General features: G+C 60.3%; 79 protein-coding genes and 13 pseudogenes. 28 read left to right on the top strand and 64 right to left on the bottom strand.

Going from position 1 to position 86,718, the window contains the following annotated elements:
• Nucleotides 1-631: 631 nt before the first annotated feature.
• Nucleotides 632-880 carry an alpha/beta fold hydrolase gene (locus NKJ15_RS26900; protein WP_352818729.1) on the bottom strand — a complete coding sequence of 83 codons (249 nt, stop codon included), beginning with the start codon at nt 878-880 and terminating at the stop codon, nt 632-634.
• A 505-nt stretch (nt 881-1,385) separates the two neighbouring features.
• Here NKJ15_RS26900 and NKJ15_RS26895 point away from each other — a divergent pair.
• The gene (locus tag NKJ15_RS26895) at nt 1,386-1,712 is read left to right on the top strand and encodes a hypothetical protein (protein WP_352457919.1); all 327 of its coding nucleotides are present in this window, start codon (nt 1,386-1,388) and stop codon (nt 1,710-1,712) included.
• Nucleotides 1,713-1,795: 83 nt separating this feature from the next.
• Here NKJ15_RS26895 and NKJ15_RS26890 read toward each other — a convergent pair whose 3' ends face one another.
• The 3 genes from NKJ15_RS26890 to NKJ15_RS26880 all read right to left on the bottom strand — a co-directional run bounded on the left by NKJ15_RS26890 (nt 1,796) and on the right by NKJ15_RS26880 (nt 4,959).
• Nucleotides 1,796-2,248, bottom strand: a complete 453-nt coding sequence (locus tag NKJ15_RS26890; RefSeq protein WP_352457918.1) for a YidB family protein — start codon at nt 2,246-2,248, stop codon at nt 1,796-1,798.
• 356 nt (nt 2,249-2,604) lie between these two features.
• On the bottom strand, nt 2,605-3,474 hold the full coding sequence (locus tag NKJ15_RS26885; RefSeq protein WP_352755410.1) for an MBL fold metallo-hydrolase: 870 nt from the start codon (nt 3,472-3,474) through the stop codon (nt 2,605-2,607).
• Between the two features lie 1,170 nt (nt 3,475-4,644).
• On the bottom strand, nt 4,645-4,959 hold the full coding sequence (locus NKJ15_RS26880) for an alpha/beta fold hydrolase (protein WP_352467863.1): 315 nt from the start codon (nt 4,957-4,959) through the stop codon (nt 4,645-4,647).
• A 374-nt stretch (nt 4,960-5,333) separates the two neighbouring features.
• Between NKJ15_RS26880 and NKJ15_RS26875 the strand changes: the two genes are divergently transcribed.
• Nucleotides 5,334-5,972 (top strand): hypothetical protein, encoded by a 639-nt coding sequence (locus NKJ15_RS26875; protein WP_352818725.1) that lies wholly within the window; start codon nt 5,334-5,336, stop codon nt 5,970-5,972.
• 21 nt (nt 5,973-5,993) lie between these two features.
• On the opposite strand, the gene NKJ15_RS26870 is transcribed toward NKJ15_RS26875, so the two are convergent.
• The 9 genes and pseudogenes from NKJ15_RS26870 to NKJ15_RS26830 form a co-directional block, all read right to left on the bottom strand.
• Nucleotides 5,994-7,655, bottom strand: a complete 1,662-nt coding sequence (locus tag NKJ15_RS26870; protein ID WP_352818722.1) for a DNA polymerase/3'-5' exonuclease PolX — start codon at nt 7,653-7,655, stop codon at nt 5,994-5,996.
• Between the two features lie 107 nt (nt 7,656-7,762).
• Nucleotides 7,763-9,661 carry a DNA ligase D gene (gene ligD / locus NKJ15_RS26865; RefSeq protein WP_352818719.1) on the bottom strand — a complete coding sequence of 633 codons (1,899 nt, stop codon included), beginning with the start codon at nt 9,659-9,661 and terminating at the stop codon, nt 7,763-7,765.
• A 502-nt stretch (nt 9,662-10,163) separates the two neighbouring features.
• Nucleotides 10,164-10,415 (bottom strand): DUF982 domain-containing protein, encoded by a 252-nt coding sequence (locus tag NKJ15_RS26860; RefSeq protein WP_352818716.1) that lies wholly within the window; start codon nt 10,413-10,415, stop codon nt 10,164-10,166.
• Nucleotides 10,416-10,452: 37 nt separating this feature from the next.
• On the bottom strand, nt 10,453-10,695 hold the full coding sequence (locus NKJ15_RS26855; protein ID WP_352818715.1) for a DUF982 domain-containing protein: 243 nt from the start codon (nt 10,693-10,695) through the stop codon (nt 10,453-10,455).
• An 8-nt stretch (nt 10,696-10,703) separates the two neighbouring features.
• Nucleotides 10,704-10,949: a DUF982 domain-containing protein gene (locus NKJ15_RS26850; RefSeq protein ID WP_352818713.1), complete on the bottom strand. Its 246-nt coding sequence runs from the start codon at nt 10,947-10,949 to the stop codon at nt 10,704-10,706.
• Nucleotides 10,950-11,170: 221 nt separating this feature from the next.
• Nucleotides 11,171-11,425, bottom strand: coding sequence for a DUF982 domain-containing protein (locus tag NKJ15_RS26845; protein WP_352818710.1), 255 nt, complete (start codon nt 11,423-11,425; stop codon nt 11,171-11,173).
• Between the two features lie 356 nt (nt 11,426-11,781).
• A complete protein-coding gene (locus tag NKJ15_RS26840) occupies nt 11,782-12,009 on the bottom strand; it encodes a hypothetical protein (protein WP_352458909.1) in 228 nt (75 codons plus the stop codon).
• A gap of 665 nt (nt 12,010-12,674) precedes the next feature.
• On the bottom strand, nt 12,675-12,872 hold the full coding sequence (locus tag NKJ15_RS26835) for a hypothetical protein (protein ID WP_352818708.1): 198 nt from the start codon (nt 12,870-12,872) through the stop codon (nt 12,675-12,677).
• A 631-nt stretch (nt 12,873-13,503) separates the two neighbouring features.
• Nucleotides 13,504-13,701 (bottom strand): annotated as a pseudogene (locus NKJ15_RS26830) (transposase); the annotation flags it as partial.
• A gap of 75 nt (nt 13,702-13,776) precedes the next feature.
• On the opposite strand from NKJ15_RS26830, the gene NKJ15_RS26825 reads away from it, so the two are divergent.
• Nucleotides 13,777-14,028 (top strand): DUF6074 family protein, encoded by a 252-nt coding sequence (locus tag NKJ15_RS26825; RefSeq protein WP_352818706.1) that lies wholly within the window; start codon nt 13,777-13,779, stop codon nt 14,026-14,028.
• Between the two features lie 72 nt (nt 14,029-14,100).
• Here the strand turns inward: NKJ15_RS26825 and NKJ15_RS26820 are convergent, their stop codons facing one another.
• Nucleotides 14,101-14,319 carry a hypothetical protein gene (locus NKJ15_RS26820; RefSeq protein ID WP_352818704.1) on the bottom strand — a complete coding sequence of 73 codons (219 nt, stop codon included), beginning with the start codon at nt 14,317-14,319 and terminating at the stop codon, nt 14,101-14,103.
• A 303-nt stretch (nt 14,320-14,622) separates the two neighbouring features.
• On the opposite strand from NKJ15_RS26820, the gene NKJ15_RS26815 reads away from it, so the two are divergent.
• Complete coding sequence (locus NKJ15_RS26815; RefSeq protein WP_352818702.1) at nt 14,623-15,150, top strand: ASCH domain-containing protein; 528 nt, start codon at nt 14,623-14,625, stop codon at nt 15,148-15,150.
• Entirely contained in the window at nt 15,081-16,316 is a 1,236-nt protein-coding gene (locus NKJ15_RS26810) for a Druantia anti-phage system protein DruA (RefSeq protein ID WP_352818700.1), read from the top strand. Before NKJ15_RS26815 ends, NKJ15_RS26810 begins: the two co-directional genes overlap by 70 nt.
• Here NKJ15_RS26810 and NKJ15_RS26805 read toward each other — a convergent pair.
• From NKJ15_RS26805 to NKJ15_RS26780, 6 genes are all read right to left on the bottom strand, one after another.
• Nucleotides 16,313-17,491 carry a hypothetical protein gene (locus tag NKJ15_RS26805; RefSeq protein ID WP_352818698.1) on the bottom strand — a complete coding sequence of 393 codons (1,179 nt, stop codon included), beginning with the start codon at nt 17,489-17,491 and terminating at the stop codon, nt 16,313-16,315. The two genes, NKJ15_RS26810 and NKJ15_RS26805, sit on opposite strands and share 4 nt — an antisense overlap.
• 215 nt (nt 17,492-17,706) lie before the next feature.
• The gene (locus tag NKJ15_RS26800; RefSeq protein WP_352818697.1) at nt 17,707-20,781 is read right to left on the bottom strand and encodes an HsdM family class I SAM-dependent methyltransferase; all 3,075 of its coding nucleotides are present in this window, start codon (nt 20,779-20,781) and stop codon (nt 17,707-17,709) included.
• Nucleotides 20,778-21,467: a DNA adenine methylase gene (locus tag NKJ15_RS26795; protein ID WP_352818694.1), complete on the bottom strand. Its 690-nt coding sequence runs from the start codon at nt 21,465-21,467 to the stop codon at nt 20,778-20,780. The genes NKJ15_RS26800 and NKJ15_RS26795 overlap by 4 nt, the downstream gene beginning before the upstream one ends.
• Before the next feature lie 7 nt (nt 21,468-21,474).
• Nucleotides 21,475-22,815: a class I SAM-dependent methyltransferase gene (locus NKJ15_RS26790; RefSeq protein WP_352818691.1), complete on the bottom strand. Its 1,341-nt coding sequence runs from the start codon at nt 22,813-22,815 to the stop codon at nt 21,475-21,477.
• Entirely contained in the window at nt 22,812-24,011 is a 1,200-nt protein-coding gene (locus NKJ15_RS26785) for a hypothetical protein (protein WP_352818688.1), read from the bottom strand. The genes NKJ15_RS26790 and NKJ15_RS26785 overlap by 4 nt, the downstream gene beginning before the upstream one ends.
• A gap of 331 nt (nt 24,012-24,342) precedes the next feature.
• Entirely contained in the window at nt 24,343-24,909 is a 567-nt protein-coding gene (locus NKJ15_RS26780) for an ATP-binding protein (RefSeq protein ID WP_352818685.1), read from the bottom strand.
• Between the two features lie 265 nt (nt 24,910-25,174).
• Here NKJ15_RS26780 and NKJ15_RS26775 point away from each other — a divergent pair.
• Nucleotides 25,175-25,494 (top strand): annotated as a pseudogene (locus tag NKJ15_RS26775) (hypothetical protein); the annotation flags it as partial.
• A 534-nt stretch (nt 25,495-26,028) separates the two neighbouring features.
• Here the strand turns inward: NKJ15_RS26775 and scpB are convergent.
• Nucleotides 26,029-26,433, bottom strand: a pseudogene (gene scpB, locus NKJ15_RS26770) (SMC-Scp complex subunit ScpB); the annotation flags it as partial.
• Nucleotides 26,434-26,442: 9 nt separating this feature from the next.
• Here scpB and NKJ15_RS26765 point away from each other — a divergent pair.
• Nucleotides 26,443-27,013 (top strand): annotated as a pseudogene (locus tag NKJ15_RS26765) (IS5 family transposase); the annotation flags it as partial.
• A 203-nt stretch (nt 27,014-27,216) separates the two neighbouring features.
• Here the strand turns inward: NKJ15_RS26765 and NKJ15_RS26760 are convergent.
• Nucleotides 27,217-28,188 (bottom strand): LysR substrate-binding domain-containing protein, encoded by a 972-nt coding sequence (locus NKJ15_RS26760; protein ID WP_352457357.1) that lies wholly within the window; start codon nt 28,186-28,188, stop codon nt 27,217-27,219.
• 122 nt (nt 28,189-28,310) lie between these two features.
• On the opposite strand from NKJ15_RS26760, the gene NKJ15_RS26755 reads away from it, so the two are divergent.
• The 8 genes and pseudogenes from NKJ15_RS26755 to NKJ15_RS26720 all read left to right on the top strand — a co-directional run bounded on the left by NKJ15_RS26755 (nt 28,311) and on the right by NKJ15_RS26720 (nt 33,463).
• Nucleotides 28,311-28,778, top strand: coding sequence for an ATP-binding cassette domain-containing protein (locus tag NKJ15_RS26755; protein ID WP_352469356.1), 468 nt, complete (start codon nt 28,311-28,313; stop codon nt 28,776-28,778).
• Between the two features lie 86 nt (nt 28,779-28,864).
• Nucleotides 28,865-29,554 (top strand): annotated as a pseudogene (locus NKJ15_RS26750) (amidohydrolase family protein); the annotation flags it as partial.
• A gap of 35 nt (nt 29,555-29,589) precedes the next feature.
• Nucleotides 29,590-30,342, top strand: a complete 753-nt coding sequence (locus NKJ15_RS26745) for an SDR family NAD(P)-dependent oxidoreductase (protein ID WP_352469357.1) — start codon at nt 29,590-29,592, stop codon at nt 30,340-30,342.
• A gap of 19 nt (nt 30,343-30,361) precedes the next feature.
• Nucleotides 30,362-31,201 carry a transketolase gene (locus tag NKJ15_RS26740; RefSeq protein WP_352469358.1) on the top strand — a complete coding sequence of 280 codons (840 nt, stop codon included), beginning with the start codon at nt 30,362-30,364 and terminating at the stop codon, nt 31,199-31,201.
• Nucleotides 31,198-32,220, top strand: coding sequence for a transketolase family protein (locus NKJ15_RS26735; protein ID WP_502895560.1), 1,023 nt, complete (start codon nt 31,198-31,200; stop codon nt 32,218-32,220). The genes NKJ15_RS26740 and NKJ15_RS26735 overlap by 4 nt, the downstream gene beginning before the upstream one ends.
• A gap of 106 nt (nt 32,221-32,326) precedes the next feature.
• Nucleotides 32,327-32,613: pseudogene (locus NKJ15_RS26730) on the top strand (transposase); the annotation flags it as partial.
• A gap of 71 nt (nt 32,614-32,684) precedes the next feature.
• A pseudogene (locus NKJ15_RS26725) lies at nt 32,685-32,840 on the top strand (ATP-binding protein); the annotation flags it as partial.
• A 266-nt stretch (nt 32,841-33,106) separates the two neighbouring features.
• The gene (locus NKJ15_RS26720) at nt 33,107-33,463 is read left to right on the top strand and encodes a hypothetical protein (protein ID WP_352453730.1); all 357 of its coding nucleotides are present in this window, start codon (nt 33,107-33,109) and stop codon (nt 33,461-33,463) included.
• Between the two features lie 138 nt (nt 33,464-33,601).
• Here NKJ15_RS26720 and NKJ15_RS26715 read toward each other — a convergent pair whose 3' ends face one another.
• Entirely contained in the window at nt 33,602-34,570 is a 969-nt protein-coding gene (locus NKJ15_RS26715) for a glycosyltransferase family 10 domain-containing protein (RefSeq protein ID WP_352453731.1), read from the bottom strand.
• Between the two features lie 535 nt (nt 34,571-35,105).
• Between NKJ15_RS26715 and NKJ15_RS26710 the strand changes: the two genes are divergently transcribed.
• A complete protein-coding gene (locus NKJ15_RS26710) occupies nt 35,106-36,263 on the top strand; it encodes a site-specific integrase (protein WP_352818681.1) in 1,158 nt (385 codons plus the stop codon).
• Nucleotides 36,264-36,479: 216 nt separating this feature from the next.
• On the opposite strand, the gene NKJ15_RS26705 is transcribed toward NKJ15_RS26710, so the two are convergent.
• Nucleotides 36,480-38,141, bottom strand: a complete 1,662-nt coding sequence (locus NKJ15_RS26705; RefSeq protein WP_352818678.1) for a tannase/feruloyl esterase family alpha/beta hydrolase — start codon at nt 38,139-38,141, stop codon at nt 36,480-36,482.
• 191 nt (nt 38,142-38,332) lie between these two features.
• On the opposite strand from NKJ15_RS26705, the pseudogene NKJ15_RS26700 reads away from it, so the two are divergent.
• Nucleotides 38,333-38,649 (top strand): annotated as a pseudogene (locus NKJ15_RS26700) (integrase); the annotation flags it as partial.
• Nucleotides 38,650-38,651: 2 nt separating this feature from the next.
• Here the strand turns inward: NKJ15_RS26700 and NKJ15_RS26695 are convergent.
• The 3 genes and pseudogenes from NKJ15_RS26695 to nadE form a co-directional block, all read right to left on the bottom strand.
• Nucleotides 38,652-38,909 carry an aminopeptidase gene (locus NKJ15_RS26695; protein ID WP_352818676.1) on the bottom strand — a complete coding sequence of 86 codons (258 nt, stop codon included), beginning with the start codon at nt 38,907-38,909 and terminating at the stop codon, nt 38,652-38,654.
• A 662-nt stretch (nt 38,910-39,571) separates the two neighbouring features.
• The gene (locus tag NKJ15_RS26690) at nt 39,572-40,654 is read right to left on the bottom strand and encodes a sensor histidine kinase (protein WP_352818673.1); all 1,083 of its coding nucleotides are present in this window, start codon (nt 40,652-40,654) and stop codon (nt 39,572-39,574) included.
• 404 nt (nt 40,655-41,058) lie between these two features.
• Nucleotides 41,059-41,390: pseudogene (gene nadE, locus NKJ15_RS26685) on the bottom strand (NAD(+) synthase); the annotation flags it as partial.
• Nucleotides 41,391-42,403: 1,013 nt separating this feature from the next.
• On the opposite strand from nadE, the gene NKJ15_RS26680 reads away from it, so the two are divergent.
• A complete protein-coding gene (locus NKJ15_RS26680; protein WP_352818739.1) occupies nt 42,404-44,470 on the top strand; it encodes a carbamoyltransferase family protein in 2,067 nt (688 codons plus the stop codon).
• An 85-nt stretch (nt 44,471-44,555) separates the two neighbouring features.
• On the opposite strand, the gene NKJ15_RS26675 is transcribed toward NKJ15_RS26680, so the two are convergent.
• Entirely contained in the window at nt 44,556-44,732 is a 177-nt protein-coding gene (locus NKJ15_RS26675) for a hypothetical protein (RefSeq protein ID WP_352818670.1), read from the bottom strand.
• Between the two features lie 320 nt (nt 44,733-45,052).
• On the opposite strand from NKJ15_RS26675, the gene NKJ15_RS26670 reads away from it, so the two are divergent.
• The 3 genes from NKJ15_RS26670 (at nt 45,053) to NKJ15_RS26660 (ending at nt 47,570) form a co-directional block, all read left to right on the top strand.
• Complete coding sequence (locus NKJ15_RS26670) at nt 45,053-46,237, top strand: glycosyltransferase family 9 protein (RefSeq protein WP_352493108.1); 1,185 nt, start codon at nt 45,053-45,055, stop codon at nt 46,235-46,237.
• Nucleotides 46,238-46,775: 538 nt separating this feature from the next.
• On the top strand, nt 46,776-47,060 hold the full coding sequence (locus tag NKJ15_RS26665) for a type II toxin-antitoxin system TacA family antitoxin (RefSeq protein WP_352453587.1): 285 nt from the start codon (nt 46,776-46,778) through the stop codon (nt 47,058-47,060).
• A complete protein-coding gene (locus tag NKJ15_RS26660) occupies nt 47,061-47,570 on the top strand; it encodes a GNAT family N-acetyltransferase (RefSeq protein WP_352818668.1) in 510 nt (169 codons plus the stop codon). It abuts the gene before it with no gap.
• Nucleotides 47,571-47,633: 63 nt separating this feature from the next.
• Here NKJ15_RS26660 and NKJ15_RS26655 read toward each other — a convergent pair whose 3' ends face one another.
• The 3 genes and pseudogenes from NKJ15_RS26655 to NKJ15_RS26645 all read right to left on the bottom strand — a co-directional run.
• Nucleotides 47,634-47,927, bottom strand: a complete 294-nt coding sequence (locus NKJ15_RS26655) for a hypothetical protein (RefSeq protein WP_352818665.1) — start codon at nt 47,925-47,927, stop codon at nt 47,634-47,636.
• Nucleotides 47,928-48,795: 868 nt separating this feature from the next.
• Nucleotides 48,796-49,185, bottom strand: coding sequence for an FMN-binding negative transcriptional regulator (locus NKJ15_RS26650; protein WP_502906951.1), 390 nt, complete (start codon nt 49,183-49,185; stop codon nt 48,796-48,798).
• A gap of 89 nt (nt 49,186-49,274) precedes the next feature.
• A pseudogene (locus tag NKJ15_RS26645) lies at nt 49,275-49,490 on the bottom strand (hypothetical protein); the annotation flags it as partial.
• Nucleotides 49,491-49,772: 282 nt separating this feature from the next.
• Here NKJ15_RS26645 and NKJ15_RS26640 point away from each other — a divergent pair.
• On the top strand, nt 49,773-51,419 hold the full coding sequence (locus NKJ15_RS26640; protein WP_352508099.1) for an MFS transporter: 1,647 nt from the start codon (nt 49,773-49,775) through the stop codon (nt 51,417-51,419).
• A gap of 767 nt (nt 51,420-52,186) precedes the next feature.
• A pseudogene (locus tag NKJ15_RS26635) lies at nt 52,187-52,435 on the top strand (hypothetical protein); the annotation flags it as partial.
• 9 nt (nt 52,436-52,444) lie between these two features.
• Here NKJ15_RS26635 and nolL read toward each other — a convergent pair.
• The 14 genes and pseudogenes from nolL to NKJ15_RS26565 form a co-directional block, all read right to left on the bottom strand.
• Nucleotides 52,445-53,518: a nodulation factor fucose acetyltransferase NolL gene (gene nolL, locus NKJ15_RS26630; RefSeq protein ID WP_352818662.1), complete on the bottom strand. Its 1,074-nt coding sequence runs from the start codon at nt 53,516-53,518 to the stop codon at nt 52,445-52,447.
• A 616-nt stretch (nt 53,519-54,134) separates the two neighbouring features.
• Nucleotides 54,135-54,266: a hypothetical protein gene (locus tag NKJ15_RS26625; protein WP_352508098.1), complete on the bottom strand. Its 132-nt coding sequence runs from the start codon at nt 54,264-54,266 to the stop codon at nt 54,135-54,137.
• Between the two features lie 433 nt (nt 54,267-54,699).
• Nucleotides 54,700-54,813 (bottom strand): annotated as a pseudogene (locus tag NKJ15_RS26620) (SMC-Scp complex subunit ScpB); the annotation flags it as partial.
• A gap of 409 nt (nt 54,814-55,222) precedes the next feature.
• Nucleotides 55,223-55,339 carry a hypothetical protein gene (locus NKJ15_RS26615; RefSeq protein WP_352818734.1) on the bottom strand — a complete coding sequence of 39 codons (117 nt, stop codon included), beginning with the start codon at nt 55,337-55,339 and terminating at the stop codon, nt 55,223-55,225.
• A 459-nt stretch (nt 55,340-55,798) separates the two neighbouring features.
• A complete protein-coding gene (gene rlxS / locus NKJ15_RS26610; RefSeq protein WP_352818659.1) occupies nt 55,799-57,769 on the bottom strand; it encodes a relaxase/mobilization nuclease RlxS in 1,971 nt (656 codons plus the stop codon).
• Between the two features lie 184 nt (nt 57,770-57,953).
• Nucleotides 57,954-58,640: a lytic transglycosylase domain-containing protein gene (locus tag NKJ15_RS26605; RefSeq protein WP_352818657.1), complete on the bottom strand. Its 687-nt coding sequence runs from the start codon at nt 58,638-58,640 to the stop codon at nt 57,954-57,956.
• Nucleotides 58,628-59,176 carry a signal peptidase I gene (gene lepB / locus NKJ15_RS26600; protein WP_352541533.1) on the bottom strand — a complete coding sequence of 183 codons (549 nt, stop codon included), beginning with the start codon at nt 59,174-59,176 and terminating at the stop codon, nt 58,628-58,630. Before lepB ends, NKJ15_RS26605 begins: the two co-directional genes overlap by 13 nt.
• A complete protein-coding gene (locus tag NKJ15_RS26595) occupies nt 59,173-59,442 on the bottom strand; it encodes a helix-turn-helix transcriptional regulator (protein WP_023679653.1) in 270 nt (89 codons plus the stop codon). The genes lepB and NKJ15_RS26595 overlap by 4 nt, the downstream gene beginning before the upstream one ends.
• Before the next feature lie 150 nt (nt 59,443-59,592).
• Nucleotides 59,593-59,916, bottom strand: coding sequence for a DUF736 domain-containing protein (locus NKJ15_RS26590; protein WP_023672372.1), 324 nt, complete (start codon nt 59,914-59,916; stop codon nt 59,593-59,595).
• Nucleotides 59,917-60,460: 544 nt separating this feature from the next.
• Nucleotides 60,461-61,933, bottom strand: coding sequence for a ParB/RepB/Spo0J family partition protein (locus NKJ15_RS26585; protein WP_352818654.1), 1,473 nt, complete (start codon nt 61,931-61,933; stop codon nt 60,461-60,463).
• On the bottom strand, nt 61,920-62,183 hold the full coding sequence (locus NKJ15_RS26580; protein ID WP_352818651.1) for a ParB/RepB/Spo0J family partition protein: 264 nt from the start codon (nt 62,181-62,183) through the stop codon (nt 61,920-61,922). Before NKJ15_RS26580 ends, NKJ15_RS26585 begins: the two co-directional genes overlap by 14 nt.
• A gap of 78 nt (nt 62,184-62,261) precedes the next feature.
• Nucleotides 62,262-62,681 (bottom strand): DUF2958 domain-containing protein, encoded by a 420-nt coding sequence (locus NKJ15_RS26575; protein ID WP_352818648.1) that lies wholly within the window; start codon nt 62,679-62,681, stop codon nt 62,262-62,264.
• Nucleotides 62,682-62,695: 14 nt separating this feature from the next.
• Nucleotides 62,696-62,899 (bottom strand): hypothetical protein, encoded by a 204-nt coding sequence (locus NKJ15_RS26570; RefSeq protein WP_352549568.1) that lies wholly within the window; start codon nt 62,897-62,899, stop codon nt 62,696-62,698.
• Nucleotides 62,896-63,858, bottom strand: a complete 963-nt coding sequence (locus NKJ15_RS26565) for an ArdC family protein (RefSeq protein WP_352818645.1) — start codon at nt 63,856-63,858, stop codon at nt 62,896-62,898. Before NKJ15_RS26565 ends, NKJ15_RS26570 begins: the two co-directional genes overlap by 4 nt.
• Before the next feature lie 344 nt (nt 63,859-64,202).
• On the opposite strand from NKJ15_RS26565, the gene NKJ15_RS26560 reads away from it, so the two are divergent.
• Nucleotides 64,203-64,385 (top strand): hypothetical protein, encoded by a 183-nt coding sequence (locus NKJ15_RS26560; protein ID WP_352818643.1) that lies wholly within the window; start codon nt 64,203-64,205, stop codon nt 64,383-64,385.
• A gap of 198 nt (nt 64,386-64,583) precedes the next feature.
• Here the strand turns inward: NKJ15_RS26560 and NKJ15_RS26555 are convergent, their stop codons facing one another.
• The 5 genes and pseudogenes from NKJ15_RS26555 to NKJ15_RS26535 all read right to left on the bottom strand — a co-directional run bounded on the left by NKJ15_RS26555 (nt 64,584) and on the right by NKJ15_RS26535 (nt 67,538).
• Nucleotides 64,584-64,811 carry a hypothetical protein gene (locus tag NKJ15_RS26555; protein ID WP_352818640.1) on the bottom strand — a complete coding sequence of 76 codons (228 nt, stop codon included), beginning with the start codon at nt 64,809-64,811 and terminating at the stop codon, nt 64,584-64,586.
• Between the two features lie 217 nt (nt 64,812-65,028).
• Nucleotides 65,029-65,502, bottom strand: coding sequence for a hypothetical protein (locus NKJ15_RS26550; RefSeq protein ID WP_352480257.1), 474 nt, complete (start codon nt 65,500-65,502; stop codon nt 65,029-65,031).
• Between the two features lie 119 nt (nt 65,503-65,621).
• Complete coding sequence (locus NKJ15_RS26545) at nt 65,622-65,903, bottom strand: DUF3892 domain-containing protein (RefSeq protein WP_352649467.1); 282 nt, start codon at nt 65,901-65,903, stop codon at nt 65,622-65,624.
• Nucleotides 65,904-66,177: 274 nt separating this feature from the next.
• Nucleotides 66,178-67,115 (bottom strand): annotated as a pseudogene (locus NKJ15_RS26540) (IS1595 family transposase).
• Between the two features lie 189 nt (nt 67,116-67,304).
• Nucleotides 67,305-67,538 carry a helix-turn-helix domain-containing protein gene (locus NKJ15_RS26535; RefSeq protein WP_352818637.1) on the bottom strand — a complete coding sequence of 78 codons (234 nt, stop codon included), beginning with the start codon at nt 67,536-67,538 and terminating at the stop codon, nt 67,305-67,307.
• Between the two features lie 117 nt (nt 67,539-67,655).
• On the opposite strand from NKJ15_RS26535, the gene NKJ15_RS26530 reads away from it, so the two are divergent.
• Nucleotides 67,656-67,925, top strand: a complete 270-nt coding sequence (locus NKJ15_RS26530; RefSeq protein ID WP_023722036.1) for a DNA -binding domain-containing protein — start codon at nt 67,656-67,658, stop codon at nt 67,923-67,925.
• 95 nt (nt 67,926-68,020) lie between these two features.
• Here NKJ15_RS26530 and NKJ15_RS26525 read toward each other — a convergent pair whose 3' ends face one another.
• From NKJ15_RS26525 to NKJ15_RS26475, 11 genes are all read right to left on the bottom strand, one after another.
• Nucleotides 68,021-69,928: a putative bifunctional diguanylate cyclase/phosphodiesterase gene (locus NKJ15_RS26525; protein ID WP_352818635.1), complete on the bottom strand. Its 1,908-nt coding sequence runs from the start codon at nt 69,926-69,928 to the stop codon at nt 68,021-68,023.
• A gap of 303 nt (nt 69,929-70,231) precedes the next feature.
• Nucleotides 70,232-71,413 (bottom strand): 5-demethoxyubiquinol-8 5-hydroxylase UbiM, encoded by a 1,182-nt coding sequence (gene ubiM, locus NKJ15_RS26520; RefSeq protein WP_352818731.1) that lies wholly within the window; start codon nt 71,411-71,413, stop codon nt 70,232-70,234.
• 422 nt (nt 71,414-71,835) lie between these two features.
• The gene (gene ccoS / locus NKJ15_RS26515) at nt 71,836-71,988 is read right to left on the bottom strand and encodes a cbb3-type cytochrome oxidase assembly protein CcoS (RefSeq protein ID WP_023679633.1); all 153 of its coding nucleotides are present in this window, start codon (nt 71,986-71,988) and stop codon (nt 71,836-71,838) included.
• The gene (locus NKJ15_RS26510) at nt 71,985-74,273 is read right to left on the bottom strand and encodes a cation-translocating P-type ATPase (RefSeq protein WP_352818632.1); all 2,289 of its coding nucleotides are present in this window, start codon (nt 74,271-74,273) and stop codon (nt 71,985-71,987) included. The genes ccoS and NKJ15_RS26510 overlap by 4 nt, the downstream gene beginning before the upstream one ends.
• Nucleotides 74,270-74,767, bottom strand: coding sequence for a FixH family protein (locus NKJ15_RS26505; RefSeq protein ID WP_352474118.1), 498 nt, complete (start codon nt 74,765-74,767; stop codon nt 74,270-74,272). Before NKJ15_RS26505 ends, NKJ15_RS26510 begins: the two co-directional genes overlap by 4 nt.
• Nucleotides 74,764-76,323: a cytochrome c oxidase accessory protein CcoG gene (gene ccoG / locus NKJ15_RS26500; protein ID WP_352818630.1), complete on the bottom strand. Its 1,560-nt coding sequence runs from the start codon at nt 76,321-76,323 to the stop codon at nt 74,764-74,766. Before ccoG ends, NKJ15_RS26505 begins: the two co-directional genes overlap by 4 nt.
• A gap of 111 nt (nt 76,324-76,434) precedes the next feature.
• Nucleotides 76,435-77,298, bottom strand: coding sequence for a cytochrome-c oxidase, cbb3-type subunit III (ccoP, locus tag NKJ15_RS26495; RefSeq protein ID WP_352516163.1), 864 nt, complete (start codon nt 77,296-77,298; stop codon nt 76,435-76,437).
• 2 nt (nt 77,299-77,300) lie between these two features.
• The gene (locus NKJ15_RS26490) at nt 77,301-77,450 is read right to left on the bottom strand and encodes a cbb3-type cytochrome c oxidase subunit 3 (RefSeq protein ID WP_023679629.1); all 150 of its coding nucleotides are present in this window, start codon (nt 77,448-77,450) and stop codon (nt 77,301-77,303) included.
• An 11-nt stretch (nt 77,451-77,461) separates the two neighbouring features.
• Entirely contained in the window at nt 77,462-78,193 is a 732-nt protein-coding gene (gene ccoO, locus NKJ15_RS26485) for a cytochrome-c oxidase, cbb3-type subunit II (RefSeq protein ID WP_352818627.1), read from the bottom strand.
• Nucleotides 78,184-79,815: a cytochrome-c oxidase, cbb3-type subunit I gene (gene ccoN, locus NKJ15_RS26480; protein ID WP_352818623.1), complete on the bottom strand. Its 1,632-nt coding sequence runs from the start codon at nt 79,813-79,815 to the stop codon at nt 78,184-78,186. The genes ccoO and ccoN overlap by 10 nt, the downstream gene beginning before the upstream one ends.
• A gap of 603 nt (nt 79,816-80,418) precedes the next feature.
• Nucleotides 80,419-81,165: a Crp/Fnr family transcriptional regulator gene (locus tag NKJ15_RS26475; protein ID WP_352453609.1), complete on the bottom strand. Its 747-nt coding sequence runs from the start codon at nt 81,163-81,165 to the stop codon at nt 80,419-80,421.
• 154 nt (nt 81,166-81,319) lie between these two features.
• Between NKJ15_RS26475 and hemN the strand changes: the two genes are divergently transcribed.
• A complete protein-coding gene (gene hemN / locus NKJ15_RS26470; RefSeq protein ID WP_352818620.1) occupies nt 81,320-82,669 on the top strand; it encodes an oxygen-independent coproporphyrinogen III oxidase in 1,350 nt (449 codons plus the stop codon).
• A gap of 559 nt (nt 82,670-83,228) precedes the next feature.
• Here the strand turns inward: hemN and queE are convergent.
• From queE to queC, 3 genes are read right to left on the bottom strand one after another with little or no spacing between them, the layout of a single operon-like run.
• Nucleotides 83,229-83,963, bottom strand: a complete 735-nt coding sequence (gene queE / locus NKJ15_RS26465) for a 7-carboxy-7-deazaguanine synthase QueE (protein WP_352453860.1) — start codon at nt 83,961-83,963, stop codon at nt 83,229-83,231.
• Nucleotides 83,960-84,316 carry a 6-carboxytetrahydropterin synthase QueD gene (gene queD, locus NKJ15_RS26460; RefSeq protein WP_023722053.1) on the bottom strand — a complete coding sequence of 119 codons (357 nt, stop codon included), beginning with the start codon at nt 84,314-84,316 and terminating at the stop codon, nt 83,960-83,962. The genes queE and queD overlap by 4 nt, the downstream gene beginning before the upstream one ends.
• Entirely contained in the window at nt 84,316-85,014 is a 699-nt protein-coding gene (gene queC / locus NKJ15_RS26455) for a 7-cyano-7-deazaguanine synthase QueC (protein WP_031194962.1), read from the bottom strand. The genes queD and queC overlap by 1 nt, the downstream gene beginning before the upstream one ends.
• A 601-nt stretch (nt 85,015-85,615) precedes the next feature.
• On the opposite strand from queC, the gene NKJ15_RS26450 reads away from it, so the two are divergent.
• Both NKJ15_RS26450 and NKJ15_RS26445 read left to right on the top strand, forming a co-directional pair.
• Complete coding sequence (locus tag NKJ15_RS26450) at nt 85,616-86,005, top strand: hypothetical protein (RefSeq protein WP_352453859.1); 390 nt, start codon at nt 85,616-85,618, stop codon at nt 86,003-86,005.
• Nucleotides 86,006-86,037: 32 nt separating this feature from the next.
• A complete protein-coding gene (locus tag NKJ15_RS26445) occupies nt 86,038-86,166 on the top strand; it encodes a hypothetical protein (RefSeq protein WP_352818617.1) in 129 nt (42 codons plus the stop codon).
• The last annotated feature ends 552 nt before the right edge of the window (nt 86,167-86,718 follow it).

The following is an 86,718-nucleotide window of genomic DNA, read 5'->3' as shown; positions in this document are numbered from 1 at the left end:
TTTCGTTGACATTCATCGGCCCCTTCTCATGCAGCAGTTTCAGCATCGAGATCCGCGCCGAGGAGGCAAGCCCCTTGAGCACGGCAATGCCTTCCTCAGGTTCGATCACCAGAAAATTGCGATTCATGAAATCGCCAGTCTATGCTCGTGACAGAGGTTATGGCTTCGCTCATTGCAACGGCGCTGACCGAAACGCCGAGCCGTTGATTTGGTTACATTAAGCCCTCGACCGTCAGTATGCATCGCAAGCCGTACCCGCAAGGATGGTGCGACATGTCTACATTTGTTCTCCGACCGCCAGCTCCTTGTAGTGCGGGGGTGCTTGTCAGTCCGTGGCCTCGATTTGCAGACGACTAGATGCTGGCAGCCACAAAGAGAGGCAGAAGCCGAACACGGAATTGGGGCCGTTCCCCTGGCCAAATCCCCAAGATACGGGACCTCGACGTCGATGTTAGCCGAACCGGCGCGGATGGATGCACAGGATGCGGTTCGCTGAAGTGCGTGCCGCCGTGAAGTAAATCATCGGATTCGCCACCCGATAGAGTCGGGACGGGGTTCTACCTATTGCTTTTGAGCATGATCTTTTCCGAAAATCGCGATTCCACTTCTTCGGGATCGCGCCAGTGCCGGCCTACTTCATGCTGGCCGCGGCAGCGACCCTGTCCACCATGGCGAGAACAGCTAGCGGTGCGGTGTGGTGGACCATGTGGCCGGCCTGCGGGATGATATCGACAAAGGAACCAGGAATCTCCGATTGTAGTCTAAGAGCCTCGGCTTGCGCATCGAACAACCGGTCGCCGGCCCCGGCAATAATGCCGGCAGGCATCAACAGATCATTGTAGCGGGTGAAGCGGCCGCCGGCCAGCGCGTCGGCCAGCATCAATCCCGATTCGGCCGCGATCGACCGCAGCTGTGAGGCCAGCTGGCGATGTCCTTTGCCGACGAAGCAAACCCCGCAGAGACGATGCCGGGCCGAAATACTTGCCCATGGCGAGCGGCCAGGTGAGCAGCACAAGCAGCGGCAGCAAAATGTGGCGGAAAACACCACCGGCGACAGGCAAGGGCGGCAGCCCGCCAGTGCAAGGCCCAGGCGCGGCGGCACCGATGAAGACTTCCGATCGAATCGTCGTCCGATCGAGCTCATCGACTCGCCCGCCTGCCATCGAACCCAAACTCAGGCCGCTGAGCGGCCGAGTAGTAGATGCGACTTCGCTGCTTCATGGCTCACACTCCACTTTCAGAAAAGAGCGTGTGTTGCTGCGATCCGTTGAATCCGCCACCCAAAGCGGACGCGCCGCGAACGCGGCTGCTAGGCAGGCCGAAGCCTGTGCAAGTACAGCTGTGCGTCACAAGCCAAGTGAACCAAGAAGCTGCACGAAGCGCGGGTGATCGCGAATGGCGTCGAAATCGACTTCGTGACGGATTCGTTCCAATACGTTCTGACTCATGCTTCCTCCGACGGCTCTTTCCAGGTACCGCACCGCTGCTCCACTTCCCCGAGCACGGAATACATGCAAGCGGCGTTGTACTGCGTCACGAAGTCGTCCGGATCGATCGCCAGCGCTCTGGCCAGCCAGGAACGCGCCCTTCTTCCGCTCACCGATATACGCGAGCGCGAGGGCGCCGCGATGCAGCGGTGCCGCATTTTCAGGATGGCGGCCAGTTGCGCGTTCGGCGCGCTCGAACCAGATCCTTGGTTCCCGAGCGGATGAAGGCGATCGCGCAGGAGCGTCCCCGAGTGTAGAGTTGCCACCCCGGATCTCGCCTTGGCCGGCTGCATTCCTGGCTGTGTCTCCTAGGATACATTGTCGAGCAGGGTCGACTCATCCAAGCCTTGTCTCGGCTCAGGCGGCCATTCACCATTCGGCGTCATCTCGTTGACTGCCTCGGGTAGATCCCGCGCAATCCTTCTGATTAGCTCCTCGCGCGAAAGGCCCGTCTGCATCGAAATGGACGTGAGTGTACCTTCGTCCATTGCCGCTTCGACGTCCCTTGGCTCGATCGGTTGGTTTGGCCCGCTGCCAACCCACGAGTCGACCTTCGATCCTGCCCCCACCTCCCTGAACCGGTCGAGGATCTCACCAAGGTCAGCCCTCGACACGCCATTCGTTATCTGAGCCAGAATTCTGCGTTGCGGGTCGTTTGGGTTAAGATACCCCGCTCCCGGAATCAATTCACAGAGCTTGTCGCGATTTTGGTATGCCAGAACGCCAAGCATCGCGATCGCCAATCTTCCCAGATTTGCCATTTGGTCTCCTCCACGGTTTGGCCGATGAGCGAAACGAAGCCAAGTCTTGGCGGATGCCGACGCGTGTGTGCTCGAACAACTTCTTGCCGGTCGGCTCACCGGCGGAGAGGACGCGTCCTTCGGGGTACTCGTTTTCCATCTGACGTCTTCTCCTGACGCAGAACTTCGGGGCGCTTGGCCGCAGTCGCCCTGCGCCGATCGAGCGACCCTAACCCGGCGCCTCCCGGGTTTGTTCCGCTTGTCAGAGTTTGTCGGCGACGATGGAGAGCGCGACCCGACGGGTAACTCCTACCGGCTCGAGAGATAGAGTCTGCCCAACTTGATCATACTTCAGAACGACGGCGGCTCAGTTAGCCTCAGCTACCTAGGACTGCCGCCGGCTCGCGCACGAATTTCAATTTCGGCGGGACGGCGAACACCGTGAACCGCTCAGCCAGGCTGTCAAGAGCTTGACGCATGCCCACTCCCGCAGCAGCCGCACCGTGTCCACTGATGACCATCCGCGGGTTCAGGGCAGCCAGGTGCTTCACGGATCTTTCCGCCGCATCCCAGTCCGGCGTGAAGTAGCGCGGCGGACCGTGCATCTCAAGATCCTGAACGGCGACCTCATAGACTGACTCCTGACCGGTGGTGATGAAAGCGTCCCCTACGATCAGCGAGCGGTCCTCCTCGCGCCAGAGCGAGATATGCCCAGGAGCGTGCCCGGGTGTGTGTAGCCATCGCCATCCGGGCATTCCGGGGATCGATCCGTCGGCAGGTAGGAGTTCCAAACGGTTGCCAAGATCAATTGGCCCCCGTGGAAAAAGCGGCGAAAGCAGCGCCATCAGTCCACCCCCGACCCAGGGATCCGGTGGCGGATAGGACGCGGTTCCGTCCAGATAGGGGCGCTCGAGTGCATGCGCGAAGACAGGCACGTCCCATTTATTCGCGAGGTCTAGAACCGTTCCCACATGGTCGAAATGGCCGTGGGTCAGGATGATCGCGGCCGGCCGTGCGTTCGTGCCAAACCGCTTTTCCGCGACCGCAAGAATGCTGCCGCGGGACGTCGGCAACCCGGTATCGATCAGCATCCAGTTCCGATCTCCGCTGCCCGGTGCGCCGAAGAACACGACATTGACGATTGCTAGGCGCAAATAGCCCAAGTCCGGTGCGATGCTCCAAGCGCCGTCGCCACGATCCTCGCGCCTGGCGTGGTCGATCTCGGAAAGTCGAATCTGAACGGTCATGTGATCCCGTGCCTCTCTTGTTGCTGAGCAGCCGCTCGAGTCGATCGGCGGCGGTGGTATATCGCCCCGAACTTGGCACGGCCCTCCTTGTTCCTCCTTCGCCACCCAGCTCCGGACAGTCCACCACAGGAACAAAGGCTCGACCAAATCGGTCGGCATTACCCGGTCGCGCCAGGACGAGCTGGACTGAGCAACGAAGATGGCGCGCGCCCCATTGGATGCGGTATTTCGCCAACGCGGTTCCCGGTCTAACAAGGCGGCCGAGTTCGAAGCCGACTGCTGAAAGAAGACTTCGAATGAGCGAAGTGGGGCGTATGGACGAGCACCAGGTGGAGGCTCCGGTTCCGCAAGCTTCGCCTATGACTGGTCAAGTTGGGCGCCAATGGTCGAGGCGGCCCGATCGGCAGGTGTCCAGGTTATCTGGGACATCTTCCATTACGGATCTCCAGACCATGTCGATCAGCGATCGCTGCATTTCATCGATGCCTATGCCTCGTTCGCGGCAGAAGCCGTGAGCGTACAGCGTTCGATCGCCGGAACACCGCCTCTGTTGTGTCCCATCAACTAGATCTCCTTTTTCGCATGGGCTGTTGAGGTCGGCTATTTCCCGCGTGGGGCCGAACAAACGTGGATGGTTCAAGCGGCATCTCGTGAAGGCTGCCATCGCGGGTGTTCGTGCAATGCGGGAGATCGACCCCGCCTGCAGATTTGTCTGGGCCGAGCCCCTTATCCAAATCGCTCCTCGTGACCGGACCCGCAGCGAACGGGGTCGGGCCGAAAACGCCCGTCAGGGGCAGTTCGAAGCTTACGACATGTTGCTGGGCCGCGTCGAACCTGAGTTGGGCGGGAGCGAAGATGTTGTCGATGTCGTGGGCCTGAATTTCTAGCCGCACAATCAATGGTAAATAAACGGGCCGACGATATCGATGGGACACCATGAGTACCGCGCTTTGTCGGAAATGTTGCTCGAGGTTGCTCATCGGTACGGTAAGCCGATGTTCATTGCCGAGACCGGCTCAGAGGGATCCGGCGGGCCGGCTTGGCTCCACTATGTATGCCGCGACGAGGTGCGTGCCGCTATGGGTGTCGGAGCATCGATTCGAGGGTATTTGCCTGTACCCGATAACGGCCTACCCGGGCTGGGACAATTCGCGTCATGCAGAGGTGGGGTTATTTTCGGCCATCCACCCGAATGGCACACGCCGCCTCCGTCAGCCCGTCGCGGACGAACTGGTGCATCAGCAAGATCTGTTCACGGCAAACCGGACGCGCTGATTGTGTTGCGACACACCGCAAGGGCGAGCACCGAAGACCAGGGCAAATTACGGTGTATTCCTCAGCCAAAATCGGCGCCACGCGATGCCAAGTGGCATGGGTGCGAGGATGACCGTGCAGCATCAGGAAGCGGTGGCCCCTTCCACCAACCCGCACTCTGAGCGTCGCTTCCGGAAGTTTGATCTGCTCCAGCGAGAAACCTTCAAACATGCAACTCCCTCCATTCGCAACATTTGCCAAACGTGTAAACGGAGAGGCAGTTCAATGTCGGCTTCCGCGGGATCTGAACTTGCCTTGTATTCCGCGAAGAGGTCGTGAGCCGAACGGCGGCTTTAACTGGTCCCTCGGCAATAACCGGACGGACAGCAAACGGCCCCCAAAAAGCCGCCAGGCGGCGACGCGCCTGATATCGCACTTCGAGATCAACTCTGCCGTTTCCTGTTAGCCGAAGTTGCAAACGGCCCCGCTCACAATCGTGGTTGCGCCTTTGGGCATCGTGGTTCAGACCGCTGGCGGATTAGAACTCATATTGGCTTTGCGATCGGCTCATCGCTGCCGACTATCGGGGACCTATATAAAGGGGCATGTCCACGCGCCGTAAAATCAATGCAACAGCGAAGCTGATTGGAGAGTGGCCTTTAACCCCGGCTGCAACGTTTGGATCGTCCGTCAGAGCGAGGGGTATTTTTCTCGAAATACGCGCCCGCCTTCCAACGGACTTCAGGAAACTGCTCCATATCGAGTCCCGCGTGCTTACCCTGCGCGTGTCTCAGGGCGCCGAGAATGATGTGCAGGTGGTATTCGGGATCGTATCCAAAGCACTGCAGAATATCGAAGACCTGCCCGTAATCCCCCGTGAAATCGAGGACATTCTGACGATCTCGACGGCCGAACGGCACCGCTGGCTGAAAGATGGTCGCTTGCAGAGCGCCGGGACAAAAACGGTGAAACTCCGCGGGCGGGCAAGGAACATCACCTTTCACGTGTTCGACCCGCAGCACGTGGAGGATGTGCTTGACCGCGACCTGGTAACGGTCTGGCGCGAACAGGACGCAGCGACAGCTGCAGAGAATAGGCGGCGAGCCGCGGGGAAGGCCGCTATGAAACGTGCTCAAAGAAGCGGTCGCGAAACTGCAGCTTCAGGTGGCTATGGCCACGATGAGAACTCGCACTCCAATTTGCGCGGCTGGGAAGATTTTGAGAAGGACGGACTCCTGCACTGATAGGCCGGGCGCACAAGCAGGTTAGGCCGTTTGGCTGCGCCGTGCGAGATGCGCAAGGAGAGCCGTCAAACGCATCGCGTTCAGGACCCGCTTCGCAGGAACACCGCCCTTGCGCGCCATCTCGACACCCCAATGCATGTGGTCGAGTTCGCGGATCGAATGAGCGTCCGGATTGATGCTGAAGATGCAGCCCAGATCGAGTGCCTTTTGATGCCAGCGCCAGTCGAGGTCGAGTCGCCACGGATGTGCGTTGATTTCGACAGCGACGCCGTGTTTCGCACACGCTTTGAGGACTTTGTCGACGTCGAGATCATAACCGGGCCGGCGCAACAGCTGGCGACCGGTCATGTGCCCGATGATTGTCGTCCGAGGATTTCCGATCGCCTCAATGATACGCTCCGTCTGTTCCTTCTTGGGCAACTTGAAGCGGCTGTGCACGCTCGCGACGACGAAATCGAACGTCTCCAAGATATCATTCGGGTAATCGAGCGAGCCATCCGCCAGGATGTCCGCCTCGATGCCCTTCAGTATGCGAAATTTTCCATTGGATGCCTTGTTCAGCCGGTCAGCTTCGCGGTGCTGTTCAGCAATCTCCTGCAACGAAAGGCCGCCTGCGTAGTGAGCGGACTGCGAATGATCGGCGACACCATAGTATTCGAAACCGCGCCTACGCGTGGCTTCAGCCATTGCCTCAAGCGTTTCGGTGCCATCGGATGCGGTCGTGTGAGAACGCAGGATGCCATGCAGATCTTCATCCCGAATGAGGGCGGGGAGCTTCTGCTTTGCCGCTTGCTCAATCTCGTCCCTGCCTTCGCGCAATTCAGGCTCGATAAACTGCAAGTCTAGAGCTTGGTAGATTTCTTCTTCTGTCGCTGACGCGATCAGCTTTCTCCCGCGATGAAGCCCGTCGGCGTTTAGGGTGAATCCCTTGTCGGCCGCGAACGTCTTCAGTTGCTCGAGGTGGTCTGCCGAACCGGTTGCTTCGAGCAGGCTCGCGCCAAAGTGCTTCCTGTCCGTGACAACAAGCCTGAGAGTCGTATCCTCGATTCCAGTCGATTTTCTGGCCTGCGCTACCAGGGCGAAGTCGGAAACGAGCTCGCAACCGCGTCGGAAGTCACCTGCAATTTCCACGCGCGAAAACTCTGGATGCTGTTGCTTTACCGATATGACCGCATGGTGGAGAAGAGCGGCGGCCTTGTGCAGGTGAAGTTGCGTTTCGCCGCTTCGCACGATGGCCAGGTTCTGCAGCAGCTTTGTCTGAAGCGCGGCGCCGAGGCCTTTGACTGGGCGGATGCGGTCTTCTCTCGCTGCGGCCTCGAGCTCCGCCAGCGAGTTCACGCCGAGCGCCTGATGAAGCTTCAGTATCTTATCGGGACGAAGCCCGGGTATGGCAAACAGCTCCATCACGCCCGCTGGAACATCCTCGCGCAGCTTCTCAAGGCTTGGGTGCGTGCCGGTTTGGTAAAGCTTGGTCACGATGTCTGCGATCGCGTCACCGATCCCCGGGATCTTGGTGAGGGCGCCGGCGGCGATGATCCGATCAAGCGGCTGCGACAGCGCCGTCAGACTGTCTGCCGCGCGCAAGTATGCCTTTATGCGATAGGGATTGTCGCCGCGCATGAACGCCCGTTGTGCGTATTCCTTCAAAAGACTGGCGACGGTCCTCGGATTGATTTTTGCCATGGCTTCAGCCCAACGAGGCCGATCTCCGCAGGTTCCAATCAGGCAAGATCACGAGCGCCGCGTTGCCCTTTAAATCCCGGCTTTACTGCCTCTTCCCGCGTCGGACGCTACAGATTGGGCAAGGATTGGTCAGCGCGACCCCATCCCGCCAGAGCTTTGGAGGCTGCGCGTTTCTTTAATTCAGGAGCATCGCCCACGTGGAAATGAGAGGGCGCGTCTATTGTCTTCATCTCCGCCCACGTGATCGGTGCCGCGACAGGAGCGCCCGGACGTGATCTCGCGCTGTAAGGCATGATCGCGGTCGCCCCGCGCTGATTGCGTAGATAGTCCACAAAGATGCGACCCTTGCGGCGCGCCTTTGACAACACGGCCGTGAAATGGGCCGGATCGCTCCGGGCGACCGCCTGCGCCAGGCGAGACGCGAAGTCCTTCACCTCTGGCCACTCGGCGCCAGGGGTGAGGGGCGCGATGACGTGCACTCCTTTGCCTCCCGTCAGCATCGGGAAAGTCGTAAGTCCCAGCGATTTAAGGATAGCGCGGAACTGAAAGGCAGCGGCGCGGACGGCCTCAAAATCGAGGCCTTCATCGGGGTCGAGGTCGAACACGAGGCGGTCGGCCTTTTCGACATCCTCGATCCGAGCCCCCCATCCATGCAGCTCGATCGTTCCCATCTGGACGCAAGTCATGAGTCCGTCGGCATCGTCGACATAGAGATATGGTTCCTCGTGCCCGTCCTTCTCCGTGATGCCGACGTGGTGGACTTTGTCGCCAAAGCTGCCGGCGTCGTGTTTTTGGAAGAAGCACTTCTTCGCGCGGCCCTGTGGGCATCGAACCAGACTGATCGGCCGGCTGCCAACCCAAGGAAGCATGATCGCCGCGACCGCTGCGTAATGGTCGGCAAGCTGTCCCTTGGTGATGTTGGACTCCGGATAGATGACGCGGTCACGGTTACTTATCGCGATGGCGGTTGTCGCAGACGCGGCGAGATCGGCTGCATGACGTTCCGTCTCGAGCACGACCGCCTCCGGCTTCTTGTCTTCACGGAGACCAAGATAGCTCGGATGTCGTAACGTCCCTTCATTTGTCATTTCGGTGAAGGCAATCTCAGCGACCAGTTTCGGACGGAGCCAGTGTGCGCCGCGCACTTCGGCGCGTGGTGCGTCGACGGTCGCGGCCTTCTGCTCTAGCGGCGCCATGATCTTCAAGAGACGAAGAAGTTCAGCGGTATCGAAGCCGGTGCCGACTTTCCCGGCGTAACGCAGCTTGCCGCGGTCATGAACGCCAAGGATCAAGGACCGAAACGCGCGGACCTTGTCGGACGGCGTCCAGCCGACAATCACAAATTCCTGCCGCCTGATGCATTTGATCTTCAGCCAGCTTGCGCCGCGGGCCGCCACATAACTCGAATCCGCGAGCTTTGAGATGACGCCCTCAAGGCCGGCAGCGCAGAAGCGATCGAGCAGCTCTTCTCCGCGGCCGAGGATATGGTCGGAGTAACGAAGGACCGGATTTTTCGCAGGCAAGATCGCCTCCAGCTTCGCCTTGCGCTCAACAAGAGGAAGCCTTGTCAGATCTTCGCCGTCGAGCTGCAGCAGATCGAACGCATAAAAGTCGATAGTCGCCGGGGCACCCTTCAATGCATTTTGAAGCGCTTGGAAGTTAGATCTTCCTTCCGCATCGACAACCACGGCCTCGCCGTCAATCAGGGCGGAGCGCACCTTGAGCTTGCGAGCCTCGGAGAGGATCGAGGGAAAACGGCTAGACCAGTCCAGACCAGATCGTGTGTAGGCTCGCGCCTCGCCACCGCCGACGGCAACGAGAATACGATAGCCGTCGTATTTCATCTCATGGATCCAACGATCGCCAGCAGGGACCGTGTCCACGAGCGTTGCGAGCTGGACCGGCCGGAAAGCGGGCGGCGCCAAAGTGACCTCGTCACGAGCGGGCGACTTCGCTTGACAAGCGTTCGACCCATTGATTGCCTTCCGCGACGTTGGCTTGACCACTCTGACCTAAACCATACTGAGAGACGAAACAGCGTTATCCGCCGTCCAACGCGCGACTCCTTCTTTGGTTTCGCTACAGGCCGTACTGAGCTTTTCGCGATCATTGCCGACCCGCTTGATTAGCGCCTCGGCCTGAGGCCGTGCTTCCTGCCTCCGGCCCTTCCATTCCCGATTTTCGCGCACAGCTCACAGGCGATAATCAAGAGCAGAACGGGCCCTCAAATGCCGCCACAGCGTATCCGGTTTCTGCCATCGGCTTTAGAAGCCTGACATTCCGGTTCCGGTCCCCTATAGTGTGCGCACGGTTTTGATCTTCTCGTCGAACCCTGTGTTTCGATTGATGATTAGTCGACGTGCCCCATTGACGCCAAGTACCTCGCTCAGAGCAGCTCCGATGCCAGTTCAAGAAGTGCAAAATGGCCCATAAATGCGCCGACCAGAGTGAATGCTCTCGTATCCGGGTCTATTTCGAGCAGCGCGGACTTGGTCAGCATTAGACAGCCTAACGGGTCCTTCCCAATATAGCCATGGGCACCGGCCTGCTACTCACGGAGCACCCCTCCTCCTTGGCAGCAGCCTCGAAAGCCTGACGGACCTCTTCCGGAGTCACACGGTCCTGAAAGGCGTCGGCGCACAGTTGCACAGCCTTCCTCCACTTAGGTCCCATCTTGGTCCACTTCATGAGTTCCTCGGCGGCACCCTCGACGTTGTTGCACCCGTAGGTGACCCCAGGTCGGTCGCTCTTGACGTACACCGGAGGGGAGAACCAGTGGTTGCCACGACAACTCCTCCTACGGGGAAAGATACATCTTTGCCTCCTTAGCGGCAGCCTCAAAGGCCTTTCGTATTATGTGGGGATCAATTGAATCGCCCTCCAGATCTGACAGGCAGAGGGTCACCGCCTTATGCCAGTGAGGCCCTCGCCGGGTCCATATCTTGAGCTGCTCAAGGGCTTCCTTCGCATTGGTGCAACCATGTCTGACACCGGTTTCAGTCTTCACGAACACCGGAGGGACGAACCAGATGGGCGCCATGATACCTCCTACTCAGGGGAGAGATACACGTTGGCCTCCCTGGCAGCCGCCTCAAAGGCTTCACGGACCTCTTGGGGGGACACCGTGCCCTCGAACGCGTCGACGCAGGATTGAACCGCCTTCGTCCACTTCGGGCCCTTTGTGTCCCACCCCATGAGTTCCTCGGCGGTTCCCTCGACGTGGCTGACCCCATTGCGAATGCCCGGACGTTTCGTCTTCACGTAGACCGGTGGAGAGAACCAGAGAGGACCCATAAGGGGGAACTTAGAGCGGCAAGAGCCCGCTGACCAACCCCGCTTTAGCCGCAGCTAAGGGAACGATGTAGGCCCTCGCGGGTTTGGAGGTGGCAGCGGGATTCTTCGTGGATGTGCAGCCGCTGTAGGGGGGTCCGTCGCCTCTCCCTCACCGGGCGGCGGGCTCCTTTCGCGAAGGCGGTGTTGGTCAGAGACACATAGAACCTTATACCGCATCCAATTTAGCTGGTTGTCATTGGGGGGAGTAATGTCCCCTCCTCTTTTGCAGCAGCCAGGAATGCCTTGCGGGCCTCCTCAGCTTCCATCTCGTCGAAAATCACGGCCATGCAAACCCGCACCGCGAGGTCCCAGCAAGGGCCACGCTTGGTCCACTTCATCAGCTCCTCGCCGGCTGCTTCGGCGTTGTTTACGCTGCGGATGACCCCGGGACGCTCGGTCCTGACAGGGACCGGAGGGTTGAACCAGTGGAGAGCCATGCGGTCACTCTTTGTCGGCCCGATCAAGTTCCTCCAGCAAATACCTTTGCTCAGCCGGCAATTCCCGTTCTACAGGCAGAGTGAGCAGGTTGCGAAGGTAATTACGGATTACCTCTGACTATTGAAATGGCGCAGGACGGCGCGCTTCCGTTGCGATGCCACAGCGGCTGAAGTTGGCTGACAGCTACTCGCGACCGTCGATAGCCACGCAGAGGCCCATGGCAGTTGCTGCCTCGACGATCGCCTCGGTTAGTTCTTCGTCGGAGGCCACCAAATAAGGCGCAGTCTCCCGAGCTTCGCGTAGTGCAGCTTTGATCGAGACCGTGTCGCCACGGTCCGCCCTGTTGAGGAGGCGGTTATTCGCGAAGATCGAACCCGACGAACAGGCCAAAGGCTGGGGCAACATTGACAATAAGCTCCACCAGCTCGCAGTCAGTTTCCGCCAGATGTGGCCCGTCTCGGCGCACCGCTGCAATAGTCTCTTTGACGGAGATGATTTGGCCGCGACGGGCTTGTAGGATCAGCTCGTGAACAAGGTGTTTGGCAGTTACTTTGTCGGGTCGGCAGTTCGTCCAAACGTTCATACAAGGCCTCCCACCTCAGCGAGAACCCAAGGGAACATTCATGATCCTCTGTCGAGAAAAATCAAGAAGAATGTTTGATAACTTCTGAGTGGGAATCAGGGGGACAAGCCACGAAGCGAGCCTCTATACTCTTTGACCTGACGCTCAGCCAGCCGGCTAGGGACCTTCTTCCGTCGGCCCCTGTTTGGCCCGATCAATAGCCGCAAGTAATGACTGTAGGGTTGGCGGCAGTTCTGGTTCGACCTCCAGATTTAAGAACGTTTGTACGTGATGACGATAGCCTTCGGAACGGATCAGTTTCCGAAACGCTTCGGCAGACTGATGGTCTGCTTTGTTGCTCGTTGTCATGTTCGGGAAGTCCGTCCCAATGAGCCGCAACTCGCCCGCAACGAATGGGTTCCATCAGGAGGTCGGAATATTTGGCTGAAATTTCTGAGCGGGAGATCGGATAACTGGCTCGCGCGAAGACCCCCCGTGCCCCCTTCGTTTGCCGCAGCATTAATCCCCGCTGTTTGAACTGAAGATTCGTCTCGACCTAGCGTCGGTGTTGCACATCGTGAACCTTGGAATGCTTCTGTCCAATGTTTGCTCACGCTGTGATGCCAACAGGCAGGCTCTTGCGGCAGGGTGCCGCAAGGTCGCGACGAATGAAACGCCGGCCCAGTTCAACCCGCGCGACGTCCTTCAAAGCTGGGGGGATCGATCTTCACCAAGCGGTCTGCGGCCTCGACCGCAGTTCGTATCCTGCTGCACAGCGCGAGATTTTCCGCCAGCATTTCTTCAGTGCGTTGAAGCGCGAGCTCGGTCCGGCGGATGCGCTGCCTGGCATTGGCAACTTCCGATGTCAAAAGATCGGCCGCCATCCCGTGGCCGTGGGGTTCCATAGTGTCCATGGGTTTCTAATACATGGGGGCCGATATCGTTCCCTGATGTCGGGTGAAACGGCGGGCCGCAGAAAAGCGCGATGGGCCGAATGACCAATGCGCGCCCTGTCAAAACAGCGCCGGAAACAGGCGAACGGCTTCGGCCGCTCTACATCCCACGGGCAGAGGCGATCACGGTCCAGAGGGCCATTGATCTGTTCAGGTACGACTACAGCGCAAGCGCAGACACACTCAGGCGGCTGGTGATCAAGCACCGTCTTCACAACCAGACAATGCCCGGTGCTCCGTGGAGAATAAGCGCTCCCGGTTTGGCTATGGCGCTCGCCGGCGATGGTGACGCGGTTGAGGGAGGACGATCGCGAGCACCCGGACGTAACTCATTTCAAGCTGCTCGGCATCCCGCGACCCTGACCTGTTATCAAAGTTATGGTCGCGGCGACTGTCTAAAGTAGACATTAAGTAGATGTCGCGGCCCGACAGGGCTCCACACAAGAGCGAACCGTTGCTGCCTTGCGCATCGCCCTCTAGGCCGCCGGCGTCGAGTTCATCCCGGAGAACGGCAGCCGCGCCGGCGTGAGGCTCCGCAAACCTTAGGCGTAGACTCGTTACTGCGCAGCCACACACCTACTTTTCGCCATCGGACGAAGCGGTTGCAACAGGTGGTGCGCGGGCCATAGCGCTGAGGCAGGTCGCGCCATGGAGCACCGGAGCGCAGCACCCAGAAGATGCCGTTCAGCACGCGCCGATCATCAACACGTGGCGCACCTCTTGGCTTGTTGGGTAGACGCTTTATTCCATTGCTGACCATTGTCCAAAAGCGCTGTTAACCAAATTTTCTCACCCGCCAATGCTTATTCGCGCGACTGAAGGGGTGAGGTGATCGATGTGTGATTCAAACATAAGCGCGTTTCCGCTGCATCGGCGGCGGAAGTTGGTCGAAGGGATCGCCCGGGTCCTGGAATCCAAGAACGGGGAGGACGCGAACGCCTTCTGGCGCAACACCGCCAAGGCAATTCTCGTTCAACTGTCCCAATCAGGAATTGCGCCCGGTGTGGCCGAACAGGAAGTTGGAGCGCTTCTTCATGCTGTCTTGGGCGATATCGCCACCCGCAGTGCTGCGAAACTTGCACAATAGCATCGGCTCACGACGAAGGATCGCCGCATAGAGACGCCCCGGGGCTCCGCAAGCGTAGCACCACTGCATCCGTCAAATGCAAGGTTTCTCACTGCGGATGAAAAGATAGGCGCGTTCGTCGAAATAATGCGCGCGAATGTGCTCTCGGGCGAGATACGGCTCCGCCTCGCCTGTCCGGCGGTCATCGACCAAATCGAGGTAGGCGATGCGGAAACCCGCATTCACGAAAGGCCGACGGACCTTTTCCACGAGCTGAACCCGCAAAACCAATGAGCCGCCGTTGAGTTCCACACACTGCCGTTTATGCGACTTTCGAAGCACAAAAAGCGAACATGAGAAGGGCGTTGTGTGTTTTCGACGTCAATAGTCCTGCCCATTCCGCAGTTCCGGCGGGTATTAGCAATGGCTGGAACGGGGCTGAAAGAGACTCGTACCTTCAGATCTCCGACTGTGCAAAGCCGACATTCCGATCGCAGATTCGTGCCCATGACGAGCTGCGCTCGGCCCATCAGTGTCGTCGGAGAAGGTTGAGTTCGGCCCGGATGCCCACTCTAACCCGTTGGTCTCGCCAAGAAACAATGCCATACTAGAGCTATGAAACGGACCGGCGACTCACTGCAATTAGACGGACGGCACAGACGTCAGGCCGACCCTGCGCTTCCGGATCGGGGCCTGATGATTCGAGAACCGTGGATCTCGCAGATCCTCATGGGGCGCAAGACCTGGGAACTCCGCGGCACGTCGACCAGGATTCGCGGGCGGCTCGCGCTTATCCGTTCAGGGTCGGGATTGATCGTTGGCGAATGTCACCTCAAGGACTGCATCGGTCCCATTGATTTCGACACATTGATTGAAACTGGCGCGCTCTCCCATGAGGAGCGGGACGAGATTGAACATGAAGGACACGCTCCCTATGTTGCCGCAGACGGCGTGACCTCAAAGACATTCGCATGGATTGTCTCGAACCCCATTCTCTATTCACGGCCAGTCGCATACAATCATCCCTCGGGTGCGATCACTTTCGTTGATCTGACAAAGCGAGGGGTTATTCAGTGTATCGAAGCATCGTCGTCGACGAGCAGGGCAAGTCAAGCGACGTCTCGGCAGTTGCAGCTTTTGTAAACGCCCTCGCGTCCGACCTCAAAGCCTTCGGCCGCGACGATGTCGCACTGATCTCGGTGGGCGGTCTCAAGGTATTTGTCTGGGATCCAGTCGTCGCGTCATCAGGTTCGGCCGAACTGCGCGAAGCGGCGATGGCTCACCGTTTGAACGGCCAAAAGGCGCTCCTGACGCAGCTCGAAGCCGAACTTCCCCAAGGCTTCTTTAATCCATTCGACGTTAATCTCGCCGACGTACTGCCAGAAATCGTCGTCTGTACGAACAGCGCTGACGCGCAGCTCTTCGACTATGTCGTCTGGGGACAGTCGATGTCCGCCGACACCAGAAACTTTCGCAACACCAAAGTTCTCGTCTTCGACGCCACGCCGGAGCCCAGACGTCTGATGGGGGCGATCCTCCTCAAGTCGCCGATGTATTTCGGCGGCGCTCGCGATGCTTACCTCGGCTGGCCCGAGCTTGTTGAGACCGTCGACGGGCAACGCCGCAAGAACCAAGCTGCGATCGATTTGCGCAACAAGGCGCTGAAGTCGATCTACAATGTCGGCGTGTGCATGCTCGTCCCGCCCTACACAGCACACGGGATGGGCAAGCTGATCGCTTCGCTCTGCTTTTCCCCCGAGATCATTGACCATCTCGAAGGAACCTTCGGCCAGCCAGTTCTCGGCATGACGACCACCGGCGGATGGGGCGGCAACGCGACGCAATACGACCGGCTCAATATCGCCGACCGGGCCGGGGGCGGCAAGCGAGCGCTGTTCACACGGGTCCGTGGCGCAAGGGCGTCGCTGCACTTTCCAACCCAACTCTTCTCCGACACAGTATTTCAGCGCGCCATCGACGTGATCCGGGCGGACAACACGGTCCGTATCAGGGACTTCGCCGGCCACGACACTGACCCGGCAGTTGCGATCCGGGTTTTTCGCCAAACCTGTAAGCTGATTGGAATCCCGTTCCGCGCCACGGCCGCCAATTGTGTGGCCCACTATTTCGGCTCCGTCTCGGACGCCTGCACCGATGCGCTGCGCACGAACGCCGGTATCGATGTGCCCCCTCCCGTCCGCTCCATCCCAATCGCTGACGCGCTTGCGGAATGGCGCAGGCGGCAGCGCATCGCCAATTCCGACCTGCGCCGCGTGTCCGCGATCCCACTGTCGAGGATGGCGACCTAATCCTTGCCGCCCCCCGGCAGCTTGATCCGGCCCGAGAACAGAGCGACGCTGAAAAACACCAGCAACACGCCCACTGCGCCCACCAGCATGCCCCATGGGATGTTGCCAGCCCTGAATAAGGCCGCTGCCCAGATACCGAGCACCACGCCAGGGACTGCGAGACCCAGAAGGCCTGCCACGCGATATCCTCCAATGGACGTCACCAGGCTGATTTCAGCAAGGGAGCCCGGCGTGTAGGGCGACGTGTGGTCAGGAACCTCGGTTTTGACTGAGAGTTTGATATAGCGCGGTGCGATATCCGCCACCGACTTGACGCCGATCTTGAACTGGCTTGAGGCGTTGCGCCGGAATTCCTGTTTCGGTTCGGGGATCGCCAGATGCTCGGCGTCATCCGGCTTGATCGTTACCACCGCGCCGTCCGGAAGGTCCTTGCCTTCGACCGCAGGAACGAAGCTCGACAGCGTCACCCGATAGCTGGACAACGGATCAAGGTGATAGTCGGAGGCGTAGTCCTGCTGGCCGAACCGATTGCTAGCACGGGGCTGTGGCAGGATGGTTTTCCGCCCCAAATAGGTTTCCTTTTCCAGATGGTCGATGCGCCAGAACACGTCCCCATGAAACTGCGACGGCGCATCCGCTAGTCGGTCGACCACCTTGCCCCAGAGCTCCACGCCGTCCCGGCGGAAAGCCGAGAGATCGGCCCCCTCCGGCGCCAGGGCGACCCATTTCTCGAAGGGCAACTCCTTCTTATCCGCCAGCATGTCCAGCAGCGGCCGAATGGCTGGGGAATCCGGGTCTGGAAAACCGGAAAGCTCCATATGGAAATAGACGATGGTGCGTGACCCACCATCGCCGCCAATGCGCTCTTCCACGGCGACATTGCGCAGTCTGGCATAGCGCGTCGGGATAAGAACGGAGTTGGCGGGGTCGAGGAGCCTTCCTTTGGGGTCGGCGGCCCCCTTCGCATAGTCATTGAACTGTCCATAGAACAGGATGACGTCGACGGGGCAGTCGGTCTCTGTCAGCTCACGCAAATATGCGAAGGCCTCGGGGCTGAAATACTTCTCCTGATAGTCGTAGCGCAGGATCGTGCCCGACGGCAGCGCCAGGAGTTGATGCACGTCTGCGTAGTATTGCGATCTTGTGCAAGTATCGAAGACGACAAGCGCGGTCATACAGACTCCTGAGGCGCCAAAAATGAGCCTTGATACACTGGCTGTGGCTCGCGGGGTAGCGGTGTCATCGTCCAGCCAGCCGCGCCAGCCGAGAAATAGCGGCAAGTTTCACGGCCAGTGCGACGACGCGCGTCGACACCGACTTATCTCCTAGCCGCCTCAAAATCGCACCTGTGATCAACTCTGCGTCGCGCGGTGGACGAATTGGCCGGGCATCAGTGGAGGACGAGGTTATCCTTCGAGTTTTTCTTTCTTGTCCACAGGGTGATAGGAGTCGGCCCCCACTGGACTTGATATGAACCGAGGTCGTTTAGTATTTTTCGCAAGTCGCTCTGCGCGTCGGAGATAGTCCAGTGCCGCCGCTCGTTGGGCTTAACGATGTAGATGGCGTCGTCCGCATATACCCTCATACTTCGGCCAGTCCTGCACCGCCGTGTGGCAGGGCCGGCAAGCCCCTCGCCAAAGAGCTGCACCTCAAAAAGATCTGGCTCGGCTATGGTGAAGTGCCCGAGCGGCCGGACAGGGCCACTTTCCAGCACCAATCTGAGCGCAACGACGTCACGCGAGACACGGACCCCTCGGCTTACTACGGTCCTCGCTGAACTGGTCTCGCGCAGAGCTGTGTCAAGCCAGTGGGCAATTTCGCTGCCATATTCTTGAAGCAGATGTAGCGACACCTCGCTCGCCTCAATCTGGCGTTCCTCCCGGGAGTCGAGGAGGACTGGTCGGCTGCGGGCCAGCGTTCCGTCGACGACTCGTCGATCGTGGCTGTAAAGCCCATAGGCGTCCATCACAGCTTCATCGGCGGCGTCGAGCATCGGGTCGTTGTGTCTTCCAGTCAGCGACCTGAAAATCGCGCCCATTCTGTGAAGTTGATCACGAGGCAGGCCAGAAAGATTTGGTATTGCGAGCGTCTCAAGGTCGATTTTCTCGATCTTCGGCTGCTTCAAACCGATATTTGATCCCCCGAAGGTCAGAAGAAACGCGGTTACTTTAGAGTTTAAGATCAGCGCCAAGGCTTCGGCTAGTAATCGGTCGCGGCCGGCAAAGGAGATCCCTACGAAGGAGTCCGTGTAGACCAAGTCATTGTGCGCGACCGCGGCAGAGTATCGCCCCTTCTGTATCGCGCGAGCAAACGCCGCCTCCGGGCAGATTACAAGAGGCGCTCGATAGATTCGGCGTTCTCTTGGTCGATGAGCCTGCTTGAGGGTGAAAAGGGGGGCGCTCGGCGCCAACTTAATCGGCCTGTAAGCCCCTGCGTCCAAGAATGGTAAGCCAACCAGCGTGCTTGTGTTGCCCTCGTCACCACCGCCAATCTGAAGGCCCTGCTCCATCCCAATGCCATTCGCGGCCGTCCACTGACCTAGACGGGTAAGTCGCGGAGTAGTCTGGAACCACTCCATAACCTCGTATTCTCGATCGTTGCAGAAGACCGCCGCTTTGAAAAGCACGGGGTCTGCCGCTACGGCCGCGGCCCGATGCTGGCAGAAGTCGTCTATCGACAAGCCGAGTACCCCGTGGCGGCGGAAGTTGGGCGTCCACGGCACATTGGCTGTGGTGATGGTCTCATTGTTCGACGCCGGTTTGGACGTGCCTCGGAAAAGGAGAGCGGGACCTGCATTACCCTTCCTTGGGCCATCGGTCGTCGCCGCCAAGGCCGGGAAGAGACCCTCGCCCCTCAGGTGGGACAGGTTGATTAGAGTGACGTCGCCGAAACTGGACAGCAGCAGTCGGCGCGCCTCAACAGCGAGGCGTTCCTTGCTGAAGAACGGGGTCGCCTTCATGAGAAGCGCCATCCGGGCACCGGGCGCCGCGATTTGGCGGGCGTGCCATAGGAAGCTCCAGTCGGGTGAGCGACGCGGCTGCACGAAGGATGATTGTCCTGGGCGTTCTCTTGCTGCGGCCGCACCGCCATATGTCCACGGTGGGTTTCCGACTACGACGTCGAAATGGTGTTCCCCCAGGCCTTTCACCTCAAAGAAGCTCGCGTTGATCAGGTTGCGACCGATAAGGTGGTCAAACTTCAGCCAGCTGAGATCCTCCTCTTGCAGGTCGGGATCAAGCTCCAGAGCCGCCAGGTAGAGGCTAAAAGCGGCCACCTGTAACGCGCCCGCGTTAATGTCCACTCCGAAAATCTGGTTGTGCAGGACGTCACGCACGAGCCGACGCGAATTAGGTTCCTCGCGCGTGCGCAGCCAGACCAGTCGTCGCATGGCTTCTACGAGAAAGACGCCCGAACCGCATGCCGGGTCAAGGACCTTTGCCGTGCCCGGAAGATCAGCCATAACATTGTCAAGGGTTAGATCAACAAGATTAACCGGAGTGTAATGCAACCCTTGGGTGATCGCGGAGCTACCCGCGATCGAGTGAGCAAATTGTTCGTAGATCGACGAGATCAACTCGACAGGAATGTAGTCGAAGCGGAAGGGGAAAGCGCTAAGCTGACCAGTGGCGGCCTCGTGACCGTCCAGGAAATCTGCGAGCGTGGTGAGATGCTCCGCACGCAGTTGAGCGCGCTCGTTCTCGACGTCGGGCGGAAACAGGTCTCCATTAAATGTGGCGCGCAACCAGTCAAAGAGGCCAGCCGCTGCCTCGGGATCACGGAGCGTCTCGCTCAAGTTTTCGTGCCCGAACAGGCTACTAAGTTCTTTGACTTGGAAGAGGCCCCGATCAACTAGGTATTGCGAGAAGATGGTGCGGCCGATCAGTTTTTGAGCGAGTAACGGCTCAAGACCAGCGCGTAGCAGCTTACGCTCGACGGCAATTAGCTCGCGCAGAAGCATCGCGTCCACCCTCTGCTGGCGGTCGATGCGACGAGCGAGGTCGGACGACCAGAATGCCCCCGTATCGAAGGCGAGCCGGCCGCAGCAGGTGACTAACTCGGATATCCCCGATGGCGTTTCTGTCCTGAACTCTGCGACGACGACGTCAGCGAGGCGACCTGAGGGCTTTCGATAGTTATTGAGGATTACGACTCGGCCCGGTAGGCTGATCCACAGAAGGGGTGCCAGCCCAACGTTCCACGCAACACGATGCCAGCCAATAGCCGCCTGCTCATCGAAGGGACCGACGCCGCCATCCACGAAGATCATAACCGGTGCGCCTTCGGTCTTAAAGACGCCCTCGACAGCAAATGGAAAGCGCTTTCTGTCGAAGAGAAACGCGTACCGGCCGGCGCGTGGGTCGGATCGGAGGTGCGTGCCGGGTGTGATCATGCCATCTACAGGGAGACCGCCGTGCAGAAATCCCGCACGTGTCAGCACGTCGAGATGGGCGGATGCGCCGATCATGCGACCTCGTTCTCCCAGCGCTTGACCTGCCTGGGGTACGTGGCGGCCAGCCACTCGACAAATAAAGTGCGCTCGGCGACTCCCATCCGCTCGACCTTGCGTTGGATAGTGGATAGGCGCCGCTTGACGCGCTCACGATCGCGAAAGGTCACTCCAGCTTTTGCGGGTTCGTGCAGGGTCAATGGTTCGGAGAAGTTTGCCCAGAGCAGCTCGCGCCGTCCGCCGCGTCGTCCACCCGAGCCGAACTCCATGCACCTCCACGCGACAAGCTTTTCATTGTAGAGCTTGGATGGCTGCCCGGAAATAAGCACGTGGCAGCTAAGGCTGGCGAGCACTTCCAGCAACTCGGCGTGGTCCTCCTCCCGGTAGTCGTGCCGGTATCGATAGCTCCCGCTGCGCGCCTCGGCGGGATAGGGCGGGTCCGCGTAGACCAGCTCACTCCCGGTGAACTGGAACTCCTTCAAGAAGGCGATGGCATCGCCATGAACCAGTTCACATGGGGCACCACGCTCGCGCCAACACGCTATCACCCGCTCGTCGGCATCGATCCCAATCTGGCGGGGTGCCGCTCGCTTGGCGCGCATGACTGCGCCCCCGCCGAGGTGCGTCTCGATATAAACGCTATGGATCGGCATGGCGCCAATCACGCGCGTGAAACAGTTCCCCTTGCCGCCAACGTATGCCATGTAGTGACTATCGCATTTTTCTGCGAGGCGCGATAGCTTGTTCTGGTTCCGACCACGCAAAGTTCTGCGCGCCTGACGGCCATTGCGCGATCACCTGCTCCAGCACCGCCTCACGGACGAGGACCAGGCGCTCGCCAGCCGTAGGGCGGCCGGCTAGGATGATACCGTCCCGGCTGCCAGTAGCCTGCAGATCGAGCCAATTTGTCTCAAGTCCAAGGTGCCTTAGCCGCATGAGTCTACTTTGGACCAGCGACAGGTCCCGAGTCGGCAGATTGAATATTATGACGGCTTCTGGCGGTAGTCGGCCGAATAACGCCAGTTCCTCAGCCTCTATGGCGAACTGCATGCTGAACAGTGCAACGACCATGTCGACCTGCAGGTCCTCCGAAAATACTTCGCCGGCTGAAGCGGCGACACGGAGGCCGCGGGCCTGCAGATGAATAACAGCCTCGGGATCCGTCTCCAGCCCAACCCATGACCGGCACTCGACGTCATCGAGGAGCGGAAACTTGCCGCAGCCTATTTCCAGAACTCGTCTACTTACCGGCAGCGCGCGAACCGCCGCCGCCGCTAGACGTCGTACGCACGAATTATATTGCAGTGGCCTATCTGCCAGCCGGCGCTCGCGCCACCGGTTGACCGCAAACATCGCCTCGCGTGGTAACTCGTCGGTTCGAGTAGGTAGGTAAAGGAAGTCCATGAACCGGTGACGGGTCGCGCCGGCGATGACCTCGTACTCGTCCCCGCCGCCGAGCACGTCATGAAAAACCCCTCCGCCGATATCAACGAATCGCTCGCGGATGATGTGTTCAGGATGGCCTATACTGTCACGGTAACGCTTTATCAGAGTATCCACCTGTTCACGGCGGGGTTTAGCATGTTCAAGCACCCCCGACCTAATGATGGCCATGGCCGAGCCCAAGTCGTCGACGACGTGGTCGGATAGACCGAAAACGAAGGGATGAGTCCAATCGTGAAGATCCTCACCGAACAGGCCAGCAACCTTAAGCCTTCGGTAGTGCATGTCAGGTGGCGACCAGGTGATCACCGGAATTCCATGTTGGACCGCGAACATCATCTCGGCGCCTACACCAATCCCCTTCTCCCGTCTGGCATCGACCAGCACAACATCACTGATCGAGACAAGATGCAGGTCGCAACCGAAATTTATCGCGAAATCCTGGCGGCGTATGTCAGTTTTGGAAGGATTGAGAAGCTCGACTGGCCGGCCGGCGTTCTGGCGAATAAACTCCTCGTCTTCCCTCGTCCAGAAGTGGTCGCTCGAGCGCGTGTCGGCCGCGCCCTTCTTGATGCTACCCGAGAGGTAGATTCGAAGGGGGTCTGTCATCCGCCAACAGCGTGCTGAATGGCGTGAACGAGTTTTTCGCCGCCCTCCACGGCGTCAGCTGCCATCCCGGGCAGGCTCAGCATGCCGCGCACTACGGCCATCAGCGTTTGGAGCCGGTTCTTCTTCTCTTCGCCCGTGGCCTTCGCCACGTCCTCGATCGCCCTGACGGCTGATGCCTTTTCATTCTCCGCGACCTTGCTCGAGGCAAGTGCCCGCACGAATGTCTCAATCAGTGGCGTCAACTCCTTGAAGTTTGCATCAGCCTGGCGGTGGAGCGCGCTTATCGTGGATTCGACAATGTCACCGCCGGCAACACCAGCCATCGAATTGCCTGTTCCGGATTGTGTTATGTGGGTACCCATGTTTAACTCCATTTTCTCGACGTTGACGATGATGAACTGCTGCGAGCTGGATTGGAAGAGGTCCGGGCCAGACGACACGAGTGACAGGTTTTGGGCGGTAAGTTGGATCCTTGCCAATCCCCACTCCGGCCTGGCGACCGACAAGATCTTGGCACCGACCAGGCTCCGCGGGCCGTATCGAGTGTATTCCGCGATCAGCACGTCGCGCGCCGTACTGTCCTGGTACTTGCTGGCCAGGAGCGCCAGATGGTCTACCAGGGCAAGACGCACCCTGGGACTGGGTTCACCTCCGAACCAGTCGAATGTCTGGACCCGCCGCTCGAGGAGGTGGAGGTCAGCCAGACCTAGCGCAAGGCCCTCACGCGCCACCTCGGACGTCTCATTTGAGGGGACCATCCTTTCGGTAAGGAGATCGAGGTTGCTGAGCGCTGTGTCCTCGTCCTTCGTGAGGAGTCGATACAGCCAGCGTCGCACGTTGGGGAAGGCGAGCAGCTCGTCAGGGCGCCGTAATAGGTAGCGGAACGAGCCGTCCGGGTGCCGGTGCTCTGCCCAAATGCTATACTCCACCACTTCCACGTCGTCGTCTCCTACGGAGTTGCGGACGAGGTCTAGGTCTGCGAAGCGCTGGTCAATGGTCCGCGGATTATCGCGAGCGTAGCCGCAGAGAAGGCAAAGCCACTTGCGAGCTAGCGGCTCGCGCTCCCAACCCGCGAGATTGAGGTCGTCTCTTGCCGGTTCGCCCCTTGCGTAGAGCTTGGCTGCCAGTTCGAGCGAGGTCCCCTTGTAGTCGGTGAGGCGGGCAGTTAACTGCGATTTACGGATTTCATCCGCCAAACCGGAATATGCGGCAGACGCCCAGCCGCGGTTCTCCGGATCTGCTTCGAAGCCAAGGAGCGCGTTCTCGAGCTGCGAGAGGTATCGATGATCCTTGAGCAGGGCGACCAGCTTGTAGGACCAACGCCGAACGCGGATCTCGGTCGAAACGAGATGCAGGCAGACTAGAGTTCAGGAAGGTGTAATCTAAAAAGGCCTGACCGCCTTCGAGGATCTCGCAGGCGCGTTGCAGGCCGGTCTTGACCTGCTCGTGCTCAGGCGACATGAGCATCATCTCAATCACACGCGACGTCTCGACTGAGGCCGGGCCCCTCCTCGGTATCTTGGCCATCTAGGCGGTCGAGGTCGTCGAATTAAGGCCCAGCGCGCGCCGGACCTCAGTGAAAAGCTCAATAGTCGGCCGCGAGGCGTCGAGGTCCAGCCGCCGCACCCGGTTCGGCAGCAGGTTCAGCAGTGGACGTTGCACCAATTCGAACTCGCGGTCTCGAAGTGGAATGCGTTCGTCGTCGTCTGCCCTCCCTCTGCTTTGGAGGCGCGGATGGCTAACATCTACTGAGCAATGCAGAACGATTGCGCTCACAGTACGAGACGCCGGCAAGGAGCGTACGAGACGATCAAACGACGTCATCGAATTCCTTGCACGTGGGTAGCCGTCGACAACAATCCTATCGGTCCCCCGAATCTGCGCATCCAGCCATGGGTAGAGCCCGCGGTTGGTAACAGTGCGCCCGCTCGCCCTCGCGCGCTCCATCTCCTCGGGCTCGATCCCAATCTGCTTGAGGACGTCAGCGTCCCGCAGCATGGCGCCTAGTGCCATATGTGTGAAGCCGAGCCGGATCGCCAACTCGTTGCCCAGCGTCGTTTTGCCAGCGCCTGGTCGGCCGAAAACTGTGATCAATGTCAGATAATGTCCCCAAGATTCTGCATGTATACCCCACTATCTTCTAGCATGAATTCAATAATTTCGTACACGAGCTAATGTCAAGATACCTCACCCGAGCCGTCTTTACATCGGGCCGATTTGTGCCAGTTGAAGCAGGGTGGCAACGCGTGAAGACTCTCGAAGATCAGTGGAACAGCCGCCCTCGAGCACGCCCGCGGCTTCGGTGGCATCTAGCGCTTCACCAAGGCGGTTCCCCAGCCTGCGTCGAAACCCCGACTGCCGCGCACCTTGTATCTCGCCGAAGCGCCTGTCGCAGGCCCTTGGCGTGAAGACGGCCAACCCTGCGCAGCTGGCGGGAGTTCATCGCAACACGCTTCGAAACCCCGCATCTCAGCGCCTGCAGGGCCGGATGCGCGAGATGATCAGCGATTGCGGCCGCGAAAGAGCTCGCCGGCGACGTCAACAGGGCGATCTACTGGTATCGCAATGAACCGATTGCCGACTATGGCCATCGCACGGCGGCCGAGCTCGTCGCAGACGGCCAGGTCGAGGCGGCTCTGGCCTTGATCCGGGATCTCAGAGAACGGGGCGCGCGGGTGAAGATCACTCGCATTGCCCCAGACGAAATCTTCCATCGCTATCTGACACCCAAATGGGCCTTCCAGCCCACCAGCGGCGCACGCGCGGCGATCGACGGCGGGAGGCGCTCTATCTGTCCCGTTCGACCTAGACGGCGCTCGATGAATACAAGCAGGGTGCCGGCATCACCCCGCGGCGAACCTTGCGGCTTACAAGATCACGCTCGCCGAGGACCTTTCGCAGGGCTTCGACCCGGACATCTGGGACGGCGCCTGGAAGGACTGGGATTGTGCCTGGCGCCAGATCGCTCGCATCGACAAGAAGGTTCCCCCATCATGGAAGCTTGCGGATCTGGTTACCATCGCAGGGCTTCGCGGCATCCTGTTTCCGTCGCTGCGCCACGCCGGCGACACCACCTGGTGATCTTTCCGGCCAACCTTGTCGACGGCGATCAGGTCGCGGTTCACGATCCCGATCAGCGGCTGCCGCACGACCAGTCGTCCTGGTCCTGAGTTATCGACTGGAACCTGGGACCGCAACGCGACGACGCTTCCTTCACGGATCCCTAACGACATCGTCCTCGCCGCTTGCCAGCCCGGCTGGAATATCGCCGGCCAGCAGCTTCTCCTTCGACAGCAGGCCCGCATCCTCGAGCGCCTCGAAATCCGGCAACTGGCGCAGCGTGTCGAGCCCGAACTGCGACAGGAAGGTTTTCGTCGTGACATAGCTGTAGGGCGCGCCGGGCTGCGGCGAACGCGGTCCCGAGGCGATCAGCTCCTGCGCGCGCAGCACGCCGATCAGGTCGCGCGACACCTCCTTGCCGAAGAAGCTGGAGAGCTCGCCACGGGTGATCGGCTGGAAATAGGCGATGCACATCAAAACCAGCGCTTCAGATTGTGACAATTCTTTCGACCTCTGCCCCGCGGGCATGCCGGATGCACCGCGGATGGCGTCGCCGAAGAGCACCGGATGAAAGTCTACGGCGCCGGCCAATGGCTGGAAGACAAGCACGGTGCCAGATCACGCCGGACCTGGCGCAAGCTGCATTTGGTTCTCAATGCCGACAGCGGCGAGATCATCGCCCATTGTCTGACCGACCAGGACGGCGACGATCCCTCGCAGGTGAAGCCGCTGCTCGACCGGATCGACGCAGAGATCGACCAATTCACGGCCGACGGAGCATATGATGGCGGTCCCAGCTACTGCGCGGTGCTGCAACACAGTCACCGCAAGGATAGTCATCCCGCCACGTTCAACGGCCGTGGAGAGTGATGACACCGGACCACCCGGTCAAAGGGACGGTCACATCACGGCGATCGCCAATGATGGAAGGCTGGATTGGCAGGCGTCCACCGGCTATGGCAAGCGCGCCCTGATCGACACCGCCGTCGGGCGCTACAAGGGGCTGATCGGACGTCGCCTGCGAGCCCGCTCCTTTTCGGCTCAGCAGACCGAGGTCGCCATCGGCTGCGCGGTTCTCAACCGCATGACGGCGTGCGCACGCCCGGAGTCCGTTCGCTGCCCGGCAAGGCCGACATAGCAGGCGGCATCAAAGAGCTGATTGTGCCTAATGCCACATTTGTGCACCAACGCCTTGTGGCGCGGGCAGCCACAGGCACAGGCTCCGCGGAAAATGAAAAGCGGGGCCAACCCATTCGCTTGCACACAGCCTGCGTTTTGCCAGCTCCTCAACCGCAACGTGCTGTCAATCTTCGTCTTGCCATGTCTTGAACGCCGAACTGTTCACGCCATTGGCGCCGCTTTGTCATCCCGTGCCCCGAAATGAGGCCGTCGTTCGAACGATATGCGCAGTTGCTTATCCGCCAGAAACCGGCGAGCCAGATCGGTGTCGCGCTTACCCACGCGTGACACCCAGTCGGAAAACAGGCGAACCGCGCGCCGGTTCATATGCCGCGAAGGACAGACCAGCCAGTATCCCGGAAACTCGATGACCTCGAACTCTATCGAGACCGGAACCAGAGAACCCGACACCAGGTCCTCGAATGCGATGGATGTGCTTTCCAGGACCACACCTGCACCGTCCTTCGCCAGTTGAACCGACATTGACGAACGGTCGAAACGATAGGGATACGTCATGCGGGCGCCCTGGATACCGTTGCACGGCAGCCAATAATCCCACCGGAAATAGGCCTTCACACTGTCGATCAACCGCGCATGGCGAAGCTGCTCGCGCGGATCCGGTGAGATCGCGCGCAGTTCGGCAAGATAGGAAGGCGAGCACATCGGCAGGATCAGATCGTTGACGACGCAATCCGAATAAAGGCCGGCCCAGCCGCCGTCGCCATAACGAAGATCGAGATCGATGACCTCCGTTTCGAAATCCGAAAAATTGGGCGTGGCGTCGACGCGCAAATTCCAGCTCGGATAGCCTTTGCTGAACTCGGCCAACCGCGGCGCCAGCCATTTCTCGCCGAAGGAAGGACTGACGCGCAGGCTAAGCTGGAAGCTTTCGCGCTGCCGCACAATGGCATTACGCACCTCGCGTATGGATTCGAAAGCCTGGGTCGTGGTCTGGAAGAGCCGCTCACCGTCGATCGTGAGCGAGAGATGGCGCTTTTCGCGCTGAAAAAGCCGCACCCCGAGTTGGTGTTCGAGCAGCCGCAGCTGCTGGCTAACCGCCGAAGGTGTCACCTGCAATTCCTGAGCGGCCTTTGCCACGCCGCCGAGCCGCGCGACTGCCTCGAAATGCGTCATCGAATTGAACTTGATGTCTGACCTCGTCCTCGTCAGTTAAGCTCAGCTACACAGAATGTTAAGAAACGAAAATTGAGCCGAATGTCAATCGGTCGCACAGTGGTCCCGGAAGGAGATACAGGATGGAGCCGAGTTCAACCCAAAGCTTGGGTAGCGCCGGCAACGTGCCGGGAGTTGGACAGGTATTGACCAGGAAGCCCCTGATCGAAGCTGCCAATATCGAGAAGAGTTATGACGCAACCCGTGTCCTGCGGGGTGTGAGTTTTCAGGTTCGGGCCGACGAAATCCACGCGCTCCTGGGCGGCAACGGCGCCGGCAAAAGCACTCTCATCCGCATCGTCACAGGGCTGACCTCACGCGAAGCCGCCGAGATTGGCTTCGCCTCGTCGAAGGCCGACCACAACAGCCCGATCATCGCGGTGGTGCATCAGGAGCTGGCGCTGTTGCCCGAGCTGTCCGGTCGCGGAAAACATCGGCATTGTGCATGCGAGGTCGGGCTGGTCGCAGATCAGCCGTCGCCGCACGCGCGAAACTGCGCTCGGAGCGCTCCAGCTGATCGACCCAGCGATCGGCGAAGCGATCATCGATAATGCCGGCACGCAAATTGTCCCTCCACGAAGGCCAGATCGTCCAGATCGCTCGTGCCCTTTCCACCGGAGCCGAAGTGCTGCTTCTCGATCCCGGCGATCCGGTTGGGGAAACGCGCTGGCTGCAGGGATCGCCAACAAGCGAGGCTTTCCGCATGGCATCGTCGGCTATGCCGACCTGTCCCAACCCGACGTCGGCGACCTCTTCGACCGCCACATGGAATATCCGAACTTCCGCGGCATGCGGCAGACCGATGAATTATCATCCCGACCCCGCCAAGACCTATCTGGCGCGGCCGGAGGTCAGTCGTACGCCCGAATGGCGGCGCGGCTTCCGGGAGCTGGCGAAGCGCGGGCTGAGCTTCGACCCGCAGCTCTACTATCCGCAGATGAGCGAGTTCCTCGAACTGGCGCGCGACTTTCCCGACGTGCAGATCATTCTCAATCACACCGGCATGCAGGTCGACGGCGCCGAGCATTTTGGCGCCTGGAAAAAAGGCATGCACCAGTTAGCGCAAGCGCCGAACGTCGCCTGGATCTCGGGCCTCGGCATGGGCGACTGGACTTGGACCACGTTCTCGATCCGTCCTTATGTCGAGGAGGCGATCGCAGCCTTCGGCGTCGGCCGCTCGATGTTCGCGACCAACTTCCCCGTCGACAAGCTGTTCTCGAGCTTCGACGCCATTTTGAACGCCTTCAAGGAAATTACGATCGCCCACCCGCACGAGGAGCGGCTCGCGCTGTTCCATGACAACGCCGCCCGGTTCTACCGACTTTAGATCGCCGGCAAACAGAAATAGCAGGAGAGTTCGACTTGTTGCTGAAGGGCAAGGCCGTGGTGATTTCGGGGGCCGCGGGCCCCCGGGGAATTGGCCGCTCCACGGCAGCGCTGATGGTACAGCACGGGGCTCGCGTTGCAATACTCGACCTCGATGACGGGCAAGCGCGTGACGCCGCTGCGTCGCTTGGACCCGACCATTTCGGCCTTGCGTGCAACGTCGCGGACCTCGACGCCTGCAAGAGGGCGGCGGCGCAAGTGACAGAAACCTTGGGCAGGATCGATGTGCTCTGCAATAATGCGGGCGTCACGCAGCCGGTCAAGACGCTGGAGATCAGCGCGGCTGACTGGGACCGCATCCTCGATGTCAACCTACGCGGCGTGCTCCATCTCAGCCAGGCATTCATCCCGAACATGCGCGAAAATGGCGGCGGCTCGATCATCTGCATGTCGTCAGTTTCGGCCCAGCGCGGCGGCGGCATCTTCGGTGGCCCGCACTATTCGGCTGCCAAGGCGGGTGTTCTGGGGCTTGCCAAGGCCATGGCGCGCGAATTCGGTCCCGAAGGCATCCGCGTCAACTGCATCACACCGGGCCTGATCCAGACCGACATCACCGGCGGCAAACTGACCAACGCCATGCGCGCCGACATCATCAAGGGAATCCCGCTCAGCCGGCTGGGCGAGGCGCGCGACGTAGCCGGCGCCTATCTCTTCCTGGCTTCCGATCTGGCCAGCTACATCACCGGCGCCGTGATCGATGTCAACGGTGGGATGCTAATCCATGGCTGAGTGGACAACGGAGCTTGAGATGCCTCGCGCTGGCAGCAATGTCAGCCTGGCCGAACGAGCCTATCGTATCCGCCGACACGCCGTGCGGATGGGTCAAGTCCAGGGCCAAGGTTATGTCGGACAGGCGCTGGGTGTCGCCGACGTGCTTGCCGTCGCCTATTTCCATGCGCTTCGTTACCGGCCGGAGGACACGTTGTGGGAGGGACGCGACCGCTTCCTGCTGTCGATCGGACACTATGCGATCGCGCTCTACGCGGCTCTGATCGAAGCGGGCGTGCTGCCGGAGGAAGAGCTCGAAACCTATGGCAGCGATGAAAGCCGTATGCCGATGTCCGGCATGGCGCCATACACGCCCGGCATGGAGATCACCGGCGGCTCGCTCGGTCACGGCCTTGGCATTGCCGTTGGCATGTGCATGGGGCTGACGCGCAAGCGAAGCGACAGTTTCGCCTACAATCTTTTGTCCGACGGCGAGCTCGGTGAGGGCTCGACCTGGGAAGCCGCGATGTCGGCCGCCCACCACAAGCTCGACAATCTCATTGCCATTGTCGACTTCAACAATCAGCAGGCCGATGGTCCGTCGACGGCCATGCTCTCCTCCGAACCGGTGACCGACAAGTTCGAGGCGTTCGGCTGGCATGCGCAGCGCGTCGACGGCAACGACATCGAGGCGGTCCGCAAGGCCTTCGACATGGCGCGCGGCCTGAAGGAACCTCGTCCGCGTGTGATCGTTTGCGATACGCGCATGGCCAAGGGTGTGCCATTCCTGGAAACCCGCGACATCACGCATTTCATCCGCGTCGAACCGCACGAATGGACGTTAGCGCTCGAAGCTTTGGAAAAGGGACGTCCGCGTTGAGGTTGTCAAAGTTCGCGCCGCGCCACGCCGCCAATGCCGGTGAGCGCAAGACCACATCGGCGATGATCGCGTCGATCGCGCCCGATGGCGTACCGACACGCAATGCGCCGTTCGGGCACACACTGGCCAGACTGGCGCACCAGCGGCCCGGGATAGTTGGCCTGACGGCGGACCTCGCGAAATACACCGATCTCCATGTCTTCGCACAGGAGCATCCGGACCGCTTCTATCAGATGGGCATGGCGGAGCAGGTGCTGATGAGCGCCGCCGCCGGCTTGGCGCGGGAGGGTTTTACGCCCTTCGCCACCACCTACGCCGTCTTCGCATCGCGACGTGCCTACGATTTCATCTGCATGGCGATCGCCGAGGAGAAACTCAATGTGAAGATCGTCTGCGCCTTACCGGGGCTGACGACCGGCTACGGCCCCAGCCACCAGGCGACGGAGGACATCGCGATCTTCCGCGGGATGCCGAACCTGACGATCATCGACCCTTGCGACGCGCTCGACATCGAACAGGCCACGGAGGCGATCGCGGACTACAACGGGCCGGTCTACATGCGGCTTTCGCGCGGTAAGGTTCCTGTCGTGCTCGACGAAGACGACTATACATTTGAAATCGGCAAGGCGCGAATGCTGCGCGAGGGCGCGGACGTATTGTTCATTTCCAGCGGCCTGATGACCATGCGCGCGCTGGAGGCCGCGAAGGCGCTTGAAGCCGACAGGATCGGCTGCGCCGTTCTGCACGTTCCGACGATCAAACCTCTGGATACGGAGGCGATACTCGCTGCCGCGCGCCGTTCGGGACGGCTGGTGGTGGCGGCGGAGAACCACACCATCATTGGTGGCCTTGGCGAAGGCGTTGCCGCGCTGCTGATGCGCGAGAGAGTGACCCCAGTCTTTCGCCAGATCGCCCTGCCCGACGAGTTCCTCGACGCTGGCGCGCTGCCGACGCTTCACGATCGCTACGGGATCTCAACTTCCGAGCTCGTGCGCCGCGTCCGCATTTGGAGCGAATGAGAAGTAAGAGCTCTCCCCACACAACAGTTGAGTCATCGACCTTGACCTTGCCCCTCTTATCTAATCCGGTTTGAAGTTCGTTCTGGCCCATCGAGAGGACCAGGACATGAAACGTAGCCGCTTCTCTGAAGAGCAGATCATCGGAATTTTGAAGGAACATGAGGCCGGGGTATCGGTTGCCGATCTGTGCCGCAAGCACGGGGTCAGCGACGCCTCGATTTACAACTGGAAGGCCCGCTTCGGCGGGATGGATGTCTGCGAGGCTCGGCGACTGAAGGCTCTGGAGGACGAGAACACGCGGCTGAAGCGGCTTCTGGCCGACGCCATGCTCGACAATGCCGCGTTGAAGGATCTTGTGGGAAAGAAATGGTGACGCCCGCGGCCAAGCGGAAACCTTTCCAGCGACCAGATCGATCAACTTCAACGCCGACTGCAACGGACCAGGCGATCAAGGAAAGGTGCATCATGAAGCATTCGCGGAGCCGACAATAGCCGACGCCATTCTCGATCGGATCATCCACAACGCCCATCGCATCACCCTCGAAGGCGACAGCATGAGAAAGCAAAAAACACCGTCGCCCTTGACCGGCGCCGAAAACGGCGAAATCAATCGCAAATGACTTCAACCAGGCAACCGAGCGCCGACCCCATCCTGCTGTCCGCGAATTAGTGAAACTGCTGTCCGCGATTTAGCGGAACGACTGTCCCGTTTTTGCGAAATACGCACGTCCGACGCAGCTTGCGTTGACAGAGGCGGTTTTACGCGCAGTTGCAATAGCACTTCCGCCGGCCTATTTTTGTGGAGTTCAATTGTGGTTCGGCCAAGGGCGCTTTGGGCGCCGGACCGGCCCCGTGTAAACCTCATTAAAGAGAGACGAACCCTGCCATGGAAGAATTCTTATCGCGCATCGCCACTGGTGCCGGCATCGGCCCGGCTCTCGCAGAGAAGGCCGTTGGGTTAATGCTGGGTTTCCTGCAACGCCACGCGGCCGACGGTCCCGTTGCGCGCATGATCGCGGCCATTCCCGGAGCTTCGGAATTAGTGGCGAAGTATCATGGCAACGACCCAGAGGGCGGAGGCGGCCTCATGGGGCTCGGCCAGCAATTGATGAGTGAGGGTCTCAGCATTCTAAAGATCGCCGCCATCGCCAACGAGACGATCGCCTTCGCCAAGGAACATGCCGGCGACGAACTCGTGGACGAGGTCCTCAATTCCGTTCCTGGCCTTCCCCAGTTCGTCTGATCAGCGGCAGCCGGGGGCGCATGACCTCGTGCGCCCGTGCCGGCCCGTCTGCGCAGGTAGGCATTCTCCGCCGAGCGCTCCGTACCGATCTCGCCAGACCACCAACCGCCGGGCACGCGAAGCGAGCGTTGGAGTACTTCATTCGTCTGTCCCAAAATCGACCGCAGGCGAACCGATGTGTATAACTTCCGGCGGTAAGGGTTTATCGTGAACGCTTTCGATGAAGCCCGCGAGATAAGCAAACGTATTGTATTTCTCAAGAACCAACCGCTTCGCCTCTTGTATTGCGCCGCGACGCTCCTTCCAGAGGTCCGAGTCGATGATTTCTTGAATTTTTTGGATTACGTTCTTGTCCTCTGGGTCAATCAGAACCATTGAGTCGGAAGGGAAGAACCTCGTGATTGCCGGGCTGCCGTAATAGATCGGCATTGTTTCAGCAACGAAGCAGTCCATAAGCTTCTCTGTAAAATAGTAATCAGCACGAGTATTCTCGAAAGCTATACTGTAACGGTACGGTGCGAGTGCGTCCCATTTATCTCCAATCAGCCGAAAACCTCGGCCGAACAGGTCAAAATCGAGCTCCTCTCTCAGCCGTTCCAGAAACGCCAGCCGATATCGATGCCCTTTAAGCAGGGCGATGTTACTGGTAATCCATGAGAGCCGAAGCGGCTTGTCCACGACTTCGCTGACCAGAAGTTGGTCATATGTCTTTGTTACAGACCAAGACCGAGTGATAGGTGGAGACAAAACGAATCGGCGCTCTGCATTCTGCCGAGCAGCCAGCTCTGCGTCAGACGTCAGGACGATGGTATTTTTCCCCTGCCCTTCATGAAATGCGCGATGAGCTTTCGTCGGCGGTTCGCCGATTGCAAAAATTGTCCTGTTTGGACTCGCCTCGATATCAACAGGGAGCCCAAAAATAGAAGCAGAGTTAAAGACAATATGCCAATCGGGCGCGAAGGATGTCCTGCGTACAAAAGCGACATTGTTCCAGATTCCACTGCCCTTTGGAGTGAGATGGTGGATTGCATCATCCAAAACGCCCCAAGAATCCAGACATGTAGCAACAATGGGCGCCGGACGTTCCGTCAACAATTTGGTCGACAAAGCAGTTCCACCCCATTCACTTCCGTTGGACCGGGAGCAACTCGTGCATCGGGCGCAAGACCTCTCCGCGCCTGAAATAGCTCGCGATCCTGATCGGTATCAAACACACGATTCTCTGCGACTTCGCGATTCTGTGCGACTTCGCGCCATTCGACAACTCATCTCTAAGACCGCGGGAATCCCTTCACTCGTGAAGGTACTCAATCGCCATTTCGGATTGCGGTAAGATTGGGCAGCATAAACCTTCCGGGACCCGCTGTCGAGGCAATTGTCGCTTTGCACCTAACCAGGTTCTTCCTCACTTTGTGTGGTGATCAGGCCGGTTGAGTGGCAGCATGCGTGCCCTCTAAAATATGGAAGTTGACTACATTCTTATTATTAATCGGGATATACGACCAGTTTAGAGGCGGCTCGCCTCTCACAGGCGACGTTTGCAGCGGCGACGGCAGATCGAGATATTGGCGGGTTGATGCCGGGCTTTGTCCGAAATCTGTGGTCCGATTTCGGACGAAGTGACGGTCAAGATGTCCGAAATATGCTACGAATTTCGGACAAGCTTCACACACAAAGCGCCGCGGCTTTGCCCGACATCGTCGATATCGTCATGCAGATGGGCGATGCCGACCTAGCCTCGTCCCCTCCCCTTCCAGCCATTGCCAATCCCAGCCTGCCTGCGCATCCGCATCTTGAGGCGCTCGCCGGCCGCGCGCGCGATTATATCGAGGCGGCGAGTTCGGCCAACACGCGCCGCGCCTACGCAGCCGACTGGAAGCATTTTTCGAGCTGGTGCCGGCGCCAAGGCATCGAGATGTTCCCGCCCGATCCTCAGGTCGTCGGGCTCTACATCGCCGCCTGCGCGTTAGGTACGGTCACTGGCGACAAAAAGCCCAACACCGTTTCAACCATCGAGCGCCGGCTTTCGTCGCTCTCCTGGAATTTTGCCCAGCGCGGCCAGCCGCTGGACCGCAAGGACCGGCATATCGCCACGGTGATGGCTGGCGTTCGCAACACCCACGCCTCCCCTCCCCGGCAGAAGGAAGCGATCCTGCCCGAGGGTCTGATCGCCATGCTCGAGACCCTCGACCGCGGCACGCTGCGTGGTCTGCGCGACCGCGCCATGCTGCTTTTGGGTTTCGCGGGCGGCCTTCGCCGATCCGAAATCGTCGGCCTCGACGTCGGCAGGGATCAGACCGAGGACGGACGCGGCTGGGTCGAGATTTTTGCCGATAAGGGTCTGCTTGTCACATTGCGCGGCAAAACCGGCTGGCGCGAGGTCGAAATCGGCCGCGGCTCCTCCGACGCCACCTGCCCTGTGGTCGCTCTGCAGACCTGGCTAAGACTGGCGCGCATTGCGCACGGACCTCTGTTCCGGCGCGTTGCTGGTCAAGGCAGAGCCGTCGGTGCCGATCGCTTGAACGACCAGGAGGTCGCACGCCTGGTCAAGCGCACGGCGCTCGCCGCCGGCGTGCGCGGCGATCTGTCGGAGGGCGAACGGGCCAAGAAATTCGCCGGCCACTCACTGCGCGCCGGCCTTGCCTCGTCGGCCGAGGTCGACGAACGCTATGTGCAAAAACAGCTCGGCCATGCCTCCGCGGAGATGACGCGAAATTATCAGCGCCGGCGCGATCGTTTCCGCGTAAATCTCACCAAGGGCGTCCGGGCTCTGATGCCCCCGTTTTGTCCGCTGGGATGAGGCGGTCAGATCTCAGGCGATAACAATTACCTCATCGAGCACAGCGAGCGCTGTGTCCAGACTATCGGCGGCCGACGCTTCGTAGTCAGGCATGATCATCAACTGCGTTATGGCACGGCCCACAAATTCCGGGTTTAGCTTTTCCAACCGATCCTTGGTCCGGGAGACCTGTTCCGGGAATGCGCGCAGATTGAAGCGAACAAATGACGAGGTCTCTTATCCCCGACACGAATAGCTCGCGATCTCATCGGGATTTCCCTTACCGCCATAGGCAGCTTGAGTGGGATAAGCGCAGATCGGCTGGTGCTTGCCGGGGAATGCCTTGCTGCCAGCCGCGAGAGAATCCGGAGCCTTGTCTTGGTTTATCCAGCCCTCGATGGCGGCCAAAGGATCAAAGTCGTCGAAGGCTTGGCCATCGCCGCAGTGGGTCATCCCCGGGATTATGAACATGCGCACGAAACGGCGAGTCGCTTCCAAATCGCCGCCGCTTGTGACCTCGACGACTTGCTTGTACCAGCGCACCAGATCGTTGGCTGAGAAGACCGGATCGGAAAGTCCCTGAAACAAGAGCAGCTTTCCACCGTGGGCAGCGAAGCTGGCGAGATACGTGCCGGTCGCATCATTGAGCTTGGCCGTATCCGCAACGCGTGCCGGATCCTTGTCGAAGTCGAACTTCAGGGGGTCAAAATTCGGCGCCGGGGGCGTCATGAAGTAGTATTGAAGCGAGCGGGCTCCCAGAACGATGTTATTTGCATCCGACTGGGAAGTGGGGGAATTGCCCAGCTTCCACATTCTCCAGTCCGCGCCCGCAACGCCCGTATCATATGGCCAATCGCTGTAAAGCTTTTCGCCATCGGAGCTTTCCGGACCCGCGAACGCGCGGCTCATGGCCTGCACTTGACCAGCCGTGAGGCAGCTGTCCGTCTTATCGCCTTGGCAGGACAGGACCTTTGGGTCGAACCGGCACTGCTGCCAGGCGTTGATGACGCCATCCTCAATGCCATCGCGGGCATCACAGGCAGCGAGAACCGCCTTGGCGACGATGTTCAGATCCTGCTGGGAGAAGGCGCGGGATAGAATGGGATGGCCGGCCTCATCCTTGGGAGCGATGCTCATGTACTGGCGAGTATCCCAGGCTTCGGCAATGTTGGCGGCACTGAGACGAAAACCCGGGCTACCTGCAACAATGCCGTCGAACTCGAGCGGATATCGCTGAGCCGCTATCAACGCCTCACGACCGCCATTCGAGCATCCCATGAACACCGACTTTTTCGGAGCCGCCCCATAGAACTTGGCAATCACCTGCTTCGAGACCGAAGTGACTTTGCCAATGGAGGCGTACGCAAAATCAATGCGTGCGGCTTGATCGACCCCGAAAGCCGGATCGGGGCTTGGGTGCCCGCCATCCATGCTTACAACAGCGTAGCCGCGCAAGAGCCCGGGAGCCGCGGTCGAGTTCCGGCAAGGAATGGTCCCGACGGCCGGCGCCAGGAAGCCATCAACTGCGCCGCCGCCCTGGAAAAGGAACATGTCGTTCCAGGTCGTCGGAAGACGCACCTCAAACCGGGTGCCATATGATTGACCATCGACCCCCTGGCGTTTCCCGATAACACCTCGGACAAGGCAGTGCCCGCCCACTTTTACCGCCTGAGGCGAGGCGCCGGTGAATGCAGTGAAGGGATCTGCGGGGATCCCCTGCGGCTTTTGAAGGCTAGCCTCGGTAAAGATCACGCTTGGAATTTTGAGCTTGGCGATGGACCGGCACGCCTGATCCGACGCGTCTGCCGCCAGTGCAGGCGCACATACACATATGATCGCCAACATCAGTGCCAGCGTGCACCCGCGGTCCCGCAGCTTGAGCCCGTTAGCCAAGAACATACCCATCCTCCCTGGATGCGCCCGATAGCCCGAAAGCTGATCGCATTGGTAGCTAGTTGTGAGCTTTCAGTAGGTTGTCCATCCGGTCCGAACCGGGAAAGCTGAGATTGTCGAAGCTTCAGTGACTCCAGGGGGACCGGATGAACATCCATAAGAATACCGGTCTGACGCCGCTCGGTCGAGAGCGGATTTTTTGCGCCTGGGCGCGCCGGCAGCACCTCGAGGTGTTGCCGCCTGATCCGCAGACCGTCGGCCTCTACATCACGGCCTGTGCATCCAGAAAGGTTACAGGAGACAAGAAACCAAACTCTGTGGCGACATCGAGCGCCGTCTCTCCTCCCTGGCGTGGAATTATACGCAGCGTGGCGAGCCGCTCGATCGAAAGGACCGCCATATCGCCACCGTGCCCGCCGGCATCCGTAACAGCCACGCAAAACCGTCTGTGCAGAATGAGGCCATACTTCCCGAAGACCTGATCGCCATGCTGGAGACGGTGCTCCGCAAGACCCATCAGGTCGCCCCAGGCCAGAGCAACCGGCTCGTCCCCGGGGAGGACGAAACGGTCGACCACTCCGCTTGTTCGACTTGTGTTCGGGCGACTATCCCGGCTTCTATGCATCGCGCTTCGGCGCGGCGAGCTTTGTCCAACGCGCCAAGCCTTTGAACCGAATCGCTGTAGACGGAAGTCGCGGCGAGCTTCGCGTTGTTGATCGGAGCATCGAGCCAGGCGTCGTATTCGCGGTATCCACCCCATCGTCTGTCGCGCAATCTGTTGGCGAGCGCGTCCTCAGCCGTTCGATCGCGGCCGTCTTTGCCGCAAACTATTATATGGCGGCCGCCGATGCCATTCGGGCGCGCAATATCTCAGGGGTTGAAGGATCGTCGATCAGTTTTCCGATGTCTTGGCGGGCCGCGATGATCTGCACATGACCCTACAAAGATTGCGCGTAGTAGGAAATACTGGTGCAACTGGTCACCCCAGGCGTCAGGATAATCGTAGAACCAATCGAACGAATGCACGCATCGCGGTTTGCCTACAGCACTGCTCTCCTGTCCCGATAGCGCAAATTCGCGGTTACCTCCGGCCACGAACAGTCGGACCAATTTTATTTGTAGGTTAGACCTTCGTCCTCGGCAAGATTGGCCAAGCGATGACTCGCTGCTGAATTGCCGGCCCGCGCGTGATGAGCGCGAAGGCGTCAGGTGCCCCCGCCGTCAAGACTCAAGCCGCGACGTAATCAGGCGGGAGTGCCTTCCGCTAGGTGGGGATGGACTGGCCGCCGAAGTCAGAAGCAGCAAGCCTGGAGCATAATGGAAGACCTCGACCATGTGAAGCAGGCCGCGAAGCGCGTCCGGGCCTATTTGCAGCCACCTGCTCAAAGCCGCGACATGAAGCCAGCCGCCAGCCTGCCATGTTCGACGGCAATCGTTTAGCTTGCTGCCGCCGACCGCTTGAAAACGATGGTCACCTTCGTCCCTTTGTTGGCGCTGGACTCGACGGCTAGCTGCGCCTTGGCGTTCTCGGTCAGCGAGCGCGCGATCAGCGCTCCGAGCTTGCCTGGTTTGGGCCACACCTCGCCTTCCGGCAGGCCGATTCCGTCGTCCGCCACTATAACCCGGCAGCCGTCGCCATCGACGACGCTGTGCAGTGTTATCGTGCCGCCATCGCGGCCCCGGAACGCATGCTTTAGTGAATTGGTCAGCAATTCGTTTACGACCAGCCCGGCCGGCATGGCCACGTTTATTGACACGGGATATGTATCCACCTTCATATCCAGGCGGATCCCCTCGACCGCATGCGAGCTCATCACCGCGGACGCGATCTGGCTGAGATACACACCAAGGTCGACCTCCTCCTTCGGCTCGTCGGCCGTTAGCGTCTGGTAGAGGATCGCCAGAGCGTCGACGCGACCGGCGAGCCGCTCAAACCGTCTCCGGTCGGCCTCGGTCGCGTTGCGGCTTTCCAGCCGGATCAGCGCGGTGATCATCTGCAGGTTGTTCTTCACCCGGTGCTGCAGTTCGCGCAGCAGCGTGTCTTTCTCGCTAACACGCTCCTCCGCCGAGCGCTCATCTCCCGCCTCGCCATGGGCGGATACGTCGACCAGGGCCACCAGTCGGAAGCACACCTTGCCGTTGTCGTCTTCGATCACGTTCGAATAAACGTCGACGATCGCGGGTTTGTCCTCTCCGCGCTCCAGCTTGAAGGTGCCGACCAAATCGGTTCCCTCGACCACGGCCTCGGCTAGCGGCCTGTCCTTTTGCTGATGGAGGCCCGTGCCTAAAAGGGCCGCCCAGTTTTCTTGGGTGAGCCTGGCGGCTGTCAGGCCTGACAGTTTCTCGAATTCCGGATTGGCGTAGACCACGCGCTCTTCACCGGCAAGGTCCGAAACGGCTATGGCGATCGGCACCTGGTCGAGGAATTTCTTGAACTGTTCGCTTTCCAGTGCGGTTGCAAGGTCAGGTGTATCAAGCAACTGCTCGACCGCCTCAGCCTTCTCTGAATCCGATGTCATTTGCGCGCCTGTTTTGTGCGGATATTATCAACAATGCGGCGAGCCTGCCATCGCCAAAACTGGAGCTGCATCTCACATTTCGCATCACGCATCTGACAACAAGCTCTGCATCGCGTAACGGCCGCACGTCCAGCATTGCGACCGGCCGAAGGAGAGCGGCAAGGATCGGCTAGAATCCAGGTGTCTGGAATGTCGAAGCGACCGGTCAAGTGGGTACGCTGCGGAAGATCGATAGAGCAGGCATTCAGGGAGAATGAGTTCGCGTGCCGGCCTCGGCGATACGTGCCGACACTGTCAACCTCATGACCGCATGCGGGCTGAAAGAGCAGCGCTTCGCTCCAGCGGTAATTCAGGCCGCTAGCTGCCTAACTGCGGCAAGCCCATCGATCGTGTATGTTGAGACGCTATTGCCGATGCCTAAATATCGAACCCGTCATGGCAATCGTTGTGACGGGAAGCGCTCGCTTATGGGCTGTGCTGGAATGCGCATGAAGTATACGCCTGTGCGCCGCTTCGTTGATCTCTTGGCCTTCGAGGAAGTCGTCAATCTCATCGTATGTGAGACCGGGACGAGGTTCTCCAGGTCGGCGGTCGGGATCTTTTCAACAAGATCAGACGGAGCGCCCAGATACACTGCCAAGGCGCGAACTCTGCGCTTGTTCAGCCCGGAAAGAGGAAGAATGTCTGCGGCACCATCGCCGAACTTGGTGAAGAAGCCCATCAAGGCCTCGGCTGCTTCGAAGCGACTTCTGAAAAAGAAGTGTGGGTTTGCTCTCATACCCTTTGCTGAAAAATGTTGTGATAGAGCGCATGGAATGCCACGCGCTTCGAATCGGAGTAGCCATCCGGGAAGCCTGAAGCCCCTTTGAAGCGCATGTCCGGCAGCTATTCATAGCGTGGATGACTTTGATCGAAACAAACGATTTCATAACTCTTCGGAAATCTTGCATGGACAAAAGCACGTCCGCACCGGTCACCCATCCAAAGGAGAAAATCTTCCATGCGCCCTGACGTGCAGTGGAGGTCGTGCCGAGAAGTGAGTTGCAACTGGCCGATCATGTCGGCGGTTCGACGCTAGTCGTCCCCAATGTTCCTGAGCTGCGAAGTCTTGCAGGCGAGCCAGCTGCCCAGCGCGATTCTGCTTGTGGCGGGCTTTTTGCCGCAGGCAGTCCGCTCGTTTGGGCAGCGGATTGGAGACCCGGCCGGCAGCGCTACCATACAACATCAGCGCACTTTACATCTACGCGGTATTGCCGGGCTTCCAGTCGGTGCCATGTTTGGCCGACGAATGACGCGATGCGGCCTCCTGCACAAGCGAAGGCGTTATCGGATGTGCGACCGGGAAGCAGGCGGACAGTGCAGCACATGTCACTCGCCTGTGCGACGGTCTTTCGGGGAATGAAATCGGGCCAGTTCACGGCGCGGCATTATTCGTCAACAGCCGCCCCTTCGCAAGGATATAGGCAGCCCGCGTCACAAGTTCGTGCTGCAGATGAAAACGGCATCGCCGGCATGCAAGTCAGCAGCCGCTCAAGATTCGATGATCCAGCCAAGCTCTCGGCGTCATGGAACGGCAGGCGCCACGATCGAAGCATCTCATCTTGATTCAGGCGGACCCTTATGAGGCGTTCTTTGATGCCGGTGATGCCTGACAGGCGGTTGCAGCTGCAAGCGACAACGCGGCCTATTTAGTTGGAAACGGTCTGAGGCAGGCCAATTTGGCTTGCCCGTCACTATGTGGAGAAAGAAATGCTGTGTCTAGGAATTAGCGGCGGACTTGACCAAGTCCATGAAAACCGATTCGAGCTTCGGAACGCCTTTATGCACGATGGCGCCGCGGTGCTCGTCCGAGACGGACGGGTGATAGCAGCCGTCGAAGAGGAACGCCTCAATCGGATGAAACACTCCAACAAGCTCCCAATTCGTTCGATTCAATACTGTCTGTCAGCGGCGGGGGTTCAGCTCAACGACATTGATCGTGTCGCGCTCTACGCCAGCGAGCCCTATGCCAACGCCATGCTTGAAGGTATGTCCGCATCCCACCCGGACATTCTCTCCATTCCGTTGGATGCTAAAACGTTGGTGCAGGATCTGTTAACGCGTGAGTTCGGCACTAAGTTGGACAGTTCGCGTATTTCATTCGTAAGTCATCATCAGGCGCACGCCGTGAGCGCCTTTGCAATGTCGGGCTTCGAACAAAGTCTCATTCTAGCGATTGATGGCTCTGGTGATTTCCTATCGGGCCTCTTGGCGGTAGGGTCTGGCACAGAAATTACGCAACTCGAGGCTTTCCCCGAGAACAATTCTCTTGGGCTGTTTTATCTCGAGACGATCCGCTATCTCGGCTACGGCTTGTTCGACGAGTATAAGGTAATGGGACTCGCGCCCTACGGCGACCCCGCTCCCTATCGCGAGCTCTTCGAGCAGTTCTACGAGCTCTCCGCCAACGGCGGTGGCTACCGTGTTCACCTCGACCGCATCGGTCCGGCGTTGCTCCGCAATATCGAGGTCAGGCGAAAGGGAATGCCCTTCACCCAGCAGCATCGAGATGTGAGTGCGTCACTGCAGGAAGCGCTTGAGCGGATCGTGTTCCACATTCTCCGGCATCACCGTGAGGCCACCGGCATGAAGCGGTTGTGCCTGGCGGGGGGGGTGGCCCACAACTGCACGATGAACGGTAAGCTGCTGTATTCAGGGCTTTTCGAAGACATTTTCGTGCAACCCGCGTCTCACGACGCTGGCTGCGCATTGGGAGCTGCGCTGATAGTCTCTAACGAGATAGGCCGCCCCGCGCCGTGTGAGCGACTGCAGGAGGTCTATTGGGGTCCTGATCTCGGGAGCGAGCGCGCCGTGCAACAGGAACTGAATGCATGGGCCGGACATCTCGAGGTTGAACGCTCTGATGACGTGGCAAGCAGTGCAGCCGACTGGATCGCCAACGGCGCCGTGATCGGCTGGGTGCAGGGTCGTTCGGAGTTTGGGCCACGTGCGCTGGGCAACCGCAGCATTCTTGCCGACCCTCGGCCCGCCGCAAACAAGGACCGGATCAATGCGATGGTCAAGAAGCGCGAAGGCTATCGGCCCTTCGCGCCATCTGTGCTGGAGGAGGATGCGAGCGAATTTTTCGACCTCCCGGACGGTAGGCACGAATTTCCATTCATGAATTTCGTCGTTCGCGTGCGTGACTCAAAGCGCGCCTTGCTCGGTGCCATCACGCACGTCGACGGTACCGCTCGCCTGCAAACAGTATCGCGCAACGCCAATCCCGCGTACTGGGAGGTCATCAATGCGTTCAAGAAGCGCACAGGCACTCCAATTCTGCTCAATACGTCCTTTAACAACAATGCCGAACCGATCGTGGATTCGGTTGCAGACGCGATTGCCACCTTTCTGACGACAGAGCTGGATGGACTTGTGGTCGGGCCCTTCCTGGTAAAAAAGCGGGCTGCAACGCTGCAGGATTGGACTGCGCTTGCGGTTTCGTTGCCGCCCTATGTGTCCCTCCATCAAACCCGCGCTTACAAAGCGCCAGATCGTCGGGAGACTCACTGCGAGATCAGCACGACCCACTTCAGCAGTGACAGTGTACGAATTTCACACGACTTGTTTAATCTGCTGATGCGGATTGAGGGCGAAGCCGTGTTGGGAGATCTCCTCAATACAATTGCGCCGGATCAGGCTAAGCGTGAAGCTCTGATGGAGGGCCTGCGACGGCTGTGGGAGCAGCGCCTCGTTCGATTGCATCCCTCACAAGCTGCTCGCATGGATCAAGACTGCGATCAAACGCTGGACCAGCATAACAGGCTCTCAGCGTGATAGAGGTGCCGCTATCCAAGCTCGGCGAATAATGGTGTTCATCGATGCCGCCTGCCACCTCACCGCTGGCAGGCAGTCGACTTCATCACAGGGTTGATTCGTCCACTTCACCTTGGACGACCGGACGCGCAGAAAAAAGCGGCTGCGGCGGGTCCTTGCTAGCCAACGTGATGCGGGACCACAGCGACAGGGCGTGCCCGAGACGGTCAATGCGGCCGGCGGTGTCGTCGCCGGCGGCGACGGTCGCATTCAGGATCAGCATCGACCAAAGAGCGAGGCCACTGCCGTTATGCTCCGAGATCTGGGGACGGCGGCATGGCGATCACCGTCTACTCGGCGTTGCCGAACTCACTGCATGCGAGACCGTGACGAAGCCCTTCACATTGCGGGTCGGGACATAGCTGGCTTTCTTGGCGCGCTACCATCGCTAGAGATGCAGACTTCGCCCAACAGCTCCTGCTGGAGCGCGGCTTGGATCTGATGGCAGAATTCTTGCGGAGACGCGGACAAAGTGGGGAGCACTCCAACCTACACACGCGTCACTGGGCTATCAGTGTTGACCGTATAATCTTCGGAATGGCAATGGCATATTTTACAAAGCACGACGGCAATCAAATTATATACCGCAGCTGGGAAGAGCCGGAACAGTCAAGCGCAAGGATGAGAATTTTGGTCCTCAAGCTTGATCATGTCGGCGACTTTTGGATGTCTCTAGGGCCTCTAAAGGACCTTCGTCAGCGTTTTGCGCATGCCCACATTACGCTGGTGGTGGGAAGCTGGAACATCGCTACTGCAAAACAGTTCGACCTCGCCGACGATCACATTGCCTTTGACTTTTTTCCTCGCAACCCAAAAGTCAAAACGCGCAAAGAAGCCGCGGACATAAGGCCGCTGCTGACCGGCGAGTTTGATCTTGCCATTGATATGCGTGTTCCGGAAGAAACAAGGCCGATCTTGCTTGAAGTTCCCGCCAGGCACCGTGCGGCGATAGTTGATCCGTACAGCATGCATCAGATCGATATTGCGATAGCGCCATTCAATCTGAAACTGCGCAGAACCATTTTCTACAAGCTGGTCCAAAAAATAGGGCTTGCTAACAAAATCCCCCGTAGATGGCTTGATTGGTTCATTGACCGTAAGCAGGTGCGTCTCCAGCATGTGTCAGAAATCCTCCTCTTTCTGGTCGCAAAGGCAGCTGCCTATTTCGAAAGCGGAGCGGGTCACCCACAGAATTCGACTACAGGCAATGCCCCGATTGTCGTGGCTCCGTTCTCCAATTCCAGCCTGCGAGATTGGCCGATTGAAAGTTTTGGCAAAGTTGTCGCTGCTCTTTCGACCCGTGGTGAGGTGGTCCTCGTTGGCCGTGGCGAATGCCTGGAAGCGCTTGAGGAGGTTGCGAAGATAGCTAGGGAACGTGGAGCCGCGAACATTCGGACGGCTGTCGACTTGTCAGAATTGGAATTCAATTGTCTCGTGAATTCGGCCGCGCTCGTCGTTTCGAACAATTCAGGCACCGGCCATGTCGCTGCCCAGCTTGGCCGCCCTACTATCGGCATTTTCACGGCGTCACATCTACCTGAGATTTGGGGGTTTCGAGGTCCCTTGGTCAGCATGCTTATGAGTGTTATTGAATGTCGCGGATGTGGTCTGGACCAAGTGCGGCATTGTCCGGTCAAAGTCCGATGCAAGTTCGACATCACGCCGGATCTCGTGATTGCCGAGGTAAACGCCTTGATGAATCATTGTAAGGGTACGGCACAAGCTTAGTGGCTCGCGGTCACCACAACCGCGATTGCCCAGCCCTTGTCGCTGATTCAATCGCTACAATCATCTAAAGGCCGAAATTCAGAATCGAATCGACTTGTTCGAAGGACCGCAGTGGCGATGTCACATTGGCCGACAGGTGGCATAGAGCGGCGCCTGAGAATGAAAGTGCCGCCGCCCAGCCTTCATAGCCGTTCCTCCTTTGTGGCGTGACGGCCCGAAAGTCGCCATCGCGTCAGATGTTCATCAGGTTCGGGATAGCCGGGGCTCGTCCGGCGACAGTCATGGCAGCGACTTCGCTTCTGGACCCGCTCATCCGGCCGCCAAAAACAAATGCGCTTCCTAAGCCGTAATTGATCCGCCGGAGCTGACCAAAGCCACCTTGCTCTGGGTTGCGGCAATGGCGACTGGGGCGAGAAGCCGAGAAGAACCGATGCGGCGAGAAATCCTGAAACCATCCGCCACGAGACGTCGCCAGGGAACGTAGTATTGCGTTCCGCGTTACACTAACGTATATACGTCCGCAGCACAGGAGCGCGCCATGGCCACCACACCCACTAGGAAGGAAGCACCCGTCTCGATGCGGTTTCGCGACGATGATCTCACCATCATCGACCGCGGCGCGGAGCTGCTCGGCCTGTCGCGCACGGAGTTCATGCGGCGCGCCGCGCTGCACGAGGCGCAGGCGGCCATCCTCAACGAAACCGTCATCCGCGTGTCCCCGGAAGCCTATGACGCCTTCATGCAGGCGATCTCAGCCCCGGCCGCTGCGCCCCCGGCGAAGGCGGCCGAGCGGCTGCGTCGGTCCCCGCCCTGGGACCGCTAGGTGGCGCTTTCAGGCATCGAACTCCTCGACCACGCACACCGCCTCGACAGCTTCGATTGCGGCAAGCCGGCGCTCCATGCTTGGCTGGCCGGCTTCGCGCGAACGAACCAGGCGCGCGGGTTTACCCGCGTCCTGGTCGTTCACGACGAGGGAACAGTCGTCGGGTATTACGGCCTCGCGCCGGGCGTGATCCAGCCAAATAGCGCACCGCGCGCCATCCGCACCGGACGCCCGCCCGATCCGATCCCCTGCCTGCTGATCGGACAACTCGCCGTCGACCACCGCTATGCCGGACAAGGCGTCGGTAGCGGCTTGGTCAAGGACGCGCTGTATCGCTGCGTCGCCGGCGCCGACATCGTCGGCGGCCGCGCGGTGGTGGTGCGGGCGATCGACGCCGAGGCAGAGCGCTACTGGCAGAGCTGGGGCTTCATTCCCGCGCGGGACAATCCGTCGGTGCTCATGCGCTCGATCCAGGACGTGAGCCTCTGGCTGGCCGACAAAGGCCACTAGCTCCGCGCGCGTAGCGCCTCCGGAAGCGGCAGGTCTGCGCGCCGGCCTGCCGCCGACCGGGCTCTAGTTGCGGCGTCCCGCCGCTCCCCGAGCCGGCTTCGCCGTCTCGGCCTTCGGGTGACGATCCCTCACGCAGGGCCAGAGGGAGACGGCGGTCAGAGAGAGGGAGCCCTGGAGAGAAGGGAAAGTCATGATCTCGATGATATTCATAGGTGCCGCGAGATATTTGAGCTGCCGGAACCTGCCATCGCTCGGATCCGCCCAATCGTTGTTGCCGTGCACGGCGTGCTGATTGGCGACGCGTCTGGAGCCGATGCCGAGGCGCAGGGCCTGCTCGCGGGCTACGGCTACAAACATGTCGGGGTCCTCCATGCGGCCAAGGAACCCCGCAACGATCTGGGCGACTGGGCTGCCTACCGGGTCCCGTCTCCTGAAGGCGCTAGAGGATACTGGATCCACGCCGCCAAAGACCGGGAGATGGCGCGCGCCGATTTTGGGATGATAGTCTGGGACGGCGCGTCACCCGGCACGGCCGTCAACGTGCTTCGGCTCGCCATGGCGAACAAGCCGAGGTCATCTACGATCTGGCCAGGGGCAGCATGGCGACTACGCACCATGTCGGAGACTGGTGCGCCATTGCTCCGCGATGCCGGTCCAGACATTCGGCGCGCCAAGCCGAAGCCCGCATGACGCCAGGCGAGCGCCTGGCGTTGCCGGGATGATGTACGCGCGGTCCCGGCGGGTCCAACGCGATAGGCTTGATCCGGCCCCGCGCCCCCAACTCCACTTGTATGAACGGCCGGGGCCGGCCCTTTTCGAAACCGGCTCACCGCCGCGTGGCGTTGTGCAGGATGATTGTCTTGACCCGTCTCGCATCTGAAGCGGGTGCAAGCCTGCCGCACATGCCGCTGCTTGGTCATCCAACCTGGCTGCGAGGCATCGCTACCGTGGGGCGTGGCGTTCGCTGCCAGTCGGCTCCGATCTCCAAACCGCTGTGCCGCCATACCGAACACGCAAGGCGGTTTAACCGCCAGGCTGCTGTTCAAGGTATTAACGACTCAAGCGGCATGACCGGAGAGGCTGGCGGGGTAAGCAGCTTCCATCGATCCGGCGGCATTGCGGATGTGGCTGGCGATGGCGGCCTGAGTTCTTGTCCATCTGCCGCATAGCGGGTGGTCAGATGCTGGTCGCGTTTCCGGCGAGCCGAAGCATTTGTCTCTCAAGGTCACCCGTTGGAAATCCAGCACCAGCAGCTTGTCGGGACAAGATAGTTGCTATTGGGATTGGCCGCCGCAACCGCGAGCATCGCTTCTCCCATCCCATTGACGCCTCGGGCATTCAGCATTTCACCAGCGTTCTGAATGTCGCGCACCTCTTTGTTCTGGCTGAGTTTTGATTTACCAACCAGGCTGGTGATCTCGATTTCCAGGGCGACGATCGCCTTCACCATCGTGTCGATGAAGTCCTTCGGCGCGTCGCCCATCTTCCACGGGGCAGGCTGCGAGGCTTCATGCATGTGAGTGAGCTTCGTCACGTTACGGCGCACATAGCGCTCATCATCCCGGACAGTGATGCGTCCGTGGGCGTGGACGACGAGATAGTTCCACGTCGGCACCTGGTTATGGAATTCATGCTTGCTTGGATACCAGTTCGGCGAGATGTAAGCGTCAGACCATCGAGCTCGTCCCGGACCGCATGGCGCTACGGCGTCACCTCCAGCCCGGCGAGACAGTCGTCATTGTCCGTGAGGGTGACCGCCGCCTCTACGGTGAGAATATTGATCGCCGGCAACTTATGGCGCCTGCCGACCTCAAATTCGTTGAAGTCGTGCGCCGGCCTGATCTTGACCGCGCCGCTGCCTTTCTCCGGATCAGAATACTCGTCCGCCACCACCGCGATCCTGCGGCCGACGATCGGCAGAGGATTCGCTGCTAGCACCGTGGCAGTTTGACAACCCGGCCATCGGGGCGGTAGCACCGTCCAAGGCCAAGAGTCGCAGGGCAGACCGCACCCCATCGGGCTGCGCGACCCAGACCAGCTGACGCCCAACTGGCACACTCATCGCGCATCAGCACCGTGGATGCGACATCTAATTTGTTGCGAGCGCGATATCGGAACTTGGTTGTGACGCAGCTGTGCGTAAGCGCACCCGCTGTCAGCAAGTGAGTGAGCGAAAGAACTACGTGGTGGAGGTGAGAAGTCATGCGGCGTCAAGATTCCCCGCCCTTTGCGGCAAACACACTGATCCCTCTTCAGAATCCGGTCTTTCGTTCGATCTGGACAGCCACGCAGATATCCAGCCTTGGCTGGCTGGTGCAGAGCGTGGCTATAAGCTGGCTTATGGCAACGATTTCAGCCTCCGATCTGATGGTTGCGCTCGTGCAGGCTGCATCGACACTGCCCGCCTTCTTCTTGTCGATCCTTGCTGGAGCGATTGCAGACAGCTTCAGCCGCCGCGGCGTGATGCTTGCCGGACATTGCCTGATCGCACTGGCATCCACGGCGCTGGCTCTCTCTGTTGGACTGGGCTTTGTCAGTCCATGGCTGATCTTGGGACTGAGTTTCTTGGCGGGATGCGGCTTCGCCTTGAATGATCCAGCCTGGCACGCCTCGGTCGGCGACATCCTGGAAAAGCGCGACATACCCGCTGCAGTGACGCTGATGTCGGTGGGGTACAACGTGGTTCGGAGCATAGGACCGGCGCTGGGCGGTGTAATTTTGGCTTTGCTGGGCCCCCTTACGGCTTTCGCCTTCGCTGCGCTGACCGACCTGGTCCCGTTGAGCGCTGTGCTGCGCTCCAAGTGGCAAGTTCGCTCTTCGCCTCTTCCGCGCGAGCGGATGACGACGGCCATTCATGATGGCATGCGCTTCACGGCAATCTCCTCGGAGATCAGAGTGGCGATCGTGCGCGCAACCCTGTTCGGGCTGTCAAGCATCTCGATCCTTGCTCTGCTCCCCCTCGTGGTTCGCGACCAACTGGCGGGGGGGCCAATTGTTTACGGCGTCCTGTTAGCCGGCTTCGGCACAGGCGCCTTCATCGCGGGCATTGGCAATAGCTACTTGCGACGCATCACGTCCCAAAATCGATTGATCACGCTCGCATCCGTTGCTTGCGCAACGTGTTGCCTTTTACTGGCTCTCACATCATCGGTGGCTGTAGCAGCGATCGCGCTTGCAATCGCTGGCGCAGGCTGGGTTGTCACCTGGACCGGAACCGACGTGTGTGTGCAGTTGGCAAGCCCAAGGTGGGTCGTTGGTCGCACCCTGTCGATCTATTACGCCCTGACCTACGGCGGCATGGCAGCGGGCAGCTGGATCTGGGGTGCTGTCGCGCAGTACTATTCCCTGACGTGGGCTTTGGAAGGTGCTGCAGCGGCGCTGTTGCTGGTTGCAGCCGTGGGAAAGCTATTGCCGGTACGGCTATGGGAGGAATCGGATCAAGGGGCCTTCGACTTCAGGCCACCAGAACTGGCCCTCGATTTGAAGCCCAGGAGCGGCCCGATCGTGATCAAGGTGGAGTACTCGATACCCGAGGAGAATATCGAGGAATTTCTGAGCTGCATGCGCGAAAGGCGGCGCGTTCAGAGCCGTGCCGGTGCGCGGGACTGGACCCTCCAGCGCGATCTTCAGAACTCGACTCTTTGGACCGAGACATTCCGCACGCCGACATGGACGGACTATCTTCGTCTAAACCATCGGCTAACGGTGACTGACAGGGAGGTAGGCGAGCGCCTTGCCGCTCTGCAGGTCGGTGATTCTCCTCCTCGTCTCTCACTTTCGATCGAGCGGTCGACAAGCCCCGCCCCCGGCAGCCAAGTCCAGCCCGTGCCCTTTGTATCGCGCCCGTAAGGAAACCAGTAACTTTTCTGGGTTCGGACACGTGAATGGCCGAGACCTACTCCATCTTTAGTCGGGACTGCCCGGATTGCCATACGTTGCGGTCGGTTAGGCGAGCATGAGGATTTGTGTGGCACGTACGTCCACCACGGGCCCATGTCCAGCCCCACCGCCTCTGCCATCAGATCGGCTTGGGCACGGGTTCAGGTCGCCTGTCCCCCTGCATCGTGGCGAGCAGCGCGAGCAAGGGGGCGGAGGGGTCTCCCCGGTCTGCACGGAGCGAAGCGGGCAGACGGAGGAATCCGCCAGCGGCGACTTGCAGGGAGAGGGCCGCGCGCCTCTTTCCCTCCCTCACAAAACGTGCCGCCAAACACGTTCACGTCGGCGCAGCCGTGCCGCAGAGCCGGCCGCAACAAAGAAGGCCCGCAAGGCGGAAGCATCGAAATGTCCGCCAGCGGGACCAATTCAGTTCGGTGCTGGAGAAAGCGGTTCAACAGGGCGGCCGTAGTAGGAGCACCAGCATAGCGCCGTCGCCAGGCGCGATGCGGACCGACAGCCCCGACGAAGGGCGCTGATTGATCGACTGAAATTGGATCGGGTCATTTTATCAGCTGACATAATCCATGAATTTTTCACGATGCTTCAGCGCGCGCCTGGATTTTCTGCATTTAGCTGCAGCGAAGGTCCCGGTGATGCGGTGGAAGCGCACCCGGGGCATCTTGGACCTATTTGATGCAGCCATCCAGGACTGCCATTGCCACAGCAGTGGTCACAACATGCTAGGCGGGCTTCTGGAGATGAACGCGACGATCGGTCAGACGCTCTTTCATTGGCTGCGGTCGGCGCCAGACGGTCGCGGAGCTTCAAATCTGATCGGGCTCCCGAGCGAATTGCCGTCCTACGAGCATTCGGGACCGATCTCGGCCTACAGGCACGCCTTACTTCGGGCGGCGGATCAAGTGATCCGTGAGGGGAATGCCACGCCGGCATGGCTCGCCAATGACTTCAATGCCAACTGTCGGCAGTCACATCATAAATTAAGCATAGCTCCGCGACACATATCCAAGGTGGCGCACAATCCTGCGAACTGTCATCGCTGTGACAACAATCGCCAAACCAAGCAAAGTGGCGAACTCGATTCTGCTCGCGAGATCCCAAAGCTCTCCGAACGGTATTAGATCCATGAAGCGAAACACGGCACCCTGAAGCAGGTAAAGCAGCAGTGTGCTCTGACCAAGCTCCAGCGCGACAAAGCGAGCTACGCGAGTTGAATAGCCAACTCTCCAGCATAGGAATATAAGCTGCATCGCCAGTGCAGAAGTTGCTACCGAGCCAGCGAACATCAGCAACACTTGTTTGGCCGACTGTGCATCGTAGATCAAAACAAGATTGTTGTAGACGTACGTTTCCTTTCCCCAAACAAGAAAGCACATGAACGCAGCCATCGAAAGTAACACCACAAAAATAGCCTTGTGGCGCCTGATGCTAGCTGCCTGCCATCCGATCGGCTGCGCAAACAAGAACCCCAAACAAAAGAATGGGTATGTGTATCGTACCAACGGGGTTATTGACCACGGGACGGGCGCGAATGCGATCGCAATTGCAGATGCGCCTATGATCCACACCGACGAGCCATTGAAAGTCGTGAGCAACTTTATCAGGACGAAGGACGCGAAAGCTGCCCAGATGAACCAGTATGTGCCAATGAACTCCCTAAAAAAATCCAACATTCCACTGGTTAAACTGTTCGCCGAAGACATTACGGCGGCCTTCGATATCCAAATCAACGCACACCAAAAAAGCATGGGCAATACTAGTTGCATTGCTCGATCACTGGCGCCTTGAGGGAACGATTTGCGCAGAATCGCTCCCGAAGAAAGATATCCACTTATCGCCATAAACAGAGGCATGTGAAACATGTAGATCGACTTAAAATATGGCGACAGCCAAAAGTCGTCAGTGCCTCGATAGATAACATATTGTAACAAATGCCCAATTATCACCAATATAATGAGGACGCCTTTGGCGAAATCGAAGCTTAGGTCTCTGGCCTTTGTCCCTTCTGGGCACGGGTCGCGCCCCTTCGAACCGACTGTTTTGTGATTAAGCATCAGACCTCCAGCCGATATCCTGCCGTTACTGCTTCCACTTTGGTTCTAGAGTGGTTCACGCACGGCATCTTCGGATCCCATTCTGGATTGTCGCACCCCAATCCAGCCGGTAATGGAGAGGATGAGGGCCGCAGCACGACACAAGCGGAACAGGCCTGTTCTGGGTTAGAAGGCCCCAATATTTCCATTGAACTTCGTCCTCATCGCCTCAATAGCGGCAGTGCCGCCGGCTGGAATGTAGATCAACCGGAACTCAGGGCTCGCGCCGGCCAACTTCGATTGGTTTCGAATGGTCAAGCGGCGCCGGTCGTTCCATAAGCCTTCCTCAAGAAACGGGCGGTATCCGCTATTCTCTTTGGTCGGTAAAATCGATTGTGTTTATGGAACGCATGCGCACGATGGATACGTGCGCATCAGGCGCACGTGAGTGCCCACGGATAGGATTTTGCTTCGGGGGTCACCGTCCTTTCGTGACTCTTGCAGTGCATGGATGAGGCGGCAATTCCCGCGGTGCAGCACCTTTCGAGCGCGTGCCACAAAATCGCTGGGTTCGACCTGCGCGGCGCTGGGTGGAGATCCGCATGATCTAAAGCGTCACCATCCGACGGGCAACATCTCACGACGCGCCGGGCAGCTTGGCCAGCATCCGCACTGGCCGATCTTGCGCTGCGTGCGATCGCCTCCTGATAGCATAGAGCAAGACCTTCTTGAAATCGGCCTGTGCCGGCAATTTTGTCGTAAAGCTCATGGTGGCGACTCCCGCACGCGCGCAGGACAGCCGGCAGATCGCGCATCTTGGCGATCCACCCTGCCATTCGGCCCGTCGTTCTTCTTTATTCCAATGGAGATCGTAATCAGGTCCGGACGGTCACGCAGTGAAGTGTTCTCCCTTCGAGCAGCCACGTCGGCGCCGCTCAGAATCTTCGACGAGCGCGCCAGGACAGCATCGATCTGCGCAAATTCTTGCCAGCAGATCGTCCTCACATCATCATGCCCTTGGCTTCAACCGGGCTGGTGCCCTCCCCTTCCCGGCTTTTTGTCCCGACGCTCGGGTCGCGCCGCCCGGCCCGGTCAAGGCCAAAAAAATCGTCGCGGGTGAGCGCCCACTCCGGCTTCTGCCAAATATTCGTCGGCGGGTTCGCAGCACCGCGGGCGCACGGGTGAGCTCGTGGGTAGGAGTGCGGATGGAAGTAGGCGATGCACATCGTCATCAGCACCTCAGATTGTGTGAGGTCCACGGCCCGCTCGTTTCCGCCGACGGCGGCGCGGCGGGCGTCGGTATACGCAGGGCGGGTCCGTCGCCTTGGCCTCAGTTTCGGGGCAATGGCAGGCCCCGGTCAGCGCGGCGCCGAGTTGGGCGGAAAGATCGACGGCGCGCAACGCGGGGCTCCTACGCGACGAGCAGTTTTTCCCCCGGTCTGACCCGGCCTCGACTCCAGATGCCGCAATGACCGTCGCGGCCCGGCGCGGTTGATCGGGTCTCATGCCCAAAGCTGCCTCGGTGCCCAGTAGCGGCACCGCATTGCCCCTCCCAGGCGCTGCGCCAGTAAAGCGTCGGCGAGCCAGCATCCGACGGTGCGTTCGAAGCGATCTCATTCGGCGGCCATGATCGCGCCGGTCACCATGCCGCAGCGGAAAGCTGCCGAGCTCGTCTGGCCAGGTCGCTGACCGCCTCGTCGTCGCGGGCGACGACCGAAATCTTCCCTACCGCAGCGAGCTTTCTCCCGTTAGAAGATCCTCAGCGGGATGGGCAGCCAGTTCACGCCCGGCCAACAGCATCCGGCCCGCGGGGCCGACCTCGTCTCCCGGTCGTGTGAGCAGAAGAACATCGCGAAGTGCGGCTTCATCCTCGACGCCGCGAGCCTGCTCGCCGTACCGCGGCCGCCGAAAGCCCTAGGCGGTGTCACCAGGCGCCAGCCCACCTCTCTAGCTGGCGGACCATCGCATCGAGCGCGCCGATGGCCGCACCTGCAGTGATTGCAAGTCCTCATGCGCCGCAACTGTTCGGGTCGGGGGCAGCCCTGCGCAACCAGGCCGGCACCGCCGTCGTCGGCGGGGCTTCCGTGGCACCGGGAAGAGTGCCGTGGTGGCGCAGGAGGGTTTTGGCTCAGAACCATGGAATACGATGAATCATCGCGGCGCTTTTTGTAGAGCGAACGATAAGTCTTGCACGACCAGCCATTTATCCCTCGCGAGATCAATGCCGCGGGCAATTAGCAGGCGAACTCCGTCCGGACTGAGTACCCGTTTCAACGCGGGCAAAGAAGTTGTGTAGCCATGTCACGAAATGCTTGGTCCGCTTCTCTGCCGGCCGATGGTCCATGAAATCCCCTCCCCACCCATGACACCAGACACCTCCTTGCCAATATGCCGATCAAGCACCGGCCGCCATGGCACCAGCGTGAACTCGCGCGATTTCTCGATGACAGCGTATTTTCCGCCGGCGAGCTCGACGGAGCGGCGGAGCGTGCCTTCTATTCGACCTCCACTCTGGGCTTCAGAATAGGGCAGACCGAGTTCGTCAGACAGTTGACCGGCAACACGGTTCAGCTCACGTTGACGCAGGATCGAAAGCATGTTGGCGCGATAGACGATCCGGTCCTGCTCTTCCCGAGCAAGACCTTGCGCAATCAGCCACTGCCGCCGGCGGCCTTGCGCCTCTCGGACATCGCGGCCGAAACCAGAGCTGTGCAAGGCCTCCGGTGTGTCGGAAACCAGCTCTCGATCGAGCCAGGTGGCGCCGTCGAAGTTGACTTGTTGTTCCAGCAGCATTGATGAGAGCTTGTCAACCGTGACAGGCTCGGCCCCGGCCCGCTGACGCTCGTAGTCAGACACACGGTCGAGATGATCCGGTGCGACGATCCAGGTGCCGTCCGGCTCGCGCTCGACACGACCGGTCGCCCGGCGGATCGCCTCCAGTCGCCGCACGTGCGTTTCGGCAAAGCGTTCGGTGGCCGACGGGTCATGCTTGAGATGGATATCGATGCTGTAGCGCCCGTCATGGGCCGTGGCGATCTCGGCAATTGTGCGGTCGACTTGCCTTGGCCCGGTGTCCCTCGGCGTGACCCGCACTATGCAGCCCTCTGGCGTCGGTTGGGTGGCCTCGCCTTTGCCGATATCGACATAGTGGCTTTTGCCGTCCACGCCGTCGACGACGAGGTAACGGCGGTCATTGATTTCGTCGGCCAGGCCGCGCGCAATGATGCGGCCGACGACAGGCTGCATCTGCTCTGCAGAACGATCATGGACAACATAGTCGGCGACACTGCGGGCGAGCCCCTTGCCGGTCAGTTCGCGGTGCATGGTCTTGATGATGTCGCCCCGCTCGCCGATGCGGCGCAGCGTCGCTTCAAGCTCGCCATCAAGGCGCCAGCGGCCCGAGCCGACTTCCTCAGCCAGACCCATCCGCTCGAGCTTACGCAGGCGCCCCTGGTGCAGCGTCTGGCGAAACGTGTCTCGGCTGGCCGGTGAGACATGCCCGTCATCGTCGCGCAGGCGGAGCAGCTGCCGATCGATGCTGGTGAAGCGTTCCCGCTCCATTTCCTGGCGCAGGCGTTGCTTGATCTCGCGGTCCGTTCTCGGGCCAAGGTCGAGGCTGACCAGCTCGGCCGCTCGTTCACGGATTCCAGACGAGATGTAGTCTCGCGCGATGACAAGATTTTCGCCGCGGTCGTCCTTGCCGCGGACGATAATATGGGTATGCGGATGACCAGTGTTGAAATGATCGACAGCGACCCAGTCGAGCTTGGTGCCGAGGTCTTCTTCCATCTGCGCCATGAGGCGCCGCGTGAGCGGCTTCAGGTCATCATACTCGATGCCGTCTTCAGGTGCGACGATGAAGCGGAACTGATGCCTGTCGCCATCGGCACGATCGATGAACGCCTTGCCATCGACGCGGTCGCTGTCGGCGCTATAGAGCTCGCCAGGCTCCCCTTCGCGGGTGACGCCGTCGCGCTGGAGGTAGCGAAGGTGTGCACGTGCCCCGTCAACACCCTTGCCGGCCAGCTTGACGATACGCGCCTTGACGACGGCGCGCCGCTGCCGAACCGCCGCGTGGCGGTCGCGCGCTCTGAGAACGGCGGCAGCAGCCCCGCCGCGCCCCGCCCGGCTTCCGATGAAGCGGCCACGGCGACCGCTGCCGCCGCCGGCTCGGTTGATCGCGGCGCGGATCTGGCCGGCGAAACGCTTGCCTGCCTTCGAGCCGCGCGATCCGATTTTGCCCAGGCTCGGCTTGAACTCTTCATCCTGCATTGAGCCTCCTAGTAATCTTGCGCAAAATCAAAGCTTTGTCGGCAGAAGCTCTCCTGACGCTGAAGGCAGCCTCCATGAAAAACGATGTGCAGACAAAGACTTCGCCGCCTCGAGGAGGCGATGCCTTTATCTTGCCTTCCCGGACCTGCCTCCCTGCCCCGCCCGACCCACGGTACCCCTGCCCTCACCTGCGATCCGGCCGGCCTGACCTTGCTCGCTCCGATCCGAGCGGCACCACAATTTGGCCATTCGGATCGGTCGCGGAAACACCGTTTCGCAGGAAGAACAGCGACTGCCCGGACGGGTTTTCCGGCGCTTTTCCGGAACGGGATTTGCCGGTGAACGCGTCCATGTCGGCGGCCGAAATCCCGGCAGCCTTGAGCTGTTCCAAATACGAAACCGTCTCGCTGGGCAGCGGTCGCCCACGCTGCAAATGCTGTTCGTAGCGGTCCGGCCCAGCGTTATAGGCGGCAAACAGGCCGGGAAAGCCGAAGCGGTCATACATGGCGCGCAGATAGGCAGTGCCTGCCAGAATGTTGTCGCGAGGGTCGTGCGGATCGGCCCCCAGGCCAAGCTCTGCGCGCATCTCCTCGTAGGTGCCGGGCATCACCTGCATGAGGCCAATGGCGCCGGCGTGTGAGGCGATCGGCCGTCCGTCCAGCATTGTCTGCCCCCGGCTTTCGGCATCCATGACGGCATAAATCCAGGGCTGTGGAATGCTGAAACGCCGGCTTGCTTCGGCTACCAAGGGCTGCCATCTTGCCAGCTGCGGACCACGGGAGATGGCGGCCGGCTGAGCGTCGGTCGCGGCGGAACAGGCGCATGGCGCTATCGCGACCATGCCGAGCATCAGGAGGGTTACTCGGTCCATAGCGGCACGAGCCTCCCGGCAATATTTTCGGCCGGCACCGGCCCGAAATAGCGGCTGTCGAAGGAGTGATTTCTATCGTTGCCGAGCAGGAAAAACTCGTCGGCGGCGAGCTTGCGGCAGGCATTCCACCAAGGCAGCGGACGGTGCTGCGTGTCGGTTGCCAGCCGGCGCGCGACAATCTCGCCGCCGATGATGATGGCGTCGCCGAAGGCGCAGACATGCTCGCCAGGCAGCGCGGCAAGGCGCTTGACCAGCGGCACATTGCTGGGCAGATAGAAGCGTTCGGCGGCGAGATCGGCGACCGGTTTTGGCGGGCGGACGAGCACCAGATCGCCACGAGCCGGCGATCCGGACGCGAGGCGATAGAGGCCGACCGGCGCACTGGCCGAGGCGTTCCAGACCAGCCAGGGCGATGGGTTGTCGAAAGCGGCGAAGCCGATCAGGCCGAGGCCTATTGTGGCCACGGCGATCGTCTTGCGCGCCCGAACGCGCCGCAGATGGCTGCCGATCAGACGGATAGTGGGACGCCGGCTCATGAGCGGCCTCCCTCACCGGCCGAGCCGGAATCGTGCCCGGCATCCTCGGGCCTGGTCTCCTGCGCGCGTCCCTTCGACCAGTCGTCGAGCTCGTCGATGTGATAGCGGACATAGCGGCCGTGCTTGCGAAATTGCGGGCCGCCGCCTTTGAGCCGCATCTTCTCCAGCGTGCGCTGGGACAGCCCGATATAGAAGGCGGCCTGCGCGGTGTTGAGAAACGGACTGCCCTTCTTGGCGCGGGCCGCGCGTTCGTTTTCGTCGTCCATGATGATCCTCGTTTCGTTACGGACAAGCGAAGGCGAGGATCGGCGAGCGAGATCGTTTTGGGGACGGGCGAAGAGTGGGGGGCGAGTTTTCGCCGTCCCCTCCCGAAAGAGCCCCGCGCCGGTTGCGGCGCGAGGCTCGAGGCAGGCGGTTCAGTCGACCGGGTTCCAGATAATGGCGTATGTGTCGTCATCATCCTGGCCGGCGGCGCGGCCGAGATTGGCGTAGAGCTTGCGCGGACCGAACTCCGGGGCGGCAATCGACAGGCTCACATAGTCCTTGCCGGAGGTCTCGCCGGTGCGGATCCAGCCGGCCCCTACTTCGACCCCTTGCGTCAGCACCCGGAAGTCGGGATGGGTGTCGGCGCTCTTTGCCTGATTGGGCACGATGTCGATGTCGGCGCGGACGCTGAGCGTCTTGAGCTGGCCCTTGTAGCCGCCGTTTTCCTGTTTGGTGACGTATCCGATCGCGGTCATTTTTAGTCTCCTTGTGGTGCTCGCCGGGGACCATTCCCCTGCGATGGCGGACCGTGATGGGCGCGTCCGGACCGCGGAACCGGGACGGCCGCAGCGATAGCGGAGGACCCGAGCGGGCAGCTTTTTTGAAGCGAAGCGGCGCGAGGAAGCCGCCGCAGGCGGCGGGGAAAAAAGCTGCTGGCGAGGGTTTCGGGCGGGCCGGATCCGCCCATAGGTCGTCAAGCCAGCCGCAGGGGAATGGTCCCTGAGACACATGGAGACAGGTGGCGCGATCGGCGGCACAACGAGCAGGCGGCATTACAGGGCGCCGGCTGCGCGGGCTCTGTCGGCAACCCGATCGGACAATTGGCCCCATGCGCCTGGGCGCCTCGGCAAGCAACCCGGCGCGGTGCAGGGCTGCCGAAATGGGCGCGAGTTGGCGTCGGGATTTCTCGCGCGCGGACTGGCTCGACAAGACGACCAATCGGCAGCCGGCGCGGCCCGGAGCGGCGCGCGCGACCTGAGCGGCGGCACTCGAGAGAACCGCCGCTTGAGGCTGATCGGTTCATTCGCGCACGAACAGCGGCTGCACTTGTGCCCACTGATCGGCGGTGCGGAAGCCGCCGCGGCTGGTGTAGCTTTCGGCCGGGAATTTCATCCAGCGCGGCAGCCAGGTCTCGACCCTGAGGCGGCCATTCTCGCCCGCCAGGAAGTCACGGATGATGTTCTTTTGCGTCTTGACCTTCTCGGCGACATTGCCGTCCGCGACCAGCTTGCCGCCGACCTCGGCCAGCATCGAATTGGCGATTTCCTTGTCGCGCAAAAGGTCGAAGAAGGCGTCGTCCGGTTGCCACCATGCGCCCATATCGACGTTCAGATGATTGCCAAGTGCCTCGATGACAGCGCTGCCGGCTGCAAGCGTCTCGGCCATGACAAGGGTGAGAACGCGCATGACATCGTCGTCGCAGAGCGCCAAGAGGCGCGCGAACACGCCGGCGATAGCAAAGGCGTCGCCATTGCCGCCGGCGACCACGCCATCCTCATCCGGTGATCCGAGCAGGGCCAACACTTCGCGCCGTTTTTTGCCGAATGCCGCTTCAGCCTTGCAGCCGGCAAGGCTGGCAGTCACCGTCTCGTTGGCCGCGCGCTGTGGCTCACGGCGCACCAGCCACAAGCCGGAACCGGTGATGGCGTGCGCCACCACGAGTCGCAGCGCCACGGCGGGATGATCGAGCATGGCCGCGCGCACGGCCGCATGGCGATGCAGATCGACATAGTTCTGCATCGGGCCGGTGAGTTCGGGGCGCGGCGGCTTGGCGGCTGTTTCTTCTTGCTCACCGCCCTCGCGGGCGCGGCGGGCTTCCTTGTGTGGCAGCCAGCCCTCGTGACACTCGACCTCGCCGCGATGCGAGACAGTGATGACGACCTTGCCGCCCTTCTTCTTCGGGGTCTTCTCGTGGTCCCATGGGTGGAAATACTGGCCCGGTTCCAGCAGCACCACCTCGCTCCAGCCGTCGTTGAGATAGGTGTCGCGTCTGGCGGCAATCGCTTCGTTCTGCTTTTGCCAGAACAGGTCGGCATCGGCGAAATAGCTGTCCTCGCCGAACAGGTCCGAGGTGATCAGGCCGGGATATTCGTCGATGGCAAACAGCGCCACCTTGGTGGAAATCGACTGGCCGCCGAACAGCCATTGCTTCAATTGAAAGCCACGCGGCGCGTATTGATCTGGATCGGCACAGAGTGCCAGCCAGTCCTTCTGCTGCGCCTTGGACGCCATGGTGAGATGGCGCACCGTCTCGGCGTCGATCTCCTCGCGCCGATAGGCTTCGCGGATTTTGGGCAAGAGGTCGCCAAGCGCCAGAATGCGTTTGACCTTCAGGTCAGTGATGCCGAAGGTCGCAGCGATGTCTGGAACGGTGCGGCCTTGCCTGACGAGCCGCGAAAACGTCTCCCATTGCGAGACTTCGTCAGGATCGAGGCTGGCGAGGTTTTCGATCAGCGAGGCTTCCAGCGCATCGGCGTCGTCATCGTCCTCCATGATGGCGGCAGGGCAAGGGATCGCCTTCGCCGCGCTCGTCGGCAAGCGATTTCGCGGCGAAATAGCGCCGCCTGCCGGCGACGATCTCGAAGGTTTCCGGCTGGCCGTTCGGCCGCACAAGGAGAGGCACCAGCACGCCGCGCGCGCGCACGGACGGCAGGATGTCGGATATGTCGGGCGCGCGTTTTCCATGGCGCATGTTGAGCGCGGAAATGTTGAGCTGATCTAGGGGGATGTGGGCAAGCTGCATGGTTACTCTCCTTCGCTTTGGTTGAGGGTGTCCCGGCCGCAGAGGCCGAAGGCCGGCGCGGCGGGACGGTTTTTGCGCCTATCGGCGCTGCTGTTCCGCCGTGTCGGGCGGAAGCTCGGAATGGGGCTTTGAAAGGGCGTCTGCTGCCTGCCGCAGAAGTCGCTCGGCCTCGGTGATGTGGCCGCAAATGCGGGCGGCTTCGGCATAGACGGAGAGCGTAAAGCGCGCCTGGAAATGCAGGTCGCGCTCGATGCCGAGGCCAAGCGGACCTTTTAGGGATGCAAGCTCGGCCAGGCTGACGCTGCCGAGTTCGGGGAAGCCGAAGCCGAGATCGCAAAGACCGAACAGCGTGTCGCCATCGGCGTCGAGTTCGCTCAGAAGCCACGTCGCGGCACCTGTCGGATTAAACAGTTTCACAACGGGAAAATGGTCGATGTCGGCGTCGGCGGCGCCATTGGCGAGCAGTCGTGCGCGCAGTGGATCGGTGATCAGGATCATGGAAAGACTCCTTGTCAGAACAGGTCGAGTTGATTTCTGCTGGCTTCATCGAAGAGGCCGATATCGAGCGGCTTTTGCGCCGCGCGCGGACACATCGGCGCGTCCATCAGGAGGGTGAGCCGATCGCGCGTGGTGATCGGCCGGACACCGGGAATGAGCATCTGCTCGCCTTGCGGCGTCGGCTCGCTCGCGGTCAGTTGAGGATCGCGCATTGTCACGCCGCTATCCCTTCCTGCGCCTCGCCTTCGGCATCGGCCTGAAGGCCAAACAGGAAATCGGCGGCCTTGGAGGCAAGACTGGCGGCACGGAAGATGGCGCGGTTGTCCTCGCGCAGCACCTTCAGCCATGAGCCGATGTAATCGGCATGACGCACGGTCGGCTCGATACCGAGCTTGCTGCAGACGAAGGCGGCAGTGATTTCGGCGACCAATTCTTCACGCGCGTAAGCCTTGGAGCCGAAGGAGCCGGAGAGGTCGCGAGCAAGCCGCGTCGGGTGGCCGGTCCAGTGGCCAAGCTCGTGAAAGCAGGTCCGGTAATAGTCGATCTGGTGATGGAACGCCGGCTGCGGCGGCACCTGAATGTGGTCACTGCCCGGCATGTAGAAAGCGCGATCGCCGCCAACCCTGAAATCCGCACCGCTGGCGCGAATGAGCGTCTCGGCCTGCGGCACGATCTCGCACTGAGGCAGCGGCTCGGCGGCGGCATAGAGGTCTTCCGGAAGATTATCGCACTGCGCGACATTGAAGACGGTGAAGCGCTTCAAAAAAGGCACGGCCTGTGGTTCATCGCCCTCGTGGCGTGCGCGCTCCTTCTCGTCCTTGGGGACAAAGCGGTCGGCATGCACGATGGTCGTGCCGCGCTCGCCCTTCCTGACGTTGCCGCCAAGGACGAGCGCCTGCCGGAAGGTGAGCCAGTTCTGGCTGGGATAGCTGCGCTCGATGACCGCGCCCCACAGGATGAGGATATTGATGCCGGAATAGGTGCGCCCAGAGGATGCATTCCTCGGCAGGCCAAGGCCTGCCTTTGCGCTGCCCCATGGCTTGACCCATGGCACGGTGCCGCGCTCCAGCTCGGCAATGATGCGGTCGGTGATCTCCTGATAAAGGCTGGCGCCGGGGCGCCTGCCCTTGCCTGCGCCAGCCTCTGTGCTGGCGGAACGCTTGCTGTTTGCATGCATCGTCTCATCCTCCGCTCACCAATCGCCGCGCCTTTCCCCGGAAGCGGGGTGGGCGGCGAGTCGCGACCGGAAAGGCCCGCCGTGGGAGGCGGACCGCATCCGAAGGACCGGAACGAAGAGGAGGACCCTGAGCGGCACGCGAAGGGTTGCGGGCTGCCGCGGCGGGCCTAGAAGGGAGTGCCGCCCACCCCGCGCCACCGGGAAAGGCCAACAGACAAACCGCGCCGCCCGCAAGGGCGGCGGCCGTCTCAGCCCGAAGGGCTGCCCACGGCAAGGGGCGAAGCCGAATGGCCGAGACCGCCTGAGCTTGCCGAAGAAAAGCGGGCTCGGTTCACGAGCACCTGGTGCGCGTCGTCAGGCGCGCGGGCGCCCGCCAGGACGGCAGGCTGGACAGATTTTTCGCACGGACCATCGTCAAGCGCCGCAGTTACGTCGAGAAACTCGACGACATCGCCACCGTGCGCGCGGCTTCCTACGAACAAAGCCAGCGCTCGCCTTTCAACAGGTTGAGGCGCGTGTCCCAGTAATATTCCTGACCGGGATCATGATAGACGCGCTCGCCCGTTTGTGGCTTATATTGGCTTTGATGTTGCAGGCGACAGCGGCAGGGTCGATTCGAAGGCAAGAAAGCCAGCCAGGAGTTGCTTTGATAGCGACGGTTGCCCACGCCCCTTCCCTCCGAAGAGAGAATGCGACGTTTGCAGCCTGGAGTCTACAAGTCGGGTCTAATTCACCGGTCCTGTTCCGAACCATTGAATGAACGGCGCATCCTTACCCGTGATATCCTTCACCGTCTTTAACAGCGCTTCATGGGTGCGTTGGAGAGCCCGGTAATGGTTGCTGGTGGGTGATAGAAGCGGCTGGACGATGCTCTTGTGCAGCCGTTCCGCCTCCGCCAGAAAGCGCTCGATTTCAGCCTGTGAAAGCTGCTTGGAAAGTTTGGTCCGAGCCATTGCGATCTCCGTTGAGGAATCGCCCCACCTAGGATTATCATCCCAATTGTATACTTGACGTACCAATGATCGATTCGATAAAGCAGCCGGGCAGGCCGGTACTGAAAACGAGATTACGCCGCTGATGGTCGAAGCGGGCATTTCCGTTCGTCTGGGTGCCCTCACACCGCCACGGGAGACGTTGTCGACCAAAGGATGGTCGCCAAGATTTACTCATCTATGGCAGTGGTGGGAGCAGCTTCCGTAGAGCCTTAGTATTGGCTATCAGGGTTTCGACATGGTGGTTGATGTCATGCGCTTTGACGGGCTTGTTCCTGCCCTTGTTTTCGGCGGCGCGGAAATTGAACACAACAACTTGGCCTGTTGTCTTTTCCTTGCTCCAGATTCCGTGAACCCAGTTGTTGCGCGTGCCCGACATGCCGCTGATTTTCTCAATTGCCTTTGAGATGGCGTCTCGATCGGAAGACGTATCCCACTCGGGGATCATCGCTAGGAGGAACTTAACTCGGGCTTCAAAAGTTGGGATACGATAGTAGCCGAAATGCGCCATGTTGGTCGACATGTTACAGATTGAACACATGGCATGCATGAGTGTGGTTTCAGCGTTCGCCCAAGCGACGACCATATCGCCCAATGCGGTTGCGATGTCCGAATCACTACTTAGGTTGTTGAGATCGTTGTAGGTAGCCATGTCAGAATCCCCCAAAGACAAAGACCAGGACAAGGGCGACGAGATTTTGCGACGCCTGTTGAAAACCCCTCCCGATCCTAAGACCGGGAAGGGCAAGCAGCCTGTAGCGCCAGATGGCTCTAAGGACAGTGAGGGAGTGCCAGCAGGTTATTCGGCTCCACGCCGTCAGGCTCCGTCTTAAGATACTTCCGTCCGTTCGAACGCTGGCGTACGACAATCCACACGGACTCTCCTGTCGGCGCTACCGTCCAGTATTGCTCATTTTCGTTTTCGACGTTGTTTATCATCGTATCGATGTCTCGATACCAGCCGCCAGCGGCAGGGCCGCCGAGGCCCTGAAGACGACGGTCCTTGTCGGCGTTATCAGGCTTGTGACAATTTACTCGGAAAGTTCCGGCCATGTAGGCCTCCTGTGATTTGCGCCACAGGAGGGCTTGACGTGAATCGCGTAACGCGCAACTTAATGGACGTGATCACAAACAAGCCCTCCAACGGCTTGGTTTCAACTTAAAGGCGACCGTGGTTCAGACGGTCGCCTTTTACGTTCTGGCGAAACTTTGATTCGCACAAGATCGTCAATCTCGTTTTGTTCTCTTTTTTCTACGTATCCACAGGAGTCGTCGCGCCTTCTGCTTAGGCGTGACCGGCTTCACCAATCCGCCGATAGGTAAGGCGCTAGTCGCGGGCCATGCGAAGCAAATCCTCGGCGCGTTCTGCATCTGAGACTTTCAGAGCCATGCGGCGATGGTAGCGGAAATCAAACTCGGCAAGGTAGCGATGCAAATGCGCCTCGCCGCAATGCTGGTAGACGCCGATCATGCCGCGCTTGAAGACTGAGAACACGTTCTCAATGGTGTTCGAATGGATGGCGATCCCGTCCTCGTAGCGGACATATTCGCCGTCCGAATGCTTCGGTCTTGTGGGTAGCGAACTCGCCGCCAGTCTCTGTGTAGAGGTTCGACGCATCGGTGTAGAGGATGGTATCTCGCGACACGTTGCGCACCAGCACGTCACGGACGGTTGCCTTGGTGGCGTCGTTCAAATGGAACATGCGAGCCTTGCCGCCGCGCTCGACCAAGCCGACGACGATGCGCTTTTCGCGACCGCCGCCCTTGCCTTTCTTGGTGAAAGGACGCCCCTTACGTTGGGCTGATACGCGAGGCGTCTCGCGCTTTCCGATGTAGGTTTCGTCGGCCTCAACAGTCTTGCCGTTGCCGCCGATAGGACCAGCAGAAGCAACATCCTCTTGCATGGCTTCGCGTGCGGTGCGCCATAAACCAAGCGGTCTTGTAGGTGACGCCAAGCATACGATGCAACTGATGGGCACTCATGCCTTTCTTGGACGAAGCGTAGAGATGCGAAGCCAGCACCCATTTATGCAGGCCGATCTTGGAACGCTCAAAGACGGTGCCGACCGTGACCGTGAAAGGCAAACGGCATTCGTTGCATTTGTAGACGCCGGGGCGCGTGGACTTGCCCGCCAGCTTCGTGATGCGCTCGGGGTTGGCGTTGCCACAATGCGGGCAGAACGGGCCATGAGGCCAATGGATAGTCTCCAGATGCTCGCGGGCCTTGTCAGCGTCGTGGTAAATTTCGTTGGTCAGGTCGAAAATTGGCGGTAAGTCCTTGCATTTATTGAAAATTCGGCTTGGTACGTCAAGTATATAATTAGGATTATCATCCTATATCGGCATGGCCTGGTAAAGACCCACAGACCCACCCGCAGCGGAATGGCAGCTTGCCGAAGAAAAGCGCGCTCGGTTCACGGCACCCGCGCGAGCCGTTAGGCGCGCGGGCGCCCGCTAGGACCGCAGGCTGGACAGAATCTCGCACGGATCAGCGTCAAGCGCCGCAGTTAAGTCGAGAAACTCGATGACGTCGAGACGACGCTCTCCACCCTCGTACTTGGCCACGAAGGATTGGGGACGATCAAGCTTCTCGGCCACCTGCGCCTGAGTCAGGCCTTTGGCCTTGCGCAGGGAGACCAACTCGGCCAGAAACCGCTGGTGGCGGGGCGATCGAAGAGACTTGGGCATGTAGGCGAACCGGTCGGGTAAAGACCGGATCAGCGACTAATCCCGGTTTCGGATTATCCCATTTTGGGATATGCTGCGGGCGCTCAACAGGCGAGGTTCGCAGGCATGAATCGATCAATGGGAACAGATGAGACTCGAAACTCAACTCTGTGCGACGAAGTCCCCTGGTCGGAGAACCTCACGAGTTACGACAGGGAGCATTTCACGATCTACCTGCGGATCCTGGATGCCTGCGCCGACAATGCCAGCGAAGAGGAGATGGCCGATCTCATTCTAGGCATCGACCCGGCCCTTGAACCGGTCCGCGCCCGCAAGGCTCTTCGCAGCCATATCGACCGGGCGAACTGGATGGTGACGACCGGCTACAAGGAACTGTTCGCCGGCTGACGCACAGCACGGATTGTCATGCTCTTCAAACAAGGAAGTTCAGATACCCGTCACTCATGAGCGCACGGCCGCGAGAGACGGCGCGGCGGGAGCGGTCACAACTGGTTCGCGTGCTGTTTGACTGCCATTTCCAGTGCTTGGCTCAGAGGCACAGCCTTGGAGAACAGGAAGCCTTGAGCGGTTCGGCAGCCAAGCTTGTGCAGGGTTTGCCGATCCGCCTCTGTTTCGACGCCCTCGGCCATGACCTCGATCCCGAGCATGTTACCGAGATCGATGACCGATTTGACAAGCAGTCGGTCCTCTCGGGACTTAGCCAAGCCGCGAATGAAGCCCTGGTCTATTTTCACCTTGCGTATCCGACTGTCCTTGAGCGATGCCAACGTGGAAAAGCCGGTGCCGAAGTCATCGAGCGCGATGGAAATGCCGGCATGTGAAAGCCGTCCGAGCTTTTCATCCACTCTGTCCGGGTCCACCGGGGATTCTTCGGTAATCTCGATTTCGAACATCGTTGCAGGGAGGCCTTTTGCCGCCAGACCATCCAAAACCATGTCGTCGATATCGCCGGCTTCCAGTTCGCGCGGCGAAACATTCATCGCCACACGGAGATCACGACAGTCAGCTTTCACCAAACCGTCGATAAAAGCACAACAGTCGGCGAATACGGTTTGCGTCAGCAGCTGAAGCATTCCGGTTTCGCGTGCAGCTGTGATGATTTCGGGTGGAGAGATGGCACCATGAATCGGATGGGACCACCTCAGCAAGGCTTCAAAACCGACCACGGCCTCGGTGTCGAGTTTCACGATCGGCTGGAACCAAGGTTGCAAGCTTCTCGTCTTTATCGCCGAATGAAGGTCCCGTTCGACGGACTGGCGGCGTTGCAGTTCCCTGTCGAGTTCGGCATCGAACAGGCAAAATTCGTTCCTGCCACGACGCTTGGCCGTATAAAGGGCGATATCCGCCCGCAACAACATTTCGGTCAGGCCCGGGCTTTCCGCCAGGTATATTCCTATTGATGCCCCGACCCGGACGGACGCGACCTCCCGATAGGGGCGGGCAATTTTTGCTATGATATTGGAGGCGAGATCATTGGCAGAAAGCGAAACCCTCGTTGAGGGAAAAAACAGCACGAATTCATCGCCGCCGATACGAGCGAGCGTTGAGCCTTCCGGTGCTTCCTCCTCTATGCGGCGGGCGATCCTGACAAGCAGTTCATCACCGGTCCTGTGACCGTAGGTATCGTTGACGGATTTGAACCCGTCCAGGTCAACCAGCATTGCCACGAAGGGGCCATCCGCGGTCTCGAACCGTCCGATAGCGTCTTCGAGGCCACGCCTGTTGAGAAGGGCCGTCAGGTGGTCCTGCCTGGAACTGGCCTTCATCTCCGCCGCAAGCCGCTCGGCCTCATGCCTCAGGCGGCTCGCTTCGCGGAACCGTGCTTGCCCAACAAACGAAGCTCGAACCAAGCCGCCCATGAAGAGCAGAACGGTAAAAGCCAGAATGTAGTCTTCAAAATTGCCTTTCGCCAAAAGGCAACCCACCGTGATGAGGAGCGGAGGTGTGATGAAGTTGATCGCCGCCGCGGCATACGAACTGCCGTATGTAACCGCACCAGCTGAAATGCCCGCCAGAATGACCAGATGCAGCGGTGCTTGAGGTGTCGTGTATCCAACAGTCAGGACGGCCAGGAAGGACCAGGCAAACCCTGCCAGAAGAGCAAGGATGCCAAACCAGCGAAGCCGCGGCAAAACCCCCACTAATCCGTCATGGCGCCCCGTTTCCTTTAGCTGATAACGCGCGAGTGCAAGGCGGGCGGCATTTATCGCATTGACGACCAGGAACCAAATTGCAGGGGCAAAGCCGCTGCCAGAAAGGGCGTGCACCGCCCAAATCAGGCCTGACAGGATAGCGCTTATCGGCATCGACACGAAGAGGCCGGCCCTCAGGTCAGCAAGCTGATCCTGACGGATTTTGGCCTCCAGCGTGTCTTCATTCTTCGGGGCCATGGACGGACCAGCTTGCTCCCATCGTTGTTCGCGAGGACAAGCCTACGCAGGCCCACTGAAGGACGGGTTAACTATCCAGCGGGGATAACCAGTGTGCTCACCATGTCTTCGGGGCGCACGTCTGCCTCTTGGCCTTGCCGTCTGACCATCGAGCTCTTGCCCGCACGCGTGCCTTGATCCGAATCATCCCAGGATCGGCAACGTCACCATGGAAGCAGCCCTACCAACGGCATCAACGCGCCCGGCGAGACAAAAGGAAGCCGGGCCGAGATAGCGTTCCAGAGCGGCAGCGCTGCCTGCGATTCACCGCCTGAGCATGGCCGAAATGCCATGGCGGATAAAGGGAAGATATTGGGCAAAGCGAAGCCCTGCATGTCTTGCAAGCCGTGCCGCCGGGTGCTCGCCTGAGTAGAGAGCGACAAGTGCATTCGTAGCATGATAGAGCGGTGCCGCCGACAGACGCAGCCGGCTTTCGTATCTGCCGAGTATGTCGGGATCAGCAATGTCGCGGCGCTCGCGACATGCCGCCAGGATTCTATCGGCGAGTTGCTTCTGGCCACTGAGGCCGATGTTGAAGCCATGCGCGGTCACCGGGTGCATGCCGAGGGCAGCATCGCCGATCAGTGCCGCACTCGGAGCCCAGAACTTGTGCGCCCAGGTCGTGACCAGCGGATAGGCATGGCGGGTGCTTGCCAAGGTCATCTCTCCGAAGCGTCCTCGACACCGGCTCGTCGATTCCATGAGGAACAAATCGTCGTCGAGAGCAAGCAGTCTGTCGGCCTCGCTTGAGCGCAAAGTGAGAAGCAGCGACGACACGCCTTCCATGAGCGGCAACATCGCTATCGTCTGATGGTGATCGAACCATTCGACCGCGATCTGGTGATGGGCGCGCTCGTGCCTCACTCGGCAAATCAGCATGGAGTTGCCAAGCCGATTGATGTCGGCGCCAATGCCGAGCAGGTCGCGCGTCGCGGACAAACGCGAATCCGCTGCAACGAGCAGCCGAGCGGCCAATTGCCTGCCATCAGAGAGCGTTATGACTGCTTCTTTGTGGCTGGTTGTTGCATTGACGACCGAGCGGCCGCACAGCAGCTGGGCATGATCCTGGAAGTGGACAAGCTTGAACAGGGCGTCGCGGATCCGACAATTTGGGACCAGAATTCCGAGTGGTTCCCCAGATCCGCTGGGAGAATCGAAGCTCAGGGCGAAAGGGCTCGATCCGTTGAGCACGCGCGCGCCTTGTAGCGGTGATTTGTCCGAAGCGGGGATGGCATCCCAGGCGCCGAGCTCGCGAAGGATTCCAACCGATGCGTGGGTCAGCGCGATCTCGCGACCGTCGAAAGCCGGATTCGCCAGGCTTTCGAGCGACTGCCGTTCAACCACTGCCACCTTGAGTCGGCTCTGGGCAAGCGACGCGGCGAAGGAAAGTCCGACCGGCCCGGCTCCGACGACAATAACGTCGAATCTATCGACAGAGCCGGCCATCAGCGTGCCGCCATTGCGTCGGCTATCTGCGACGAAGGGCACTGGAACGCATCGCAATCGATCCACGGTTTGCGGCTCATCTCCCCAAGCGTCTCCACGCGACCTAACCGTCCGTTAGACATCCGTTCTCCGTTCAAAAATGCTCAATAAACCATGCCTATGAAGAGATAACCCTGATGTGGATCAACCAGGCTCGATAAACGCGGCAACGGCGGGTTCACGGTCGACTGGTCGACCGCCACACCATGATCTGGTCAGGTCATCATGGAATGGCCGGCTTCCCGTTCGGTGCGGCCCTTTCCTGGCCGAAAGTTCGGCAACGTATTCTGGCTGATCCGTTCGCACCCGTCGCGCGCCGAAATCGGCATGACGCGAAGCAACCGCGGAAAATATTCGAGCGAGACGTCGCAGGGCTGGCTGGGTCAACTGCGCGGCTCGTCGCGGTCGATCAGGATCCGCTCGGCGGCGCCATCGAGATCTTCATATTGGCCGCTCCTCAAGGCCCACAGGAACCCGGCCAGCCCAAGCGCTCCGAGGAACAGGGCCACAGGTATGAGGTAGGCGAGCGTCGTCATGAGGATTGTGCCAGTGCGCCAATGTCGGAGTGCCTGTCATGTCGGGCATCTTGCACCGATGCATTTGACACGAAACCTTGCAAGCGTAGCGCATTGCCGATGACCAGGAGGGACGAGGCGGACATCGCGACCGCCGCGATCAGTGGCGTAACGTGCCCCAGAATGGCGACCGGCACGGCGATGCCATTGTAAACGATCGCGATGGCGATGTTCTGCCGGATCAGCCGTCCGGCCTTCCGCGAAATGTCTAAAGCAAGTGGGACCGCCAGAAGACTTTTACGCAGGAACACGAAATCCGCGGCGTTGCGACCGATATCCGCCGCCGTGGCCGGAGCGATCGAAACGTGTGCGGCACCCAATGCAGGCGTGTCGTTGAGCCCATCACCGACCATCAGCACCTTGTGGCCAGTTCGCGTCAATGCTTCGATGTGTTCGACCTTCCCGGAGGGAAGCAGCGCGGGAAGGAAGCGCTCGACGCCCAGTGCTTCCGCGACCTCGCCGCAGGCAGCTTCTGTGTCGCCCGACAGCATCTCCACCGACACGCCGGCGCCGTTCAGTTGCTCGATGGCCGCCTTGGCATCGGCACGCAGCTCATCCTCGAAATCGAAAGTCGCGACAATGACCCCGTCCTTCGTCAGAACGGTTCCGCCATAGCCTTGTTTGCCTTCGCCGCCGGTCCGGGCTTTCCACTCAGCCCATCCGCGGCGACCCAGCCGCCAGGTACTGCCCTCGGCGATGGCTTCGATGCCGAAGCCCGGATGCTCGCTGACGGACGCGAGTTTCGGCTGGCCGGCAAAGGCTGCATGGCCAGCGATTGCCTTCGAAAAGGGATGGCGGGAATGCGCTGCCATCTCGGCCGCCATGGCGAGCATAATCGGATCGATGGACGGCGCATTGATCAGCCTTGGCAGTCCGAGCGTAAGCGTGCCGGTTTTGTCGAACAATGCCGTGTCGATCCCCGTCAGGCGCTCCATGGCGGAGCCGTCCTTGACCATGACGCCGCTTTCGAACAGCCGGCGCGCAGCGACCACCTGTACGATCGGCACGGAGAGACCGAGCGCGCACGGGCATGTGATGATCAAAACGGCGATGGCGATGGTTATCGCCCGGTGCCAGTCGCCGGTCGCCGCCATCCAGCCGAGGAACGTCGCAAAGGCGGTGAGGTGGACCACGGGGGCATAGAGCGCGGAGACGCGATCGGCGATCCTGCGATGGCGGGCGCGGCCGCCCTCTGCCGCTTCCATCAGCCGAACGATTTCGGCCAGGAATGAATCCTTCGCGGCGGCCGTCGCCTCGATGGTCAGCGGACCGGTGAGATTGAGTGTACCGGCCTGGACCTGCGCCCCCGGGCCCACCGTTCTGGGCGTGCTTTCCCCGGAAACCAGGGAACAGTCGAGATCCGATGCCCCGCCAATGATCCTGCCGTCGATGGGCACCCTCTCGCCAGCCGCAATCAAGAGCTCCATTCCTGGTTCGATCTCGCCAACCGGCAAGTAGTCGCGCGAACCATCCTCGCGCAGCACCATGGCGCCGCGCGCCGCCAGCCGAGCCAGTCCGTTTACGGCCGTCCGTGCCCGTTCCCGCATCACGTGATCCAGCGTGCGGCCGATCAGCAGAAAGAACAGCAGCGACACCGACGCGTCGAAATAAGCATGGTCGCCATGGTTGATCGTCTCGTAGAGGCTCATGGCGTAAGCGAGCGATACCCCGACCGCGATCGGCACGTCCATGTTCATGCGGCTGTGGCGCAGCGCATTCCAGGCCGAGCGAAAATAGATGCCGCCGGCGAAAGCGAGCACAGGAATGGCAATCAAGGCCGAGACCCAATGGAACAGGTCGCGGGTCGCGCCTTGCGCGCCGGACCAGACGGAGACTGATAGCAGCATGATGTTGCCCGCCGCAAAGCCGGCGACCGCGACGGCGCGGATCAGTTCCGAGAGCGTCTTGTCCTTCCCGTCAGCCTCGGGATCGAACAGGTGCGCGCCATAGCCCAGCCGTCCAAGTGTGGCGACGAATGGCGGAACCTCCTCGCCGCGCCACCGGACCGAAACACGTTTCGTCGAAAGATTGACACGAGCGCCTTCGACGCGATCTAGCTTGCCGATCGCCGTCTCGATCGTCTGGATGCAGGCGGCACAATGCACAGCCGGCACCGAGAGGTCGGTCTGGCGAAGATTTTCGCCAATCGAGCGGCTCGCCAGTCTGATTTCCTGGCCAGAAGGCAGGACCAGTGTGACCTTTTCCAGGTCCAATGCCATTTGGGCGCCTGGCGCGCAGCAGCTCATTGCAGCGCCCCGTGGGAAATCATGATCCGGCGAACGTCGCGATAGGGTTCCGCAAGGCTCGCATCGGCGTCGATTTCGACGATCCAGAGGCCATCCTTGGGCGTGTGGTGCGCGGCGAATATCTGACCGGAGGCAGCCTCAAGAGTGACGGATTTGTCCTCGGCCTCGTAGGCGGGATGACGGAACAGCACCTTGACGCCATGCAAGGCAACCGGCTTGCCGACAGCATCGGTGAGGCTGTAGCGGACCTCACCGCCTGCGATGGTCAGTTTGCCAGTCCAGCCGAGGGCCGCCTGAGCTCGCCCTTGCTCGGCCTTTTTGTTGAATTGCTGGCTCGCCACATAGGTGTTTTCGACGACAAGGCCGGTCCAGCTCGTGTTGGCGAGCGTCGCCATCGTCAGATTGACCGCTATGACCACGCCGAAGAAGCCAAGGATGGTGAACAGCATATGCCTGCCGGTGAATTCGCGGGATTGTCGCGAGGTGTCGCTCATCTGGCGCTCTCCGGTGCGTTGAAAGTGGCCGTATATTCGTCCGACTCGAACGTTGCCTTGTTTTCGACCCGGAACTTGAAGCTTTGCGCTGCACCCCGAACCTGATCTGCCGGCTGACGCACGAAAACCTTGAGCATCTTCAGCCGGTCGGGTTCGACCGGGACGGCGAAGGAGCGATCCGCCGGCAGGTCGATGCCGACAACGCTTATTTCGGCTCCATGCAGGCCCTGCATCGTGACAATGATCGTTCTTGGTTCGGGGATCATGTTGAGCAGCTTGACGGTGTAGCCGTTGCGGATCGAACCGTCGGACAGCGTCACGAACTGCGGGTTGCGATCGTGCAGGACATTCAATTCGAGCCGTTCGCGGGTCAGCAGCGAATAGAGCAGCGCGAGACCGACCGCCGACCAGACGCCCATGTAGATGAAGGTGCGCGGGCGAAAGATCTTGCGAATATGGAAACGGGCCACCTTGTCGGAGAACAGGCCGTCAGCGCTCCTGACCAGTGACGGGTTGACTGAACCGGAGCCGCCCGGGGTCGCCAGCATCACATTGGCGTTGTAGTCGGCCAGCGTCGCATAGGAAATCAGTCCGCGCTCCCTGCCGAGCTTGTCCATGATACCGTCACAGGTATCGATGCAGAGCGCGCAGGTGATGCATTCAAGCTGCTGGCCATCACGAATGTCGATCCCCATCGGGCACACCGCGACACAGGCATTGCAGTCGACGCAGTCGCCGACGGGCTGCCCGGCGGCAAGGACCCTCTTGGCGTGACGCGAGCGCGGTTCGCCGCGCCAGTCATTATAGGTGACGGTGAGGGAATTCTCGTCGAGCATGGCCGCCTGGATGCGCGGCCATGGGCACATGTAGGTGCAGACCTGCTCGCGCATCAGCCCGCCGAACGTATAGGTCGTCGCCGTCAGCACGGCGGCGGTGATGTAGGCGACGGGGGCGGCGGTGCCGGTGAAGAGTTCCCCAAGCAGCATCGGCGCATCGGCGAAATAGAAAATCCAGGCGCCGCCGGTCAGCACCCCTATGACCAGCCAAATGGCGTGTTTCGATGTTCGCAGCACGAGTTTGCGCGCAGTCCAGGGACCGGCATCGAGCTTGATGCGCGCGTTGCGGTCGCCCTCGATGGCTCGCTCGACGACCAGAAACAGATCGACCCACACGGTCTGCGGGCACGTATAGCCGCACCAGGCCCGGCCGACGGTGGATGTGATCAGGAAAAGGCCGACACCGGCCATGACCAGCAGGCCGGCGACGTAGTAGAATTCCTGCGGCCATATCTCGATGAAGAAGAAGTAGAAACGCCGGTTGGCAAGATCGACCAGCACGGCCTGGTCCGGGGCAAATGGCCCGCGATCCCACCGCAGCCAAGGTGTCAGGTAGTAGATCCCCAGCGTGATTGCCATCACCGACCACTTGAAGCGGCGGAAACTGCCAGAGGCCCGGTTCGGGAAGATCTTCTTGCGTGCGGCATAGAGCGGCTGACGGGTCTTGGCGGAGTTGACCGCATCGGCTTCGAGCCGTTCTATTTGCGTGTTATCGAGCACGAGAAGCTCCAGTCACCAGCGACCCATCGGTTTCTGGATGATGCCGAGGCCCGGCTCGCGCCGGGCCTCGTCGCTTGGCGGTGGGGGGGAGGACGAGAATAGGCTGCGTACCTATTCTCCGCCACCAAGCGAATGGACATAGACCGCGAGTTCCTTGGCCTTGATCTCGCCGAGACGCCCGATCCAGGCCGGCATGACGCCGTGCTTCGGCGCGCGGACCTGCGCGGCGATGGCTGTTTCGCCAGACCCGTATAGCCAGATCGCGTCGGTCAGGTCGGGTGCGCCGAGCTCCCTGTTGCCCTTTGCATTCTCACCATGACAGGCCGCACAATTCTCGGCGAAAACATTGGCGCCGAGTTCGATCAGGCTTGTGTCCTGAACAGGATCGGAGAGGCTTGCGACATAGGCGCCGACCTGCTTGATCTGATCCGTCGTGATGATGTCGCCAAAAGCAGGCATTTCCGACAGGCGCGTATCCGGGTCTGATGCGAAGCGGATGCCGTGCGCAATCGTCTGCTGGATCTGTTCGGCGTTGCCACCCCACAGCCAATCATCGTCGTTTAGGTTGGGAAAACCCTTGGACCCTTGAGCGCCCGAGCCATGGCACTGCACGCAATTGACCTTGAACGCGGCGCCACCTGCGGCGACGGCGAATTCGCGTAGCGTATCGTCGGCAGTAATCTCGGAGACGGTCTTCGCCTGAATGGCAGCGACAAATTTACCCTTGGCCACTTCGGCCGCGGCCAGTTCATTCTTGACGTCTCTGCGGCTCGAATACCCCAGCACACCCCTGGTCGCGGAAGTCAGCATCGGCCATGCCGGATAGACGACGGTGTAGCCGATCGCCCAGGCAATGGTGATGTAGAAGGTGATGACCCACCAGCGGGGAAGCGGGTTGTTGAGTTCCTTGATGCCGTCCCACTCATGGCCGGTCGTCGAGATACCCGAAACCTCGTCGATATGCTCGCTGCCCATGATCAGTCGTCCTTGAGAGGAATGTGAGCGGCTCTCTCGGCTTGCCTGCGGCTGCCGGGACGAAGTGCAAAGGCAACGCATCCGAGGAAGAAAAGCGCCATGGCAAGCAGGCCCCAGCTGTCGGCAAACTCCCGCATGAAATTGTAGGTCATCGCCATTCTCCTCAGCGGTAACCGGCGGCTTCGTCATAGGTCCTGAAATCGACCAGCGTGCCGAGCATCTGCAAATAGGCGACCAGCGCATCCATTTCGGTGACCTGCTGCGGATCGCCGTCGAAGTCCCCAACCTTGGCTTTCGGATAGCGTCTCTCCAGGCCCGATGTGTCGGCATTCGCATCGGCCTGCGCCATGAGATCGGCATTGGCATGAGCGATCATGTCGTCTGAATAGGGCACACCGACACGGCTGTTGGCGATCAGATGCGTCGAGAAATCCTTCACCTCGATGGGCATGTCCTTCAGGAACGCGTAGCTCGGCATGATCGATTCCGGCACCACCGAACGCGGCTCGGTGAGATGCTGGACGTGCCATCCGTTCGAGTAGCGGTCGCCGACCCGGGCGAGATCCGGCCCGGTGCGCTTCGAGCCCCACTGGAACGGGTGGTCGTAGATCGACTCGGCCGCCAGGCTATAGTGGCCGTAGCGCTCGACCTCGTCGCGGAACGGCCTTATCATCTGGCTGTGGCAGAGGTAACAGCCCTCACGCACATAGATGTTGCGCCCGGCGAGCTCGAGCGGCGAATAGGGCCGCATGCCTTCCACCTTCTCGATGGTGTTGTCGAGATAGAAGAGCGGCGCGATCTCGACGATACCGCCGATCGTTACGACCAGCAGGGACCCGAGGAGAAGAACTGTGGCGTTCTTCTCGATGACCGCGTGTCTGTCCATCAGGACCATTTTCTGGCTCCTGATCGCACAGGCTGGAGGGCGGGGATGGAGCGTGGCATCGGATCCTCCTCGCGCTGGTAGCCGAGGATAGTCATGGCGATGTTCCAGGCCATGAGGAGGGCGCCCGACAGATACATCGCGCCGCCGATGGCACGCATGATGTAGTAGGGATGCATGGCGGCGACGCTTTCGGCGAAGGAGTAGACCAGGAAGCCCTGCTCGTTGTATTCGCGCCACATCAGGCCCTGCATGACGCCGGAGACCCACATCACCGCGGCGTAAACGACGATCCCAAGCGTCGCCAGCCAGAAGTGCCAGTTGACGAGCCGCAGCGAATAAAGCCGGTCGCGATTCCATAACTTCGGGACCATGAAATAAATCGCGCCGAACGAGATCATGCCAACCCATCCGAGCGCGCCCGAATGGACGTGACCGATGGTCCAGTCGGTGTAGTGCGAGAGCGAGTTGACGGCCTTGATTGACATCATTGGGCCTTCGAAGGTCGACATTCCGTAGAAGGCGATGGCCATCACCATCATACGGATGATCGGGTCGGTGCGCAGCTTGTCCCAGGCGCCCGAGAGCGTCATCAGGCCGTTTATCATGCCGCCCCACGAGGGCATCCAGAGCATGATCGAGAACACCATGCCGAGCGTCTGGGCCCAGTCCGGCAGGGCGGTGTAGTGGAGGTGGTGCGGACCGGCCCAGATGTAGAGAAAGATCAAAGCCCAGAAGTGGATGATCGACAGCCGGTAGGAATAGACCGGTCGGTTGGCTTGCTTGGGCACGAAATAATACATCATCCCGAGGAAGCCGGCGGTGAGGAAAAAGCCGACGGCATTGTGGCCGTACCACCATTGCGTCAGGGCGTCCTGTACGCCGGAGAAGGCTGAATAGCTCTTGGAGCCCAGGAAGGAGACCGGCATCGACAGGTTGTTGATCACATGCAGCATTGCGATGGTCACGATGAAGGCAAGGTAGAACCAGTTGGCGACATAGATGTGCGGTTCCTCGCGCTTTAGGATCGTGCCGAGGAACAGGATGAGATAGGCGACCCAGACAATGGTCAGCCACAGGTCCACATACCATTCGGGCTCGGCGTATTCGCGGCTCTCGGTGATACCGAGCAGGTAGCCGGTTGCCGCCATGACGATGAACAGCTGATAGCCCCAAAACACGAACCAGGCGAGATCGCCGCCGAACAGCCTGGCACGACAGGTCCGCTGCACGACATAAAGTGACGTGCAGATGAGTGCATTGCCGCCGAAGGCAAAAACCACGCCGGAAGTATGCAAAGGCCGCAGTCGGCCGAAATTGAACCAGGGCTGGATGTTGAGATCGGGGTAGGCGAGCTGCAGGGCGATGACCACGCCGACCAGCATGCCGACGACGCCCCAGAATACGGTGGCGATGGCACCGTAGCGGATCGGCCCATCCATGTAAGCGGCGGGGTCGATCGGAACTGCCGGCTTGAACTCCGTGTTGCGCAACAGAATCGCAGTGAAGCCAGCCACGGCGAAGAACAAAACCCACATATGCCGGCGAAAAGGTTCATCTACGCCGAAGCCGGCAGCCACCAGGGCCGCAAACGCAAACAGGCTTAGAAGGACGATCTCTGTGCCGAATTTCATCGCAAGCCCCGATTTCCAATTCCGGCGGGCGCCAACCGCAGTGCCTTATTGCGCAGCCGTGGCCTGCTCGCCCTGATCCATGTCAGAGCCGCACGATTTTGCTTCGAGCAGCATCGAGTTCGGTGCGATCAGACTGTGGCGATCGAATGTGGAAGCGCGGCACCGGCCGCCACGCTTACGGACAGGCCCCGCGTCCCCGGTCGGGCCGGGTATGGAGGCGATCGCGGGCGTGTGGGGAAGCGCGCCTTCTGTGACGCTGGAAAGTAGGCCGATGCCTTGCCGAACGTCGATCGTTTCAATGCCTTGGGACATCCAGCGCCAGCGTTGCGCTGCCTTCGTGCATTCATGGTTCGGGGAGACGGCGATTTTCCCCTGCGTATGAGGCGTATTGACTTCGGCCGAGTGCAATCCTGCCTGGAACAGCCGGTTGCACGTCGAGCACCTCGAGGATGGATGCTTCGCCGACGAGTTGGCCGAAACACACCTGGCTCAGGCGATCGGATGGAGAGCGGGCTGTCGCTATGCGGCTTCTTCTAAGCCCAACGCGAGCATGCCCTGCCCCGAACGAAATAAGTGACGTAGGCCATGCAGCTTCGATGTCATTCAAAGGGCGGTTGCGCCTCGGCCGCCGCAGCGCCGTTCCAGCCGGCTCATGCTGTCCACGGTGACACGGCGGTTGTTCTCGATCCGAATCACGCCGTCCATTCTCAGGCTGGTCAGCTGACGGCTCACGGTCTCGTTTGTAATTCCAAGGAAATCAGAGATGTCGGCTCGCGTCATCGGCAGCTCGAAGCACGCCGACCTAGCCGCCGGGTCAACACTGGAATCGATGTTCCGGGCGATCATGAGGAGAAAGCTCGCCACCTTCTCCGGTGCGGTCTTGCGCCCCAGAGTCACCATCCATTCGCGTGCCTCGTCGAGTTCGTTCAGCGCCTGCTTGAACAGGCGATGCACAAATTCCGGTGATTCCTTCATCAACCGTTCGATGGCCGCTCTCGGAAACGAACATAGCGAGACAGCTGTTGCCGCTTCCGCATTGATCGCGCTTTTCATCTTGAAGGGCCGTCCCAGAAAATCCGGCGCGAACTGGAGACCGACGATCTGCTGGCGGCCGTCCGAAAGGCTCTTCGTCAGCTTCACCACGCCTGAAAGCACGTTTGAATAACAGTCGACCGCCTCGGCGTCGCCGATCAGTTCGACCCCCGGCTCGATATTGTGCCGCGACGACGTCTTGGCGAGCTGAGCCAAATGGTCTGGTTCGAGCGCACCACAGACACCGCGGTGCCGTGCCTCGCAAGACAGGCAAAGAACGGGAATGCCGGAACTGTGAATGTCCTGCCGTAATGTCATTCGATCGCTCTACTTGTCCAGTGCGGGCAGGATAGCAATCGACGGTAGAAAAATCCTTGCGGCAGTTTGTCCGTGCTGAACGCTGATCGAAATCAGGGCTTAGGCTCATCCAAGCATCCACAGTTCCGGCGACGCAAACACGGTGGACCACGACATGCGACTGGAGCTAGCTGCCAGACTTGGCGAGAACGTCCCGCGCTATACCAGTTATCCGACCGCGCCGCATTTCCATGCGGGGGTCGATGCCGTCGTTTACCGAGGCTGGTTGGAGGCGCTCGAAGGTGGTGACGAGATATCGCTTTACCTGCATATTCCCTATTGCGACAGGCTCTGCTGGTTCTGCGCGTGCCATACCAAACAGACGCGCCACTACGAACCAGTGACCACATATCTCCGTTCACTGCATGCCGAGATCGCCACCGTCTCCAGTCTTGTCACCGGCAAGGGCCGAGTTCGCGCGGTTCATTTCGGCGGCGGTTCGCCGACGATGCTCAAACCGGAAGATATCGTGGCGCTGGGAACCGTCCTGCGCAACAGCTTCACGTTTCTCCCCGGTGCAAAGATCAGCGTTGAGATCGAACCCAACGATATGGACGATGCCCGCCTCGATGCACTTGCCGAAATCGGCATGACAAGGGCGAGCCTCGGCGTCCAGGATTTCGACCCGAAGGTGCAGAAAGCGATCAACCGCGAGCAGACCTTTCTGCAGACCAAGACGGTTGTTGATGGCGTTCGTTCGCGCGGCGTCGAATCCGTCAATCTCGATCTGCTCTACGGCCTGCCGCATCAGACCAGGGAGAGCGTCGCCTCCACGGCTGCACAGGCACTGACCCTGGAACCGGATCGGATCGCGCTTTTTGGCTACGCCCATGTGCCGTGGTTCAAGAAACATCAGACGATGATCGACAAGGCCTGGTTGCCGGGTCCGGCGGAGCGGTTTGCCCAATCGCAATTGGCAGCGCGGGCGATCATGGACCAGGGATACGAAGCAATCGGGCTCGATCATTTCGCCAAGCCCGGCGATGCGCTGGCGCTTGCGGCCCGCGCCGGGACTTTGCACCGGAACTTCCAAGGCTACACCGAGGACTGCTACGAGACATTGATCGGCCTCGGCCCATCGTCCATCAGCCAGTTTCGCCAGGGCTATGCACAGAATATGCCTTCGACCGCCGAGTATGGACGCATGGTTGCTGATGGCGGGCTGGCCGCTGTTCGGGGTATCGCGCTTTCTGACGACGACCGTGTTCGCGGCTGGATCATCGAGCGATTGATGTGTGACTTCGCCTTCTCGGCGATTGAGCTGGTGGAGCGCTTTGGCGAAGCCGGCCAAAGACTTCTCGTCCGAGCGAGTTCCACGGCCCTCCAAGATCCTGCGCGGTTGCTTGAACTTGATGGTGACCGCTTCGTCGTGCCTGCGGAAAGCCGGCCCTTTGTCAGGAGCATCGCGGCAAAGTTCGACAAATATTTCGAAAGTGGAACGGCCAGGCACTCAGCGGCAGTCTGAGCACCGCAGAGGAACGGTCATGGTTCTCAGTCGATCGTGAACCGATTGCGCTACATTTTTCACTGTTGATCGGCGACCGTCGTGTCGAGACAGGATTCGGAGCGGACCAGACGCGTCTTGGTATAGCGACGATATCGTCCGGTCGTGCCTTCCGGCGCCGTATTCCATTTCGCAGTCCCTGAAGCGCCACGTCGAGTCCGGCCTCTTTTCTGTATCGGAAGCAGTCGACAATCGTCCTGGCCAGATCATGGTTGTCGGCCGACAGCTCCCTTCGGCCTTGCAACAAGAATCCGCAAGGACCCTGCCAGCTGCAGCAGGCGCCGCCGCATCGCACCACCACACTATCCACCCGTGGCTCGCGCTAACCTTTGATTGGTTCGCGCCAAGCCGACGCCCGTCGAAACCGAGCCTCGGCAACATTCCGAGTCGTAAGCGGCTGGCCACGCTCCTGGTGCCGGTGGCAGAAAGTCCGCAAGCACCCCGGCAGCGCCGTCAAGCGTGGGACAACCCGTCCACCCGAATATCCGCCGGCGCAGTTTCAGTGAAAAGCGGGCCCAGGCTAGACGGCTCTCTTGTTACCCCAGAGCATAACGTGCAGCTGCGGCAGCACACGGGCTTCGAACCACCTGTCGCGGGTCACGCTATCAACCAGCCACTCCATGCGCTTCAATATTCCGTCAAGGTCGACAGGCGCGTCTTCATTTGCGGGGCGTGGCGGCGTGTGATTGCCGGGTTGCAGATAGATCGGAAGTCGCGGAAATCTCGCAGCGGCGTCTTTCGCGTAGGCGTAGTCCCTTTCGTCGAAAACAATGAGCTTGAGCACGACTTGCGGCCTGCCTTGTGCCGCCTGGAGGCACGCCTCGAAAGCGGCCCAATCGGTCGTCATTTGGCTTGACGGCGGCTTTGGGCTGAGGACTAGCACGTCGAGGTCGGCAAACCAGTCCCTGGCCACCGAACCTTGGGTTTCCAGCGCAAAACGGTAACCTTCACCATGGCCTCGCTCGATGAGCGCGCCGAGCGGCTGGATGGCCGGATTGCCGCCTGACAGCGACACCATCAGCGGGCGGCCACCGGAAAGCGCAAGCACGTTTTGCCACACCGCGCCAATGGACATCATCTCCCATTCATGGCGGAATTGATTGTCCACCGCATGCAGGCTGTCGCACCAGGAACAGCGATAGTCACACCCGCCGGTTCTGACGAAGACCGTCGGCAAACCGATGAGCACGCCCTCGCCCTGGATCGTCGGCCCGAAAATCTCACTCACGCGGATTGCGGGATGCGTATCGGTCATGGCCGGTATTCCGCCCAGGTTTTCGGCGTTTCGCTCACCCGCACGGCCGAGGTTTCGCGCAGGCGTGCCTTGCACCATTCATAAAAATGTCTGGCCAGATATTCCGCCGTGACTTGCTCATGTCCCAGCACGTCGTTGAGATGTCGGTGGTCGAAGCTCTCGTCGATGTAGCGTTTGAATGGCGCCAAATCGTGATAGTCGCGCACGAAGCCGTTGTCGTTCAGTCCATTCGCTGAAAGCTCCACTTCAACGATGTAGTTATGCCCGTGCAGGCGCGCGCATTGGTGATCGGGTGGCAACGAGGTGAGCTGATGCGAGGCTGAGAAGTGGAATTCCTTGGTGATGCGGAACATTACGCGGTCCTCCTTCGCAGCGCATCGAGCCAGAAGTCGGAGTCCTCGTAGTCGGTGGGGTCCGGCTGCCCAGAGAGATGAAACGCCTCGCGCCGCTCGACGCAGGTCCCGCACCTCCCGCAGTGACGCTCGGCGCCCTTGTAGCAGGACCAGGTCTGCGCAAACGGCGTGCCGTATGCTGCTCCATTCCTAACAATGTCCGCCTTCGTGAGATTCACATAGGGTGCATAAATGCGAATCTCCGCGTAGCCGTCGAGCGCGTGGTCCTGCATCATCTGGAAAGCGTCGATGAAGGCCGGACGGCAGTCGGGATAAATGAAATGATCCCCACCATGCACGGCCGTCGCCACCGCCTCAGCGCCGTGCGCTGCGGCGAAGCCGAAGGCAATGGCCAACATGATGGCGTTCCGGTTCGGCACCACCGTGACCTTCATCGTGTCTTCGGCGTAGTGCCCGTCGGGCACGTCCACATTATCGGTCAGCGCGGAGCCGGAAAGGCCGCCGCCGATCTCGTGGATGTCGATGATGCGGTGCGGGACGCTCAGTCGCTCCGCGCAAAGGGCGGCGAAGCCCAATTCCTTCCTATGCCGTTGGCCGTAATCGAAAGATAGGAGGCCGGCGAGTTCGTGCTCCGCTGCCACCTTGTGAGCAAGGGTAACGGAGTCCAATCCGCCGGAGCAGACGACGAGAGTCTTCATTTTTGGGTCCTTGTTTTAACCGGGTAGGCTGCGACCGGAGATTTCTCTGCGCTCCCAGTACTTCAGGAAATCCATTTTGTGAAGTGAACGGGGGACGAGTTTCATGCGCTGACGTGCCGCTGTGTGCAAGGCGCCCTCGCGGTGAGCCTGCAAGGAACACGGACTAGCGAAACGTCACGCTTCAGCGGAATGCTCAAAGGCGAGCGCACCGGAATATGCTCTGCAGGAGGTCCGGACCTTCGTAAACAAAGTTCTCGACGATCAAGCGCCCAGCGGTCCAGAGCTTCGAGGGACGCCACCGCGAGGGTTTCAGGTACAAGACGGCCCGAAGATGGGCTTGCCGCAAGAGAACGGACTTACCAGTGGGATGTTCAGCGACGCCGATGCAGATGTCTGGAATGATCACGACATCAATTGTCGCGGCAACTTTGGCCTCGGGTTCCGTAGATCCAGCGCATTCCGCTTCAGGATCGGTTCGAACCGGAGCACGCCCTCGGTCAATGGACGACCGGCAAACCCTGAATGATCGGTCGTGAGCCGACATCTGTGAACAAGCGGTGTGGTCGATTGCTATCACCCATGTGTTGCGCGCAGGTACCTTATGGCAGTGGATGAACTGGATTTGATGGTTTTACGGCTGGCGGTCGAAAGCGTCCGCTCGCTCTCCTTAAGCTTCGCTGAAAAGGCCGCCGAGGTAGCCACCAGGAGCCGCGGCATCCTGCTTTTCGACGTGCGGGTCGACGGTCATGCGGGGGTCCAGCGGGTCGCAGCCATCCGATATCAGGGCGACCAGATCGGCGTGCTGGCGTTGGACAGACAGGGCCTTGTTACCCACCATTGCATCGTCAACGGTACGTTCTCACATTTCATTGCGCCCTTGGAGACCTGGCACAGCATGCCCCTGTCGATGCAGGCCAAGATCGATGCCAACGGCCATGCCAGTCTCTTCCTAGGGGCCTTGCGAAATGCCGGACATTTGCTGGGCAGCTAGCATTTGGCCAGAATGCATCTGTGAATTTTTGCATGCGCATCGCTGCCGACACCGCTGGCATGGTTGTCGTGCTCGAAAACGGCTGCGGCGATCGCGGCAAAGCGATCGCCGCGATCATGGCGATCAACGCGTGGGCGTTGCATCGATGCGCGATCGTTTGAGACGGAGGTCTCCGCCTGGCATCGAGCAACATGCACGGAGGTACGCAAAGCGCAAATGCATCAAGTAGTTGAAGGGACGAGCCCCTCGCGCAAATGGAGCTTGCGCTGCCGTTGTCGTTCCATCGTGCCGCCGAACTCGGGGGCGTGACGATCGACCACGACGGCCTATTTTTTTGCAAAGCCGAATGTCCCGATTCCGAAGCCACAAAAAAACTCCGATCACAGCGAAGAATAGTAACAACACGGGCGACGCAAGCCGCCTTGCCCTCTAGCAGGGGAGGTGCTTGCGGTGCTCTCACCGACACAAGATCGCAAATGGCACGTGGGTGAGCACCAGAACTGGCGACACGCATGGTGATCGGCTTGACTCGCTGGAGGAAGCACAAGGCCTCAGTGGGCGGAGGCGCCAGCGACGGTCGAATACTGGCTGGCTGCTCGGGATCTGATCGGAAATGACGTAGGATTTGGTTGCTTAAGCCGATCCGAACCATTTCCCGGAGACCACACCCACCATGAACGATCTTGCGCTGCCGCTGAGCGGTTTGTCATCAG

Origin of the sequence: Mesorhizobium sp. M0207 (assembly GCF_040321995.1) — a bacterium.
Classification (GTDB): domain Bacteria; phylum Pseudomonadota; class Alphaproteobacteria; order Rhizobiales; family Rhizobiaceae; genus Mesorhizobium.
This window is presented reverse-complemented; position numbering and strand designations above follow the sequence as displayed.

What these genes read in the sequence shown, in the direction of transcription:
- NKJ15_RS26900 (WP_352818729.1), bottom strand. Translation starts at nt 880, where the DNA reads ATGCTGGCCGACGCGCTGGCCGGCGGCCGCTTCACCCGCTACAATGAT.
- NKJ15_RS26890 (WP_352457918.1), bottom strand. Translation starts at nt 2,248, where the DNA reads ATGGCAAATCTGGGAAGATTGGCGATCGCGATGCTTGGCGTTCTGGCA.
- NKJ15_RS26885 (WP_352755410.1), bottom strand. Translation starts at nt 3,474, where the DNA reads ATGACCGTTCAGATTCGACTTTCCGAGATCGACCACGCCAGGCGCGAG.
- NKJ15_RS26880 (WP_352467863.1), bottom strand. Translation starts at nt 4,959, where the DNA reads ATGTTTGAAGGTTTCTCGCTGGAGCAGATCAAACTTCCGGAAGCGACG.
- NKJ15_RS26875 (WP_352818725.1), top strand. Translation starts at nt 5,334, where the DNA reads ATGTCCACGCGCCGTAAAATCAATGCAACAGCGAAGCTGATTGGAGAG.
- NKJ15_RS26870 (WP_352818722.1), bottom strand. Translation starts at nt 7,655, where the DNA reads ATGGCAAAAATCAATCCGAGGACCGTCGCCAGTCTTTTGAAGGAATAC.
- NKJ15_RS26855 (WP_352818715.1), bottom strand. Translation starts at nt 10,695, where the DNA reads ATGGCGCCCATCTGGTTCGTCCCTCCGGTGTTCGTGAAGACTGAAACC.
- NKJ15_RS26850 (WP_352818713.1), bottom strand. Translation starts at nt 10,949, where the DNA reads ATGGGTCCTCTCTGGTTCTCTCCACCGGTCTACGTGAAGACGAAACGT.
- NKJ15_RS26845 (WP_352818710.1), bottom strand. Translation starts at nt 11,425, where the DNA reads ATGGCTCTCCACTGGTTCAACCCTCCGGTCCCTGTCAGGACCGAGCGT.
- NKJ15_RS26840 (WP_352458909.1), bottom strand. Translation starts at nt 12,009, where the DNA reads ATGAACGTTTGGACGAACTGCCGACCCGACAAAGTAACTGCCAAACAC.
- NKJ15_RS26835 (WP_352818708.1), bottom strand. Translation starts at nt 12,872, where the DNA reads ATGGCGGCCGATCTTTTGACATCGGAAGTTGCCAATGCCAGGCAGCGC.
- NKJ15_RS26825 (WP_352818706.1), top strand. Translation starts at nt 13,777, where the DNA reads ATGTGTGATTCAAACATAAGCGCGTTTCCGCTGCATCGGCGGCGGAAG.
- NKJ15_RS26815 (WP_352818702.1), top strand. Translation starts at nt 14,623, where the DNA reads ATGAAACGGACCGGCGACTCACTGCAATTAGACGGACGGCACAGACGT.
- NKJ15_RS26805 (WP_352818698.1), bottom strand. Translation starts at nt 17,491, where the DNA reads ATGACCGCGCTTGTCGTCTTCGATACTTGCACAAGATCGCAATACTAC.
- NKJ15_RS26800 (WP_352818697.1), bottom strand. Translation starts at nt 20,781, where the DNA reads ATGATCGGCGCATCCGCCCATCTCGACGTGCTGACACGTGCGGGATTT.
- NKJ15_RS26795 (WP_352818694.1), bottom strand. Translation starts at nt 21,467, where the DNA reads ATGGCATACGTTGGCGGCAAGGGGAACTGTTTCACGCGCGTGATTGGC.
- NKJ15_RS26790 (WP_352818691.1), bottom strand. Translation starts at nt 22,815, where the DNA reads ATGACAGACCCCCTTCGAATCTACCTCTCGGGTAGCATCAAGAAGGGC.
- NKJ15_RS26760 (WP_352457357.1), bottom strand. Translation starts at nt 28,188, where the DNA reads ATGACGCATTTCGAGGCAGTCGCGCGGCTCGGCGGCGTGGCAAAGGCC.
- NKJ15_RS26755 (WP_352469356.1), top strand. Translation starts at nt 28,311, where the DNA reads ATGGAGCCGAGTTCAACCCAAAGCTTGGGTAGCGCCGGCAACGTGCCG.
- NKJ15_RS26740 (WP_352469358.1), top strand. Translation starts at nt 30,362, where the DNA reads ATGCCTCGCGCTGGCAGCAATGTCAGCCTGGCCGAACGAGCCTATCGT.
- NKJ15_RS26720 (WP_352453730.1), top strand. Translation starts at nt 33,107, where the DNA reads ATGGAAGAATTCTTATCGCGCATCGCCACTGGTGCCGGCATCGGCCCG.
- NKJ15_RS26710 (WP_352818681.1), top strand. Translation starts at nt 35,106, where the DNA reads ATGCTACGAATTTCGGACAAGCTTCACACACAAAGCGCCGCGGCTTTG.
- NKJ15_RS26705 (WP_352818678.1), bottom strand. Translation starts at nt 38,141, where the DNA reads ATGTTCTTGGCTAACGGGCTCAAGCTGCGGGACCGCGGGTGCACGCTG.
- NKJ15_RS26690 (WP_352818673.1), bottom strand. Translation starts at nt 40,654, where the DNA reads ATGACATCGGATTCAGAGAAGGCTGAGGCGGTCGAGCAGTTGCTTGAT.
- NKJ15_RS26680 (WP_352818739.1), top strand. Translation starts at nt 42,404, where the DNA reads ATGCTGTGTCTAGGAATTAGCGGCGGACTTGACCAAGTCCATGAAAAC.
- NKJ15_RS26675 (WP_352818670.1), bottom strand. Translation starts at nt 44,732, where the DNA reads ATGCTGATCCTGAATGCGACCGTCGCCGCCGGCGACGACACCGCCGGC.
- NKJ15_RS26670 (WP_352493108.1), top strand. Translation starts at nt 45,053, where the DNA reads ATGGCATATTTTACAAAGCACGACGGCAATCAAATTATATACCGCAGC.
- NKJ15_RS26665 (WP_352453587.1), top strand. Translation starts at nt 46,776, where the DNA reads ATGGCCACCACACCCACTAGGAAGGAAGCACCCGTCTCGATGCGGTTT.
- NKJ15_RS26655 (WP_352818665.1), bottom strand. Translation starts at nt 47,927, where the DNA reads ATGTTTGTAGCCGTAGCCCGCGAGCAGGCCCTGCGCCTCGGCATCGGC.
- NKJ15_RS26640 (WP_352508099.1), top strand. Translation starts at nt 49,773, where the DNA reads ATGCGGCGTCAAGATTCCCCGCCCTTTGCGGCAAACACACTGATCCCT.
- nolL (WP_352818662.1), bottom strand. Translation starts at nt 53,518, where the DNA reads ATGCTTAATCACAAAACAGTCGGTTCGAAGGGGCGCGACCCGTGCCCA.
- NKJ15_RS26625 (WP_352508098.1), bottom strand. Translation starts at nt 54,266, where the DNA reads ATGAGCTTTACGACAAAATTGCCGGCACAGGCCGATTTCAAGAAGGTC.
- rlxS (WP_352818659.1), bottom strand. Translation starts at nt 57,769, where the DNA reads ATGCAGGATGAAGAGTTCAAGCCGAGCCTGGGCAAAATCGGATCGCGC.
- NKJ15_RS26605 (WP_352818657.1), bottom strand. Translation starts at nt 58,640, where the DNA reads ATGGACCGAGTAACCCTCCTGATGCTCGGCATGGTCGCGATAGCGCCA.
- lepB (WP_352541533.1), bottom strand. Translation starts at nt 59,176, where the DNA reads ATGAGCCGGCGTCCCACTATCCGTCTGATCGGCAGCCATCTGCGGCGC.
- NKJ15_RS26595 (WP_023679653.1), bottom strand. Translation starts at nt 59,442, where the DNA reads ATGGACGACGAAAACGAACGCGCGGCCCGCGCCAAGAAGGGCAGTCCG.
- NKJ15_RS26590 (WP_023672372.1), bottom strand. Translation starts at nt 59,916, where the DNA reads ATGACCGCGATCGGATACGTCACCAAACAGGAAAACGGCGGCTACAAG.
- NKJ15_RS26585 (WP_352818654.1), bottom strand. Translation starts at nt 61,933, where the DNA reads ATGGAGGACGATGACGACGCCGATGCGCTGGAAGCCTCGCTGATCGAA.
- NKJ15_RS26580 (WP_352818651.1), bottom strand. Translation starts at nt 62,183, where the DNA reads ATGCAGCTTGCCCACATCCCCCTAGATCAGCTCAACATTTCCGCGCTC.
- NKJ15_RS26575 (WP_352818648.1), bottom strand. Translation starts at nt 62,681, where the DNA reads ATGATCCTGATCACCGATCCACTGCGCGCACGACTGCTCGCCAATGGC.
- NKJ15_RS26565 (WP_352818645.1), bottom strand. Translation starts at nt 63,858, where the DNA reads ATGCATGCAAACAGCAAGCGTTCCGCCAGCACAGAGGCTGGCGCAGGC.
- NKJ15_RS26555 (WP_352818640.1), bottom strand. Translation starts at nt 64,811, where the DNA reads ATGGCTCGGACCAAACTTTCCAAGCAGCTTTCACAGGCTGAAATCGAG.
- NKJ15_RS26550 (WP_352480257.1), bottom strand. Translation starts at nt 65,502, where the DNA reads ATGGCTACCTACAACGATCTCAACAACCTAAGTAGTGATTCGGACATC.
- NKJ15_RS26545 (WP_352649467.1), bottom strand. Translation starts at nt 65,903, where the DNA reads ATGGCCGGAACTTTCCGAGTAAATTGTCACAAGCCTGATAACGCCGAC.
- NKJ15_RS26535 (WP_352818637.1), bottom strand. Translation starts at nt 67,538, where the DNA reads ATGCCCAAGTCTCTTCGATCGCCCCGCCACCAGCGGTTTCTGGCCGAG.
- NKJ15_RS26530 (WP_023722036.1), top strand. Translation starts at nt 67,656, where the DNA reads ATGGGAACAGATGAGACTCGAAACTCAACTCTGTGCGACGAAGTCCCC.
- NKJ15_RS26525 (WP_352818635.1), bottom strand. Translation starts at nt 69,928, where the DNA reads ATGGCCCCGAAGAATGAAGACACGCTGGAGGCCAAAATCCGTCAGGAT.
- ubiM (WP_352818731.1), bottom strand. Translation starts at nt 71,413, where the DNA reads ATGGCCGGCTCTGTCGATAGATTCGACGTTATTGTCGTCGGAGCCGGG.
- ccoS (WP_023679633.1), bottom strand. Translation starts at nt 71,988, where the DNA reads ATGACGACGCTCGCCTACCTCATACCTGTGGCCCTGTTCCTCGGAGCG.
- NKJ15_RS26510 (WP_352818632.1), bottom strand. Translation starts at nt 74,273, where the DNA reads ATGAGCTGCTGCGCGCCAGGCGCCCAAATGGCATTGGACCTGGAAAAG.
- NKJ15_RS26505 (WP_352474118.1), bottom strand. Translation starts at nt 74,767, where the DNA reads ATGAGCGACACCTCGCGACAATCCCGCGAATTCACCGGCAGGCATATG.
- ccoP (WP_352516163.1), bottom strand. Translation starts at nt 77,298, where the DNA reads ATGGGCAGCGAGCATATCGACGAGGTTTCGGGTATCTCGACGACCGGC.
- NKJ15_RS26490 (WP_023679629.1), bottom strand. Translation starts at nt 77,450, where the DNA reads ATGACCTACAATTTCATGCGGGAGTTTGCCGACAGCTGGGGCCTGCTT.
- ccoO (WP_352818627.1), bottom strand. Translation starts at nt 78,193, where the DNA reads ATGGTCCTGATGGACAGACACGCGGTCATCGAGAAGAACGCCACAGTT.
- ccoN (WP_352818623.1), bottom strand. Translation starts at nt 79,815, where the DNA reads ATGAAATTCGGCACAGAGATCGTCCTTCTAAGCCTGTTTGCGTTTGCG.
- NKJ15_RS26475 (WP_352453609.1), bottom strand. Translation starts at nt 81,165, where the DNA reads ATGACATTACGGCAGGACATTCACAGTTCCGGCATTCCCGTTCTTTGC.
- hemN (WP_352818620.1), top strand. Translation starts at nt 81,320, where the DNA reads ATGCGACTGGAGCTAGCTGCCAGACTTGGCGAGAACGTCCCGCGCTAT.
- queE (WP_352453860.1), bottom strand. Translation starts at nt 83,963, where the DNA reads ATGACCGATACGCATCCCGCAATCCGCGTGAGTGAGATTTTCGGGCCG.
- queD (WP_023722053.1), bottom strand. Translation starts at nt 84,316, where the DNA reads ATGTTCCGCATCACCAAGGAATTCCACTTCTCAGCCTCGCATCAGCTC.
- queC (WP_031194962.1), bottom strand. Translation starts at nt 85,014, where the DNA reads ATGAAGACTCTCGTCGTCTGCTCCGGCGGATTGGACTCCGTTACCCTT.
- NKJ15_RS26450 (WP_352453859.1), top strand. Translation starts at nt 85,616, where the DNA reads ATGGCAGTGGATGAACTGGATTTGATGGTTTTACGGCTGGCGGTCGAA.
- NKJ15_RS26445 (WP_352818617.1), top strand. Translation starts at nt 86,038, where the DNA reads ATGCGCATCGCTGCCGACACCGCTGGCATGGTTGTCGTGCTCGAAAAC.